This is a genomic window from Mycolicibacterium fallax (genome assembly GCF_010726955.1).
Classification (GTDB): domain Bacteria; phylum Actinomycetota; class Actinomycetes; order Mycobacteriales; family Mycobacteriaceae; genus Mycobacterium; species Mycobacterium fallax.
Window position 1 is genome coordinate 1 of sequence record NZ_AP022603.1, and the last position, 114,112, is coordinate 114,112.

Below are 114,112 nucleotides of genomic sequence, written 5' to 3' on the forward strand. Positions count from 1 at the left end.
TCCGAGCCGAACGTGCCGATGTAGAGCAGTGAGACGATCCAGGTGTGCCGGTGCCGCAGCGCGGCCCGCATCGCGGTCATGTCGACGGTCGGGACCCGCAGGTTGTCCATGAACAGCGCCGCGCCGATCCCGGCCACGGCCAGCAGCACCAGATAGACCGCGCAGACCCAGTGAGGCTGCCGGTTACCCGCGGTGGCGATAACCAGCAGCCCCACCAGCTGAACGACGGGAACGCCGATGTTCCCGCCGCCGGCATTGAGGCCCAGCGCCCAGCCCTTGAGCCGCTGGGGGAAAAACGCATTGATGTTGGTCATCGACGACGCGAAGTTCCCGCCGCCGAAGCCGGTCAGTGCCGCGCAGGCCAGGTACACCCAGAGCGGCTGGCCCGGGTTGGCCAGGATCACGATGGTCGCCAGCACCGGCACCGCCAGCACGAAGCCGAGAAGATCGTTCATTCCGGCCACCGAACCGGGCGGTGGCCAGGGTGTAGGGCAGCCGCAGGCAGGCACCGACCAGCGTGGCGGTCGCCGCGATGAGGAACTTGTCGGCGGCGGAGATGCCGTAGACCGACTCGGGCATGAACAGCACCATCACCGACCACAGTGACCACACCGAAAACCCGACGTGTTCGGCGACGACGGACCACAGCAGGTTTCGTTTGGCGATCCGTTCGCCGCCGCCGGCCCACTGCACCCGGTCTTCCGGATCCCAGTCGGTGATCGTGTGCGATCGCGTCATCGCGGTGTGCCCGTCCCGACGGGTGTCCGTCGCTGCGGCCAAGTTAGGAAGGCCGTGTTGCGGTGCCGGGCGCCGCGCGTATCGCCGCGGTGAACTCGGGCTCACCGGGTGTGGCCGCCGGGGTGAGGCCGGGCTTCGAGGGATACTCACCCGGTGGGAAGTGACGGCGTCACCGGGCCCTCGGCCGACGAGTTGCGGGCGTTCGAGGCCGCTACCCGCGATCTGGTCGGCCTGGCGCTGCGCAGCGTCGAGCGCTCGGAGCTGTCGCTGCCCCAGTTCCGGCTGCTGCTGGTGCTGTACGAGTTGGGCACCGTGAGCTCGACGCAATGCGCCCGGGCGCTTGGCCGGCTCCTCGGTCACCCGGCTGGCCGACCGGTTGCACAAGTCGGGTCTGCTGCAGCGCGGTGCCGATCCGCACAATCGCAGCGTGGTGACCTTGCGCTGACGCCCGCCGGGCGACGGGCGGTGCGGCAGGTGACCGATCGGCGCCGGCGTGAGCTGACCAAGGCGCTGGGACAACTGGACCCGCAGCGGCGCCGGGAGTGCGCGGCCACCCTGGACCGGTTGCACGAATTGCTCGATCCGGGCGCCCGGCCGACGGCGCGCATCGCCTGCTGCTCTGAACGTGGTGCCCCGCGCGCTGCGGACCTGGGCAAACCGCTTACCAAATGTCTTGCTCTATGCAACACTTGAGGTGCCGAACCAGCCTTGGGGGCCGGGTCTGGTCATCGGGTTCGGCCCGACGAGTGGAGCAGTCAATGAGCACATCGATCAGTGAGCCGACCATCGACATCGCCGATATCCGGGGACCGCAGAAGCTCGGTCCGTTGACCCCGCTGGTCGGCGACTGGGAGGGCGACGTCGGAATCGACCTGTCCTACCACAACGACGACGACGTCACCGGCCCCACGTCCTACTTCGAAAAGGCCACCTTCACGCCGATTCCGGTGCAGGAGAACGCCAGCAGGTGCTGTGGGGCCTGAACTACAAGATGACCGCCTGGCGCCACGGCGAGGAGGCGATGGACCCGTTCCACGACGAGATCGGATTCCTGTTGTGGGACAAGGCCAACGGCCAGATCATCCGGAACGTGGTCTCGGCCGCGGCATCGCGATCCTGGCGGGCAGCAGCGCCCAGCCCCGGAGACCGGGTGCTGCATTTCGACGCCACCCCGGCGACCCGTCGTACGGCGTCCTGCAGAACCGCTACCTGATGCAGCGCGCCGAGATCCGGGCGTTCACCAGCACCTTCACCATCATCGACGACGAAACCTTCAGCTACACCTCGGATCTGCTGTTGCGGCTGGCCGCCATCGGGCAGGACATGCACACCGACCAGAACACGCTGCGCCGAGTGCGGCGGTTCCACCCGGGCCTGGGGAACTGACCGGGCGCTGGTCACGCCGCGGCGCACACCCAGCCGTCGGGCATGGCGGCCTCGGTCAGCAGCTCGGTGAGATCGGCGGCGCAGTCGAGTCTGGTGGCCTGCGGATAGACGATCGGCTCTTCCTTGTCGTTGTGCACGGCGAGCATCCGAGCAGTTCGCGGCAGGCCGGGTCGGGATCGCCGGCCTCGATGGCGTCCATCGCGCGCCACAGTTCGCCGTGTTCGCGGATCATCACCATGATCGGCATCATCAGCCCGCGATGCGCGGCGGGAACATGAACTTCTCCTCCAGGTAGATGTGCCTGCGCAGGGTGTCCAGGGCGGTCCGCAGCGCGGCCCCGTCGTCGGGGGCGTCCAGGAAGCGTTCGATCTCGGCGTCGATGGCGCGGTGCTCGGCGGTGTAGGCGACGGCGGGATCGGTGGCGTCGGGCGCGGACATGGCGGGCTCCGTTCATCGGCAGCTGCGGGCCCGGCGAGGTGCCGGGCACGCCGTCCACGCTAATTTCGGCGGCCGCACCGGGTAGGGGCCGAACGTCCCCGTTCCGCAGGCGCGGGGGCGCGCCGGTGTTGCCGGCATCACAGCCCAGATCGGGTCAGCGGATGTTTGGCTTCCCCGGGAATTGGCCATCCTGGCTGGCATGAGTGCAACAGACAAGATCAAGAACGCCATTGACGATGCCGCCGGCAAGGCCAAGGAGGCCGCGGGCAACCTGACCGACGACGACCAAAAGAAGAACGAGGGCAAGGCCGATCAGGCCAAGGCGGACCTCAAGGACGCCGGCGAGAAGGTGAAGGACGCCTTCAAGCACTGAGCCCGGCTGCGGCCCGCCCAGCCCAGCGCGGACTCGAAGGCCCGGTGGCGGCGTCGTCGAACAACACGAAGCGCACCTCGGCGACCGGGGTTGGCTGAGCGCACCGTCGCCACGGCGATCCAAGAAAGAAACAACCTCCACGCTGGTCGAGGGTGTTTCTGGTGGTGCCCCGGCAGGATTCGAACCTGCGGCCTTCTGCTCCGGAGGCAGACGCTCTATCCCCTGAGCTACGGGGCGCGGTCGATGCCCGCGCCAGTTGGGCCGGGATAGCGTAACCCATCGGCGCCGGTGATGGTGGCGGGGGCTGCCGGCACCCCCGCGGCGGGAGCGGATTCCGGGGGTGCGCACCCCAGACCATAGGATGAACCCTCGTGACCCCCGCCGATCTCGCCGAGTTGTTGAAGTCCACCGCCGCGGCGGTGCTCGCCGAGCATGATCTCGACGTCAGCGCGCTGCCCGAGACGGTGACCGTGGAGCGTCCGCGCAACCCCGAGCACGGCGATTACGCCACCAACCTCGCCCTTCAGCTGGGCAAGAAGGTCGGCGTCAACCCGCGCGAGCTGGCCGGCTGGCTGGTCGAGGCGCTGCGCGCCGCCCCGGGCATCGCCGACGCGGAGCTGGCCGGCCCGGGCTTTGTGAACCTGCGCATCGACGCCGCCGCCCAGGGCGTCATCGTCACCGACATCCCTGCCGCGGGCGCGGCTATGGCGTCGGCGACGAACTGGCCGGGCAGGCCATCAACCTGGAGTTCGTCTCGGCCAACCCCACCGGACCGATCCATCGGCGGCACCCGCTGGGCGGCCGTCGGGGATGCGCTGGGCCGGCTGCTGACCGCCCAGGGCGCCCAGGTGTGCCGGGAGTACTACTTCAACGACCACGGCGCCCAGATCGACCGGTTCGCCCGCTCGCTGGTGGCCGCCGCCAAGGGCGAACCCGCCCCGGAGGACGGCTACGCCGGCGCCTACATCTCCGACATCGCCGCGAAGGTGATCGAGCTGGCCCCCGACGTGCTGAGCCAGCCCGCGGCCGAGCAGCAGGAGACGTTCCGCTCCATCGGCGTGGACCTGATGTTCACCCACATCAAGGACTCGCTGCACGAGTTCGGCACCGACTTCGACGTCTTCACCCACGAGGACTCGATGCACACCTCCGGCATGGTCGATCAGGCCATCGCCCGGCTGCGCGCAAACGGAGCCATCTACGAGAAGGACGGCGCCACCTGGCTGCGCACCACCGACTACGGCGACGACAAGGACCGCGTCGTCATCAAGAGCGACGGTGAACCCGCCTACATCGCTGGCGACCTGGCCTACTACCTGGACAAGCGCGAACGCGGCTTCGGGCTGTGCATCTACATGCTCGGCGCCGACCACCACGGCTACATCGCCCGGCCTGGCCGCCGCCCAGGCCTTCGGCTACAGCCCGGACACCGTCGAGGTGATGATCGGGCAGCTGGTGAACCTGGTGCGCGACGGGCGCCGGTCCGGATGAGCAAACGCGCCGGCACCGTCATCACCCTCGACGACCTGGTCGACGCGCTTGGCGTGGACGCCGCCCGCTACGCCCTGCTGCGGTCCTCGGTGGACACCCCGATCGACATCGACCTGCAGCTGTGGTCCTCGGCGTCCAGTGAGAACCCGGTGTACTACGTGCAATATGCGCACGCCCGGCTCAGCGCGCTGGCCCGCAACGCCGCCGAGCTGGGGCTGAGCCCGGACACCGCGCAACTGGGCCTGCTCACCCACGAGAAGGAGGGTGCGCTGATCCGCAACCTCGGTGAGTTCCCCCGGGTGGTCAAGACCGCCGCGCTGCTGCGCGAGCCGCACCGGGTGTGCCGCTACCTGAGGACCTGGCCGGTGACTACCACCGGTTCTACGACTCGTGCCGGGTGCTGCCGCAGGGTGACGAGCCGGCCGGCGACCTCAACAACGCCCGGCTGGCGCTGTGCGCGGCCACCCGCCGGGTGATCGCCAACGGACTGGAAATGCTCGGCGTCGGCGCCCCGGAGCGGATGTGAACGCACACCCCGCCGGCCCCCGGCACGCCGAGGAGATCCACCAGCCCGGCGCGCCGGCGCGCCCGGCCGGCGCCGACGAGGCCCGGCTGGCCCCGAACGTGTGGCCGCTGAACGCGGTTCGCGGCGACGACGGCGAGGTGACGCTGGCCGGGTGCCCTGCTCGGCGCTGGCCGCCGAGTACGGCACCCCACTGTTCGTCATCGACGAAAGCGACTTCCGCACCCGGTGCCGGCGGATCGCCGCGGCCTTCGGCGGCGGTGAGCGGGTGCATTACGCGGCCAAGGCGTTCCTGTGCACGGAGATCGCCCGCTGGGTCGAGCAGGAGGGCCTGTCGCTGGACGTCGCGACCGGCGGCGAACTCGCCGTCGCGCTGGCGGCCGGCTTCCCGCCGGAGCGGATCACCCTGCACGGCAACAACAAATCGGTCGACGAGCTGGCGGCTGCGGTGCGCGCCGGGGTCGGGCACGTGGTGATCGACTCGATGATCGAGATCGACCGGCTGGAGCGGATCGCCGCGGAGGCCGGTGCGGTCGTCGACGTGCTGATCCGGGTCACCGTCGGGGTCGAGGCGCACACCCACGAATTCATCTCCACCGCGCACGAGGACCAGAAGTTCGGGCTGTCGCTGGCCACCGGCGCGGCGATGGCCGCGGTGCGCCGGGTCTTCGAAACCCAGCACCTGCGGCTGGTCGGCCTGCACAGCCACATCGGCTCGCAGATCTTCGAGGTCGACGGCTTTGAGGTGGCCGCCCATCGGGTGATCGGGCTGCTGCGTGAGGTGGTCTCGGAGTTCGGTGTGGACAAGACCGCCCAGATGAACATCGTCGATCTCGGTGGCGGACTGGGCATCTCCTACCTGGCCGGCGACGACCCGCCGCCGATCGAGGACCTCGCCGCCAAGCTGGCCGCGATCGTGCGCAGCGAATCGGCGGCCGTCGGACTGCCCGAGCCGACCCTGGTGGTCGAGCCCGGCCGCGCCATCGCCGGGCCCGGCACCGTCACGCTGTACCGGGTCGGCACCGTCAAGGACGTCGCCGTCAGCGCCACCGCTGCGCGCCGCTATGTCAGCGTCGACGGCGGGATGAGCGACAACATCCGGCCCTCGCTCTACGGCGCCGAGTATGACGTCCGGTTGGTCTCGCGCAGCAGTACCGCCGACCCGGTGCTCTGCCGGATCGTCGGAAAGCACTGCGAAAGCGGCGATATCGTCGTTCGAGACGCCTGGCTGCCCGGCGACGTCGAACCCGATGACCTGATCGCGGTGGCCGCCACCGGCGCCTACTGCTATTCGATGTCGAGCCGGTACAACCTGCTCGGGCGGCCCGCCGTGGTGGCGGTGCAAGACGGCAAGTCCCGGCTGGTGCTGCGCCGGGAGACGTTGGACGACCTGTTGAGTCTGGAGGTGAGGTGACCGTGGCTGAGACGGAAAAGCCGGTGGGTGTGGCGGTGCTGGGATTGGGCAACGTCGGCACCGAGGTGGTGCGCATCATGGAGGACAGTGCCGAGGACCTCGCCGCGCGCATCGGTGCGCCGCTGCAGCTGCGCGGCATCGGTGGTGGCGGGTCGCGGCCGACCGCGGCGTGCCCGTCGAGTTGCTCACCGAGGACGTCGAGGCGCTGGTCGCCCGCGACGACGTCGACATCGTCGTCGAGCTGATGGGGCCGGTGGAACCGGCCCGCCGGGCAATTCTCGCCGCGCTCGAACACGGCAAGTCCGTGGTCACCGCGAACAAGGCGCTGCTGGCCCAATCCACCGGCAAGCTCGCCACCGCCGCGGAAAAGGCCCGGGTGGACCTGTATTTCGAGGCCGCGGTGGCCGGCGCGATCCCGGTGATCCGGCCGCTGACCCAGTCGCTGGCCGGTGACCGGGTGCTGCGGGTGGCCGGCATCGTCAACGGCACCACCAACTACATCCTGTCGGCGATGTCGGAGACCGGCGCCTCCTACGACGACGCGCTGGCCGAGGCCGGTGCGCTGGCTACGCCGAGGCCGACCCGACCGCCGACGTCGAGGGCTATGACGCCGCGGCCAAGGCCGCGATCCTGGCGTCCATCGCGTTTCACACCGGTGCAGGCCGACGACGTCTACCGCGAGGGTATCACCGCCGTCAGCGCCGAGGACTTCGCCTCCGCCAAGGCCCTCGGCTGCACCATCAAGCTGCTGTCGATCTGTGAGCGGATCACCAATGCCGATGGCAGCGAACAGGTTTCGGCGCGGGTGTACCCGGCGCTGGTGCCGCTGACGCACCCGCTGGCGTCGGTCAACGGGGCCTTCAACGCGGTGTTCGTCGAGGCCGCCGCGGCCGGTCAGCTGATGTTCTACGGGCAGGGCGCCGGCGGCGCGCCGACCGCCTCGGCGGTGCTGGGCGACGTGGTGATGGCCGCCCGCAACCGGGTGCAGGGCGGCCGGGGGCCGCGCGAATCCAAGTACGCCCGACTGCCGATCGCGCCGATCGGCGTGGTCCCGACCCGGTACTACCTGAGTCTGTACGTGCACGACAAGCCCGGCGTGCTGTCCAAGGTGGCCTCCGAATTCGCCAACCGCGGGGTCAGCATCGCCGAGGTCCGCCAGGAGGGTCTGGTCGACGAGGACGGTCAGCCGATCGGCGCCCGGATCGTGGTGCTCACCCACCGCGCGACCGATGCCGCGCTGTCGGAAACGGTGACGGCGCTGAAGGAACTTGATGTGGTGTCGAGCGTGGCCAGCGTGCTGCATGGAAGGAACCGAGTGATGAACGCACCCGTGCACCGGCCGTGGCCGGGCCTGATCGAGGCATACCGGCACCGGTTGCCCGACGCCGCCAACTGGACCGCGGTCACCCTGTTGGAGGGTGGCACGCCGCTGATCCACGCCAAGCGGATCAGTGAGATGACCGGTTGTACCGTGCATTTGAAGGTCGAGGGGCTCAACCCGACCGGCTCCTTCAAGGACCGCGGCATGACGATGGCGGTGACCGACGCCGTCGAGCGGGGCCAGCAGGCCGTGCTGTGCGCGTCCACCGGCAACACCTCGGCGTCGGCGGCCGCCTACGCCGCCCGGGCCGGCATCACCTGCGCGGTGCTGATCCCGCAGGGCAAGATCGCGATGGGCAAGCTGGCCCAGGCCGTCATGCACGGCGCCAAGATCATCCAGATCGACGGCAACTTCGACGACTGCCTGGAACTGGCCCGGAAGCTGACCGCCGACTATCCGACCATCTCGCTGGTCAACAGCGTGAACCCGGTCCGTATCGAGGGGCAGAAGACCGCCGCCTTCGAGATCGTCGACGCCCTCGGCCGCGCGCCGGATGTGCATTCGCTGCCGGTCGGCAACGCCGGCAACATCACCGCCTACTGGAAGGGCTACAACGAGTACCACCGCGACGGGCTGGCCGAGACGCTGCCGCGGATGCTCGGCACCCAGGCCGCCGGCGCGGCGCCGCTGGTGCTCGGCCACCCGGTGAGTGACCGGAGACCATCGCCACCGCGATCCGGATCGGCTCGCCGGCCTCGTGGAACTCCGCGGTCGCCGCGCGCGAGGAGTCCGACGGCCGGTTCCTGGCCGCCACCGACGAGGAGATCCTGGAGGCCTACCGCCTGGTCGCCCGCACCGAGGGAGTGTTCGTCGAGCCGGCGTCGGCGGCCAGCATTGCCGGGCTGCTCAAGTCCGTTGCCGACGGCTGGGTGCCGCGGCTCGTCGGTGGTCTGCACCGTCACCGGCAACGGGCTCAAGGATCCCGACACCGCGCTGCGGGACATCCCCGAGGTCAAGGCCGTTCCGGTCGACCCGTCGGCCGTCGTCGCCGAGCTGGGCTGGGCTAGCGCCCATCGTGATGGCCGATCAGACTCTTCCCGCCGGGCTCAGCGGTCACGCCGTCGTCTCCGGTTCCAGTGCCAACCTCGGCCCCGGCTTCGACAGCATGGGCCTGGCGCTGGGGATCTCTGACGAAATCTCGGTCCAGACAACCGAATCCGGACCGAGCATCGACGTGGGGAGGGTGCCGGGAGGTTCCGGCAACCTGGGATCATCTGGTCGTCCGCGCCATCAAACGCGGCCTGGCCGCCCACGGGCTGCGGGTCGACGGCCTTAATGTGAACTGTCGCAATACCATTCCGCACTCGCGTGGGCTGGGTTCCTCGGCCGCCGCGGTGGTCGGTGGTCTCGGCATCGCCAATGCGCTTGCCGAGCAGGTCGATTGTGCGCCGCTGGGCATTGCGGAATTGGTGCAATTGTCCGCCGAATTCGAGGGGCATCCCGACAATGCCGCCGCGGCGGTCATGGGCGGGGCGGTGGTGTCCTGGACCGAGACGTCCGAGCCGGGCGCAGCGGCCCAGTATCGGGCCGCCGGTTTGCGGTTGCACCCCGACATCCGACTGTTCGTCGCCATCCCGCAGTTCCGGTCCTCGACCGCGGAGACCCGGGGTCTGCTGCCCGAGCAGGTCAGCCACCTGGACGCTCGGTTCAACATCGCCCGGGCATCGTTGCTGGTGCTGGCGCTGACCGAGCGCCCGGACCTGCTGATGGTGGCCACCGAGGACCTGCTGCATCAGGGCCAACGCGCCCCGGCCATGCCGGCGTCGGCGGAATACCTGCGGCTGCTGCGGCGTTGTGGCATTGCGGCGGTGATCTCCGGAGCCGGGCCCACCGTTTTGGGTTTCGGCCAGGATGCGTCGCTGCCCGAGGAGGCCATCGGGTTTGCCGCCGAGCACGGCTTCACCGTCGGCGAAATCAACGTCGGCCGGGGATTGGTGTGGCGCGGGCGCAATGGCCGCGGATTGATCCGTCATCCGACCCGCCGGGGGTGTTTGTTGCTTCCGATTACATTGCGGGTTATTCTCGTGCCGTCCCCGGTTTTACGCGGTGCTTCCAGCGCCGACACCAGGACGTCCACCAATTCTTCTGTGATTCACCCGTGAGTTGACGATTCACACGTGAGTGGACCGTACGCCTTACGCCGCGAATCCGGCTGTCGCCGTCGCAGAGCCGACGGTGGCACTTCGCGCGCAGCGTCTTCGCTGAGCGCACCGAACCCCCCGACTGAGAAAGCTTCCGGCGGGGGAAAGAAAGGAAATCCGTGACCGATACGGACCTCATCCCGGCCAATGACGCCCCGGCCCCGGCCTCGTCGGGCAAGCTGAGCAGTGCGCTGTCCTCGATGCTGCTGCCCGAGTTGCGCACGCTGGCCGGCCAGGTCGGCGTCAAGGGCGCCTCGGGGATGCGCAAGGGCGATCTGATCGCCGCGATCCGGGAGCACCAGGCCGGTGGTTCCGGCAATGGCGGCGGGGCGGCCAAGGCGGGTTCGGTCAAGTCCGAGGCGCCGGCCCCAAGCGCCGCGCCCAAGGAGGAGGGCCCGAAGGTGGAACCGGCTCAGGCTGAAGCGCCCAAGAGCGAGGCGCCCAAGAGTGAGGCGCCCAGGCAGGACGCCAAGTCCGGTGACCAGGGCGACGGCGGCGGCCAGTCCGGCGAGCCGCGCCGGCGCGAGCGCCGCGGGGCGTCCCGCGATGCCGGCTCGCCGACCGGCCAGGGCGGTGGTCAGGAATCCCGCGGTGACCAGGACCAGAAGTCCGACCGCGGTGACGGTGGCCAGCAGCGCGCCAACCCGGCGGCGGCAACACCGGCGGCGGCAATTCCGGCGGCGGCAACGCCGACGACGACGACGCCCGCGGCGGCCGGCGCGGCCGTCGCTTCCGGGACCGTCGGCGTCGCGAGCGCGGCGGCGGCGAGGGCGGCGACACCGAACTGCGCGAGGACGACGTCGTGCAGCCGGTTGCCGGCATCCTCGACGTGCTGGACAACTACGCGTTCGTCCGCACCTCGGGCTACCTGGCCGGGCCCAACGACGTCTACGTCTCGATGAACATGGTCCGCAAGAACGGCCTGCGCCGCGGTGATGCCGTCACCGGCGCGGTCCGGGTGCCCCGCGAGGGCGAGGGCGGCGGAGGCGACAAGAATCAGCGGCAGAAGTTCAACCCGCTGGTCCGGCTCGACTCGGTCAACGGCGGTCCGGTCGAGGCGGCCCGCAATCGTCCGGAGTTCGGCAAGCTGACGCCGCTGTATCCGAACCAGCGGCTGCGCCTGGAGACCACCCCGGACAAGATCAGCACCCGGGTCATCGACCTGATCATGCCGATCGGCAAGGGCCAGCGCGCCCTGATCGTGTCGCCGCCCAAGGCCGGTAAGACCACGATCATCCAGGACATCGCCAACGCGATCACCCGCAACAACCCCGAGTGCCACCTGATGGTCGTGCTGGTCGACGAGCGACCCGAAGAGGTCACCGACATGCAGCGTTCGGTCAAGGGTGAGGTCATCGCCTCGACCTTCGACCGGCCGCCGTCAGACCACACCCAGGCCGCCGAGCTGGCCATCGAGCGGGCCAAGCGCCTGGTCGAGCAGGGCAAGGACGTGGTGGTGCTGCTGGACTCCATCACCCGGCTGGGCCGCGCCTACAACAACGCCTCCCCGGCGTCGGGCCGCATCCTGTCCGGTGGTGTGGATTCCACCGCGCTGTACCCGCCCAAGCGGTTCCTCGGCGCGGCCCGCAACATCGAGGACGGCGGCTCGCTGACCATCATCGCCACCGCGATGGTCGAGACCGGCTCCACCGGTGACACCGTGATCTTCGAGGAGTTCAAGGGCACCGGCAACGCCGAGCTCAAGCTGGACCGCAAGATCGCCGAGCGTCGGGTGTTCCCGGCCGTGGACGTCAACCCGTCGGGCACCCGCAAGGACGAGCTGCTGCTCGGCCCCGACGAGTTCGCCATTGTGCACAAGCTGCGCCGGGTGCTGTCCGGGCTGGATTCGCATCAGGCCATCGACCTGCTGATGAGCCAGCTGCGCAAGACCAAGACCAACTACGAGTTCCTGGTCCAGGTGTCCAAGACCGCCCCCGGCGGCGCCGACGCCGACTGACCCCGGTCAGGGCACCAGGACCACCCGGGAACCGGCCGGCTCACCGCGGTCCCAGGCGTCGGCGACCTCGCTCAGCGGGCGGGCCCGGGCGCTGCCCTCCGGTGGCACGCTGCCCAGCCCGGTGCCGATGAGCTCGATGCCCGCGCCCGCAGGATCTCCGCGGGCAGGGTGATGTTCGGCCCGGCCATCGAACCGATCTGTACGAAACGCGTGCGGTGATAGCTGGCGGTCAGACCGCTGTTGCCCAGCACGCCCAGGACCTGCTCGGCCGGCGGGCCCACAGGTAGTCCAGGACGGCGTCGATGCGGCGTTCGGCATGCAGCGCGGCGAGTCGGTCGGCGGCCTGCCCGTCCAGGACGATCGTCTCGTCGGCGCCCGCGGTGCGCAGCCAGTCCGGCCGCTCCGCGTTGCGTCCAAGCGCCACCACGTGCCCCGCACCGAACTGCGACTTGGCCAGTTGCACCGCCGTCGCTCCCGTGACGCCGGTCGCGCCGAGGATCACCACGGTCTGACCGGGCTGGATCGCCGCGGCGTACCCAGCGCGAACCAGGACGACAGACCGGCGTTCGGGATGGCTGCCGCCAGCACCGGATCCAGACCCGCGGGCAGCACGGTTGCGGCCGCCGGGTCGACGAGCGTGCGTTCGGCCATCAGCCCGTAGGGCTGCGTGGCGGTGGTGTAGGCCAGCCGCCCGTCGGCGAGCTGGACGACGCCGTCGATGCCGGCGGTGTCAGCGCGGCGCTGCCGTAGTGCGAGCCCGACACCAGCAGCCGGTCGAGGTTCTTGCCGCCGCGGCCAGCACGGTCGCGACCTCGGTGTGCTCGGTGGGTGCCGGCTCGGCGACGTCGCCGTAGCGCGGCGAGGTGCCGAAGGTGTCGACGACGGCGGCCCTCATGATCACTCCTTCGTTGATGCCGTGGTCCCGGAGCGCAGGGCCGGGACGAGATAGCGCTGCAACTGGCTCACCAGCGCGGGCCGGTCGTCGGGGTCGAGCCGCTCCGAGGCGACCGTCGTCACGCTCAGCACCACCCGGGCCACCCACTCGCTGGCCTCATCGAGGTCGTCCACCTCGACCTCGCCGCGCTCGGCCGCCGCGGCCAGGTAGGGCCGCCAGAACGCGGCCAAGTCGGGCACCAGGCCCGCGACCCCGGCTCCGGCGCACGCGGCGAACTCCTCGGGTTCCTCCTGACGCAGCCGCATCAACAGCGAGCCGGGGGAGCCGTAGGCCGAGCGACCCAGCTGGATGCCCGAGGCGATCTGCTCGACGATCCCGTCGACGGCCCCCAGCATGGAGTGCGACTCGCCCCAGTAGACGTCGTTGAGCCGGACCAGCGCGGCGCCCAGCAGTGCGACCTTGTCCGGGTAGTGCCGATAGAGCCAACCGCGCGAGACACCGGCCAGCTCGGCCACCTCGGACACCGTGGTGGCCCGAATGCCCTTGTCCCGCAGGCAGGCCTCGGCGGCATCCATCAGCCGCTCACGCACGGTCTTGGTCGGTGTGGCGGTTTCCACCGGACGCCTCCTTGCAGCCGGGCAGGCAGATGATCGACGATTCTGTCAGGGACCCGAGGCTACCCGGTGGCCCGACACATGGTAGACACTTTTGCAAATCTGTTCACGATCTGGGGAGTTCCGATGGCCGAAACGCTGCAGCAGCTGCTTCGCGAACGTGCCGGACAGGACTCCGTCGCCATCAAACACGGTGATCGCAGTCAAACCTGGGCCGAGCACGTCGCCGAGGCGTCCGCGCAGGCCGCGGCGCTGATCGAGCTCGCCGAACCGGGCCGGTCGCTGCACGTCGGCACCCTGCTGGGCAACACCCCCCGAGATGCTGACCGCGATGGCCGCCGCCGCCCTCGGCGGCTACGTGCTGTGCGGCATCAATGACACCCGACGCGGTGCGGCGCTGGCCAGCGACATCGCCAAGGTGGAATGCCAGATCCTGCTGGTCGACGACGCGCACCGGGACCTGCTCGCCGATTTGGAGCTGCCCGGCGTCACCGTCATCGACGTCGGGGACGCCTCCTGGCCGCACCGCGAGCTGACGCCGCAGCGTGAGGTCGGGCCCGACGACACCTTCATGATGATCTTCACCTCGGGCACCAGCGGCGCCCCCAAGGCCGTCCGGGTTCCGCACGCCATCGTGCTGTTCTCCGCCGGCGCGCTGGTCACTCGCTACGACCTCACCGCCGAGGACACCTGCTACCTGGCGATGCCGCTGTTTCACTCCAACGCCGTCTACGCCGGGTGGGGAGTGGCGCTGGCCGCCGGCGCCGCCATGGCACCGGCGGCCTTCTCGGCGTCGGGATTCCTGCCCGACATCCGCCGCTACGGCGCCACCTACATGAACTACGTCGGCAAACCGCTGGCCTACATCCTGGCCACCCCCGAATCGACCGACGACCGCGACAACCCGCTGCGGGTGGCGTTCGGCAACGAGGCCGCCGACCGCGACATCGAGGAGTTCAGCCGCCGCTTCGACTGCCGCGTCTGGGACGGCTTCGGCTCCACCGAGCTGGCGATCATCATCACCCGCTCCGAGGACACCCCACCGGGCAGCGTCGGACGCGGGTTCCCCGGCGTCGCGATCTACGACCCGGTCACCCGCACCGAATGCGAGGTTGCCCGGTTCGACGCCGACGGCGCGCTGCTCAACGCCGAGGCCGCCACCGGCGAACTGGTCAACACCGGCGGCAGCGGGATGTTCCGCGGCTACCACAACGACCCCGACGCCACCGACGAGCGGCTGCGCGACGGCATTTACTGGTCCGGGGACTTGGCCTACCGCGACGCCGACGGCTGGATCTACCTGGCCGGACGCACCGCGGACTGGATGCGGGTCGACGGCGAGAACATCACCGCGGCGCCCATCGAACGGATCCTGCTGCGGCTGCCGGCGATCAGCCGGGTCGCGGTCTACCCGGTGCCCGACGAGTTCGTCGGCGACGCGGTGATGGCCGCGATCGTGCTGCGTGACGGCACCGAACTGACCCCGGAGGACTTCGCCGCCTTCCTGGCCGCCCAGCCCGACCTGTCCCCGAAGGCCTGGCCGCGGCACGTCTGGCTGGCCGCGGACCTGCCCAGCACCGCCACCAACAAGATCCTCAAACGGGAGCTGGTCGCCCGCGGCACCGACGTCGACGAGGGCGTGCTGTGGCGCCGCGACGGCAAGGCGTACCGGCGCGCCGAACAGGGCCGGAATAGCGGCGAGCCGGCCGGCGTTTTGGGTGCATGACGGATGGCCTGGCATAATCGACCGTCGACCATCTCCGGTTCCGGTTCACGCCCATAAACCCAGGTCTGTTCGGGCGACCCGGCGGCCAACGATTGCAGAGGACACCATGAAAAGCGGTATTCACCCCGAGTACAAAGAGACCACCGTGGTCTGTGGTTGCGGGAACAGCTTCACCACCCGCAGCACCAAGGACAGCGGTCACATCGTGGTGGAGGTCTGCTCGCAGTGCCACCCGTTCTACACCGGCAAGCAGAAGATCCTGGACAGCGGCGGCCGCGTCGCCCGCTTCGAGAAGCGCTACGGAAGGCGCAACGTCGGCAAGGCGAACGCCGAAGCCGACAGCTAGCCGTGTCCCCGGCGCCCGTTGCCGTCGCCTCGCGCGACCGGCCGGGCGCCGGTGTCATTTCCGGCAGCCCCACCGCATCACATCCCCCAGGAGGCGGCGATGACCCAGAGCGCACCGGCGATCGACGCGCTGCTGGCCGAGCACGCCGAACTGGAGAGCCGGTTGGCCGACCCCGCGCTGCACGCCGACCCGGCCGCGGCCCGCAAGGCCGGCCGCCGATTCGCGCAGTTGGCGCCCATCGCGGCCACCCACCGCAAGCTGGTGGCCGCCCGCGGCGACCTGGAGGCCGCCCGCGAGCTGGCCGACGAGGATGAGTCCTTCGCCGACGAGATTCCCGCGCTGGAGCAGACCGTCGCGGAGCTGGACACCGCGCTGACCGACATGCTGGCCCCGCGTGACCCGCACGACGCCGACGACATCGTGCTGGAGGTCAAGTCCGGTGAGGGCGGCGAGGAGTCCGCGCTGTTCGCCGCCGACCTGGCCCGGATGTACATCCGATTCGCCGAGCGGCAGGGCTGGACTGTCACCATTCTCGACGAGACCACCTCCGACCTCGGCGGCTACAAGGACGCGACGCTGGCGATCGCCAGCAAGGGCGACTCCGCCGACGGCGTCTGGTCGCGGCTGAAGTTCGAGGGCGGCGTGCACCGGGTGCAGCGGGTGCCGGTCACCGAATCCCAGGGCCGGGTGCACACCTCGGCCGCCGGGGTGCTGGTCTACCCGGAGCCCGAGGAGGTCGAGGCGGTCCAGATCGACGAGTCCGATCTGCGCATCGACGTCTACCGGTCCTCCGGCAAGGGCGGCCAGGGCGTGAACACCACCGACTCCGCCGTGCGGATCACCCACCTGCCCACCGGCATCGTCGTGACCTGCCAGAATGAACGCTCGCAGCTGCAGAACAAGGCCCGCGCGCTGCAGGTGCTGGCGGCCCGGCTGCAGGCGGTGGCCGAGGAACAGGCCTCCGCCGATGCCTCCGCCGACCGGGCCAGCCAGATCCGCACGGTGGATCGCAGCGAGCGCATCCGGACCTACAACTTCCCGGAGAACCGGATCGCCGACCACCGGATCAACTTCAAGGCGCACAACCTCGATCAGGTCCTCGACGGCGAGCTCGGCGCCCTGCTGGAGGCGCTGGCCGCGGCCGACAAGCAGGCCCGGCTGCAGCAGGCCTGATGCCGTCCGGACAGGCCGGCACGCTGCGGGAAGTGATCCGGGCGGCCACCGCGACGCTGACGCAGGCCGGCGTCGCCTCCCCGCGCGCCGACGCCGAACTGCTGGCCGCGCACGCCGCCGGCGTCGACCGCAGCCGGCTGGCGGTGCTGGAACTGTCCGGTCATCGACTGCCCGACGCCGACGCCGCCCGCTACCACGAGCTGATCGCCGCCCGGGCCCGCCGCGTCCCGCTGCAGCACCTGACCGGGACCGCGGCGTTCGGGCCGGTCACGCTGCAGGTCGGCCCCGGGGTGTTCGTGCCGCGGCCGGAGACCGAGGCGCTGCTGGAGTGGGCCTACGGCGTGCTCGAGCACGCCGGCCCCAGCCCGGTCGTCGTCGACCTGTGCACCGGCAGCGGAGCGCTGGCGCTGGCGCTGGCGGAGCGGCACCCGGGGGCGGCCGTCGTCGCCGTGGACGACTCGGCCGAGGCCCTGGAGTACACCCGGTGCAATGCCGCCGGCACCGGAATCCGGATCCACCGGGCGGACGTCACCGCGGCGGGCCTGTTGCCCGAGCTTGACGGCCGGGTGGATCTGCTGGTGTGCAACCCGCCGTACATCCCGGAGGGCGCCTGCCTGGAGCCCGAGGTGGCCGACCACGACCCGCACCACGCGCTGTTCGGCGGTCCCGACGGGATGTCGGTGATCCCCGCGGTGGCGGCGCTGGCCGGGCGCTGGCTGGTCCCCGGCGGGGCCGTCGGCATCGAGCACGACGACACCACCGCCGACGCGACGGTGGCGGTGTTGCGCCGCGCCGGGGTTTTCGGTGACATCGTGGCAAGAACCGACCTGACCGGTCGGCCGCGGTTCGTGACGGCGGTGCGGTCAGGTCCGGACAATTCCCGACGGGAGGACGACGCGTGACGCAGATGTTCGACTGCGGTGATCCCGAGCAGCGCCGCCAGGGCATCGCCGCGGCGGTCAGCGCCGCCAAGGGCGGTGGACTGGTCGTGCTGCCCACCGACACCGTGTACGGAATCGGGGCCGACGCCTTCGACGCCGAGGCGGTGGCCGCGCTGCTGGCCGCCAAGGGTCGCGGCCGGGACATGCCGGTGCCGGTGCTGGTGGGGTCCTGGCAGACCATCGACGGCCTGGTGTTCCCGGTGCCCTCGGCCGCCCGCGACCTGATCGAGGCGTTCTGGCCGGGCGCGCTGAGCCTGGTGGTGCGCCAGGTGCCCTCGCTGCAGTGGGACCTCGGTGACTCCGACGGCACCGTCATGCTGCGGATGCCGCTGCACCCGGTGGCCATCGAGCTGCTGCGTGAGGTCGGCCCGATGGCGGTCTCGAGCGCCAACATCTCCGGGCAACCGCCCGCGGTGGAGGTCGCCGAGGCGCAGCGCCAGCTCGGCGAGCAGGTCGCGGTCTACCTCGACGGCGGCCCGGCCGCCCGCCGGGCGGCCTCGACCATCGTCGACCTCAGCGGCCCGGCGCCGCGGATCCTGCGGGTCGGTCCGATCAGCGCCGCCGCGATCGCCGCCGTGCTCGGCACCGACCCCGAGGCGCTGCTGGGCTGAGTCCGCTCCGGACCGAAACCCGGTGCGGTGCAGTACGGTGCAATCGATGTTCAGCGGAGGCGGTGCGGACGGCACGACGGCGATGCAGCTGTTGGCGCTGGCCGACCGCGGCGCCGGTGTGCCGCTGCGCGAGCTCGCCCTGGTCGGCCTGGCCGCCGCCGTGATCACCTACTTCGCCACCGGTCCGGTGCGGGTGCTGGCGATCCGGATCGGTGCGGTCGCGATCCCGCGGGACCGCGACGTGCACGTCACCCCGGTGCCCCGGATGGGCGGCCTGGCGATGTACCTGGGGGTGGTCGCCGGGGTGTTCCTGGCCTCCGAGCTGCCGGCGCTGACCCGCGGCTTCGTCTACTCGACCGGGATGCCCGCGGTGCTGGTGGCCGGCGGGGTGATCATGCTGATCGGCCTGATCGACGACCGCTGGGGCCTGGACGCGCTGACCAAGTTCGCCGGCCAGATCACCGCCGCCAGCGTGCTGGTCACCATGGGGGTGGCCTGGAGCGTGCTCTACATCCCGATCGGCGGGGTCGGCACCCTGGTGCTGGATCAGACCGCATCGATTCTGCTGACCCTGGCGCTGACCGTGTCGATCGTCAACGCGATGAACTTCGTCGACGGCCTGGACGGGTTGGCCGCCGGATTGGGCCTGATCACCGCGTTGGCGATCTGCGCGTTCTCCGTCGGCCTGCTGCGCGATCACGGGGGAGACGTGCTGTTCTACCCGCCGGCGGTGATCTCGGTGGTGCTGGCCGGAGCCTGCCTGGGCTTCCTGCCGCACAACTTCCACCGCGCCAAGATCTTCATGGGCGACTCCGGGTCGATGCTGATCGGGCTGATGCTGGCCGCGGCCTCGACGACGGCGGCCGGCCCGATCTCGCAGAACGCCTACGGCGCCCGCGACGTGTTCGCGTTGCTGTCGCCGTTCCTGCTGGTGGTCGCGGTGATGGCGGTCCCGGCGCTGGACATGCTGCTGGCGATCGTGCGGCGTACCCGGGCCGGCCGCAGCCCGTTCAGTCCGGACAAGATGCACCTGCACCACCGACTGCTGCAGATCGGCCATTCGCACCGCAAGGTGGTGCTGCTGATCTACCTGTGGGTCGGCATCATCGCGTTCGGCGCCGCGAGCACCATCTTCGTGCCGCCGCGCTACACCGGCGCGGTGATGCTGGCGGCGATCGTGGTGGCCGTGGTGGTCACCCTGGTGCCGTTGCTGCGCCGTGGCGGGGACGACGACGAGCAGCCGTACGACTGGCGCACCCAGGGGTTGTGAAACCGGGGGCGGCGGACCCCGCCCCGTCGCTCTACGACGTTCGGTAGTACCAAGATTTTGGGCCTCCTACCATGTGGTACCGTTTTCGCCGGAACCCGAGCGAGACCCACGGGTTGCCGGCCCCCGGGCCGGGCGGCCAGCTGCCGCCCAGGCCGGAATGCGACCGACAAGGGCTCTACCCGCTGGGTGACCCCGACACGGTCGTTGCGCTCCGATACGCTCATCGGGCAGGGCCGCAGTTCGGTGGGTCCCGATGATCTCGACGATGAGGTGAAGCAGTGACGACGCCAGCGCAAGATGCGCCCTTCGTGCTGCCGGCCGTTGCGTTCCGCCCCGCCCGCCTCGGGGTGATCTGCCTGGTCATCGCCGGTGTGGTCACCGCCGTCGCCACCTGGATGGGCACCCCGCTGTTCGGCGCGTTCTTCGCCCTCGGCCTGGCCCTCGGTCTGATCAACGCGCTGCTGGTGCGCCGGGCGGTCACCGCGATCACCAACGAGGCGCATCCGCTCAAGGCCAAGATGGCCGCGAACTCCGCGGGCCGACTGCTGGTGTTCGGCGCGATCGCGCTGCTCATCGCATGGAAATTCCAGCCGGCGGGGCTCGGCACCCCGTTCGGGCTGGCGCTGTTCGAGGCCCTGCTGGTGATCAGCACCTCCCTGCCGGTTCTCAAGAAGCTGCGCGCCCAGGCCAACGCCGACGCCGTATCCAACGACGGATGAAGACAGGATTGATCCGCTGATGACTGAGAGTCTCCTCGCCGAGGCCGCGATCCACGTCGGGCACCACGCCCCGATCTGGCACTGGTTCGGCATGACCATCAACGGTGACACCGTGATCGCCTCGGCGGTCGCCGGCGTCATCGTCATCGCGCTGGCCTTCGTGCTGAAGTCGCAAGTGACCTCCACCGCGGTGCCCGGCAAGCTGCAGCTGTTCTGGGAGGCCATCACCATCCAGGCCCGCGACCAGGTCGAGGGCGCCATCGGCATGAAGATCGCCCCGTTCGTGCTGCCGCTGGCCATCGCGCTGTTCACCTACATCCTGACCGCCAACTGGTTGGGCGTGCTGCCGGTGCAGTACACCGACTCCAGCGGCGCCACCAGCGAGCTGCTCAAGCCGCCGGCCGCCGACATCAACTTCGTGCTGGCCCTCGCGCTGTTCGTGTTCCTCTGCTACCACCTGGCCGGGTTCTGGCGGCGCGGCCTGATCGGCCACCCGATCAAGGTGCTCAAGGGCCACGTCGCGGTCCTGGCGCCGATCAACCTCGTGGAGGAGATCGCCAAGCCGATCTCGCTGTCCCTGCGTCTGTTCGGCAACCTGTTCGCCGGCGGCATCATGCTGAGCCTGATCGCACTGTTCCCGCCGTGGATCATGTGGGCGCCCAACGCCATCTGGAAGACCTTCGACCTGTTCGTCGGGCTGATCCAGGCGTTCATCTTCGCCCTGCTGACCATCCTGTACTTCGGACAGGCAATGGAACTCGACCACGACCACGAAGAGTCCGAGGCACACGCCTACTAGGGCTCCCCAAAACCAACCGCATCACAACAGACCTGGCAGTACCTGTCAGCTATCAAGGAGGAAATAGGAATGGCCGACGCAGCAACGAATGCCACCATCATCCAGGGCGCCCTCATCGGCGGTGGCCTGATCATGGCCGGCGGCGCCATCGGTGCCGGTATCGGTGACGGTATCGCCGGTAACGCGCTGATCTCCGGCATTGCCCGCCAGCCCGAGGCGCAGGGTCGCCTGTTCACCCCGTTCTTCATCACCGTTGGTCTGGTGGAGGCCGCGTACTTCATCAACCTGGCATTCATGGCGCTGTTCGTGTTCGCCACCCCGGGCCTTTCGTAAACCAGCGACATGGGTGAATTGAGCGCAACCATCCTCGCGGCGGAAGAGGGCGGGGGACAGTCGAACTTTCTGATCCCCAACGGCACCTTTTTCGTCGTGCTGCTGATCTTCCTGATCGTGCTCGGCGTGATCGCGAAGTGGGTTGTGCCACCGGTCAGTGAGGCTCTCGCCGCGCGCGAGGCCATGCTGGCCAAGACCGCCGCCGACACCAAGCTGGCGGTCGAACAGGTGGCCGCCGCTGAGGCCGATTACGAAGACGCGTTGGGCGAGGCCCGCACCGAGGCGTCGGCCATTCGTGACGAGGCCCGGACCGCCGGCCGCAAGGCCGTCGACGAGTCGCGTGCGGCTGCCGGCGCCGAAGTGAGCAACACGGTGGCCGCGGCCGGGGCGGAATTGTCGAAGAACGCGGAGGCCGCCTCCACCGAGCTCGATGCTTCGGTGGACGGCCTGTCGCGCACATTGGCCGACCGCATCCTCGGGCTCGATGGTGCGGCCAAAGGCGGGAGTCGCTAGATGTCCACATTCATTGGTCAGCTGATCGGCTTCAGCATCTTGGCCTGGCTGGCGGTCAAGTATGTATTCCCGCTGGTCGGCGGCTTGATGACCAAGCAGCAGGACGCCATCCGGGAAGCGTTGGCCGAAAGCGCGGCCGCATCGGAGAAGCTCGCCAACTCCGACGAGACGCTGGCCAAGATGCTGGTGGACGCCAAGGCCGAGGGCGCGCGGATCACCTCCGACGCCCAGGCCGATTCGGTTCGGATCGCCGAGCAGTTGGGCGAGCAGGCCGCCACCGATGCCGACCGGATCAAGGCCCAGGGCATGGCCCAGGTCGACGCGCTGCGTCAGCAGCAGATCCGGACTCTGCGGTCGGGTCTCGGTGCCGAATCGGTGCGCCGCGCCGAGGAGATCGTCCGGGCCCACGTGGCCGATCCGGCGGCCCAGGCGGCCACGGTGGACCGCTTCCTCGACGAGCTGGACTCGATGGCCCCGGCCGATGCGGCGCTGCCCGGTGCGGTGTCGCTGAAGCTGCGGGCGGCCAGCCGGCGCGCGGTGGCCGATCTGGTCACCAAGTTCGAGGCGGTCAGCAACACCGTCGGCACCGACGAGCTGGTCGGCCTGGCCGACGAATTGGCGGCGGTCAGCAAGGTGCTGCGCGAGCAGACCGAGCTGAGCCGGGTGCTGGTCACCCCGGCCGACAAGCCGGAGGCCAAGCGCGTCCTGGTCGACCGGGTGTTCGCCGGCCAGATCGGGGCCAAGACCCTGGAGCTGGTGCAGCTGGCCGCGGCGTCGCCGTGGTCCAGCGAGCACGATGTGGCTCCGGCGTTCGGCTACCTGGCGCAGTTGGCCCTACTGGTGCGCGCCGAGCGTCTCGACGCCGGCGAGCAGGTGGAGGACCAGCTGTTCCAGTTCGGTCGGGTGCTCGACGGTTCCCCCGAGCTCACCACGCTGCTCAGCGACTACCCCCGCCCGCTCGACGGTCGGCTGTCGCTGCTCAATGATCTGCTGGATCGCGGTGGTTCGGTGCACCCGGTTACCCGGGAACTGCTCGCGCAGGCGCTGGATCTGCTGCACGGTGGTCGCATCGACCTCGTCGTCAACGACCTCGCCGAGGTCGCGGTGACGCGGCGCGGCGAGCTGGTGGCCCAGGTGGCCGCCGCTGCTTCGCTGTCGGAGACCCAGCGCACCCGCCTCACCACGATTCTGGCCCGCATCTACGGGCATCCGATCGCGCTGAAGCTGGATGTCGACCCCGAGTTGCTCGGCGGTCTGCACATCACGATCGCCGACGAGGTCATCGACGGCGCGATCGCGTCCCGGTTGACGGCGGCCCGCGTCGGGCTGCCGGACTGACCGGCATCAACCAGGCACCCATCTCAAAATACAAAGGCAGGAAGACGAAAAGCCATGGCAGAGTTGACTATCTCGGCTGCTGACATCGAAGGCGCGATCGGGGACTACGTAGCCTCGTTCACCCCCGCCTCCGGTCGTGAGGAGGTCGGCACCGTGGTGGATGCCGGCGACGGCATCGCCCACGTCGAGGGTCTGCCCTCGGCGATGACCCAGGAGCTGCTGGAGTTCCCCGGCGGCGTCCTCGGCGTGGCACTGAACCTCGACGAGCACGTCGTCGGCGCGGTCATCCTCGGCGACTTCGACAAGCTCGAGGAGGGCCAGGAGGTCAAGCGGACCGGAGAGGTGCTCTCGGTTCCGGTCGGCGACGCCTTCCTGGGCCGCGTGGTCAACCCCCTCGGCGAGCCGATCGACGGCAAGGGCGAGATCGTGGCGGAGACCCGTCGCGCCCTGGAGCTGCAGGCCCCCTCGGTGGTGGAGCGCCAGTCGGTGTCCGAGCCGCTGCAGACCGGCATCAAGGCCATCGACTCGCAGACCCCGATCGGCCGTGGCCAGCGTCAGCTGATCATCGGCGACCGCAAGACCGGCAAGACCGCGGTCTGCGTGGACACCATCCTCAACCAGCGTGAGGCCTGGGAGACCGGCGACCCGAAGCAGCAGGTCCGCTGCGTCTACGTCGCGATCGGCCAGAAGGGCACCACCATCGCCAGCGTGAAGCGATCGCTGGAAGAGGGCGGCGCGATGGATTACACCACCATCGTCGCGGCACCCGCCTCGGACTCCGCCGGCTTCAAGTGGCTCGCCCCCTACACGGGTTCGACCATCGGCCAGCACTGGATGTACAACGGCAAGCACGTCCTGATCATCTTTGACGATCTGACCAAGCAGGCCGAGGCCTACCGCGCGATCTCGCTGCTGCTGCGTCGCCCGCCGGGCCGCGAGGCCTACCCGGGTGACGTCTTCTACCTGCACTCGCGGCTGCTGGAGCGTTGCGCCAAGCTGTCCGACGAGCTCGGTGGCGGTTCGATGACCGGCTTGCCGCTGATCGAGACCAAGGCCAACGACATCTCGGCCTACATCCCGACCAACGTCATCTCGATCACCGACGGCCAGTGCTTCCTGGAGACCGACCTGTTCAACCAGGGTGTGCGCCCGGCCATCAACGTCGGCGTCTCGGTGTCCCGCGTCGGTGGCGCCGCCCAGATCAAGGCGATGAAGGAGGTGGCCGGCTCGCTGCGTCTGGATCTGTCGCAGTACCGCGAGCTGGAGGCCTTCGCCGCGTTCGCCTCGGACCTGGATGCCGCCTCGAAGGCTCAGCTGGAGCGTGGTGCTCGGCTGGTGGAGCTGCTCAAGCAGCCGCAGCATTCGCCGATGCCGGTGCAGGACCAGGTTGTCTCGATCTTCCTCGGCACCCAGGGCCACCTGGATTCCGTGCCGGTGGAGGATGTGGCCCGCTTCGAGGCCGAGATCCTGGAGCACATCAAGACCTCGCACAGCGAGATCCTGACCGAGATCCGCGACACCAAGAAGCTCTCCGAGGAGCTGGAGGCGAAGCTGGTGTCGGTGATCAACGACTTCAAGAAGGGCTTCCGGGCGACCGACGGTACCTCCGTGGTGCCGGTCGACCCCGAGGTCGACGCCCTCGACGAGGCGGAGGTCTCCACCGAAAAGGTGCAGGTTCGCAAGTCCGCCGCGAAGAAGTAGACCGGAAGGTCTGGTAACCACATGGCAGCCACACTGCGCGAATTGCGTGGACGTATCCGCTCGGCCGGGGCGATCAAGAAGATCACCAAGGCTCAGGAGCTGATCGCCACCTCGCGAATCGTCAAGGCGCAGGCCCGGGTCGAGCAGGCCCGGCCGTACTCGTCCGAGATCACGCACATGCTGACCCTGCTGGCCGGCCACAGTGCGCTCGATCATCCGCTGCTGGTCGAGCGGCCCGAGGCAACCCGGGCCGCCGTCCTGGTGGTGTCCTCCGACCGCGGCCTGTGCGGTGGCTACAACGCCAACGTGCTGCGCCACGCCGAGGAACTGCTGACGCTGCTGCGCGAGCAGGGCAAGGAAGCGGATCTGTATGTCGTCGGGCGCAAGGCGCTGGGCTTCTACAGCTTCCGCAACCGGGCGGTGATCCAGTCCTGGATCGGGTTCTCCGAACGGCCGACGTTCGCGCACGCCCAGGAGATCGCCGAGACCCTGGTCGGCGCGTTCCTGGCCGGCGAAGAGGGCGAACACAGCGTCGACGAACTGCACATCGTCTTCACCGAGTTCAAGACGATGCTGACCCAGTCGGCCGAGGCCCGCCGGATTGCTCCGCTGGTCGTCGAGTACGTCGAGGATCAGACGCCGGTGGCCGAGGGGCCGACGACGCTGTTCACCTTCGAGCCCGACGCCACCACGCTGTTCGAGGAACTGCTGCCGCGTTACGTCGCCACCCGGGTGTACGCCGCGCTGCTGGAGGCGGCGGCATCGGAGTCGGCTTCACGCCGGCGGGCGATGAAGTCGGCCACCGACAACGCCGACGATCTGATCAAGCTGTTGACGCTGGAAGCCAACCGCGAGCGTCAGGCACAGATCACCCAGGAAATCAGCGAGATCGTCGGCGGCGCGAACGCCCTGGCCGACGCAAAAGATTAGTCCCCCGAGAAGCGACCACTTAAGAAGTCAGAGAGCGAAGAAGAATGACTGCTACCGCTGAAACTAAGAGCGACGTCACCGGCCGGGTCGTCCGCGTGACCGGCCCCGTGGTCGACGTCGAGTTCCCGCGTGGATCGGTGCCCAACCTGTTCAACGCGCTGCACGCCGAGATCACCTACGGTGCGCTGGCCAAGACCCTGACCCTGGAGGTCGCCCAGCACCTGGGTGACAACCTGGTGCGCTGCATCTCGATGCAGCCCACCGACGGCCTGGTCCGCGGCGTCGACGTCACCGACACCGGTTCCTCGATCACCGTGCCGGTCGGGCACGAGGTCAAGGGCCACGTGTTCAACGCGCTGGGCCACTGCCTGGACAAGCCCGGCTACGGCGAGGACTTCGAGCACTGGTCCATCCACCGCAAGCCGCCGCCGTTCGACCAGCTCGAGCCGCGCACCGAGATGCTGGAGACCGGCCTGAAGGTCGTCGACCTGCTGACCCCGTACGTGCGTGGCGGCAAGATCGCCCTGTTCGGCGGCGCCGGCGTGGGCAAGACCGTGCTGATCCAGGAGATGATCAACCGCATCGCCCGCAACTTCGGTGGCACCTCGGTGTTCGCTGGCGTGGGGGAGCGCACCCGTGAGGGCAACGACCTGTGGGTCGAGCTCGCCGACGCGAACGTGCTCAAGGACACCGCGTTGGTGTTCGGTCAGATGGACGAGCCGCCGGGCACCCGTATGCGCGTCGCCCTGTCGGCCCTGACCATGGCCGAGTGGTTCCGCGACGAGGCCGGCCAGGACGTGCTGCTGTTCATCGACAACATCTTCCGGTTCACCCAGGCCGGTTCCGAGGTCTCCACCCTGCTGGGCCGGATGCCGTCGGCGGTGGGCTACCAGCCGACCCTGGCCGACGAGATGGGTGAGCTGCAGGAGCGGATCACCTCGACCCGTGGCCGGTCCATCACCTCGATGCAGGCCGTGTACGTGCCCGCCGACGACTACACCGACCCGGCCCCGGCGACGACGTTCGCGCACCTGGATGCCACCACCGAGCTTTCTCGTGCGGTGTTCTCCAAGGGCATCTTCCCGGCGGTGGACCCGCTGGCGTCCAGCTCGACCATCCTCGACCCGTCGGTCGTGGGCGACGAGCACTACCGGGTCGCCCAGGAGGTCATCCGGATCCTGCAGCGCTACAAGGACCTGCAGGACATCATCGCCATCCTCGGTATCGACGAGCTGTCCGAAGAGGACAAGCAGCTGGTCAACCGGGCGCGCCGGATCGAGCGCTTCCTGAGCCAGAACATGATGGCCGCCGAGCAGTTCACCGGCCAGCCGGGCTCGACGGTGCCGCTGAAAGAGACCATCGAGGCCTTCGACAAGCTGGCCAAGGGTGAGTTCGACCACCTGCCCGAGCAGGCGTTCTTCCTGATCGGTGGTCTCGAAGATCTCGCCAAGAAGGCCGAGAGCCTCGGCGCCAAGCTGTGATCGTGGCCGACCGGACTGAGGGAGGTGGTGGCTGATGGCGGCTGAAATGAACGTCGACATCGTCGCCGTGGAGCGCAAACTGTGGTCGGGTAAGGCGACGTTCGTCTTCACCCGGACCACCGCCGGTGACATCGGCATCATGCCCAGGCACATTCCGCTGGTGGGCCAGCTGGTCGAGGACGCCGTGGTGCGGGTCGAGCGTGAGGGCGAGGCCGACCTGCGGATCGCCGTCGACGGCGGCTTCCTGTCCGTCACCGAGGAGGGTGTCATCATCCTGGTGGAGTGGGCGGCGTTCGAGTCCGAGGTTGACGTGGACGTCGCCAAGGTCGACGCTGAGTCCGAAGATCCACGGGTGGCCGCCCGCGGGCGGGCGCAACTGCGTGCCGTGGGGCAACTCGGCTGATTGTTTGCCCCGACCGGGGCGAAGGGGGTTCGCGATGAGCACGACCATGATCGTCATGGTCGTGCTCATCTGCGTCTTGGCACTGACCGCACTGGCGCAGAGCTACAAACTGTGGAGTCTGCGCCAGGGCGGCACCGCCGCCATCCTGCGCGACGTGCCCGCGGCCGGCGGGGCCGGCTGGCGGCACGGGGTGATTCGCTACCGCGGCGGGGAGGCGGTGTTCTACCGGCTGTCCAGCATTCGCTGGTGGCCCGACCGCCGGCTGAGCCGGCGCGGTCTGGACCTGCTCGATCGGCGTGGACCCCGCGGTGACGAGTACGACATCATGACCGACGAGATCGTCATCCTGGAGCTGCGCGACAACGGCGACGACCGGGGTCGCGGCTATGAGCTGGCCCTGGACCGCGGTGCACTGACCGCGTTTTTGTCCTGGCTGGAGTCTCGGCCGTCGCCGCGGGCCCGCCGGCGCAGCGCCTGAGCGCTAGGCCTGCGCTACTCCTTCGTCGCAGCTTGGCCTTCTCCTCGGTGTTGATGGTCGGATTCGGCCTGCGCTACTCCTTCGTCGCAGCTTGGCCTTCTCCTCGGTGTTGATGGTCGGATTCGGCCTGCGCTACTCCTTCGTCGCAGCTTGGCCTTCTCCTCCGCCGGGCCGCCAGAGGACGTCGCCGTCCGGGTTGGCGACCCGCGACAGGATGAACAGCAGATCCGAGAGTCGGTTGAGGTACTTCGCCGGCAGCACACTGACCGATTCGCCGTGCGCGGCGATGGCCGCCCAGGCGGCGCGCTCGGCGCGGCGGGCCACCGTCCGCGCGGTGTGCAGCAGCGCCGAGAGTGCGGTGCCGCCGGGCAGGATGAACGAATCCAGCGTGGGCAGCGATTCGTTGAACTCGTCGCACCAGCCCTCCAGCCGGTCGATGTAGTCCTGAGTGATCCGCAGCGGTGGGTACTTCGGGTCGGCGACCACCGGAGTCGACAGATCCGCGCCCGCATCGAACAGGTCGTTCTGCAGCCAGCGGAGCACCTCGCTCATCGGCGGCGGGGGATTCCCGAGCGCGATCGCCGTCCCGATCGCCGCGTTCGTCTCGTCGCAGTCGGCGTAGGCGACCAGTCGCGGGTCGTTCTTGGCGACCCGGGAGAAATCGCTGAGTCCGGTGTTGCCGTCGTCGCCGGTCCGGGTGTAGATGCGGGTCAGGTGCACAGCCATGGTCCAACCGTACCGGCGGCAACGGTGCGATTTCGCCCCCTCACTACACTTACCGGGGTGAGCGAGGTGTTCGTGGTGACGGGCGGCAGCAGGCTGTCGGGTGAGGTCGCCGTCGGGGGAGCCAAGAACAGCGTGTTGAAGCTGATGGCCGCGAGTCTGCTGGCCGAGGGCACCACGACGATCTCCAACTGCCCCGACATCCTCGACGTGCCGCTGATGGCCGAGGTGCTGCGCGGACTCGGCGCAACCGTCGAGCTCGACGGCGACGTGGCGCGGATCACCTCCCCGGATGAGCCCAAGTACGAGGCCGACTTCGCCGCGGTGCGACAGTTCCGGGCGTCGGTCTGTGTGCTCGGGCCGCTGGTCGGCCGATGCAAGCGGGCCCGGGTGGCGTTGCCCGGCGGCGACGCCATCGGTTCCCGGCCGCTGGACATGCACCAGTCGGGGCTGCGGCAGCTCGGCGCCCGCTGCTGGATCGAACATGGCTGCGTGGTCGCCGAGGCCGACGCGCTGCACGGCGCCGAGATCCAACTGGAGTTCCCGTCGGTGGGAGCGACGGAGAACATCCTGATGGCCGCGGTGCTGGCCGAGGGGATCACCGTCATCCACAACGTGGCGCGCGAACCGGACGTCGTCGACCTGTGCGACATGTTGATCTCGATGGGCGCGCACATCGAGGGTGCCGGCACCTCGACGTTGACGATCGAGGGCGTGCCGAAACTGCACCCGACCACGCACCGCTGTATCGGCGACCGGATCGTCGCGGCCACCTGGGGGATCGCCGCGGCGATGACCCTCGGCGATGTCACGATCACCGGAGTCGACCCATCGCACCTGCAACTGGTCCTGCACAAGCTGCACGACGCCGGCGCCACCGTCACCCAGACCGAGGACTCCTTCCGGGTGGTGCAGTACGACCGGCCCAAAGCGGTCAACGTCGCGACCCTGCCGTTCCCGGGTTTCCCGACCGATCTGCAACCGATGGCCATCGCACTCGCGTCCATCGCCGACGGGACCTCGATGATCACCGAGAACGTCTTCGAGGCTCGGTTCCGCTTCGTCGAGGAGATGATCCGGCTGGGCGCCGACGCCCGCACCGATGGGCACCACGCGGTGGTGCGGGGTATCCGGCAACTGTCCAGCGCGCCGGTGTGGAGCTCGGACATCCGGGCCGGTGCCGGCCTGGTGCTGGCCGGCCTGGTGGCCGACGGTCAGACCGAGGTGCACGACGTCTACCACATCGATCGGGGCTACCCGTTGTTCGTGGAGAACCTGCGGAGTTTGGGTGCGGACATCGAGCGGGTAGTATAGAACGAGTCATCGATCGGTGTGGGCGCGATCACAAAAGATCCCCCAAATCCGAGCTTGACTTCCCGGACCGGATCGGCTTAAGCTAGTCGGGTTGCCCCGGAGAGGGGGAACAAGACAAGAAAGTCTAGGTCCCGCAGAGTCGCAAGACTTTGAAACGGATCGACAGCCTGTTGTTTGAGAACTCAATAGTGTGTTTGGTGGTTTTTGTTTGTTGTTTTTTGCCACGTTTTGATACCCCCGTGTTGGGGCGTGGCTTTTTTTGATGCCAGTTTTTGGTGTCTTGCTTTGGTCAAATGTTTTTCTGATTGAAGATTGCCGGCTGTTTTGTCGGGGTTTTTGTTTGGAGAGTTTGATCCTGGCTCAGGACGAACGCTGGCGGCGTGCTTAACACATGCAAGTCGAACGGAAAGGCCCTTCGGGGTACTCGAGTGGCGAACGGGTGAGTAACACGTGGGTGATCTGCCCTGCACTCTGGGATAAGCCTGGGAAACTGGGTCTAATACCGGATATGATCATGCGCCTCATGGTGTGTGGTGGAAAGCTTTTGCGGTGTGGGATGGGCCCGCGGCCTATCAGCTTGTTGGTGGGGTAATGGCCTACCAAGGCGACGACGGGTAGCCGGCCTGAGAGGGTGACCGGCCACACTGGGACTGAGATACGGCCCAGACTCCTACGGGAGGCAGCAGTGGGGAATATTGCACAATGGGCGCAAGCCTGATGCAGCGACGCCGCGTGGGGGATGACGGCCTTCGGGTTGTAAACCTCTTTCAGTACCGACGAAGCGTAAGTGACGGTAGGTACAGAAGAAGCACCGGCCAACTACGTGCCAGCAGCCGCGGTAATACGTAGGGTGCGAGCGTTGTCCGGAATTACTGGGCGTAAAGAGCTCGTAGGTGGTTTGTCGCGTTGTCCGTGAAAACTCACAGCTTAACTGTGGGCGTGCGGGCGATACGGGCAGACTAGAGTACTGCAGGGGAGACTGGAATTCCTGGTGTAGCGGTGGAATGCGCAGATATCAGGAGGAACACCGGTGGCGAAGGCGGGTCTCTGGGCAGTAACTGACGCTGAGGAGCGAAAGCGTGGGGAGCGAACAGGATTAGATACCCTGGTAGTCCACGCCGTAAACGGTGGGTACTAGGTGTGGGTTCCTTCCTTGGGATCCGTGCCGTAGCTAACGCATTAAGTACCCGCCTGGGGAGTACGGCCGCAAGGCTAAAACTCAAAGGAATTGACGGGGGCCCGCACAAGCGGCGGAGCATGTGGATTAATTCGATGCAACGCGAAGAACCTTACCTGGGTTTGACATGCACAGGACGCCGGCAGAGATGTCGGTTCCCTTGTGGCCTGTGTGCAGGTGGTGCATGGCTGTCGTCAGCTCGTGTCGTGAGATGTTGGGTTAAGTCCCGCAACGAGCGCAACCCTTGTCTCATGTTGCCAGCACGTAATGGTGGGGACTCGTGAGAGACTGCCGGGGTCAACTCGGAGGAAGGTGGGGATGACGTCAAGTCATCATGCCCCTATGTCCAGGGCTTCACACATGCTACAATGGCCGGTACAAAGGGCTGCGATGCCGTGAGGTGGAGCGAATCCTTTAAAGCCGGTCTCAGTTCGGATCGGGGTCTGCAACTCGACCCCGTGAAGTCGGAGTCGCTAGTAATCGCAGATCAGCAACGCTGCGGTGAATACGTTCCCGGCCTTGTACACACCGCCCGTCACGTCATGAAAGTCGGTAACACCCGAAGCCGGTGGCCTAACCCCTTGTGGGAGGGAGCTGTCGAAGGTGGGATCGGCGATTGGGACGAAGTCGTAACAAGGTAGCCGTACCGGAAGGTGCGGCTGGATCACCTCCTTTCTAAGGAGCACCATTTGTTGCCCCGATAATTTTGGGGTTCCCCCATCCCCGTCACAGTGACGGAATCGTGTGGTGGTTGGGATATGTGCCCGGCGCCTGTAGTGGGTGTTCGGGTGGGTGCGCAACAAACATTTCAAGATTTTTTCTTGGCCGGAGTTCGGGGTTTTATCGCTTCGGTGTCACCAGACACACTGTTGGGTCCTGAGGCAACAGGCTCGCAGGCCGGCCCCGTTGGGGTTGGTGCTGGCTTCTGATGTTCTCGCCTGGCCGGGTTTGTCTCCGGTGTTGTGGGTGAGGATTGTTGGGGGTTTTTGTTGTCGCCCTGCTTGGTGGTGGGGTGTGGTGTTTGATTTGTGGATAGTGGTTGCGAGCATCAAGCCGCACGCGTTTGGTTTCTGGCCTGTTGTGGTCGGGGGCCGGCTGATTCGTCCTCTGTTGTGGGGTCGGGTTGGTGGTGTGTGGTTTGTTGTAGTGTGATTTTTTCTCATTTTTTGGTTTTTTGTGTTGTAAGTGTTTAAGGGCGCATGGTGGATGCCTTGGCACTGGGAGCCGATGAAGGACGTGGGAGGCTGCGATATGCCTCGGGGAGCTGTCAACCGAGCTGTGATCCGAGGATTTCCGAATGGGGAAACCCGGCACGAGTTATGTCGTGTCACCCAACGCTGAATGTATAGGCGTTGGGGGGGAACGCGGGGAAGTGAAACATCTCAGTACCCGTAGGAAGAGAAAACAAAAGTGATTCCGTTAGTAGTGGCGAGCGAACGCGGAGGATGGCTAAACCGTGTGCATGTGATACCCGGCGGGGGTTGTGTGCGCGGTGTTGTGGGGCGTTTCTTCTTCAGTCCGCCGACTGGAGCGGGAGTGAGAAATCATTGTGTTAGTCGAAGTGGCCTGGGATGGTCTGCCGTAGACGGTGAGAGCCCGGTAGGCGAAAACATGATGACTCCCGTGGAATGTTCCCCGAGTAGCAGCGGGCCCGTGGAATCTGCTGTGAATCTGCCGGGACCACCCGGTAAGCCTGAATACTTCTCAGTGACCGATAGCGGATTAGTACCGTGAGGGAATGGTGAAAAGTACCCCGGAGGGGTGAAATAGTACCTGAAACCGTGCGCTTACAATCCGTCAGAGCCTTCCACTTTGTGGTGGGGTGATGGCGTGCCTTTTGAAGAATGAGCCTGCGAGTCAGGGGCATGTCGCGAGGTTAACCCGGGTGGGGTAGCCGTAGCGAAAGCGAGTCTGAATAGGGCGTATCCCCGTGAGGGGTGTAGTGGCATGTTCTGGACCCGAAGCGGAGTGATCTACCCATGGCCAGGGTGAAGCGCGGGTAAGACCGCGTGGAGGCCCGAACCCACTTAGGTTGAAGACTGAGGGGATGAGTTGTGGGTAGGGGTGAAAGGCCAATCAAACTCCGTGATAGCTGGTTCTCCCCGAAATGCATTTAGGTGCAGCGTCACATGTTGCGTGCTGGAGGTAGAGCTACTGGATGGCCGATGGGCCCTACTAGGTTACTGACGTCAGCCAAACTCCGAATGCCGGTACGTGTAAGTGTGGCAGTGAGACGGCGGGGGATAAGCTCCGTGCGTCGAGAGGGAAACAGCCCAGATCGCCGGCTAAGGCCCCTAAGAGTGTGCTAAGTGGAAAAGGATGTGCAGTCGCTTAGACAACCAGGAGGTTGGCTTAGAAGCAGCCACCCTTGAAAGAGTGCGTAATAGCTCACTGGTCAAGTGATTGTGCGCCGATAATGTAGCGGGGCTCAAGCACACCGCCGAAGCCGCGGCAATACCTGTATGGGTATTGGGTAGGGGAGCGTCCTGCATCCGGTGAAGCAGCCGTGTGAACGAGCTGTGGAGGGTGTGGGAGTGAGAATGCAGGCATGAGTAGCGATAAGGCAAGTGAGAACCTTGCCCGCCGAAAGACCAAGGGTTCCTGGGCCAGGCCAGTCCTCCCAGGGTGAGTCGGGACCTAAGGCGAGGCCGACAGGCGTAGTCGATGGACAACGGGTTGATATTCCCGTACCCGTGTGTGAGCGTCCCTGATGAATCATCGGTACTAACCATCCAAAGGTGGCTGACTTCTCTTTCGGGAGTTGCGGTCGCCGGCTGCGTGGGACCTTCGGTGGTAGTAGTCAAGCGATGGGGTGACGCAGGAAGGTAGCCGTACCAGTCAGTGGTTGTACTGGGGTAAGCCTGTAGGACGACATCTAGGCAAATCCGGATGTCATATGTCTGAGAGGTGACGCATAGCCGATTGAGGCGAATTCGGTGATCCTATGCTGCCAAGAAAAGCCTCTAGCGAGTGCACACACGGCCCGTACCCCAAACCAACACAGGTGGTCAGGTAGAGAATACTAAGGCGTACGAGTGAACTATGGTTAAGGAACTCGGCAAAATACCCCCGTAACTTCGGGAGAAGGGGGACCCACACACCGTCAACACCCTTGCGGTGGGCAGCGGTAGTGGGTGGCACAAACCAGTGAGAAGCGACTGTTTACTAAAAACACAGGTCCGTGCGAAGTCGCAAGACGATGTATACGGACTGACGCCTGCCCGGTGCTGGAAGGTTAAGAGGACCGGTTAGCAGAACTTGTTCTGCGAAGCTGAGAATTTAAGCCCCAGTAAACGGCGGTGGTAACTATAACCATCCTAAGGTAGCGAAATTCCTTGTCGGGTAAGTTCCGACCTGCACGAATGGCGTAACGACTTCTCAACTGTCTCAACCATAGACTCGGCGAAATTGCACTACGAGTAAAGATGCTCGTTACGCGCGGCAGGACGAAAAGACCCCGGGACCTTCACTACAACTTGGTATTGATGTTCGGTACGGTTTGTGTAGGATAGGTGGGAGACTGTGAAACTCGCACGCCAGTGTGGGTGGAGTCATTGTTGAAATACCACTCTGATCGTATTGGACCTCTAACCTCGGACCGTATATCCGGTCCAGGAACAGTGCCTGGTGGGTAGTTTAACTGGGGCGGTTGCCTCCTAAAAAGTAACGGAGGCGCCCAAAGGTTCCCTCAACCTGGATGGCAATCAGGTGTTGAGTGTAAGTGCACAAGGGAGCTTGACTGCGAGACGTACATGTCAAGCAGGGACGAAAGTCGGGACTAGTGATCCGGCACCTCTGAGTGGAAGGGTGTCGCTCAACGGATAAAAGGTACCCCGGGATAACAGGCTGATCTTCCCCAAGAGTCCATATCGACGGGATGGTTTGGCACCTCGATGTCGGCTCGTCGCATCCTGGGGCTGGAGCAGGTCCCAAGGGTTGGGCTGTTCGCCCATTAAAGCGGCACGCGAGCTGGGTTTAGAACGTCGTGAGACAGTTCGGTCTCTATCCGCCGCGCGCGTCAGAAGCTTGAGGAAAGCTGTCCCTAGTACGAGAGGACCGGGACGGACGAACCTCTGGTATACCAGTTGTCCCACCAGGGGCATCGCTGGATGGCTACGTTCGGACAGGATAACCGCTGAAAGCATCTAAGCGGGAAACCTTCTCCAAGACCAGGCTTCTCACCCTCTAGGAGGGATAAGGCCCCCCGCAGACCACGGGATTGATAGGCCAGACCTATACGCACCGCAAGGTGTTCAGGGAACTGGTACTAACCGGCCGAAAACTTACAACACCCCCACCCCAAAAAAGGGTGGCGGGAACAAAATGTAAGAGACCAAAAATTGCAAGACACACTCTTGCCTCGCAACCACACCACAAACCACAACACCACACCCCCCACCAAAAACACCCCACACCCGGGACACCTAGGGGGCCGGCAGCAACCCACCAGGGTTCGCGCCACCCCCACCACGCGGGGTCACCGGAAAAGTGAATAGAGTTACGGCGGCCACAGCGGCAGGGAAACGCCCGGTCCCATCCCGAACCCGGAAGCTAAGCCTGCCAGCGCCGATGATACTGCCCAACAGGGTGGAAAAGTAGGACACCGCCGAACACACAAAACCCCCCGAGCAATCGGGGGGTTTTGTAATTCCCGGCCTGTTTCGCAATTGCCGACGCCGGGCGGGTCTGTCGGTAATTCAGTCGAACAGCGCCGGCTCGCGGGTTTCGCGTTCTAGGGCCAGCAGCGTCTTCTTGCGGTCCAGCCCGCCGCCGTAGCCGGTGAGGCTGCCGTTGGCCCCGATCACCCGATGGCAGGGCACGATGATGGAGATCGGATTGTGGCCATTGGCCAGCCCGACGGCCCGGGAGGCCTGCGGCGAGCCGATCTGCTCGGCGATCTGGCCGTAGGACCGGGTCTGGCCGTACGGGATCGTCGTCAGCGCGGCCCACACCCGGCGTTGGAAGTCGGTGCCGGCCAATTCCATCGGCAGGTCGAACTCCTGCAGCTCGCCGGCGAAATACGCCGCCAGCTGGGCGACGGCATCGGGGAAGGCGTCGTCGGCACGCACCCACCCGGCCCGGTCGGGCTCGTAGGTCTGATCGTCCATCCGCAGATGGGTCAGGACCCCGTCGTCACCGGCCAGGGTGAGCGGCCCGATGGGGCTGTCGATGATGCGGTAGACGGTCATGGTGCCTCCTTTGGTGGCGGCCAGGTGTTCATCGGATGGTCCGCCCCGAGGGCGGCCCACAGGTATTGGGTGGCATAGGAGCGCCAGGGCCGCCAACGCTCGGCCCGCGCGGTGAGCCCAGCGGAGTCGTCGGGCAGACCGAGGCGGCCGGCGCCCCGGCGAACTCCGAGGTCCCCGCCGGGAAACGCGTCCGGGTCCCCGAGTCCACGCATGGCGATCAGCTCGGTACTCCACGGCCCGATTCCCGGCAGTCGGCTCAGCTGCGCGCGGGCGGCGGCGCGATCGCAGCCCGGATCGAGCACGACGCTGCCGTCGACCAGCGCCCCGATCAGTCCGATCAGGTAACTGCGCCGGGCCGTGGGGAGTGCCAGTCGCTGCGGGTCCAGGCCGAGGAGATCACCGGCGGACGGAAACGTGTGCGTCAGCCCGCCGTCGGGATCGATGATCGGGCGGCCGTGGTCGCGGACCAGCCGGGCGGCGTGCGTGCCGGCTGCCCGGGTGGAGACCTGCTGGGCCAGCACCACGCGAATGGCCAGCTCGTGCTCGTCGACGGTGCGGGGGATCCGTCGTCCCGGCACCGCGCGCACCAGCGCATCGAGCGCGGGGTCGGCGGCCAGCGCGTCGTGCACGGGCAGTGGGTCGGCGTCGAGGTCCAGCAGCCGGCGGCACCGTGCGGTCGCGACGGTCACGTCGCGGAAGTCGTCCAGCCGCAGGGTGCAGCGCACCTGGTCGGGGAACGGGGTCAGGGTGACCACGCCGTTGCCGTGCGGCAGCCGCAGGGTGCGGCGGAACGAGCCGTCGCGGACCTCCTCGCAGCCCGGCGCCGATGTGGCGGCCAGGTGCGCGAACAGGCTGTGGTGGTCGAAGGGTTGCCGGACCGGCAGTCGCAGCGTCAGCGCACCGGGGACCGCGGCCGGGGTGCGGGTCAGCCGGCGCAGCCCGGAGGGCGGGCAGCCGAACACCGAGCGCACCGTGTCGTTGAACTGGCGGACGCTGGAAAACCCGGCCGCAAAGGCGATGTCGCCGAGCGGCAGCGCACTGCTCTCGATCAACAGCCGGGCGGTCTGGGCGCGTTGGGCCCGGGCCAGCGCCAGCGGGCCGGCGCCGAGTTCGCTCTGCAGCACCCGCTCGATCTGGCGGGTGGTGTACCCGAGCCGGGCGGCCAGTCCGGGCACCCCGTCGCGGTCGACGGTGCCGTCGTCGATCAGCCGCATCGCCCGGGCGACGAGGTCGCCGCGGACGTTCCACTCCGGCGATCCCGGGGAGGCGTCGGGTCGGCAGCGTTTGCAGGCCCGGAAGCCGGCGCGCTGCGCGGCGGCCGCGCTCGGGTGGAACGCCACGTTGCCGGGCAGCGGGGTGCGGGCCGGGCAGCTCGGTCGGCAGTAGATTCCGGTGGTGTGCACGGCGACGACGAACCAGCCGTCGAACCGCGAATCCCGGGCGCCGATGGCCCGGTAGCAGCGGTCGAAGTCCTGGTACACACCTCCACACTGGCACGCCGACGGGGCGATGACTAGCGGAAAACCGACATTGCGGCGGGGGATTCAGCGCGGCGGGGATCAGCGGGGCATGGCCAGCACGGTCGCGTTCCCGCGGCCGCGCAGCACCACGCTGTCGCCGAACGTCCAGTGCTGTTGCTCGGCTGCGGTGGCGCCGCGCACCGTCTCGGCCGAGGCCAGCACCCGGCCGGGCACCGTCTTGGACAACTCGCACAGCCGCGCGGCGGTGTTCACCGGGTCTCCGATGACGGTGTACTCGAACCGGTGGTGCGCGCCGACGTTTCCGGCGACCACGGTGCCCGCGGTCACCCCGATGCCGGCCTCGATGTGGGTGAGCTCCGCGCGCAGCCGCGCCGACAGGCTGCGGGCGGCCGCCAGCGCGGCGTCCTGCGGGTGCTCGAGCCGGTTCGGTGCCCCGAACACGGCCAGGCAGCCGTCACCCTCGAACTTGTTGATCAGGCCGCCGTACTGATCGATTTCGTCGACGACGATGCCGAAGAACTGGTTGAGCAGCTCGAGCACCTCGGTGGCGGGGCGGCTGGTGGCCAGCGCGGTGGACCCGATGATGTCGATGAACATCGCGGCGGCGAAACGCTCCTCGCCGCCGAGCTCGATGCTCTGCGACTCCGCGGCCGCGGCGACCTCGCGGCCGACATGCCGGCCGAACAGATCGCGGATCCGCTCGCGCTCACGCAGCCCGCCCACCATCGCGTTGAACCCGCGCTGCAGCTCGCCGAGTTCGGTGCCGTCGAAGACCTGGACGGTGGGGGTCAGGTCGCCGGCCTCCACCCGGGCCAGCGCCTGCCGGACCACCCGGACCGGAGTGGAGGTCAGCCAGGCCGCGATCCACATCAGCAGGAACCCGAAACCCAGGGTGAACGTGCCGATGAACAGCACGGTGATCGCGAGCTGGGTGGTGGTGAGATGGCGCAGCAGGATCGCGAACATCGCGACGAACATGATCCCGGCCACCGGGATGCCGGTGGTGAACAGCCAGGTGCTCATGATCCGGCCGGTCACCCCGGAGGGCAACCGGCCGTCCGGACGTCCGGCGTCCAGCGCCAGCGCGGCGACCGGGCGCAGCGCAAACTCGGTGAACAGATAGCACGCCGCGCTGACCACGATGCCGCAGAACGCCAGCACGAAACTGATCTTCGGAATGAACTGCGGGTCCTGCAGGCCGTAGAGCAGGGTCAGCAGTGCGGTGCCGACCAGCCACAGCATCAGGTTCATCAGGGCCAGTCGCCATGGGGTGGCCAGCGCGCGCCGCTGGTCATCGCGGGTCGGCTCCCGGCCCTCGGTCGCCCACCGCAACGCCTTGACCGTGCGCATCGTCAGCCACGCCGTGCCGAACGCCAGGGCCGCGACGATGTATGCCGGCGTGACGATCACCGAGATCCACCAGACGTCCGGGCCGAACACCGAGGGGTCCGGCAGCGCGACGGTGACCAGCACGATGGCCACCGTGATGCCGACCAGATTCGAGACGAGCAGGGCCGCGGTCAGCAGCAGCTGGATCCGGATGCGCCGGTGCCGGACGCGCTCGGTGGACCGGCCCAGCAGCCAGGAGCCGTACTCCGGGGTATCGGCGAGGCGGCCGCTCTGTCGGGTGGCGCGCTCCAACAGCCGGTCGACCCGTTGGGTGAGGCTCGCCTTCTCGTCCATCGCTGCGCAGCCTATCCCGGCGCCGGTCCTCGACCACCAGGTCTCGGCACGCTGGGCGCTGCCCTAAGCTCGTTCGGGTGCGTCTCGTGATCGCCCAGTGCACCGTTGACTACGTCGGACGGCTCACCGCCCATCTGCCCTCGGCACGGCGGCTGCTGCTGCTGAAGGCGGACGGGTCGGTCAGCGTGCATGCTGACGACCGGGCCTACAAGCCGTTGAACTGGATGACCCCGCCGTGCTGGCTGACCGAGGAGTCCGGCGCGGATGCCACGGTGTGGGTGGTGGAGAACAAGGTCGGTGAGCAACTGCGGATCACCGTGGAGGCCATCGAGCACGACTCCAGCCATGAATTGGGCGTCGACCCGGGCCTGGTGAAGGACGGCGTGGAGGCACACCTGCAGGAGCTGCTGGCCGAACACGTCGAACTGCTCGGAGCCGGGTTCACCCTGGTCCGGCGCGAATACATGACCGCGATCGGGCCGGTGGATCTGCTGTGTCGTGACGAGCAGGGCCGCTCGGTGGCCGTCGAGATCAAACGGCGCGGTGAGATCGACGGCGTCGAGCAGCTGACCCGCTACCTGGAGCTGCTGAACCGGGATTCGTTGCTGGCGCCGGTCAGTGGCATCTTCGCGGCCCAGCAGATCAAACCGCAGGCCCGCACGCTGGCCGCCGACCGCGGGATTCGTTGCGTGACGTTGGACTACGACCAGATGCGCGGCATGGACAACGATGAGTTCCGGCTGTTCTGACCCGGTCGGGGGCGGCTAGATGGCCCGGCGCAACCGTCGTCGCGACACCCCGGCGCCGCCGCCGCTGCCCGGCGGGTCGGAGCGGGTGGAGACCGGGCCCGACGGCCGGGACTTCCGAATCCGGCACATTCCGGCGGCGCGGGCGGTCAAGACCTACCGGTGTCCGGGCTGCGATCACGAGATCCGTTCGGGCACCGCGCATCTGGTGGCCTGGCCGGCCGACGGGGGAGAGACCGCCGCCGAGGACCGGCGGCACTGGCACAGCGCGTGCTGGGCGAACCGGGCCACCCGCGGGCCGACCCGGCGGTGGTCCTGAATCAGTGCGCGGGCTGCGCCGGCGGCTCGGTCAGCTCCATCAGCACCCCACCGGCGTCCTTGGGATGGATGAAGTTGATCCGGGCGCCCGCGGTGCCGCGCCGGGAGGTTTCGTAGAGCAGCCGGATTCCGGCCGCGCGCAACCGGTCCGACAGCGCGTCGACGTCGCTGGTGCGCACGCACAGCTGCTGCAGGCCCGGACCGCTGCGGCCGATGAACTTGGCGATGGTGGACGCCTCGTTGAGCGGGGCCAGCAACTGGATCTGAGTGCTGCCCGCCGGGGTGCCGCGCACGCCGAGCATCGCCTCGATGACGCCCTGCTCCTCGTTGACCTCCTGGTGCAGCACCTCCATGCCGAGGTGGTCGCAGTAGAAGGTTTTGGCCGCTTCCAGGTCCGGCACGGCGATGCCGGCGTGATCGATGGCCGTCACCAGGTCGGGGGTCAGGGCCGAACGTGCATCAACCTGATCGGTGCTCATGGCCTAACGGTAACCTGGGAGTCGATATTGCGACGCGGGCCGGGTCGGATTCGGAGCGGCCCCGCACCCCTGGCTGTGGAGGAAAAGTCGATGACGACGTCGGTGATCGTTGCTGGTGCCCGTACCCCGATCGGGAAGCTGTCCGGCTCGCTGAAGGATTTCTCGGGTTCGGACCTCGGCGCGATCGCGATCAAGGCCGCCCTGGAGAAGGCCGGGGTGTCCCCGTCGCTGGTGGACTACGTGATCATGGGCCAGGTGCTCGGCGCCGGCGCCGGGCAGATGCCGGCGCGGCAGGCCGCCGTCGCCGGCGGCGTCCCGTGGGACGTTCCCGCGCTGAGCATCAACAAGATGTGCTTGTCCGGCATCGACGCGATCGCGCTGGCCGACCAGCTGATCCGGGCCGGTGAGTTCGACGTCGTCGTCGCCGGCGGGCAGGAGTCCATGACCAAGGCGCCGCACCTGCTGCTGGACTCCCGTTCCGGCTACAAGTACGGCGACGTCGTGGTCAAGGACCACCTGGCCTTCGACGGTCTGCACGACGTGTTCACCGACCAGCCGATGGGCGCGCTGACCGAGCAGCGCAACGATCAGGACAAGTTCACCCGCGCCGAGCAGGACGAGTTCGCCGCCGAATCGCACCGCAGGGCCGCGGCGGCCTGGAAGAACGGCGTCTTCGACGACGAGGTGGTGGCGGTCGAGGTCCCGCAGCGCAAGGGCGACCCGATCGTGTTCGCCCAGGACGAGGGCGTCCGGGCCGACACCACCGCCGAGTCGCTGGGCCGGCTGCGCCCGGCGTTCCGCCCCAACGGCACCATCACCGCCGGGTCCTCCTCGCAGATCTCCGACGGCGCGTGCGCGGTCGTGGTGATGAGCAAGGCCAAGGCCGAGGAGCTCGGGCTGGACTGGCTCTGCGAGATCGGTGCGCACGGCGTGGTCGCCGGACCGGACTCGACCCTGCAGTCCCAGCCGGCCAACGCGATCCGGCGGGCCGTGCAGCGTGAGGGCATCAGCCTCGATGAGCTCGACGTGCTGGAGATCAACGAGGCGTTCGCCGCGGTGTCGCTGGCCTCCACCAAGGAGCTCGGCGTGGACCCGGCCAAGGTCAACGTCAACGGCGGCGCGATCGCGATGGGGCACCCGATCGGGGTGTCCGGCGCCCGCATCGTGCTGCACGCCGCGCTGGAGCTCAAGCGCCAGGGCGGCAAGTACGCGGTGGCCGCGCTGTGCGGCGCCGGCGGCCAGGGCGATGCCCTGATCGTGCGTCGCTGAGGTGGGCGGCACGCTGAGGGTGCGGTTGCACGGCGTGACAGACTGGGACGCGTGACTCGACCGCGACCCTCCCGTCCCGCGATGGCCGCCTCGATGGCCGGCGCCGTCGACCTGTCGGCCCTCAAGCAGCGTGCCGTCGCACCGGCCGCCCCGCCCCCGGGTGGGGCGCCGCCGGCTGCCGTGCAGGTCACCGAGGCCAACTTCGAGACCGAGGTGCTGGCGCGGTCCAATCAGGTGCCGGTGGTGGTGCTGCTGTGGTCCCCGCGCAGCGATGCCTGCGTGGAGCTGGCCGACGCGCTGGCCCAACTGGCCGCCGCCGACGCGGGCAGCTGGTCGTTGGCGCTGGTCAATGTCGATGCCAGCCCGCAGCTGGGGCAGATGTTCGGCATCGAGGGCGTGCCGACCGTCGTCGCGCTGGCCGGCGGTCGCCCGCTGGGCAGCTTCCAGGGCCGCCAGCCCGCCGATCAGCTGCGCGCCTGGGTGGACTCGTTGCTGGAGGCCACCGCGGGCAAGCTGTCCGGCGGTGCGCAGGGCGACGCGCCCGAGCAGGTGGATCCCGCGCTGGCGTCCGCGCGTGAGCTGCTGGACGCCGGTGATTTCGTCGCCGCCCGCACGGCGTACCGAGCCATCCTGGACGCCGACCCGGCGCACGTCGAGGCCAAGGGTGCGGTCCGCCAGATCGACTGGCTGGCCCGCGCCTCGGCCGCCGACCAGGACGCCGTCGCCAAGGCCGACGCCGCCCCCGACGACATCGACGCCGCGCTGGTGGCCGCCGACGTGGCGCTGCTCGGCCAGGACGCCGGCGACGCGTTCACCCGGCTGATCGGGCTGATCAAGCGCACCGCCGGTGACGATCGGGCGCGGGTGCGGACCCGGCTGCTGGAGCTCTTCGAGCTGTTCGACCCGGCCGACCCCGACCTGATCAAGGCCCGCCGGGACCTGGCCAGCGCGCTGTACTGAGACCCGGCCTACCGCTCGGGAACCAACCAGAGCGCCGACAGCGGCGGCAGCACCAGCACCGCGGAGGCGGGGCGGCCGTGCCACGGCTCGTCGACGGCCTGCACGCCGCCCAGATTGCCCGCCCCGGCGCCGTGGTAGCCGGTGGCATCGGAGTTGAGCACCTCGCGCCAGCGACCGGTGGCCGGCAGGCCCACCCGGTAGCGGGCGTGCTCGGAGCCGGAGAAGTTGAAGATGCAGGCCAGCGTCGATCCGTCGGACCCGAACCTCAGGAAGCTCAGCACGTTGTTGCCCGAATCGTTGGCGTCGATCCAGGAATAGCCCTCGGGCCGGGTGTCCTGGGTCCACAGCGCCGGGTGCTCGCGGTAGAGCGCGTTGAGGTCGCGCACGAAGCGCTGGATGCCGCCGGAGAACCCGTTCTCCTCGAGCTGGAACCAGTCCAGGCCACGCTCCTCGGACCACTCGGCCCGCTGACCGAACTCCTGCCCCATGAACAGCAACTGCTTGCCGGGGTGCGCCCACTGATAGGCCAGCAGGCTGCGCAGGCCAGCGGCCTTTTCGTGGTCACCGCCGGGCATCCGGCCCCACAGCGTGCCCTTGCCGTGCACCACCTCGTCGTGGCTGATCGGCAACACGTAGTTCTCGCTGAACGCGTAGAGCATCGAGAAGGTCATCTCGTGGTGATGGAAGTTGCGGTGCACCGGATCCCGGCCGATGTAGCCGAGGGTGTCGTTCATCCACCCCATGTTCCACTTCATCGAGAACCCCAGGCCGCCAAGGCTGGTCGGCCGCGTCACGCCCGGCCAGGAGGTCGACTCCTCGGCCACCGTGACGATCCCCGGCGCGGTCTTGTGCACGGTGGCGTTCAGCTCCTGCAGGAACTGCACCGCCTCCAGGTTCTCCCGGCCGCCCTGAATGTTCGGCGTCCAGCCGCCGGCGGGCCGCGAATAGTCCAGGTACAGCATCGAAGCCACCGCGTCGACGCGCAGCCCGTCGATGTGGTACTCCTGCAGCCAGTACAGCGCGTTGGCCACCAGGAAGTTGCGCACCTCGGGCCGGCCGAAGTCGAAAACGTAGGTGCCCCAGTCGAGTTGCTCACCGCGACGCGGGTCGGCGTGCTCGTAGAGCGCGGTGCCGTCGAAGCGCCCGAGCGCCCAGGCGTCCTTGGGGAAATGCGCGGGCACCCAGTCCACGATGACGCCGATGCCGGCCTGGTGCAGGGCATCGACGAGGAACCGGAAATCGTCGGGCGTGCCGAACCGGGAGGTCGGCGCGTAGTAGGAGGTGACCTGATAGCCCCACGATCCGCCGAACGGATGCTCGGCCACCGGCAGCAGCTCCACGTGGGTGAAGCCCTGCGCGACAACGTATTCGGTCAGTTCGACGGCGAGCTGCCGATAGCTGCGCCCGGGGCGCCACGACCCCAGGTGCACCTCGTAGGTGCTCATCGGTTCGAACACCGGGTTGGTCTCGGCGCGCTTGGCCATCCACTGCCCGTCGCCCCAGCGGTAGTCGCTGGCGGTGACCCGGGAGGCCGTCTTCGGCGGCACCTCGGTGGCGAACGCCATCGGGTCGGCCCGCTCGGACACCGCACCGTCGGCGCCGTGGATCCGGTACTTGTACAGCCCGTCGGGCGGGAACCCGGGCCAGAACAGCTCCCACACCCCGGTGCTGCCGAGCACCCGCATCGGTGCCTCGTTGCCGGTCCAGCCGTTGAACTCACCGATCAGGTTGACGCCCTTGGCGTTGGGCGCCCACACCGCGAACGACACGCCGTCGACCACCCCGTCGGCGGTCTCGAAGCTGCGCCGGTGCGCGCCGAGCACCTCCCACAGTCGCTCGTGCCGCCCCTCGGCGAACAGGTGCAGATCCATCTCGCCGAGGGTGGGCAGGAACCGGTAACCGTCGGCGACGGTGTAGACGTCCTGGCCGCCGTCGGCGGCCGGATAGCCGATCTCCAGGCGGTAGTCGATCAGATCGGTGAACGGCAGCGCGACCGCGAACACCCCGGCATCGATGTGCGACATGGGATATCGCTGGCCACCGACCAGCGCGACGACCGCGCCGGCGTGCGGGCGCAGCGTCCGGATCACGGTGTGGTCGTCGTACTCGTGGGCGCCCAGCACCGAATGCGGATCGTGGTGGGTGCCCGAGACCAGGCGGTCGATCTCGCCCGGGCCGGGGGCCAGGTGGGCGGACGGGCTGCGGGTCATCGGATACTCCTGTCAGTCTCGGCGCAGCAGCAGCGCCCGGGTGGCGGCCGGGATCTGCGGCATGTTCACGATGTGGGCCACCGCCCGGTCCGGGTCCAGGCGCACGAAGTTCGTTCGGCCCCAATGGTATTCCTCGCCGGTGATCTCGTCGCGGACCCAGAACCGGTCGTAGTCGTGCATCCCGAGGGCCGCCAGATCCAGCGTCAGGGTGCCCTGCTCGGGGCCGAACGAGTTGAGCGTCACCACCACCAGCACCGAGTCGCCGCTGACCGGATCGAACTTGCTGTAGGCCAGCAGCGCGTCGTTGTCCACGTCGTGGAAATGGATGTTGCGCATCTGGGCCAACGCCGGATGCAGCCGGCGGATCTCGTTGAGCCGGCCGAGGAACACCTCCAGTGACTGCCCGCGCGCCGCGGCGGCGGCGAAGTCCCTGGGCCGCAACTCGTACTTCTCGGAGTCCAGATACTCCTCGCTGCCCTCGCGGACCGGCTGCGATTCGTACAGCTCGAAACCCGAATACACGCCCCACAGCGGGCTCAGCGTCGCGGCCAGCGCGGCGCGGATCGCGAACATCGCCTGGCCGCCGTGCTGCAGGCTGGCGTGCAGGATGTCGGGGGTGTTGACGAACAGGTTGGGCCGGGCCTCGTGCGCGTGCGCGGCGATCTCCCGGCCGAACTCGATGATCTCCCACTTGTCCACCCGCCAGGTGAAATAGCTGTAGGACTGGGTGAAGCCGAGCCGGGCCAGGCCGTAGAGCCGGGGCGGCCGGGTGAACGCTTCGGCCAGGAACAGCACGTCGGGGTCGACGTTCTTGATCTCGGCGATCAGCCAGGCCCAGAAGTTCGGCGGCTTGGTGTGCGGGTTGTCGACCCGAAAGATCTTGACGCCGTGGGAAACCCAGTGCAGCGCGACGCGAAGCACCTCGCCGTACAAGCCGGCCGGGTCATTGTCGAAGTTCAGCGGGTAGATGTCCTGGTACTTCTTCGGCGGGTTCTCCGCGTAGGCGATGGTGCCGTCGGGCAACTCGGTGAACCACTGCCGATGCGCGGCGGCCCAGGGGTGATCCGGCGCGCACTGCAGGGCCAGGTCCAGGGCGACCTCCAGGCCCAGCCCGCGCGCGGTGGCCACGAAGTCGTCGAAGTCCTCGATGGTGCCGAGGTCGGGGTGCACGGCGTCGTGGCCGCCCTCGTCGCTGCCGATCGCCCACGGCGAGCCGACGTCACCGGGGGCGCAGGTCACCGCGTTGTTGCGGCCCTTGCGGTGCACCTTCCCGATCGGGTGGATCGGCGGCAGATACACGACGTCAAAACCCATTTCGGCGACCCGGGGCAGTGCCGCCGCGGCGGTGAGGAAGGTGCCGTGCACCGGATCGCCGGATTCGTCGCGCCCGCCGGTGGACCGCGGAAAGAACTCATACCAGGAGGCGAACTCGGCCAGCGGCCGATCCACCCAGAGCCCGTACTGCCTGCCCCGGCTGACCAGCTCGCGCAGCGGATGCCGGCCCAGCAGCGCGCTCACCTCGTCCGACAGCGCCAGCCCGGCGCGGACCGTCGGGTCCCCGGGGGTGCGCAGTGCGGTGGCGGCGGCCAGCAGCGGATTGCGCTGCCCGCGCGGTACGCCGGTCGCGGCCCGCTCCAGCAGGGCCGCACCGACCAGCAGGTCGTTGTCGAGTTCACTCTCGCTCTGGCCGACCTCGAGCTTGGCCAGCACCGCCTTGCGCCAGCCGGCGACCGGGTCGCCCCAGCCGTCGACCCGGAAGGTCCACATGCCGACCGCATCGGGGCTGAACTGGCCGTGGAAGATGTCCGGATTGTCGGCCTCGTTGGCCATCGGCAGCGCCCACGGCTTGGTCCGGGAGCGTTCTGCCGGTTGGGCTTTCGCCGCCGGCATGACGGTGCCGGGCGGGGTGGCCACCAGCCGTGGATAGCCGGTGCCGTGATAGCGCAGCACCAGGGTCGCCGCCACCGCCTCGTGGCCCTCGCGCCACACCGCGGCCCGAATCGGGATGACCTCGCCGACCACCGCCTTGGCTGGATACTCCCCGCCGGACACCACCGGCGAAACGTCATCGATCTCGATGCGACCGGGCAACCCCTGGGCTCCGTTCTGATCTGAGCGTGCGCGGCGGGCTCGAATCAACCCCTGGACTCCCACCGTAGTCCGACCGCCCGGACCGCGCGGCGTTCCTCGCTGCGCTCGTCGAGTCAGCCGGTGCTGGTACGGCTGACCTCTTCCTCGCTGCGCTCGTCGAGTCAGCCGGCGTAGCGGCTGACGCAGCGGTCCCAGTCACCCAGCACCCCGGCCTGGAACGCGGCGATCCGGGAAAACCCGGCCGGCACGGTGTCGCCGTTGACATCGCTGGCCGCCAGCCCGTTGGTCAGCAGCCCGCTGACCGCCTCGTCGATGTCGCCGGCGGCCAGCTTGACCGAGTGCCCGCCCGGGGTTGCCACCCCCGGGGCGAGCTTGGTGGTCGCGACGCCGGTCAGGCACGCGGTGCGCAGCGCCGCCTCGGCGGTGTCCATCGGCAGCCCCTTGGCGTGCTGCAGGCTCAGCATGTACCGGGAGATCAGCACCGAGTAGGCGGTGTTGTCGCCGACCAGGGAGGTCGGGTCCAGCTCGATGTCGGGGGTGCCCATCGCGGTCAGCGCGGGCATGTCGAGGTAGATGGTGTTGGTCGCCGGACAGTACGACGCCGGCGGGCTCGGCCGGGCGTCCGCGCAACCGGCCGCGGCGTTGGCGTCCAGGCTCAGGGCCGGCGGCGGCGCCGGGGCGAACAGGATCTTCAGTGCCTCGTACACCGCGTGCACCGACTCGTCGGAGACCGGCCAGTCCCCGGTCTGATCGCGCTGCAGTTCCGTGGGCAGCGCGCCGCGACGGGCCTCGATCTCGGCGGCGTCGATGGCCAGGCAGGCCGACGGCCCGTCGGTGAAGCCGGCCTGGAACGCCGAGATCCGCTCGAAGGCCGTGCCGTGCTCGTCGCCGACGCCGTTGATCTCCACGTCGAGCTCGGTCAGCACCGGGTCGCGGATCGACAGCAGCGTGACCAGCAGATCGTTGAGTCCGTCGCCGGTGGACAGGGTGAACCGGGGTGAGCGGTCCTCGGCGACCCAGCGGGTGTAGGCGCCGGCCATGCAGTCGGACTGTTGCTCGCCGACCAGTACCGGGGTGGTGGAGCGCACCAACCGGGCCTGCTGCTGGATCGAATGCCCGTACTCGTGGGCGAGCACCATGGTGATCGCCATGTCCCCGTTGACCCGGCGCAGCGCCGGAAGCAGCACGCCGCGGTCCCAGCCGATGGTGTTGTTGACCCGGCAGAATCCCGCGTTGACCAGCCCGTGGGTCGGGCCGCCGCAGAAGCCGCCGGCGTAGTCGCGGGCGTCCCAGGAACTCAGCGCCTCGACCGGGCGGAACTCGCCGGGCAGGTTGTCCGGATAGGCGTAGGCCCAGTACTGCTCGATGTCGCTGATCGACTGGGCGCCGAGGTGGTCGATCTCGCCGCCGTCGGTGTCCTCGACGGTGCGGGTCGGGGCGATGGCGTCATCGCGCAGCCCGGTCGGCCCGTCGACCGCGGTCATCCCGCCGACCTTGAACGGGTCGGCGAACACCGAGACCGCACTGCCCTCGATGCGGTGGCTGCACCCGACCAGCACCAGCGCGGCGGCGCCGACGGCGAGGGCGGCGCGCATCCTCGGTGACCGCATGGGGAAGACGCCTCTCTGCCGACCGCGCGCTGCCGCGGGTGCCCGCCAGGATAGTGGGCGCCGCCGCTCCGGGCGGCTCACTCGGGGCTCGGCGCCGATTCGGTGTCGGCGCCCCGCAACCGGCGAAGCGCGGCCCGCACCCGCGCACCGTCGGTGGTGGTCCAAAACGGTGGCAGCGACGAGCGCAGGTACCCGCCGTACCGGGCGGTCGCCATCCGGGAATCGAGCACCGCGACCACGCCGCGGTCATCGGCCCGGCGCAGCAGCCGGCCGGCGCCCTGGGCGAGCAGCAGCGCGGCATGGTTGGCGGCCACCGCCATGAACCCGTTACCGCCGCGGGCGGCGACGGCCCGCTGCCGGGCGGTCAGCAGCGGATCGTCGGGCCGCGGGAACGGGATCCGGTCGATCAGCACCAGCGACAGCGACGGGCCCGGCACGTCGACGCCCTGCCACAGCGACAGCGTCCCGAACAGCGAGGTCTGCGGGTCGGCGGCGAACTTCTCCACCAGCAGGGCGGTGGCGTCCTCGCCCTGGCACAGCACCGGGGTGTCCAGCCGCTGGCGCATCTCGTCGGCCGCCGCCCGGGCCGCGCGCATCGACGAGAACAACCCCAGGGTGCGGCCGCCGGCGGCCTCGATCAGCTCGGCGATCTCGCGGTGCTGGGCCTCCGAGGCGCTGCCGTCGCGCCCCGGCGGCGGCAGGTGCTTGGCGATGTAGAGGATGCCGGAGCGGGCGTGGTCGAACGGCGAGCCGACGTCCAGGCCGCGCCAGCGCACCGACTTCTCCGGATCGGGGCTGGTCAGGCCCCAGGCGCCGGCCATCCCGTCGAACGAGCCGCCGAGCGTGAGCGTCGCCGAGGTCAGCACCGTGGTGGTCTCGGCGAACAGGCGGTGCCGCAGCAGCCCGGCCACGCTCAGCGGCGCCACCCGCAGCACGACCCGGGTGTTGCCGCGGATCTCCTCGCGGTCCAGCCACACCACGTCGAGCCGGTCGGGGATCGCCGGGCCGAACGAATCCAGCATCCGGGCGGCGGTGTCGGCGACCTCGTCGAGGGCGGCCACCGCCTCCGAACGCGCGGCCGCGGCCTTCGGATCCGTCGGCGCGGTGTCGATGGCGCTGCGGGCGGCGCCCGCGGCGTCGCGCAGCAGGGTCAGCGCGCGGCCGAGATCCTCGTCGAGGATGTCGATCCGGCCGGCGTCGCGTTCATGCAGGTCCGCCGAGAGCGTCGCGGCCGCGGCGTCCAGGCGCTCGGTCAGTTCGGCGTCGATCAGCCGCCCGCTGCGCCGCGACGCGGTGCCCATCGACGTCGCGGTCAGCTCCCCGGTCGCCACCCCGGTCACCCGGTCGACCAGGTCGTGGGCCTCGTCGACGACCAGCAGCGCGTGCTCGGGCAGCACCGCCGCGTCGGCGATCGCGTCGATGGCCAACAGCGCGTGGTTGGTGACGACGACGTCGGCCCGGCCGGCCTCGGCGCGCGCCCGCTCCGAGAAACACTCGGTGGCGTACGGGCAGCGCGAGGGCCCCAGGCATTCCCGGGCCGACACGCTGACCTGCCCCCAGGCCCGGTCGGTGACGCCGGGCCGCAGCTCGTCGCGGTCGCCGGTCTCGGTGTCCTGCGCCCATTCGTTGAGCCGCACCACCTCCCGGCCCAGGGCGCTGGCGGTGGCCGGGTTGAACAGCTGCTCCTGGGGCAGCTCGGCCTCCTCGGCGCCGGTGCCGCCGGTGTGCAGCTTGTTCAGGCACAGGTAGTTCCCGCGGCCCTTGAGCAGCGCGAAGCTCGGGGTGCGCGGCAGCGTGCCGGTCAGCGCGGCGGTCAGCCGGGGCAGGTCGCGGTCGACGAGTTGGCGCTGCAGCGCGATGGTGGCGGTCGACACCACCACCGGGCCGTTGCCGTCGGCGGCATGTTTGATCGCCGGCACCAGGTACGCCAGCGACTTGCCGGTGCCGGTGCCGGCCTGCACCGCCAGGTGCTCACCGGTGTGAAACGCCCGGTCCACGGCCTCGGCCATCGCCACCTGCCCGTCGCGGCGGGTGCCGCCGAGCGCGGTGACCGCGGCGGCCAGCAGTTCGGTTACCGATGTGTCGGCCATGACTCCTCGTTGTGGCCCGGCGCAATGATCCGGGTCGCGATGGCGGGCTCCCCGTGCGACAGCTTGAGACCTTCCCACGGCAGGGTCAGCAGAGCGTCGGCGACCCGCCGCCGGGCCGCCGCCAGATCCGGGTCGGCCACCACGACGCCGTCGCGCACCAGCGGGGTCATCAGCTCGCGGGCCGGCCCGTCGACCCGCGGCGGCGCGCCGGCCGGGTAGAGGAGTTCCTCGGTGACGGTCCCGGACTCCCGCGCCAGCCGCACCGCCCGCTTGGCGCCGCCGTGGGACACCTTGTTGCTGCTGCGCTTGGTGACCGGCAGGCCGTCGACCTCGACAAGCTTGTAGACCATGCCCGCGGCAGGCGACCCGGACCCGGTCACCACCGAGGTCCCGACCCCGTAGCCGTCGACCGGTTCGGCGCGCAGCGCGGCGATCGAGTATTCGTCGAGATCCCCGGACAGCACGATCCGGGTGCCGGTGGCGCCCAGCGCGTCGAGCTGCTCGCGGGCCTGCCGGGCCAGCACGCCCAGGTCACCGGAGTCGATCCGGATGGCACCCAGCCGCGGGCCGCCGGCGGCGACGGCGTTGGCGATGCCGGTGCTGACGTCGTAGGTGTCGACCAGCAGGGTGGTGTCGGTGCCCAGCGCGGCGACCTGCGCGGCGAACGCGGCCGGCTCGTTCGGGCCGTCCGGGCCGGCGTAGAGCATGGTGAACGCGTGCGCGCTGGTGCCGGTGGTCGGGACACCGAAACTCCGGCCGGCCTCCAGGTTGGAGGTGGCGGCAAACCCCGCCAGGTAGGCGGCCCGGGCGGCGGCGACGGCGGAACGCTCGTGGGTGCGCCGCGAACCCATCTCGATCAGCGTCCGGCCCCCGGCGGCGCTGACCATCCGGGCCGCGGCCGAGGCGATCGCGGAGTCGTGGTTGTAGATCGACAGCGCCAGGGTCTCCAGCAGCACGCATTCGGCGAAGCTGCCGCGCACCGCCAGCACCGGCGAGTCCGGGAAATACAGTTCGCCCTCGGGGTAGCCGTCGATGTCGCCGGTGAACCGGAAATCGCGCAGGAAATCGATCGTCGCCGGGTCGATGTCACCGCGCAGGGCCCGCAGATCGTCGTCGTCGAACCGGAACCGGGCCAGCGCGTCGAGCAGCCGGCCGGTGCCGGCGACCACGCCGTAGCGCCGACCCGCGGGCAGCCTGCGGGCGAACAGTTCGAACACGCAGCGCCGCGCCGCGGTGCCGTCGCGCAGCGCCGCCGAGAGCATGGTCAGCTCGTACTTGTCGGTCAGCAGGGACACCGTCACGGACTCACGCTAATGCCTGGCGGCGTTATCCTGTCGATATGGCCGCCTCCGCACCGACCAAGCCGGCCGATCAGCGGCTGACCGATCCCGTCGACGCCGTCGACGCACCCTGGGTGACGATCGTCTGGGACGACCCGGTCAACCTGATGAACTACGTGACCTACGTGTTCCAGACGCTGTTCGGCTACTCCGAGCCGCACGCCACCAAGCTGATGCTGCAGGTGCACAACGAGGGCAAGGCGGTGGTGACCGCGGGCAGCCGGGAATCGATGGAGATCGACGTCGCCAAGCTGCACGCGGCCGGGCTCTGGGCGAGCATGCAGCAGGACTCCTAGACCGGTGCGCAAATGGAAGCGGGTCGACACCGCTGAGGGACCCCGGTTCCGCTCCGAGCTGGAATCGCACGAGGCCGCCCTGCTGCACAACATGATCGACTCGGTGCTGGAGATGCTCGACGGCCGCCAGGCGCAATCCCCGGCCGACGAACTGGAGGCCATCACCGGGATCCGCACCGGCCCGTCGGCCCCGCCGGCCGACGACACCCTGGCCCGGCTGCTGCCGGACTTCTATCGCGCCGACGCGACCGGGGCCACCGAGATGCCCGACGGGATCGGCCCCGCCGACTTCAACGGCGCGCTGCGCAGCGTGCACGAGCCCGCCATCATCGACGCCAAGCGCGAGGCGGCCACCCGGATGCGCGACACCTGCCCGCGCGACGGCGGACGCCTGGAGCTGACCGAGGCCGACGCGCAGGCCTGGATCGCCGCCGTCAACGACATCCGGTTGGCGCTGGGCACCATCCTGGGCGTCGGCGCGGGCGGCCCGGACCTGCTGCCGGTGGACCATCCGCTGGCCGGGCACCTCGACGTCTACCACTGGCTGACCGCGCTGCAGGAGTACCTGGTGCTGGGACTGATGGGCAAGCGGGCATGAACCGGCACGGCTCGATCACCGACGTCGCCGGCATCCTGGTCGGCCAGCACCACTGGCTGGACGACGACGCCACCCTCGGCACCGGCTGGGCGTCGGGCACGACGGTGCTGCTCACCCCGCCGAACACCGTCGGCGGCGTGGACTGCCGCGGTGGCGCGCCGGGCACCCGCGAGACCGAACTGCTGGACCCCGCCAACAGCGTGCAGTACGTCGACGCGATCGCGCTGTGCGGCGGCAGCGCCTACGGGCTGGCCGCCGCCGACGGGATCATGAACTGGCTGGAGAGTCAGGGCCGCGGCGTCGCGATGTCCGGCGGGCTGGTGCCGATCGTGCCGGCCGCGGTGATCTTCGACCTGCCGGTCGGTGCCTGGTCGTCCCGGCCGACCGCCGACTTCGGCTACGCCGCGGCCCGCTCGGCCGGCACCGAGGTCGCGGTGGGCACCGCCGGTGCGGGCACCGGCGCCCGCTCCGGGGTGCTCAAGGGCGGTGTCGGCACCGCGTCGGTGCGGCTGGGCGGCCGCTACGACGGGGTCACCGTCGGCGCCCTGGCGATCGTCAACAGCGCGGGCAGCGTCATCGACCCGGACACCGGGCTGCCCTGGATGGCCGACGCGGTGCGCAGATTCGGGTTGCGGACCCCGCCGCCGGACCAGGTCGCGGCGTTTGCCGCCCGGGACGCCGAACACAACCCGCTGAACACCACCATCGCCGTCGTCGCGACCGACGCCGCACTGTCCCCGGCCGGCTGCCGGCGGATGGCGATCGCCGCGCACGACGGCCTGGCGCACGCCATCCGCCCGGCGCACACCCCGGTCGACGGCGACACCGTCTTCGCGCTGTCCACCGGCGCGGTGCGGGTGCCGCCGGACCCGCAGACCCCGCCGCAGATGTCTGCGGAGACCCCGCTGCTGGCCGCCGTCGGCGCGGCCGCCGCCGAGGCGCTGGCCACCGCCGTGCTCGTCGGGGTGTTCGCCGCAAGCACCGTCGCCGACATCCCGACCTACCGCGATCTGTTGCCGGGGGCGTTCGCATGACCATCCCGACCGGCCACCTGGGCACCGAACCGGCCAAACCGCGCCCGGCCTGGCAGGTCGGCGCCGCCACCATCGCCGGTTTCGTCGCGGTGCTCTACCTGATCGAACTCATCGACACCGTCGCCGGGCACCGGCTGGACTACCACGGCATCGCGCCGATGAGCGCCGACGGACTCTGGGGCATCGCCTTCGCCCCGCTGCTGCACGCCAACTGGGCGCACCTGATCGCCAACACGATCCCGCTGCTGGTGCTCGGCTTCCTGATGACGCTGTCGGGGATGGCCAGATTCGTCTCGGCCACCGCCGTCATCTGGGTGCTCGGCGGATTCGGCACCTGGCTGATCGGTGACGTCGGCCCCTGCCCGGGCTCCTCCATCCACATCGGCGCCTCCGGCCTGATCTTCGGCTGGCTGACCTTCCTGCTGGTGTTCGGCTGGTTCAGCCGGCGGCCCTGGGAGATCATCGTCAGCGTCATCGTGCTGGTCGGCTACGGCAGCGTGCTGTGGGGCGCGGTCCCGGTGCTCAACCGCTGCGGCGGCGTGTCGTGGCAGGCCCACCTGTGCGGCGCGATCGCCGGTGTGGTCGCCGCCTATCTGCTGTCCGGCCCGGAACGCAAGGCGCGGGCCGAGCGGCGGGCGGTGCGCGGATGACCTCGGGGAAAGAACGCCCCTCGTCGAGTCGCCCGGTGCTGTCGCGGGCGACCTCTTCCTCGGGGAAAGAACGCCCCTCGTCGAGTCGCCCGGTGGGGTCGCGGGCGACCTCTTCCTCGGGGAAAGAACGCCCCTCGTCGAGTCGCCCGGTGGGCGTGTTCGATTCCGGGGTCGGCGGGCTCACCGTCGCCCGCGCGATCATCGACATGCTGCCCGACGAGGAGATGATTTACGTCGGCGACACCGGCAACGGGCCGTACGGTCCACTGCCCATCGCCGATATCCGCGCGCATGCCCTGGCGATCATGGACGACCTGGTCGAACGCGGGGTCAAGGCGCTGGTCATCGCCTGCAACTCGGCGTCCTCGGCGTGCCTGCGCGACGCCAGGGAACGCTACGACGTGCCGGTGGTCGAGGTGATCCTGCCCGCGGTGCGACGGGCGGTCGCGACCACCCGCAGCGGCCGGATCGGGGTGATCGGGACCGAGGCGACCGTCGCCTCCGGGGCCTACCAGGACGCGTTCGGCGCCGCGGTGGGCACCGAGATCACCGCGGTGGCCTGCCCCCGGTTCGTCGACTTCGTCGAGCGCGGCATCACCAGCGGTCGGCAGGTGCTGAACCTGGCGGAGGGCTACCTGGAGCCGCTGCAGCGCGCCGACGTCGACACTCTGGTGCTGGGCTGCACGCACTATCCGCTGCTGTCCGGGCTGATCCAGCTGGTCGTCGGCGACGGGGTGACCCTGGTGTCCAGCGCCGAGGAGACCGCCAAGGATTTGCTGCGGGTCCTCACCGAGCAAGATCTGCTGCGCCCGCACGACCTGCCACCGCCCGGTCGCCGGTTCGAGGCGACCGGCGACCCCGAGGCGTTCCTGGCGCTGGCCTCCCGATTCCTAGGGCCCGCCATCACCGGCGTGGAACCCGCCGCCGGGCACACCCGGCACGCCGACCGGTAGGCCCGGCGGCTGTGATTGCCGCCACGCCGACGGGATGTGCCGATGTTCGGGTCGCGGCCACCGGCGGCATGGCAAGCTGGTGAGGTGCGCGTCACTGTGCTTGGTTGCTCCGGCAGCGTGGTCGGACCGGATTCTCCGGCGTCGGGCTACCTGTTGACCGCGCCGGGCACCGAGCCGCTGGCAATCGACTTCGGCGGGGGCGTGCTGGGCACGCTGCAACGGTTCGCCGACCCGGGCGAGGTCAACGTCTTCCTGTCCCATCTGCACGCCGATCACTGCCTGGACCTGCCGGGACTGTTCGTCTGGCGGCGCTACCACCCGAATGCGCCGACCGGCAAGGCGCTGATGTACGGGCCGGCGGACACCTGGTCGCGGATGGCGGCGGCCTCCTCGCCGCACGGCGCCGAACTCGACGACTTCACCGACATCTTCGACGTGCACTCCTGGTCGGACGGCCAGACCATCAGCTACGGCGCGCTCAACGTGCACGTGCGCGAGATGAAGCACCCCACCGCTTCGTTCGGGATGCGGTTCACCGACCCGAGCGGAGCGGTGCTGGTCTACAGCGCCGACACCGGCATCTGCGACGCCATCGTCGAGCTCGCCCAGGGCGCCGACGTGTTCCTGTGCGAGGCGTCCTGGACGCACAGCCCGAAAAATCCCGCCGACCTGCACCTGTCCGGGACCGAGGCCGGTCAGATCGCCACCGCGGCCGGGGTCGGGGAGTTGCTGCTGACCCACATTCCGCCGTGGACCTCCCGCGAGGACGTGATCGCCGAGGCCAAGGCCGCCTTCGACGGTCCGGTGCACGCCGTGGTTGCCGGCGAGGGTTTCGACGTCCGCTGCACCCGCTCGCGGTAGCAGCGGGCTAGGGTTGCCGGGTGACCAGTCGCGAAGACGGCCGCTCCGATGACGAGCTCCGGCCGGTAAAGATCACCCGCGGGTTCACCTCGCATCCGGCCGGATCGGTCCTGGTGGAGTTCGGCGATACCCGGGTGCTGTGCACGGCCAGCGTCGTCGAGGGCGTGCCGCGCTGGCGTAAGGGCTCCGGCCTGGGCTGGCTGACCGCCGAGTACGCCATGCTCCCGGCCGCCACCCACACCCGCTCGGACCGCGAATCGGTCAAGGGCCGGGTCGGTGGTCGCACCCAGGAGATCAGCCGGCTGGTCGGTCGCTCGCTGCGCGCCTGCATCGACCTGCGTGCGCTGGGGGAGAACACCATCTCCATCGACTGTGACGTGCTGCAGGCCGACGGCGGCACCCGCACCGCGGCGATCACCGGCGCCTACGTGGCGCTGGCCGACGCCGTCACCTACCTGGGCGCGGCGGGCCGGCTCTCTGACCCCCGGCCGCTGTCCTGCGCGATCGCCGCGGTCAGCGTCGGGGTGGTCGACGGCCGAGTGCGCGTCGACCTGCCGTACGAGGAGGATTCCCGCGCCGAGGTCGACATGAACATCGTCGCCACCGACACCGGCACCTTCGTCGAGGTGCAGGGCACCGGCGAGGGCGCGACGTTCCCGCGCTCGACGCTGGACAAGATGCTGGACGCGGCGCTGGTCGGCTGCGAGCAGCTGTTCGAAATCCAGCGCGCCGCATTGGAACTGCCGTACCCCGGGGTGCTTCCGGAGGGCCCGGCACCGAAGAAGGCTTTCGGGAGCTGATGCCTCGGCTGTTGATGGCCACCCGCAACCGCAAGAAGCTGGCCGAGCTGCGCCGGGTTCTCGACTCCAGCGGGGTGGACCTGGTGCTGCTGTCGCTCGATGACGTTCCGGAATACCCGGAGGCGCCCGAAACCGGCGCCGGCTTCGAGGACAACGCGCTGGCCAAGGCCCGTGACGGGTTCGCGGCCACCGGAATCCCGTGCCTGGCCGATGATTCCGGCCTGGCCGTCGACGCCCTCAACGGGATGCCCGGGGTGCTCTCGGCGCGCTGGTCCGGCACTCACGGCGACGACGTCGGCAACTACCGGTTGCTGCTCGCGCAGCTCTGCGATGTGCCCGAGCAGCGTCGCGGCGCCGGATTCGTTTCGGTGTGCGCGCTGGTCTGGGGACCGGGCCCCGACGATCAGCGCACCGTCCGCGGCCAGTGGCGCGGGTCGATCGCCCGCGAGCCCCGCGGTCAGGGCGGTTTCGGCTACGACCCGGTGTTCCTGCCCGAGGGCGACGACCGTTCGGCGGCCGAGCTGAGCCCGGCGGAAAAGGACGCGGTCTCGCACCGCAGCCGGGCGCTGGAGTTGCTGGTGCCCGCGCTGCGCACACTGGCCTGATCGGCCGCCCGGGTCGAGCGCGGCGCGGTCACCCGGTGCAGCAGCCAGCCGAACGGGACGGTGATCGCCAGCGTCGCGGGCCACAGGATCGCCGGTGACCCGGTGAAGATCGGCCAGCCCAGCAGCAGGTCCATGGTCAACGCCATCACCGCGACGTGCAGCAGGAAGATCTCGTAGGAGATTTCGCCGAGGAACACCACCGGCCGCAGGCTCAGCAACCGGTGCCACCAGCCGTGGTCGCCGAGCGCCAGCGGGGCCAGCGCGCAGGTCGCGGCCAGCCCGTAGAGCGCCGCGATGACGACCGGCTGCCACCACCGCACCGGGCCGAGAAACTCGGCGGTGCCCAGCGGGCTGGCCGCCACCAGGTAGCCGGCCACCGCGATCGGCAGCAGCACCCGGGCCCGCGCCCGCACGCCCATCGCCGCCAGCACGGCCAGGGCCATGCCGCCGAGAAACGGCGTCAGATGCGCGGGCAGCCACATCCCGGCCGCGCGGGGCAGCCAGTGGGTGCTGCCCAACACCACCAGCCACACCGGCTCGATCAGCGCCGCGGCGGCCAGCGCGGCCAGTACCGCCCGCGGCCGCCAGCGCGGGCCCCGGCGATGGCGCAGCAGCAGCCACGCCGCGACGGGCAGCAGCGCGTAGAACGACACCTCGACGGCCAGGCTCCACATCTGCGGGAGTCCGACGTGCAGGTAGGTCGCCAGGAAGTCGTCGGTGTAGATGTGCGTGAGGGTGAGGTAGCGCAGCAGCCCCAGCCAGCTCTGACCCGGATTGGGGCCGACGTCGAACACCGTGTAGATGGCGAACGTCACCAGCACGGCCACCAGGTAGGCCGGCACGATGCGGCGGATCCGCCGGCGCGCGTAGCGCGGCGTCGACGGCGCGTCGGCGCCGGATTTCGCGGCGCGGACCCACGGCCGGAACAGCAGGAACCCCGACAGCGCAAAGAAGATCGGCACGCCGATCTCCAGTCGCGCGAAGAGGTTGCCGACGTAACCGTGGCTGAGCATGCCGGTGGCGAATCCGGTGTGGGTGCCGATCACCAGCACCGCCGCCACCGCCCGCAATCCGGTCAGCGCACCGTCGCGGCCGGCCTGGCCGACGGTCATGGTCACCAGTCTAGTGGCCGGACCCCCGGCGATTTAGTAAGCATGGCTAAACACGGGTACGCTGCCCCCTCGTGGATCCTGCCCGCTTCAGCGTGCGCTCCCGGCATCCCTCGGTGCTGGTCGTGGTGCTCTCGGCCGCGGGCATCGCGGTGTCGCTGATGCAGACGCTGATCGTGCCGGTGATCCCGGAGCTGCCGCGGATGCTCAGCGTCGGCGCCGCCGACGCCTCCTGGGCGATCACCGCCACCCTGCTGACCGCAGCGGTCGCCACCCCGGTGTTCGGCCGGTTCGGCGACATGTACGGACCGCGGCGGATGCTGATCGTCAGCGCGCTGGGATTGACGGCCGGGTCACTGGTCTGCGCGCTGAGCAGCACGCTGGTGCCGTTCGTCCTCGGGCGCGGCCTGCAGGGCCTGGGCATGGCCATCATCCCGCTGGGCATCGCGGTGCTGCGGGCCGCGATGCCGCCCGAACGGGTCGGATCGGCGACCGGGACGATGAGTTCCTCGCTCGGCGTCGGTGGAGCGCTCGGGCTGCCGCTGTCGGCGATCATCGCCCAGCACTACCACTGGCACGCGCTGTTCTGGCTGGCCACCGGGCTCGGCGTGACGGCATTGGTGCTGTTTGTGACCCTGGTGCCCGCGGTGCCCCCGGTGTCGACGGGGCGTTTCGACCCGCTGGGCACGGTGCTGCTGGCGGCCGGGCTGGTGCTGCTGCTGCTGCCGATCTCCAAGGGCGCGGTCTGGGGCTGGACCGACCGGCTGACGCTGTCGCTGCTGGCCGCCTCGCTGGTCACCTTCGGGTTGTTCGCGGCGTGGCAGCTGGCGATCCCGTCGCCGATCGTGGATCTGCGCACCACGCTGCGTGCGCCGGTGCTGCTGACCAACCTGTCCTCAATCTGCATGGGCTTCTCGCTGTTCGCGCTGAGCCTGATCGCCCCGCAGATCCTGGAGTTGCCCGCGGCGACCGGTTACGGGCTGGGGCAGTCGCTGACCAGCACCGGACTGTGGTTGGCGCCCGGCGGCCTGGCGATGATGATGTGCGCGTCGGCCTCGGCGGTGCTGGCGGCGCGGCGCGGACCCAAGTTCACCCTGGTGCTCGGCAGCGCGATCATCGCGCTGGGCTATCTGGTCGGGCCGTGGCTGATCGGTTCGGCGGCGCTGATCGGGCTGCTCAACGTGATCCTCAGCATCGGGGTCGGCTTCGGCTTCGCGGCGCTGCCGACCCTGATCAACGCGGCGGTCCCGATCACCGAGACGGCCGCCGCCAACGGCATCAATGCGCTGGCCCGGTCGCTGGGGACCTCGCTGTCCAGCGCGGTGATGGGCGCGATCATGGCCGCCATGGTGGTCGTCGTCCCCGGAATCGACGGCGCGGTGCCGAGTCAGGCGGCCTTCCAGGTCGCCATGTACGTCGCCGGGACGGTGGCCCTGCTGGGCGCGCTGCTGGCGGCGCTGATGCCCGACCCGGTCGCCGCGCTCAGGGCCTGAGCCGGCTCAGACCGCGAAGCGTTCCTTGATTTCCTGGGTCTGGAAATGCTCGACGACGATGCCGACCAGCGGGATGGTGCCGGCCAGCAGCACGCCGATGGTCTTGCCGATGGGCCAGCGGACCTTGACCGCCAGGCTGGCGGTGGCCAGCAGGTAGGCGAAGTACACCCAACCGTGCACGACGCCGATCCAGTTCGGCGGGTTGTCCACGTGCATGATGTATTTGACGTACATCTCGTAGCAGAGCGCGATCAGCCAAACACCCGTCGTCCAGGCCAGCACCCGATACAGGTTCAGCGCCTGGCGGATCTTTTCGACGGGCGCGGCGCCGGTGGGTTCGGTTTTCGGGGCACTCATGCGGTGGTCCTGTCCTGCGGGGTGTCGGTGCCGGCATCGCCGGCGGCGGGGGCGTCGCCGTCTGCGGCGGCCAGGTCGGCAAGATAGCGGTTGTACTCGGCCAGCACCGGGTCGTCGTCCTCGGTGAGCGTCGCGAACCCCGGGCGCGGCGGCAGCAGTTCCTCGGGAATCTCGGTCGGGCGATCCGGGGCCGGCGGCGTCTCGGGGTTGGCCTCCAGGATGACGAACTTGCGGTAGGCGTAGATGCAGAACACCGCGAACATCGGCCATTGCAGCGCGTAGCCGAGATTCTGGAAGGTGCCCGCGTTCGACTCGAAGCGCGTCCACTGCCACCAGCCCAGGGCCAGGCAGCCGGTCGCGGCCAGCAGCGCCAGCGCGATCAGCGCGGGCCGGCGGCGAGGGGGTGCGGACACCCTTCGACCGTACCGTCTGGGCCCCGCCGGGCAGGAATCACCGCTCCCGCGCGGGCCTACCCGACGTCGCGGATGGCCTGTGCCAGCTGCTCCACCACCGCCGGGTTGTGCGGTGTCGGCAGGTAGACGATCGCCAGGTCCAGGCCCTCGGCGCCGAGCGCCAACGCGTCCTCGACGGCCTTCGCGCAGTCCAGATCCGCCTCCATGCGCACGTGCGCGCTGAGGGTGATCTCGGCGGGGTCCCGGCCGATGTCGGCGCAGCGGGCCGCCAGCACGTCGCGCTTGTGCGCGAACTCCGCCGGGGTGCCGCCGACGAAGTTCCAGTGGTCGGCGTAGCGCGCGGTCAGCGGCAGGGTGCGCTTCTCGCCGCTGCCGCCGATACAGATCGGGGGGTGCGGCTGCTGCGGGCCCTTCGGCTCATTGCGGGCGTCGGTGAGTTGGTAGTACCGGCCGTGGAAGGTAGTGGACTCCTGGCTGAGCAGCCCGGTGAGCACCTGGCAGGCCTCCTCGAAGCGGTCGAATCGCTCCCGGATGCTGCCGAGCTCGATGCCGTAGGCGCCGGACTCCTCCTCGTTCCAGCCCGCGCCGATGCCCAGCTCCAGTCGACCGCCGGAGATGATGTCCAGCGCCGAGGCCATGTTCGCCAGCACCGCGGGATGGCGGTAGTGGACGCCGGTGACCATCACCCCGACGCGCAGCCGCCGGGTGGCCTGGGCGAGCGCGGTCAGCGTCACCCAGCCCTCCAGACACGGACCGGTCGGATCGGAGAAGATCGGATAGAAGTGGTCGAAGGTCCAGCCGGATTCGAAGACGTCGATCTCGTCGGCGGCCTGCCAGACCGCCAGCATGTCGGCCCAGGTGGTGTTCTGCGGGGAGGTTTTGAAGGCGAATCGCACGTTCGCCGAGGGTAGTCCGCGCGGCCGTGGCGATGTGCGCCCTTCGCCGCATGCCGGGGCATGATCGAGGGGAGGCGTCGGCGAGGGCGGGAGGTTGCGCAATGGTGCAGGCGATCGTGGTGGGCGCGGGGATGGTCGGGTTGGCCACCGCCTGGCATCTGCAGGAATACGGGGTGGATGTCACGGTCATCGACCGCGGCGGGGTTGCCGCCGGATCGTCGTGGGGCAATGCCGGTTGGCTGACCCCCGGCAAGGCGATCCCGCTGGCCGATCCGAGCCTGTGGGCCTACGGACCTCGGGCGCTGCTGGATCCCGACGCCGCGTTGCACGTGCCGGTGCGGGTGGATTTCGGCTTGTGGGCATTTTTGGCCCGGTTCGCCGCGCACGGCACCCGTCGTTCCTGGGACACCGCGATGGCCGCGCTGACCCCGATCGACCGGATCGCCCTGGCCTGTTTTGACGAGTTCGATGCCGGCGGTGTCCAATCCTGGACGCAACCGGGCCCATTCATCATCGCCTTCGAAAAACCCTCGGAGGCAACCGGTTTCTTGCGCGAGATCGACGGCGCCAATCGGCACGGCCAACAGGTGCCGCTGTCCCGACTGGCCGATCCCCAGGCGCACTGCCCGGTGCTGTCGAACCGGGTCGGTGCGGCCTATCGGCTGGACGGGCAACGGTTTCTGGAGCCCGGGCCGTACCTGGCGGCCCTCGGTGAGGCCGTGCTGGCCCGCGGCGCGCGACTGCTGACCGGCGGTGCCGTCGTCGCGGTGGACGCGGCCGCGCGCCCGGGCGTGCGGCTGGCCGACGGGCAGCAGTTGGCCGCCGACGCGGTGGTGATCGCCACCGGTGCGTGGCTGCCGGAGCTGGCCCGCGGACTTGGGGTGCGCACCCGGGTGCAGGCCGGGCGCGGCTATTCCTTCACCGTCAAGACCGACCGGCCGGTCGAGCATCCGCTGTACCTGCCCAGGCAGCGCATCGCCTGCACGCCCTACCAGGGCCGCTTCCGGATCGCCGGCACGATGGAGTTTCGCCGGCCCGAGGAGCCGCTGCAGCCGCGGCGCATCCAGGCCATCGTCAATCAGGTCCGCCCGCTGCTGACGGGGGTGGACCTCGATGACCGGCACGACGAGTGGGTGGGTTCGCGCCCGGTCACTCCCGACGGCTTGCCGCTGGTCGGTGCGACCCGCGCTCCCGGGGTGTACGTCGGTGGCGGCCACGGCATGTGGGGCATGGTGCTGGGCCCGGCCACCGGCAAGATGCTGGCCAAACGGATCGTCACCGGGCAGACCGATCCGACGATCGCGCCGTTTGACCCGCTGCGCTGAGCTCCGGGCGGCGCGCCCCGTAAAATCTGCCGCACGCGGGCGTGATGGAACGGCAGACATGATGGCTTTAGGTGCCATTGCTCGAAAGAGCGTGTGGGTTCGAATCCCACCGCCCGCACTCAGCTGAGTCGTCAGAACGGTGGCGGGTCGAAGCGGCCGGGGTCCTCGGCGAGGATGGCGGCGTGGTTGCGGGCCCGCTCGGCGGCGATGCGTCGGGCGCGGCTGTTGGCCCGGGGTTGTTTTCGGGCGGGCATCATCAGGGTGCGTCCGGATCGGCGCTTGCGTCGGGGTTTGCCCGGTGGTGGGGCCGGGCCGGTGTTGGTGTCCCAGCCGGGAAACAGGACTCGGCTGAACGGGGCGCTGGTGTAGCTGTGCCCGGTGGGGCTGGTGATGGTGATGCGGCCGTCGGGGTGCTGGACTTCGGTCCAGTCATCCCAGAAGGTCCGCAGCAGGTGATGGAGCCGGCACTTGTCGTTCAGGGCCGAGGGGTGGGTGTGGCCCCCGTCGTCCCAGGGGTTGGAGTGGTCGATGTCGGATTTGGTCGCGGGCCGCTCACAGCCGGGCCAGCGACAGGTCAGGTCGCGGGTGCGGACGAATTCGTCGAGTCGGGCCGACGGCCGGTAGCGGCGTTCGGGATCGGCTGCTGTCGGTGTCGCTACGCGGCGGATGGTCGCGCCGTGGGTGATCAGGTCGGCCACGGTTTCGGCGGAGACGAACCCGCGGCCGGGAATCACCGCGGTGGGCCGGGCCCCGGGTGCGGCCGGGGCGGGGCCGGGCACGGTGTTGACGGGGGCGTTGGTGACGATGTGGTTGGTGACGATGTGGATGGTGACGTGCGCGGCGGGGTGGGTGCCGGTCTTGGCCGGGCAGGTCGGGTTGTCGCAGGCGCAGACCAGCCGATCGGCGTGGGCGGCCAGCGCGCCGAGGGCGTCGGCGCGGCGTTGGGCCAGGGTGCGGGGGTCGTCGTCGCAGACGTTCTTGGCCATCGCGGTCAGCGTTTCGTCCAGCAGTGCGGCATCGACGGCGCTGATCCGGCCCCAGATGGTGCTCAGGTCGTTGTCGTCGTTGCGGGGGTCGCCGATGGTGATCTGTCGGTCGATGCGGGTTCGTTGGGTCCGGCGCACCGCGTCGGGATCCACCGTGTCGATGATCGCGTCGATGGTGGTCTCCAGTTTCAGCTGGGACAGCGGTCCCCAGCGGGTCACCTTCGCGGCGATCTCGGCGTCCACCTCGGCTCGGGCGTCCGGGTCGGTGATCAGGGTGGTGCGCGCGACGATGGTCATCGCCGTCGGCGCGCTGATCCGCCCGGCCAGAAACAGTGCGCCGACCTTGGGCAGCTCGTCGGCCAGGGTGCGGGCGCGTTCCATCAGGCTCAGCGCGCGGCCGTGCTTGATGGTCAGGGCGCAGCCGATTTCGGCGGCGGCGCTGTCCCAGTCGTCGCAGGCCCAGCGCGGGTGTTGTGCGCCGGCGAGTCGGCGGCGGGCCAGCTCGGCGATCGCGGCCAGGTGGTGGGCCTGCACCGCGGCCGCGGTGCGCGCCGAGGCGGTGATGGCGTCGACCAGGGCGGCATCGCCGAGGGTGCGCAGTTCCTCGGGCGCATGCACCGTCGATTCGAACATACCTTCGAATGTACGCCGATGCTGTGACAAGTGCCACGTTCGGCGGGACGGGCGTCAGATCATGTCGTTGCGGGTCAGCCAGCGCATCACCGGCCAGCCGATGAAGACCGGCAGCCAGCAGGTCAGGATCCGGTAGAGCAGCACGGCCGGCACGGCGATTCCCATCGCAACCCCGAAGGCGGCCAGACCACCGATGAGGGCGGCCTCCACCGCGCCGACGCCGCCGGGGGTCGGCGCCGCCGAGGCGAGCGTGCCGCCGACCATTGTCACCACCGTGACCGTCACGAACGAGGTGTCGCCACCGAAGGCCTCCACGCTGGCCCACAGCGCCAGCGCGGCCCCCAACGTCGTTGCCGCACAACCCAGCACGATCAGGCCGAGACGTTTCGGCTCGCGGGCCAGCTCGCCGAGGTCGACCAGCACTTCCTTGAGCTTGGGCCGCAGCTCGGTGCCCAGCCAGCGGCGCAGCTTGGGCACAAACATGAAGGTGCCGACCGCGCCGAGCGCGGCGCCGCCGATCAGGTACAGCACGGTGGCCGACGGGACGAAGTGCGACAGGTCGGCTCGGGTGCCGGCCGCCACGCTGAACACCAGCAGCAGGCTCAGGTGGGTGATGATCTGGACGCTCTGCTGCAGTGCGACGGTGGTGGTCGCCCGCACCGCACCCAGGCCGCCCTTCTGCAGGAACCGGGTGCTCAGGGCCAGGCCGCCGACGCCGGCCGGGGTGGTGGTCGCGGCGAAGGTGTTGGCGACCTGCATGATCGTCAGGTTGCGGAAGCTGACCAGCCGGTCGGCGCAGGCCCACAGTGACAGCGCCGCGCCGACATAGGTCAGCGCCGAGACGCCCAGGCCCAGCAGCGCCCACCACCAGTTGGCGGTGCGCAACTCGGAGAAGAACGTCGGCATGGTGCTGATGAACGGGTACGCCACGTAAACCAGCGCCACCAGCAGCACCAGTTGAATGACCTGGGAGCGGGTGAACCGGGTGATGGTCTCGGTCTGGATCTGGACGGCGCCGGTCTGCTTTTTGACCTCATCGCGCGCCGCGCTGAGCAGGGCGCCCGCGTCGGGCACCGAGGCCCGGATCCGGGTCGGCATGGCGGCCTTGGTCAGCCTCCGGGAGGCCTGCAGAACCTTATCGCGGCCGAAGACCTCGATCGCGGCGGCGACCGTCGGTTCCGCGCCGTAGACGGCGGTCGTGGTGACCAGCAGCTGCGCGATGTCGGCCTGCAGGCCGACATCGGTGGCCCCGAACTCGGCCTTGCCGAAACCGCCGAACAGCACGGTGCTGGCCTCGTCGGTGCTGGCGCCGAACTCGACGGTGAGTTCGCCGATCCGCAGGTCGCCGTGCGAGATCTGGCCGTCGTGCAGTTCGGCCAGGGCCCGCCAGATCCGCTCCACCGGAAGGTCCGCGGTGACCGGTCGGCCCCGGGCGGCGGTGCGGGCGTGCAGCATCCAGCCGCGGTCCAGGACCGCCAGCGCCACGGTCGAGGTGTTGGCCAGGCCGAGGTCCCCGATCGCCACCGACATCAGCGCGCGGTGCTCGACGGCGCGCTGCATGGACGCGTGCAGCGGCGCGGTCTCGGCGCTGCGCAGCCGGACCTTGCGCCAGAACTGGCGGATCAGGCCGCCGGCGCGCTGATTGGGTCCGTAGAGCTCCAGCAGGGCGGCGCCGGGCGTCGGGCAGCAGGGCCGCCAGGTCGGGCCGGGGGTGCGCGGGGCCTGTTCGGTGGCCGGTGCCTGCTGACAGGTGGCCTGCAGGATCAGCGCTCCGGGCCCGGCCGGGCGCACCACCGACAGCGCGGTGACGACGTGTCCGCGGCGGTGCAGCGCACGGATCGCGGCTTCCAGCGGCACCTCGAGCGCCGGGGTGCCGACGACCAGGACGACCAGTGCGCCGATGAACCAGCCGACCGACAGGCCGAGCAGGGAGCGGGCCGGCACGATCGCCGAGACGACCAGGTGGATCGGGACGAATGCCAGCAGCAGGGTCCACCACCAGCGCCGCCAGCGGGCCGGCAGCCAGGGGCCGGACACCGTCAGCATCGCCGCCAGCATGGCGATCCAGCGTGGATCGTCGAGGAACTGGGCGAGCACGGTGTGCAGCCGGTCGGACATGTCGAAGTGCCACTGCGGCGCGGCGAAGCCGTTGCCGCTGACCGACAGTGACAGCACCGCGATGGCGCCGGCCGCCGCGTACGCGCCGAGCAGCTTCCACTGCCGGCCGGCGATCAGCCCGATCAGGATGCCGAACGGCAACACCAGGATCGCGATGCCGTAGGCCAGGTACACCAGGTTGGACTGGGTGGGGGTGAGCACCCCGACGATGTCGGAGATGGAGCGCTCCAGCGCTTCCCAGTCATTGCGGGTGATCATCGAACTGGTGATGATGGTGGCCAGGAAGATGGTCGACAGCGCCAGCCGGATCAGATCGTTGGTTCGGCGGTTCCACGGCAGCAGGAGCTTCCCGGAAACGGCGATCTCGCGCCCGTCCACTCGCATGCCCACGGAACTCCCGGTTGGTCAACAGCCGGTCGACGGCCTGCGGACAATCTACTGGGCGGTGACGCCGATCCCGCCGAGGCAGAACCGCACCAGATGCTCGACGTCGGCGGCCGGCGGTCGTCGGCGTGATCCGATGTACCGGCGCAGGGTGCCCATGGTGGCGTCGTAGACGGTGTCGGCGTCGCGGATCGGGTCCGGCCGGCCCATCCGGTTCAGCGGCTCGGTGAGCAGGTCGCGCAGTGGGGCCATGGTGTCTTCGTCATTGACCCGGTCGTGCGCGGTCGCCGACATCTGGGCCAGCGTGGCATTGCACAGGGTGAACAGCCGGGGGTCGGCGACCTGGGCCAACAGGCCGCGCACCCAGTGGGCGACCTGGACCTCGGGGGCGGGGTCGCCGGCCATCTCGGCGGCCAGCTGCGCGGCCACCACCGCGGTGCCACGGCGCAGCACCGCCAGCAGCAGGTCGTCCTTGCCACTGAAATGCCGATAGAACGTCTTGTTGCAGGTGCCGGCCTCCAGCACGATGTCGGTGACCTTGGGCGGGCCGGGGGAGCAGCGTTCCATCACCCGCACCGCGGCGGTCAGGATCCGTTCGATCTCCGCGTCACGGTCGGTGCCCGGCGCCACCTCGGTGCCCGACGGGCGGGCGTCTACCGTCATCGCGCCCTCCGCCCGCTGGTTGACCGTCGTTGAGAATAGTCCGCCCCGCGGTGCTGCCGGCGGATTTCCCGCTCAGTACTGCCCGGCGTCGAGGAACAGGTCCAGGATCGGGTCGTCGCCGCCGCCGTAGGGCGACAGGTCGGTGCGGCCGGCCTGGGCCAGCACCGCCGAGTCGATGTAGCAGTTGCCGCTGGCCTGTGCCGCCGGCCGGGACAGGATCTCCGCGGCGGCCTCACCCATGATCTGCGGGCTGCGCGACCGGGCGACCATGTCGTCGTCGCCGGAGGCCAGGTTCGTCACCGCGGCCGTGGCGATGTAGGTCTCCGGCCACAGGCAGTTCGACGCGATCGGCACGTCGGCGTACTCGCTGGCCCAGCCCAGCGCCAGCAGCGTCATGCCGTACTTGCTCAGCGTGTAGCTCGGGTGCAGTCCCAGCCAGTACGGGTTCATGTTCAGCGGCGGGGCCAGCGTCAGCACGTGCGCGTTCTGGGACTTGCGCAGGTGCGGGATCGCGGCCCGGGTCAGCAGGAAGGTGCCGCGGACGTTGATGTCCATCATCAGGTCGAACTGCTTGGCCGAGAGCTGGTCGGTGGGCGCGGTGAAGATCGCGCTGGCGTTGTTGATGCAGGCATCGACCCCGCCGAAGGTGTCGACGGCGACCGCGACGGCACGCTCGACGTCCGCCTCGTTGCGGACGTCGCCGACGACGGCGGCCGCGCGGCCGCCGGCCGCCTCGATCTCGGCGGCCGCGGTGTAGACGGTGCCGGGCAGCTTCGGGTGCGGTTCGGCGGTCTTGGCCAGCAGCACCACGTTGGCGCCCTGGCGGGCGGCGGACAGGCCGATCGCCAGGCCGATGCCGCGGCTGGCGCCGGAGATGATCAGGGTGCGGTCCTGCAGTGCCGTCATGGGAGCTCCCGGGAGTCGAAACGCGGCTGCGGAAGGCGACTCCCGCTAGGCGATATTGGCATTCTCTTTTTCTGCAAGTACGTTATCACCGAGGGTTGTCCGGATCGTCGGGATGAAGGAGTGGGCCGCCAATGCGCTTGGGTGTGATGATCGGTGCCGAACGCGGGGACATGAACCGCAAGGTCACCAAGTTGCTCGCCGACATCGAGTGGGCCGAGTCCGCGGGGCTGGACACCGCCTGGATGCCGCAGGTGCCCGACGACTTCGACTGCCTGACCATGGTGTCGCTGATGGGCGGCCGGACCAGCCGCATCGAGCTCGGCACCGCCGTGGTGCCGCTGCAGGCCCAGCACCCGATCGCCCTTGCCCGGCAAGCACTTTCGGTTCATGCCGGGTCCGGCGGTCGGCTCGCGCTTGGGGTCGGGCCGTCGCACCACTGGATCATCGAGGACATGCTCGGGCTGCCGTATAAGCGGCCGGCCGGCTACACCCGCGACTACCTGGAGGTGCTCAACGCGGCCATCGCCGGGCCCGGGCCGGTCGACGTGGAGAACGACACCTTCACCGTGCACAACCCGACCGCGCTGGGCGCCGAGACCAAAATGCCGGTGCTGGTGGCCGCGCTGGGCCCGGTGATGCTGCAGTTGGCCGGCGAGTTCGCCGACGGCACCGTGCTGTGGATGGCCGACGAGCGCGCGATCGGCGACCACATCGCCCCGAAGATCAACAAGGCCGCCGCCGACGCCGGCCGGCCGGCGCCGCGCATCGTGGCCGGCATCCCGGTGTGCCTGTGTGCCAACTCCGAGATCGACGCCGCCAAGCAGCGCGCCAACCGGATCCTGGCCGAGGCCGAGACCTCGCCGAACTACCAGCGGCTGCTCGACCGCGGCGACGCCCGCGACGTCGGGGACCTGTGCGCGGCCGGCGACGAGGAGGCGATCCTGCGCCGGTTCCGGCAGTTCGCCGACGCCGGGGTGACCGACCTGTCGGTGCGGCTGCTGCCGATCGGCGACAACCGCGATGAGCTGATCGCGTCCAAGTACCGCACCCGCGAGGTGATTGGGGCGCTGGCCGCCGAACTACGCTAGGTGGCCGTGACGAACGGTTCCCCGCAGGCCGGTCCGCTGGCCGGCATCAAGGTGATCGAGGTCGGCTCGGTGCTGGCCGGGCCGTACGCCACGCTCATGCTGGCCGATCTGGGCGCCGAGGTCACCAAGATCGAGCCGCCGGCCGGCGACATCTCCCGTCAGGTCTCCGACAGCTACTTCGCCAGCATCAACCGCGGCAAACGATCGGTGGTGTTGGAGCTCGACACCGCGGCGGGGCAGCGCCGGCTCGGCGAGCTGGTCGCCGAATCGGATGCCCTGCTGGTCAATATGAAGCCCTCGGCGATCCACCGGTTCGGGTTGACCTACCAGGCGCTGCGGCGGCACAACGAGAAGATCGTCTGCGTGGCGCTGACCGGTTTCGGGTTGCACGGCGGTGACCATCCGGCGTTCGACCACATCGTGCAGGCCGCCACCGGGGTCGCCGCGATGACCGGCGATCCCGGCGGCCCGCCGACGCTGCCCGGCTACACCTCGGTCGACAACTCCACCGGGCTCACCGCCGCGCTGGGCCTGCTGGCGCAGATCATCGCCGGGCGCGGCGGGCAGCTCGACGTCAGCATGCGCGACGTGATGCTCTCCCAGCTCAACTACCACGCCGCGGCCTACCTCAACGACGGCGTGCACCCGCAGCGGCTGCCCAACGGGGCGCACAAGTTCTACGTGCCGGCCCAGCTCTTCGACACCGCGGCGGGGTACCTCGCGCTGTTCATCACCTACGACGGGTTCTGGCGGGCGTTTGCCGCGGAGGCCGGGCTGTCGGGTTTTGCCACCATGGCCGAACGGGTCGCCAACCGGGAGGCGGTGCTGGCGGCGGTGTCCGCGGCGCTGGCGACCGACACCGCGAGCAATTGGGAGACTCGGCTCACCGCGCGCGGGATTCCGGCGGCCGCGGTGCGCACGCTGCCCGAGGCCCTGGACCGCAACCCGGACAGCGTGATCACCGCCGGGCCGTACCGGCTGGTCGGTTGCCCGATCCGGATCGACGGTCACACCCCGGATTACCGGCCCGCGCCGGCGCTGGGCGCCAATCAGCAGTCGTAGTCGACCTCGACCGAGCAGTCCGGAACGCCCTGGCAGGTCAGCACGTAGCCCTCCTCGACCTCGTCGTCATCGAGGGCGTCGTTCACCCGCATGGTCGCCGTCCCGCTGGACAGCTTGGCCATGCAGGTGCCGCAGTTGCCTGCCTCGCAGGAGAACGGCGGGGTCAGCCCGGCGCGGCGGGCCGACTCCAGGATGGTCTCGCCCGGTTGCGCGGTGATGGTGGCGTGCCGACCATCGAGGTGGACGGTCACCTCCGGCCGCTCCGCGGTGCTGCCGGCCGTTGCGGTGTCGGCGGACGCCGGTGAAGTCATGGGACTCTTACCTCTCCAAACGGTGTCGGCAATGGCCACCTCACGCAGCGTGGCAATCACTATGGTAGGTGTATTCTACCGCAACGAGAATAGTATTCTCATCCGGGATTTGCCCGCCGCACCCTCGAGGAGGACCGATGCCCGATCCGGTCGTGCTCGTCGGCCCGCAGCGGTCCTACCGGCGCACCGAACTCGACGCCGACATCGCCGGACTGGCCGCTGAATTGGCCGAACGCGGCGCCGGACCCGGTCGGCGGGTTGCCCTGATGTCGTCGAACCGGCCCGAGTTCGTCGTCGCGCTCTACGCGGTGTGGCGCCTCGGCGCGGCCGTCGTGCTGCTCAGCCCGGCGTGGAAGTCCGGCGAGGTGCGGCACGCACTCGACCTGACCGGCGCCGACATCGCCGTCGGCGATCATCCGGTGCTGGCCGAGCAGCTGCCGATGCGTCACCTCGACGAACCGATCGCGGCCGCTCCGCACGCGCCGCCGCCGCCCGCGCCGGACCCCGGCGACGAGGCGGTGCTGGTGTTCAGCTCGGGCACCACCGGCCTGCCCAAGGCGGTCCGGCACACTCACGGATCGTTCGCCGCCGCGGTCGCGCACTGGCGCACGGTGCTGGCGCTGACCGACCGCGACCGGATGCAGATCGCCACCCCGCCGTCGCACATCCTCGGCCTGCTCAACATCGCCACCATGCTCGACGTTGGGGGTTGGCTGCGACTGCACCGCCGCTTCGACATCGACGCGCTGCTGGCCGGTATTGAGACCGACCGGATCACCGTCGAGATGGCCGTCGCGCCGATCGCGCTGGCGATCGCCGCGCACCCCGAGCTGGAGCGCTTCGACCTGTCCTCGCTGCGCTACCTGATGTGGTGCGCCACCCCGGTCACCGCCGCCGTCGCCGAGACGGTCACCCGCCGCACCGGGGTGTGCTGGCTGACCGCGTACGGCAGCACCGAGCTTCCGGTGTTGGCCTGCAACGAGATCGGATCGGGCCGGCTGGACACCGTCGGGCGGGCGGCTCCCGGGGTGCGGCTGCGGGCGGTCCGTCCCGACGGGACCGCCGCCCCGGTCGGCGAGCCGGGCGAGATCTGGGCGGCCGCGGACTCGCTGATGGCCGGCTATCTGCCCGACTCGGCGACCGCCGAGGCGGTCACCGACGGCTGGTACCACACCGGTGACATCGGTGTGTTCGACGACGGCGGCTGGTTGCAGATCACCGACCGCAGTAAGGAGATGATCAAGGTCCGGGGCTTCCAGGTCGCCCCGGCCGAGGTGGAGGCCGTGCTGCACGGTCACCCGGCGGTCGCCGACTGCGCGGTCTTCGGAGTGCCCGCGGGTGCCGACGGCGAGCGGGTCATCGCCGCGGTGTCCCGCGGCGCCGAGGTGTCGGCCGCCGAACTGATCGACCTGGTGGATTCCCGACTGGCCGGCTACAAACGGCCCGCCGAGATCGTGTTCGTCCCCGAAATACCGCGCCTGCCTTCGGGCAAGGTGCTGCGCCGTGTGCTGAAGGAGCGCCATGGATGTCCGATTGACAAGTGAACAACAGCAGTTGCGTGACGCGGCCGCCAAGCTGGCCGACGATCTGGGCCCCGGCTCGGTCGCCGAGCTTGACGACGCCGCCCGGATCGACCGGCTGGAGCGTGCGCTGGCCGGTACCGGCTGGCGATCGCTGCGCTCGGACGGGGCCTCCGGGGTGGAGGTCGCGATCGTCGCCGAGGAGTTCGGCCGCGCACTGGTCGACGCCGCCTTCCTGGGCCCGGTGCTCGCCGATGAGGCGCTGCGCTGCTCCGGTGGGCAGCCCGCCGACGGGCTGACCGTCGCGGTGGCCGGCGCGGCCTTCGACGCCCGCGGCGCGCGCACCGCGGTCCGGGTGGACGGGCCGGCCGTTGCCACCGCGCCGGTGGGCGAGCCGAACGGCGGCGCCGATCTGACCCGAACCCGCGCCGCGGTAGGCGAATTCGACGCCGTGGGCACTCTTGACGACGACGCCGCGGTGCGCTGGCAGGCGCTGGCGCTGGTGATCACCGCCGCCGATCTGGTCGGGGTGTCCCGGGGCGCCCTGGATCTCGGGGTCGAGTACGCGAAGATCCGCGAGCAGTACGGCAAGTCGATCGGCTCGTATCAGGCCGTGGCGCACCTGCTCGCCGAGAGCCTGACCCTGGTCGAGGGTTCGATCAGCATCCTGCGGCACGCCGCCTGGGCGGTTGACGAACTGGATCCGGCCGAGGCGCTGCGCGCGGCCCGGGTCGCCAAGCTGTACTGCGCGCGCGCCGCCCGCACGGTGTGCGAGACGTCCATCCAGGTGCACGGCGGCATTGGCAACACCTGGGAGTGCCTGGCGCACGTCTACCTGCGCCGTGCGCTCACCTCGACCGAACTGTGGCCCGTCAAGTTGGAGGAGATCGATCTTGGACTTTCGTGATTCGGCCGACGAGGCCGCCTTCCGTGCCCGGCTGCGTGACTGGCTTTCGGTGCACGCCAAGGAGTTTCCCACCTCCGGCGACGAGTACTGGGCAAAACAGGGGGAGTGGCACCGCGCGCTGTATGCCGGCGGCTTCTTCGGGGTGACCTGGCCCAAGGAATACGGCGGCCAGGAACTGCCGCCGGTCTACGACGTCATCCTCGATGAGGAACTGGCCCGCTACGGCGCCCCGCCGCGGCCCAGCCTGGGCTACCTGGTGGTCGGCCTCGGTCACCACGGCAGCGCGGAGATCCAGTCCCGATTCCTGCCGGGCATGATCGACGGCACCCAGCGCTGGTGCCAGGGCTTCTCCGAGCCCGGCGCGGGCTCGGACCTGGCGTCGCTGACCACCACCGCCACCCGGGACGGTGACAACTGGGTGATCAACGGGCACAAGATCTGGACCAGCTACTCCGATGTCGCCGACTGGTGTCTGGTGTTGGCCCGCACCGATCCGGAGGCCAAGCGGCACAAGGGAATCTCGGCGTTCATCGTCGCGATGGACCAGCCCGGTGTGCAGCAGCGGCCGCTGGAGATGATCAATGGCACCACCACCGAGTTCGGCCAGGTCAGCTTCGACGACGCGGTGGTGCCGGCGGAGAACATGGTCGGCGAACCCGGCGCGGGCTGGGCGCTGGCGATGACCGTCGTCGGCCACGAGCGCGAGCCCTCGACGCTGGGGTATGCCGCCCGGTACGGAAAGCTGGTGCGCCAGATGGCCGCTCGCTGTCCGGGGGCGGTGCCCGAGGACCTGGCCTGGGCGGCCGTGCAGACCGAGATGCTCACCCACCACGTGCGGCGGCGGCTGTCCGAGCAGCTCGACGGCATCTCGCACGGCTCGGACGGCTCGATCGACAAGCTGCTGATGACCTGGGTGGACCAGTCCGTTGGGCACGCCGGCCTGGCGGTCGGCGGCACCGCCGACCCGGACCTGTTCAGCGCCTACCTGTACAGCCGCGCGCAGAGTGTGATGGGCGGCACCTCGCAGATTCAGAAGAACATCATCGCCTCACGAATCCTGGGATTAGGAGTCTGACATGTACGGCATGCCAACCGAAATCGACGTCACCGCCGACGGACCGCTGCGGATCATCACGCTGAACCGGCCGGACGCGCTCAACGCCGTCAACGACAACCTGCACGTCGGGCTGGCCAACCTGTGGAACGAGCTCAACGAGGACGCCGGGGCCCGCGCCGCGGTGCTCACCGGCGCCGGCCGGGCGTTCTCGGCCGGCGGCGACTTCAACTACCTCGACGAGTTGCGCCGCGATGAGGCCCTGCGCACCAAGACCATCAAGCACGGCCGCGACATCGTGCTGGGCATGATCAAGTGCCGGATCCCGGTGATCGCGGCCGTCAACGGCCCGGCGGTGGGGCTGGGCTGCAGCCTGGCGGCGCTGTCGGACATCGTCTACATGGCCGAGACCGCGCATTTCGCCGACCCGCACGTGTCGATCGGCCTGGTCGCCGCCGACGGCGGTCCGCTGGTGTGGCCGATGCAGATCAGCTTCCTGCAGGCCAAGGAGTACGCGCTGACCGGCGCCCGGATCAGCGCGGCCAAGGCACTCGAGCTGGGGCTGGCCAACCACGTGGTGCCGGATCCGCTGGCCGCGGCGATGGAATGTGCGCAGGGCATCCTGAAGCTGCCGCAGCAGGCCGTCGAGGCCACCAAGCGGCTGATGAACATGCAGCTGGAGCGCTCGGTGACCACCTCGCTGGACTACGCGAACCTCTCGGAATACGTGTCCTTCGGGACCGCGGACTTCAACCGGATCGTGGACCGGCTGACGGCCAAGAACAAGTAGCCGGACAAACAAAATCGGGAGCCCCGCGGGGCTCCCGATTTTGTTTGTCCGGTCACAGCGCGATGTAGACCGACTTGGTGTTGAAGTAGGCCTCCAGCCCCTTGCGGCCGCGCTCGCCGCCCCAGCCGGACTGCTTCTGGCCGCAGATCGGCATCGCCGGATCGGCGGCCAGCGCGGAGTTGACCCAGATCTGGCCACCGCGCAGCTCATTGGCCACCCGGTGGGCGCGGCCGAGGTTCTCCGTCCAGATCGCACCGGCCAGGCCGTACTCGGTGTCGTTGGCGGCCGCGATGGCCTCTTCCTCGGTGTCGAACGGGATGACCGAGCCGACCGGGCCGAAGATCTCCTCGCGGATCAGCCGCATATCCGGGGTGGTGTTGGTGATGATGGTCGCCTCGTAGAAGTACCCGTTGCGATCCATCCGCTTGCCGCCGGTGATCACCTCGGCGCCGGCGGCCACGCCGTCGGAGACGATGCCCTCGACCCGGCGGCGCTGCTTCTCGCTGATCAGCGGTCCGAGCACGGAATTGGGATCCTCGTTGCCGCCCATCGGCAGCATCTTGGCGAAGTTCGCCAGGCCCTCGACCACCTGGTCGTAGATGCCGCGCTGGACGTAGATGCGCGAGGTGCACGAACAGTTCTGCCCGGAGCCGGCCAGCAGGCCCATGCCCGCCATCATGATCGCCTTGTCCAAGTTGGCGTCGTCGAACATGATCAGCGGGGACTTGCCGCCGAGTTCCAGGGTCAGCCGCTTGAGGTTGCCCGCCGCCGCCTTGACGATCAGCCGGCCGACCTCGGTGGAGCCGGTGAAGGAAATCTTGTCGACGTCGGGGTGCGCGGTCAGGGCCGCGCCGGTGGTCTCGCCGTACCCGGTGACCACGTTGAGCACGCCGTCGGGCAGGCCGGCCTCGCGGAAGATCTCCTCCAGCTTGAGCGCGGTCAGCGGGGTCTCCTCGGCGGGCTTGAGCACCGCGCTGCAGCCGGCGGCCAGCGCCGGGGCGACCTTGAGCATCGCCACGAAGAACGGTCCGTTCCACGGGATGATCAGGCCGACCACGCCGACCGGCTCCAGCTGGGTGAAGGCGTGATAGGTCTCGAAGTTGCCCAGCAGACCGTCGGAGACCATGTTGTAGGAGTCGCCGTGGGTCTTGCCGACCCAGCCGGCGTAGTAGGTCAGCATTTCCTGGGAGACCTTGATGATCTGGCTGGCGCCCATGGCGGTCATGCCGTTGTCCCGGGACTCCAGCTCGGCAAGTTCCTCGGTGCGCTGCTTGATGATCTCGGCGGCCCGGAACAGCACCTCGGCGCGGCGGGCGGCGGGCAGCCTGCGCCAGACGCCCGACTCGAAGGTCTCCCGGGCGCGCGCGACGGCCGCGTCGACGGCGGCCCGGTCGGAGTCGGGTACCTCGGCGATCTGTTCCTCGGTCGAGGGGTTGAACACCGGGATGATGCCCCCGGCCTCAATCACGGGTTCGGTATCGATGGCGTTGCTCAATCTTCTGTTCCTTTCGGCTGGCCGCTCCGGAGGTTACGCGCATAACCAAGTGGAGTCCAGGGCCGGCCGGGAACCGGATGAGATCGGTGGGCGCCGACGGCGTCAGTTCAATTCTCGGACTGGTAGAACTACGTTCTCCAGCTAGCTGGCGGCGGCGAATCCCCGGGCGCAGAAGTTCCAGACCTCCTCGGAGGTGATGGGCTTGATGCCCTCTTCCTCCTCGGTCGGGGCGCTGGACTGGGCGGTGAACATGACGGTCTGCATGGTCATCGCCGCCATCCGGCGGGGATTGACCCCGCCGCGCAGCCGGCCGGCCGCCTCGGCTTCCTCCATCAGCTCGGTGAACAGCATCAACAGCGGGGCGTGCGCCACCCGGACCTCGGTCGGATGCGAGATCAGCAGCTGCGGCGCGAAGTCGGTGAACAGTGGCCGCTTGGCGGACGGATCCGGCCGGGACAGCTCGAAAAGCAGCTCGATGGCGACCTTGAGGCGGTCCAGCGGATCCTCCTGGCCGCCGGTGGCCGCGCGAATCTGGTTGGCCGCCCGACTCAGGGCGTCCTCGAACAGCGCGAGCAGCAGCTCGTGCTTACCGTCGAACTGCAGGTAGAAGCTGCGCAGCGACTGCCGGGACCGGTCCACGACCTCCTGCACGGTGAAGTCGGTGCTGCCCTTTTCGGTGATGATCGCCTGGGCCGCGTCGAGGAAACGCTGCACCCGCTGGGCGGCGCGCAGCTTGGCCGTCTTGATCGACCGTTCGACGGCGCGCTGCTTCCAGGCGGGTTCTTCGCTGGGGCTGCTCACCGGAGGGCCCGATCGCCGCGAACTGAGTGGGACATAGCAGAACTGTAACGGACAATATGTCGAGTTCGGGCACGCTACGGCGGTTTGTGACGCAGATTTCGAGATTATTCCTACCGCATTGTGAGAATGCTATTCTCCCGGGGTAAATCTGCAGGCGATTCGATGAGGTGACCGGATGCTCTTGGAGCTCGATTCCGACCAGCGGTTCTGGCGCGACACACTGCGCGACGCGTTGGCCAAGGAATGCCCAGCGACGCTGGTGCGTTCGGTGGCCGAGGACGGCGCCGACACCGGTGCGCTGTGGCAGACCTACCTGGATATGGGCTGGACCGAACTGACCGACCCGGCCGAGGCCGTCGAGCTGGGTCTGCTGGTCGAGGGACTGGGCGCGGCCACCGACCCCACCCCGTTCCTGGCGACGATGACCCAGTTCAACCCGCTGGTCGGCGCGCTGGCCGACCCGAAGCGCAGCGGCGCCGCCGTTTACGACGGGGTGACCGCCGCCCGCACCGCCACCGGCTGGGTGCTCGACGGCACCTGCCGGCACGTCCTGGACGGTGACCGGGCCGACCGGCTGGCCGTGGTGACCCCCGCCGGGGTGTTCGTGGTGACCCCCGAGCAGGTGCGCGCCCGCCGGGTGCAGGTCTTCGATCCGGTGCTGCACGTCGCCGAGGTGACGTTGCCCGGCGTCGAGGTGGACGACGCCGCGCGGGTGTCCGGCGCCGACGTCGAGCGGGCCCGGCAGGTCGCCCAGACCGGGATGGCGCTGACCATGGTCGGGGCCTGCCAGCGGGTGCTGGACCTGGTGCTCGAGCACGTCGGCAGCCGTAAGCAGTTCGACGTGTTGATCGGCTCCTTCCAGGCCGTGCAGCACAAGGCCGCCGACATGCACGTGGCGATCGAACGGGCCCGCGCGCTGGCCTATTTCGCCGCGCTGACCCTGGCCGAGGGGGACCCGCGCAGCCGGATGGCGGCGATGATGGCCAAGGCCGGCGCCGGCGAATGCCAGTCGCTGGTCTTCAAGCACGGCGTGCAGCTGTTCGGCGCGATGGGCTTCACCTGGGAGAACGACGTGCAGTTCCCGCTCAAGCGGGCCAAGGCCGGCGAGTTGATGCTGGGCGGTGCGGCCGAGCACCGGGCCCGCATCACCGAGGAGTCCCTGGCCGCCGCCCGGCTGGGGGTCTGATCCGTGCAACTGACATTTGACGCCGAGGTTGAGGCGTTCCGCGACGAGTTCGTCGCCTTCCTCGACGAGCACCTGCCCGACGCGGCGGTGGCCGTGCAGCGGTCCGGGTCGACCGCCGACGTGCCGCCGTGGGCCCGGGACTGGCAGCGGGTGATGTTCGATGCCGGCTGGCTGGTGCCCGGGTACCCACCGGAGTTCGGCGGCCGCAACGCCACCATCTTGCAGCAGTACGTCTGGAATCAGGAGCTGTGCAAGCGGCGGATCTACCAGAGCTACAACCCGCAGGGCGTCGGCATCATCGCCGCCTCGCTGCTGACCTTCGGCACCGACGAGCAGAAGCAGCGCTGGGCGGTGCCGATCCTGCGCGCGGAACTGACCGCGGCGCTGGGCATGAGTGAGCCCAACGCCGGATCGGACCTGGCCGGGCTGCGCACCTCGGCCACCCTGACCGCCGAGGGCGACGCGTTCATCGTCAACGGCCAGAAGGTGTGGACCTCCGGCGCGCACGACGCCGACGTCATCCTCACCTTCGTGCGGACCGACCCGGACGCCCCCAAGCACAAGGGCATCAGCGTGCTGGTGATTCCCACCGACACCGAGGGCGTGGTGCGCCGGCCGTTCCCGTCCTGGTGCGACCGCGACGACGTCGACTTCAACGAGGTGTTCTTCACCGACGTGCGAGTCCCGGCGGAGAACCTGGTCGGCCCGCTGGGCGGCGGCTGGGGGGTGGCCAACGGCTCACTGGGACACGAGCGCACCCTGCTGTGGATGCTGTTCGCCGACCGGCTCGATCAGCTGATCGCCGACTACCAGCCGGCCACCGCGCTGGAGCGCGACCAGTACGCCACCCTGCTGATGGATGCCGCCGCGCTGCGGCTGATGGGGTCGGCGGCGATCGCCCGGGAGGCCCGCGGTGAACAGGACACCCAGAGCCTGTCGGTGCTGAAACTGCTTGGCTCCGAGGCGGTTCAGGTCCACTCCGAGCACGCCCTGGACGCCGCGGGCATCGACGGCCTTCGGCATCCGAACGTCTCGGCGAGCTACGCGCCGTTCGGGGAGGACGACGCGTCGACGAGCCTGTTCGAACGGCTGCAGCGGACCTTCGGCGGCACCATCGCCGGGGGCACCTCGGAGATCCAGCGCACCATCATCGCACAGCGGATTCTCGGCCTGCCGCGCTGATCGGGTTCGCCGCGGGCGGGTCAAAGCCGCACCGCCCGCGGCGAACACCGGGTCTTTTCAGGCGCGCCTAGAGTTCGACGAGCCGCGGCGCCGAACCGCGGGCGCGCAGTCCGCCGCCGGCCCGCCGGGTCAGCTCGCGGGAGCTGCCCAGCAGCCCGTCGAGCACCAGCGCCCGCTTGACGTGCACGTGCAGATCGTGCTCGTCGGTGAAGCCGATCCCGCCGAGCACCTGCTGGCAGTGCCGGGCCGCCGTCAGCGCCGCCTTGCCCGCGGCCGCCTTGGCCAGCAGCGCGGTCAGGTCGGGACTTTCGACGGCCGGTACACCGAGGGTGGCCTCGGCGCCCTCGATGGCCACCAGGGCCTCGGCGAGCTTGTGCCGCACCGCCTGAAACGATGCGATCGGCTTGCCGAACTGCACCCGGTCCAGCGCGTGCCGCTGCGCCAACTCGAGCATGGCGCGCGCCGTGCCGACCAGCCACCAGCCCACCGCGCGGCGCGCCTCGCCCAGGCGCATCGTCTCGCCGTCGGGCACCTCGCGCAGCGGCAGCCCGCCGAGCGTCGGATTGTCATCGCGCGCGGTGCGGGTCCAGATCACCCAGCGGCCGCCGGCGTAGGGCAGCGGGGGAGTGCCGCCGGGCAGCCCACCGATGGTCTCCAGCACCACGTCGTTGAGGATCGAGGCGTGCGCGCCGGTCTCCCCGAGCAGCCGGAAGACCAGCGGTATCGCCATATCCGGTGCGTCGGAGAGCATTTCGGCCCAGCCCAGCTCGGCCAGTGCCTCATCGAGTTCGGCCCCCGACGTCGTAGACATGGTCTTGCGCAGGGTGTCTTCCAGCATTGCCAGCGATGCGGCGTCCAGTTCGGCGGACATGGTCATTCCTTCCCGAGGTCGAGCAGCCGACGGGCGATGATGTTGCGCTGCACCTCGGCGGTGCCGCCGTAGATGGTCGCCGCGCGGGAGTACAGGTACTCGGTCCGCCAGGGGTCGTCCTCGAGTTCGACGACACCGGGCAGCAGATCGCGCGCGGTGTCGTAGAGCAGTTGTTCGGCGCCGGCCAGCAGCACCTTGTCGATCGAGGTGTCCGGGCCGAGCCGATGGCCCGCGGCCAGCCGGTGCTGGGTGGCCCGGGACCGGCAGCGCAGCGTGTGCAGCGCCAGATACACCGCGCCCAGGTCCTGATCGACGGCCGCACCCTGGCGCTTGGCGGCGGCGACCAGCGCGTCGAACCGGGCATACAGGTAGGCGATGCGCTGCCAGAAGCAGGTGGAGCGCTCATAGGGCAGCAGGTCCATCGCCAACTGCCAGCCGTCGCCGGGCTTGCCGAGCATCCGGGAGCCGTCGACGACGACGTCGTCGAAGTACACCTCGCAGAACTCGTCGACGCCGTGCATGGTGTGCAGCGGCCGGACCGAGATCCCGGGGGTGTCCACATCGACGAAGAACGCCGTGATGGCCTGGTGGTTCGGGGTGCCGGGATCCCCGGTGCGGGTCAGCAGGATGGCGCGATGCGAGTACTGCGCGAAGCTGGTCCACACCTTCTGCCCGTTGATCACCCACTGGTCACCGCGCGGGGTGGCCCGGGTGCTCAGCGACGCCAGGTCGCTGCCGGAGCCGGGCTCGGAAAAGCCCTGGCACCACTGCTCTTCGCCGCTGAGCAGCTTGGGCACCATCTCGGCGGCCAATTCGGGGCTGGCGTAGTCGATCATCGTCGGTGCCAGCACCTCGAGCATCGAATACGGCCCGGGCTCGGCCAGCCGCCGGCCGACCACCTCCTCCCCGACGATGGCGCGCAGCATGTCCGGACCGCCGAGCCCGCCGGCGTGCTCGGGCCAGCCGTAGCGGCTCCAGTCGGCGTCGTAGAGGGCGCGCTGCACTCGGGCGAACTGCCGCATCTGCGCCGCCAGGCTGTGATCGTCGGGCGGGGTCAGATCGTTGGCGTCGAGCCAGCCGCGCAGCCGGGTGCGAAACTCGGCGGGGTCGTGCAGTTCGTTCATCCGGCTTCGGGCCTGCCGATCGCGTGCGGCCGGCCGTGGTCATGATCGCCGCTGCGCCGAATGAACGTCATGGCACGGGTTTTCAGCCGCCAGCCGTCCGCGGTGCGCAGGTAGGTGTCGCGGTAGTAACCGATCCGCATGTCGTGCTTGGAGTGCTCGATGAAGCACAGCGGCTGGGTGCCCGAGGCGCTGTCGGCGCCCTCGTCGAGGTCGACCAGCGCGGTGCCGGTCATGAACAGCCCCTTGGGAGCGGCGTCGACGAGCACCGGGAACCGGTTGAGCGTGTAGGTCTCGCCGAACGCGCTGTATGTGCCGTCCGGGGTGAACACGCTGATCAGGCCGTCGGTGTCGCCCTGGGTGATGGTGACCGCGTACTTGGCCAGCAGTTGCTGGATCTCGACCAGGTCTTCGATGCGGGTGGGTTTGTCAGTCGGCGTTGTCATTGCGGAAAACCTTACCGCCTTTCATTACAAAATTAACATTGCGTGTAATGCTGATATCTTCCAGCGGATTGCCCGGCACGGCAATGATGTCGGCCAGCTGACCCGGCGCCAGGCGGCCCAGATCCGGGGCGTTGATCAGGTCGGCAGCGACCACGGTGGCCGCCCGCAGCACCGCCTCGGCCGGCATGCCCCACTCGACCAGGGTGACCAGTTCGTCGGCGTTGCGGCCGTGCGGGATGGCCGGCGCGTCGGTGCCGACGGCGATCTTGACGCCGGCCTCATAGGCCGCCTTGATCGAGGTGCGGGCCATCGGGAACATCCGGGCGGCCTTGTCCTGCAGCACCTTCGGTGCTTTGGAGACATCCATCGCCTCGGCCAGCCGGCGGGTGGAGACCAGGAACCGGTCGTGCTCGACCATCATCGCGATGGCCTCGTCGTCCATCAGGAAGCCGTGCTCGATGCAGTCGATGCCGCACTCGATGGCGTGCTTGACCGCCTCAGCGCCGTGGGTGTGCGCCGCCACCCGCAGCCCGCGCCGGTGCGCCTCGTCGACGATGACGCGCAGTTCCTCGTCCGAATAGTGTTGGGCGCCGGGCTCACCGGTCAGTGACATCACCCCGCCCGAGCAGCACACCTTGATCAGCTGGGCGCCGTGCTTGATCTGGTAGCGGACCGCCTTGCGGATCTCGTCGACCCCGTTGGCGATGCCCTCCTCGATGGTCAGCTCCAGCACGCCGGGCATGAACGCGGCGAACATGGTGGGGTCCAGGTGACCGCCGGTGGGGGTGATGGCGTGACCGGCCGGGATGATCCGCGGGCCCTCGATCCAGCCGGCGTCGATGGCCTTGGCCAGCGCCACGTCGAGCAGGTAGCCGCCGGTCTTGACGAACAACCCCAGGTTGCGCACGGTGGTGAAGCCGGCCCGCAGGGTGCGCCGGGCGTTGCCGACCGCGCGCAGCATCCGGGTCGGCGGATCGTCCTGCACCTGGGACAGCCCGGGGTTCTCCCCGCGGCCGCCCATCAGCAGGTTGACCTCCATGTCCATCAGGCCGGGCAGCAGGATCGCCTCGCCGAGGTCGATGACCGGGGCGTCCGGATCCACCTCGGCGACGATCCGGTCGTCCTCGACGGCGACGATGCCGGGGCGAATGATCGCCCCGGCATCGACGTCGAGCAGTCCGGCCGCCTTGAGGGTCAGTCGGGTTGGGCCGCTGGCTCGCTTGGCGTCGGACACCGTTAAACCACCGGCTCCCGGGTGATCTCAACCCAGGCCGCGCCGCTGTCGAGCACGCGCGGCTGCTTCCACACCTCTACCGGGAAACTGACCATCACCACAGACTGCATCAGGTGCATCAGATTCTTGGCGTCTTCGGGCATGTCGTGCAGCGGGAACCGGGCGTCCAGGTAGACCATGACGTCCTCGAGGCGGGCGGTGCCCGCGTCGTAGAGCTCCTGCATCTGCGCCATGGTGGAGTCCAGCCGCTTGGCGTAGCGCTCCGGCTCGGTGGCCAGGCACCAGTCGGTGAACCGCTCCAGGTCGGCGAACTCGGTGGGCAGCATCGTGGTCTCAGACATGAGTGGTGTCCTTTTCACACTGGGTGGGCGCGGCGACGCCATTTTCGGCCAGCTCCGCCTTGTAGTTGTCGACGTACTTGTGCGCGGTGTGGTGCAGGTGGCGCAGCAGCACCTCCTGATCGCAGAGCAGGAAGTCGGTGACCGCCCGGGTGCCGATCTGGGTCTGGGTGGCCTCCAGGGTGTTGGCGTCCTGCAGGGCGTACTCCTTGAACGTCACCGCGGCCAGTTCCTGGGACAGTCGCTGCCGGGTGTTCTTCGGCGGCACGAAGTACAGGTTGGCCTCGAAGATGTGGCTGTCCACCCCGGTCGGCCAGTAGTTGTAGGTCAGGTACCAGCCCGGAACCCACAGCAGCAGGGTGAAGTTCGGGAAGAACTCGAAGCTGTCCTGGCCCCAGGTGGGCTGGCGAGCCGGGTTGACCGCCGGCGGCAGCTCGTCGGGCAGGATGCCCTCGATGTCGGGTCGGTCCCACGGACCGAACAGGCCGCTGTGCAGGATCCGCTCGATCGGCTTGACCATGCTCAGGTCCTTGGGCGGGGACATCCCGCCCCAAGACGAGATCATCGAGTGATCGCCCTTGATGTCGTAGTGCAGCGCCTCGAAGCCGACCTTGGCCAGCTTGGCGGCCTCCTCCGGGGTCGCCTGCTTCATGTGCAGGATCGGTGCGTGGTAGAACTCGACGAACGCGTCGATGAACAGCTTCCAGTTCGCCTTGATCTCGGCCTTGTAGCTGTAGACCTCGGTCATCTCGTGGAACGGGTAGCCTTCCAGGCCCTTGCCGAACTCGCCCATGGACTCGATCAGCGGCTTGGCGTCGTCGTCGAAGTTGACGAAGATGAAGCCCTCCCAGACCTCGCAGCGGACCGACACCAGCGGGTATTCGGTCTTGTCGACGTCGAAGAACTCGTCCTCCTGCTGGATGAAGGTCAGGTCACCGTTGAGCGCGTAGCGCCAGGCGTGGTACTTGCAGGTGAACTGGCGGCAGCTGCCCGAGACCTCCTCGCCGGGGTAGTCGTTCCAGACCAGCTTGTTGCCGCGGTGCCGGCACAGGTTGTAGAACGCCCGGATGACACCGTCCTTGTCCTTGTTGACGATGATCGAGGTGCCCTTGCCGACCGACGGCATCTCGCGGGTGAAGTAGCTGCCGGCCTTGGGCAGCCGCTCCACCCGGCCGACGTGCAGCCAGGTGCGACGGAAGATGGCCTGCTGCTCCAGTTTCCAGTGCTCCGGGTCAATGGAGTCGGTGTAGTCGACCGGTCCTGTGCCCAGCTCGGGCCAGTTCTCGGTCCAGCTACCCGCGGCCGGTTTCGGGAAATGCGCCATGGGGTTACCTGTCCTCTCGGTGTTCGGGTGTTGGCTGTTGGGGTGTTGACTGTTGGGGATCTGCGGGGGAGTCGAGTTGCACGCCAAAGGTGTTGAAGGCCGTCGCCAGGGTGCGGTAGGTGCCCGTGGTGAAGATCAGGTCCATCCGCTGCCGGTCGTCGAGGTGCTCACCCAGGGCGGTCCAGGTGCTCTCGGACAGCCGGGCGGTGTCCTCCAGCTCGTCGACCGCGTCGACGATGAGCTGGTCGACCGGATCGGGGGCCGAGCCGGCTTGGATGCCGGCGATGTCGGCATCGGTGAGGCCGACCATCTTGCCCATGGTGACGTGGTGGTGCCATTCGTAGGGCGCCCGGCAGTGCTGGGCGACGCGCAGGATGGCCACCTCGCGCAGCCGCGCGGGCAGCGGGGAGTTGAACAGCAGGTGCACGTTGAGCGCCAGGAAGGCCTTGGTCAGATCCGGGTGGTGGACCATGGTCGCCAGGCCGTTGCCGGCGGCCTCGGGGTTGCGGCGGGCCCGCGGCAGCATTCCGCGCAGGGCGCTGTCCACCTCCTCGCCCCACTGCGCGGCGGGCAGCGGGGGCAGCAGGATCGCCGGGGCCGGCGACGACGTCGTTTCCACGACTTCTCCTCTCAACTATGAGAATCATATTCTCATAGACGGATAACAGATTTTCATGAATGCGCCGTTTGGTCAACGCGCGGCGGGTTTCCGGCGGTGTCGGGTGTCGTCCGGGCGCGCCGGCGCCGGGCCGCCGAACCCGGGCTGACGTGCATGATCACGCCTGGCTGGGGTTTGATTCTCGCTGTATGAGAAGCTAGTTTCCTACTTCAGAGAACCGAAGGCGTAGCCGCCGCGGTCCCGACAGCAGGGAGAAACATTCAGTGTCCGGTGGAATGAACTTCGAGCTCACCGAGGATCAGCAGCTCATCCGCACGTCGGTGGCCGAACTGTGCACCCGCTTCGACGACCACTACTGGATGGAGCGCGACCTCAACCACGAGTTCCCGCGGGAGTTCTACGACGCCATCTCCAGCGGTGGCTGGCTGGGCATGACCATCCCGGAGGAGTACGGCGGTCACGGCCTGGGCATCACCGAGGCCACCCTGCTGCTGGAGGAGGTGGCCCGCTCCGGCGCGGCGATGAACGGCGCCAGCGCGATCCACCTCAACATCTTCGGCATGCAGCCGGTGGTCAAACACGGCTCCGAGGCGCTCAAGGCCGACACCCTGCCGCGGATCGTCAACGGCGACCTGCACGTCTGCTTCGGCGTCACCGAACCCGGTGCGGGGCTGGACACCTCGCGGATCACCACCTTCGCCAAGCGCGAGGGCGACCACTACCGGGTCAACGGCCGAAAGGTGTGGATCAGCAAGGCCGGGGAGAGCGAGAAGATCCTGCTGCTGACCCGCACCACACCGCGCGAGGACTGCGCCAAGAAGACCGACGGCATGACGCTGTTCCTCACCGATCTGGACCCCGAGCACGTCGACATCCGGCCGATCAAGAAGATGGGCCGAAATGCGGTGGCCTCCAACGAGGTCTTCATCGACGACCTGATGGTGCCCGTCGAGCACCGGGTCGGCGAGGAGGGCCAGGGCTTCCGCTACATCCTCGACGGGCTGAACCCCGAGCGGATGCTGATCGCCGCCGAGGCGCTCGGCATCGGCCGGGTCGCGCTGGAAAAGGCCGTCAAATACGGCAACGAACGGCACGTCTTCAACCGGCCGATCGGGATGAACCAGGGGCTGCAGTTCCCGCTGGCCGACTCGCTGGCCCGGCTGGACGCCGCGGAACTCGTGCTGCGCAAGGCGACCTGGCTCTACGACAACGGCAAACCCTGTGGGCGGGAAGCCAATACCGCCAAGTACCTGTGCGCCGACGCCGGCTTCGGCGCCGCCGACCGGGCCCTGCAGCTGCACGGCGGGATGGGTTACTCCGAGGAGTACCACGTGTCCCGGTACTTCCGGGAATCCCGGCTGATGAAGATCGCCCCGGTCAGCCAGGAGATGATCCTGAACTTCCTCGGCGAGCACGTGCTCGGCATGCCGCGCAGCTACTGACGGCCGGCACCGGGAGAATGTGAGCGTGACCAAACCGCACGGGCCGCTGGCCGGCATCACCGTGATCGCCCTGGAACAGGCCGTGTCGGCACCGATGTGCAGCCGGGTGCTGGCCGACTTCGGCGCCCGGGTGATCAAGGTGGAGAACCCCAACGGCGGCGACTTCGCCCGCGACTACGACACCGTCGTCAACGGGCTGGCCGCGCACTTCGTCTGGGCCAACCGCGGCAAGGAGTCCATCACCCTTGACCTGAAATCTGCTGCCGGACTGGACATCCTGCACCGGCTGCTGGAACGCGCCGACGCGCTGGTGTCCAACCTGGCCCCCGGGGCCACCGCCCGGATGGGGCTGGCGCCGGAGGCCCTGCGGGCCCGGTACCCGGAGCTGATCGCCGTCGAGATCGACGGCTACGGGCCCGGCGGCCCGATCTCGCACAAGCGCGCCTACGACCTGCTGGTGCAGGCCGAATCCGGGGCGTGCGCGGTCACCGGCGGCCCCGGCGCACCGGCCAAACCCGGCCCGCCGGTCGCCGACATCTCCACCGGCCTGTACTCGGCACTGTCCATCATGGCGCTGCTGCTGGGCCGCGCCCGCGGCGCGCTGCCGGCCGGCGAGCCGATGCCCTCGGTCGCGGTCAGCCTGTTCGACACCATGACCGACATCATGGGCTACCCGCTGACCTACACCCAGCACAGCGGCATCGACCAGGTGCCGCTCGGAATGAGTTCCCCGGCGGTGTCGCCCTACGGTGCGTTCGCCACCCGGGACGGGCAGACCGTCGTGCTCGGCACCACCAACGACCGGGAATGGCAGCGGCTGGCCCGCGACATCATCGAGCGCCCCGACCTGGCCGATGACCCCCGGTTCGCCACCAACTCCGACCGCTGCGCGGCCCGCGCCGAACTCGACGCGGCGATCGGAAGCTGGTGCGCCGGGCGCGATCTGGCCGAGATTCAGGCGATCGCCGATGCCGCCGGGATCGGCAACTCCCGCTACAACCTGCCCAGCGAGGTCGTTGAGCACCCGCAGCTGCGTGCCCGGGACCGCTGGCGCAGCGTCGAGACCCCCAACGGGCCGATCCCGGCGCTGCTGCCGCCGCCGGTGATCGCCGGGCACACCGCGGCGATGGGGCCGGTGCCGGCGCTGGGCGAACACACCGATGCCATCCTGGCCGACCTGGGCCTGGACGCCGCCGCCATTGCCGAGCTGCGCGCCGCCGGCGCCATCGGCCCGAACCCCAAGGACGTGACCCCGTGACCGAAGCCGTGATTGCCGCCGCGGTGCGGACCCCGATCGGCAAGCGCAACGGATCGCTGGCGACGGCGCACGCCGCCGACCTGTCGGCGCTGGTGCTCAACGAGCTGATGGCCCGCACCGGACTGGACCCGGCCGTCGTCGACGATGTGGTGTGGGGCTGCGTCGGCCAGGTCGGCGACCAGTCCAGCAACATCGCCCGGTATTCGGTGCTGGCGGCCGGCTGGCCCGAGTCCATTCCCGGCGTGACGGTCAACCGGGCCTGTGGATCGAGCCAGCAGGCGCTGGACTTCGCCGCCGCGGCGGTGCTGTCCGGGCTGCAGGACGTGGTGGTGGCCGGCGGTGTCGAGGTGATGAGCCGGGTACCGCTGGGCGCCACCCGCTCCACCGGCATGCCGTTCGGCCCCAAGGCGCTGGCCCGTTACGACGGCTTCCAGTTCAACCAGGGCCTCGGCGCGGAATTGATCTGCCGGCGCTGGGGATTCGACCGCAGGGCCGTCGACGAGTACGCCGTGCGCTCCCATGAGCTGGCCGCCGCCGCAGCGGACCGCGGCGCCTTCACCGAGCAGATCGTCGCGGTCGACGGATTGGCCGCCGACGAGGGCATCCGCCGCGGCAGCACCGTCGAGAAGCTGTCCGGGCTCAAACCGGCGTTCTCCGACGACGGCGTCATCCATGCCGGCAACTCCTCGCAGATCTCCGACGGGGCGGCCGCGCTGCTGGTGACCACCGCGGCAAAGGCCGCCGAACTCGGGCTGACCCCGCTGGCCCGCTACGTCGCGGGCGCGGTCACCGGCGATGACCCGGTGCTGATGCTGACCGGACCCATCCCGGCCACCGAGAAGGTGCTGGCGCGGGCCGGACTCGGCGTCGGCGACATCGGCGTCTTCGAGGTGAACGAGGCGTTCGCCCCGGTGCCGATGGCCTGGCTGGCCGAGACCGGCGCCGACCCGGACCGGCTCAACCCGCTCGGCGGCGCGATCGCGCTGGGGCACCCGCTCGGGGCCTCCGGCGCGGTGCTGATGACCCGGATGCTGCACCACATGCGCGACAACGGCATCCGTTACGGGCTGCAGACCATGTGCGAGGGTGGCGGCACCGCCAACGCCACCGTCGTCGAACTCATCTGAACCAGCGTCCGAGGAGACCCCATGCGCCGCACCCTGTTCACCGAGGACCACGAGGCCTTCCGCGGGCTGGCCCGCGACTTCATCGAGAAGGAGGTCGTGCCGGCCTACCCGCAGTGGGAGAAGGCCGGCCGGATGCCCCGCGCGGCGTTCGGCAAGCTCGGCGAGACCGGAATCCTGGGGATGGCCATCCCGGAGGCGTACGGCGGCGGCGGGCAGGACGACTACCGCTACAACGTGGTGCTGCAGGAGGAGGCGGCGCGTGCCCTGGTCACGCTGTCGACGGTGCGCACCCAGCTGGAGGTGATCCTGCCGTACTTCCTGCACTACGCGAACGAAGAGCAGCGCGGGCGCTGGTTCCCCGGCCTGGCCGACGGCAGCCTGCTGACCGCCATTGCGATGACCGAACCGGGCACCGGCTCGGATCTGGCCGGCATGCGCACCACCGCGGTCCGCGACGGCGAGGACTTCATCCTCAACGGTGCCAAGACCTTCATCACCGGCGGCATGCAGGCCGACCTGGTGATCGTGGTGGCCCGCACCGCCACCGATCCGGACAACCGCCGCCGCGGGCTGACCCTGCTGGTCGTCGAGGACGGGATGGCCGGGTTCGAGCGCGGCCGCGAGCTCGACAAGATGGGCTGCAAGGTCCAGGACACCGCCGAGCTGTCCTTCACCGACGTGCGGGTGCCGGCGGCCAACGTGCTCGGTGAGGTCGACGAGGCGTTCGGCTACCTGGGCCACAACCTGGCGCAGGAGCGGCTGACCGTCGCGGTCGGGTCGGTGGCGCAGGCCCGCTCGGCGATCGCCGCGGCCATCGAATACACCAAGAGCCGCACCGCGTTCGGCACCCCGGTGGCCTCGTTCCAGAACACCAAGTTCGAGCTGGCCGCGTGCTCGACCGAGGTCGAGGCCGGCCAGGCGATGCTGGACGCGGCGGTCGCCGAACACGTCGAGGGCCGGCTGTCGGGCGCCGACGCCGCGCGGACCAAGCTGTTCTGCACCGAGATGCAGGCCCGGGTGGTCGATCGTTGCCTGCAGCTGTTCGGCGGCTACGGCTACATGATGGAGTACCCGATCGCCCGGCTCTACACCGATGCCCGGGTGACCCGGATCTACGCCGGCACCAGCGAGGTGATGAAGGTGATGATCGCCAAGGACCTGGGCCTGTAGCGGTTCTGCGCGCCGGCGAAAGTGACGCTTGCCACAACGCGCCGAGTAACCTACTGTACGTTCATTAAGTAGGTTTCCGCCGGACCGAAGGACGCCCAACCCCGTGTCATCTGCCAGGCCCTATGCCACCCTGCTCGCCAAGGGTGAGGACCGCAAACAGCGGATCTTGGCGGTCGCGCAGCGGCTGGTGACCCGCAACGGCTGGCGCAACACCACGCTGGCGCAGATCGCCCGGGAGGCCGGGGTGAGCGCGGCCGGGCTGCTGCACCACTTCGAGTCCAAGGAACAGCTGCTGCACGCCGTCGTCGATGCCCGCGACGCCGATGACGACGCGCACTCCGACCGCGCCGGGGATCTGCTCGAGCAGATCGCCCGGGTCGGCGAGCGGGTGGACCGGGCCCCCGAGCTGGTCGGCACCTACTCGGTGCTGCTGGTGGAGAACCTGATGCCGGAGGCCCCGCTGCACGATCGGTTGCTGATCCGTCAGCGCGCGGCCGTCCAGATCGTCACCGACCTGATCGCCCGCGGCCAGGCCGACGGGCGGTACCGCACCGACTTCGATCCGGCCCTGAAGGCCGTGCAAATTGTGTCCCTCGTCAACGGAATGGAAATTTCATGGCTGCTCGATCCTTCAATCCCGCTGCAGGAAGCGCTGCGGGAGTACGCGAGAACGCTGGCGAGGGAGTTCGCACCGGACGCATCGTGAGGTACCGCCTCGACGTGGTGGCGCCCAACGTGGACGACGCGGTGCGCGCGGCCGGCGGCTGGATGTTCGATCGGGTGATGGCCGGCTGGGACGTCCGGGTGATGGTGGCCGAGGGCGGCGACTTCCGTCCGCTGCGGATCATCGGCGCCGAAATCGCCGACCTGGAAACCGAACTCGTGCGGGGCCCGGCCGGCACCCACCCCAACGCGCTGGCGGTGGCCGCCGAACTGTACGGCCGGGACGGGCGCATTCGCGAGGGTGTGCGCCAGGCCCTGGAACACGGCGGCACCGAGGTCACGCTGTGGGGCGACTTCTGGCCCAGCGAGCTCGATCGCAGCGTCGGGTCGGTGCAGCACCGGCTGACCGTCGCCGCCCGGGCGTTCAAGGCCCAGGCGCTGACCGCCGCGGGAATCGCCGACGAGCCGGGCTGGGCGGAAACCTTCCGCAGTGCGGCGCTGTGCTGCCCGATCGTCGCCGACCTGGTGCCCGCCTAGGGCGCCGGCGGGGCTACTCCTCGACGATGGAGATGGCCTGGCGCGGGCACTGCCGCACGGCCTCGCGGATCAGCTGCTCGCGCTCCGGGGTCACCTCGTCGTCGAGCACGTTCAGATTGTCCTGGTCATCGAGGTCGAACACCTCGGGAATGATGCCCATGCAGACCGCGTTGGCCTCGCACAGGTCGTAGTCGACGACCACCTTCTTCGTCATCACAGCACCTTCACCGGGACGTGGTGGTAGCCGGCCACATTCTGCATGTGCACCCGCTGGAGGCCGTCCCACTGGACCTCGTAGCGCGGCATGAAGTCGAGCAGCCGGTCCATCGCGATGATGGTCTCCAGCCGGGCCAGCGCGGCGCCCAGGCAGCTGTGGATGCCGTAGCCAAAGCCCATGTTCTGTGCCTCGGTGCGGTCGCGCTCGATGTCGAACACCCCGGCGTCGCTGAACGCGCGGGGATCGCGGTTGGCGGCGGCCTTCATCAGGAACACCGGCTTGCCGGCCGGGATGGTGACGCCGTGCAGCGTCGCCTCGCGCAGGGTGAACCGCACGTTGTAATGCACCGGGCCGTCGAAGCGCAGCATTTCTTCGACCGCGCCGGGCAGCAGGCTGCGGTCGTTGCGCAGCTTCTCCCACTGCTCGGGGTGGCGGGCGAAGGTCACCACCGCCGAACCCACCAGCTTGGTGACGGTCTCGGCGCCCGCGCCGCCGAGCAGCGAGGTGAAGCCGGCGATCTCGATGTCGTCGAGGGTGCGGGTGCCGCCGGCGTCGTCGGGCACCTCCGCGGCGATCAGCCGGCTGATCATGTCGTCCTGCGGGTTGGCCCGGCGATCCTGGGCCAGCTTGTAGTAGTACATGCCGGATTCGATGGAGGCGGCCATGCCCGCCTCGGTCAGCCCCATCTGGCCCGGCTCCCGCGACAGCGAGGTGTCGATCCACTCCCGCACCTTCTGCCGGTACTCCTCGGGTACCCCGGCCATCCGGGTGATGACCTCGACCGGGAAGGGGCCGGAGAAGTCGGCGACCACGTCGAAGTGCTCCGGGTCGACCTTCGACAGGTACTGGTCGACGAGGTGCTCGATGGTCTCGCGCTGGGACTGCACGGCCCGCGGGGTGAAGGCCTTGTTGACCAGGCTGCGCAGGTAGCGATGATCCGGCGGGTCCATGAAGATGATGGACTTCTGCACGCCCTCCTCGGACCGGATCATCGACAGGTCGCAGCCGCGGGAGGAGGAGTACGTCTCGTGGTCCTTGAGGGCGGCGGCGACGTCGGCGTGCCGGGTCAGCGCGTAGAAGTCGTGTTCGGCGCTGTAGTAGACCGGCGCCTCGTCCTGCATCCGCAGGTAGATGTCGTACGGATCGTTGTAGTACTCATCGGAGAAGGGGTCGAAAACCACCGACGGCTTGGTCATGAGGGCTCCTCCGCAGTTGGCTGACGGGCGGGAAGTTACGGAACAAGGCTGATGTGTAACGCTAGCAGCTTTGTGGTGCGCAGGGCAGGGGTTTGGCCGGAATTTTGACGCGCGTCAGCGGCCCAGGCCCGCGTCGACCAGCGGGTCGAGCCGGCCGAGATCGGTGCCCAATTCCGCGGCGGTGGCGCGCACCACGGCGACGTCCTTGCCGATGAACTCGGCGACGGCGGCGATGAAGGTTGCCGCCGACCCGGCCCGGGCGATATTGCCCATCGCCGCGCTGGCCCCGCTGCCGTGCGGCAGCGCGGCCAGCAGCGCCGGCTCGGTCAGCCCGAGCCGCGCGCCGAGCGTCACGGCCTCGGCCACCAGGCCGACCTGCGCGGCGAACAGCGCATTGTTGACCAGCTTGGTCTTCTGCCCGGCGCCGGTCGGGCCGGCGTGCACGATCGGATCGGCGTAGCACGCCAGCGCCGGGCGGGCCCGGTCCAGCGCGTCCCGGTCGCCGCCGACGAACACCGTCACGCTGCCCGCGGCGATGTCGTGCGGGCCGCCGCTGACCGGCGCGTCGAGCACCGCCACCGCGTTGCCGGCCGCCCGTTCGGCGACCGCCGCGGCCGTTGCCGGGCTGCCGGTGGTGTGCAGCACCAGCACCGAGCCCGCCGGCATCAGCGCCGGCAGCTCCCGCCCCGGTCCGGGCTCCAGGCACAGCGCCCCGACCTGCTCGTCGGTGAAGACGCAGACCACCACGACCTCGGCGCCGGCCGCCGCATCGGCGACCTCGGCGACCGGGGTGGCGCCGAGCTCGGCCAGGGCGGCCCGGTTTTCCTCGGTGCGGCCCAGCGCGCGGACCTGATGGCCGGCCGCGGCCAGCCGCGCCACCATTGGGGCGCCCATCCGGCCCGCGCCGATGAAACCGATCCTCAACGCGGATGCCCCATCGCCGCCAGCGCCGCGTCGGCGGCGTCGAACACCTTGCCCTGGACGGCGCCCGCGGTGTCGGCCAGGCTGGCCGCCAGCCGGACGTCCTTCTGCAGCAGTCCGCCGGCGATCGGCGCGAGGTTGTCCAGGGTGCCGCCGAACATCGCGATGCTGCCCAGCGCCTTGCTGTTTGCCGAGCCGCGGGTGACCACCTCGCACATCTTGTCCCGCGGCACCCCCAGGGTTTCGCCGAGTTCCAGCAGGCTGATCGCGCTGCCGAGGTTCGCGCTGAACAGCAGGTTGTTCAGGATCTTGGTGACCTGGCCGGCGCCGAGCGGGCCCAGGTGCACGATCGGGTTGGCGTAGCTCTCGAAGATCGGCCGCACCCGCGCCACGTCGGCGTCCTCGCCGCCGACCATCACCAGCAGGGATTTGGCCTCCACCGCCGGAGCCCCGCCGGAGACCGGCGCGTCGACGATCGAAATACCCTGCGGGGCGGCCTTTTCGGCAAGTTCCCGGCAGGTGTCGGGGTGGATGGTGCTGTGCACCACGATGGTGCCGCCGGGCGCCATCCCGGCCAGCAGGCCGGTCTCGCCGTAGACCAGTTCGCGCACGTCGTCGTCGCCGACCACGCACAGGCACACCACGTCGCTGGCCGCCGCCAGCGCGGCGGGCGTCTCGGCGTAGCGGGCGGGGGTGTCGGCGTAGGGCTCCAGCGAGGAGGCTCGGCGGGCCCACAGCGTGGTCGGGATGCCCGCCTCGGCGATGGCGCGGGCCATCGGGCCGCCCTGGCTGCCCAGTCCGATGAATCCGACTCGTGTCACGTGGCCTCCCTAGCCGATGGCATTACTGAATGCATTTCTGTAGATACGACAGTACGCTGCGGTGATAGTCCTCGGCCCGGTGTCCCAGGCTCAGGTTGTGCCCGGCGCCGACCTGGCGGGACAGCTCGACGCTCGGCGCCGCGGTGAACAGCGCACCGACCTGCGCCATCGCGGAATCATCGTTGCGCCAGACCCGTTCGTGCTCGCCGAGGGTGAAGCGCACCGGCACCCGCACCCGGGCGGCCAACTCGGGGAAGGTCTGGGTCCAGGTGGACACCAGGTCCGCCTCATACCCGGGGGAGATCGGCCCACCGGGGATGCGCACCGCGCCGGCCACCCCGCTCGGGTAGAGCTGAGCGGGCTCCCACAGCAGCTCGCGCAGCCCGGTCGGGATCCGCTCGGCCGAGGCGCCGGCCAGGATCCGCCGGGCCTCGGGCTGCTGCTCGATGCCGGTGCCGGAGATCTCGATCCCGAGCAGGTCGGCGCCGGTGGGCGCGGTGGCCATCCGCAGCACCAACTCGCTGCCGTTGGAGTGCGCCAGCAGGAAGATCCCGGCGCCGCGGTCCCGGTCGCCGAGAATGGCCTCGACGGCCCGGTGTGCCATCTCGACGCGCCGCGCCGGATCGGCGAACTCCTCGGGATACAGCGCCGAGGCGCCGAAGCCCGGCCGGTCCAGGCTCAGCACGGTGAACCCGGCCTCGGCCGCCAACCGCGGCAGCGACTGCTCGGGATGCCCGGGCGGATCGAAGTAGGCGGCGTGGGTGGCGCCGCCGTGCACCGCGACGATGGTGGCGCGCGGTGACCCGACGGCCGACAGGATGCCCGACATCGGGACCCCGTCGACGAGCACGACGCGCGGGGTGCTCATTCGGTGCGCAGCAGCAGCACGCCGCTGGGGGTGAGACCGCCCGAACTGGCCACCGCCACCTTGGCGTTGGCGACCTGTCGGTCGCCGGCCTCGCCGCGCAGCTGGCTGACCGCCTCGTGGATCAGCCCCATGCCGTGGGTGCGCCCGTGCGAGAGCTGGCCGCCGTGGGTGTTGAGCGGGAGCACCCCGTCGCGGGCAATATTGGTACCGCCGTCCAGGAAGTCTTTCGACTCGCCGATGCCGCAGAACCCCAGCGCCTCGATCCAGGACAGGCAGTTGAAGGTGAACCCGTCGTAGAGCTCGGCCACATCGACATCGGCCGGCCGCAGATCGGTGCGGGTCCACAGGTGCGCGGCCTGGCCGAGCACCTGCGGCTCGTGGGTCAAGGTGGTCTGGTCCCAGTCGGTGCGCTCGATGATCTGGGTGCCGACCGCCTCGATCCGCACCGGCGGCTTGGCCAGGTCGGCGGCGGCGTCGACGGCCGAGACCACCACCGCCACCGCACCGTCGCACGGCACGTCGCAGTCGTACAGCCCGAACGGCGTGGTGATCGGCCGCGCCGACAGGTAGTCCGCCATGGTCATCGGATCTCGGTAGATCGCCGTCGGATTCAGCGCGGCGTTGGCGCGCTGGTTCAGCGCGATCCAGCCCAGGGTCTCCCGGGTGGTGCCGTAGCGGTGAAAGTGCCGCTGCGCGTTGAGCGCCAGGGTGTGCGCGGCCGACATCGCCCCGAACGGCATCTGCCAGCTGTTGGTGCGGGTGCCGCCCGGCGGGGAGATCCGGCCCTCCTTCATCAGCGCCTGGAAGGTCGCCTCCCACAGGGTGCGGAAACACAGCACGTGCCGGGCCATCCCGGTGGCGACGGCCATCACCGCGGCGATCACCGAACCGCCGGGGCCGAAGGTGTCCATGCCGCCGTTGATCCAGGTCGGTTTGATGCCGAGGGCTCCCTCCAGCACCGACACCCCGCCCTCGCCCATGCCGACGGCGTCCATCGACGGGTAGGTCGACAGGCCGTCGATGTCATCGAGGGTCAAACCGGCGTCGGCGACGGCGGCCTCACACGCCTCGATGGTCAGCGACAGCGGCGGCACCATCAGCCGCCGGCCCATCCGGGACGCACCGATCCCGGTGATCGCCGCGCGGTCCTCGAACTTCTCCCGGGTCAGCATCGGGCGCACGTGCCGGGCGAAGTCGGTCGGCGCGATCTCGTCGGCCGGCAGCGCGCCGTGCTCGACGGGCTGCACCGGCGCGAACAGCGGCAGCCACACGTCGTCGTGCTGCTCGAAGTACACCTCGACGATCTGGCCGATCTCCAGATCGGTGCCGTCGCCGGTGATGTTGGTGGTCAGCCGAACCCGCGGATCCTCCTCGATGGCCACCTGCGCCACCACGTAGGGCGGCTTGAGGCCGGGCATGGCGAAGCGATGGTTGACGGTGAACGCCGAGAGCACCGCCCGGCCGGACACCGCACGCACCCCGAGGTCGTGGCTGCGGCAGTACCGGCAGATCGGCTGCGGCGGATGGATCAGCGCCGAGCAGGCCTGGCACTCCTGGATCCGCAGCGTCCCGTCGGCGCCGGAGTGCCAGAAGAACTCGTTGTCAAAGGTCAGCTGCGGCAACGGAAGTCGATGACTCACCGGGTGAACCCCCACTCTGCCTCGTTGGAATCAACCTTCAGATGCTCGGCCGGGTCCGGGTCGGCCAGATCGCCGCGCGGTGGCGGCGGATCGTCGGGGCGACGCTCGCTGTACTCCATGATGGCGTGCACCGGGCAGTCCATCAGCGCACGCAGCACCGCGTCGCGGTCGGCCTCCGGGATGTCGCCGTCGCCGACCAGCACGGCATACCCCCAGTCGTCCAGGGAGAAGTACCTCGGCGCGTGTTTGGCGCAGACGCCGAACCCGTCGCACAGCGTGCGGTCCAGCTTGATGCGCATCCGATCGCTCACTGTGCCTCCACCTCGAAGGGACGCTGGGGTGCGTACCCGCCCGGACGGCAGTCCGGGCAGGCGTGCTCGAGGTGCGCGGCGACCTCGGCGGGGAACTTCTCCAGCAGACTGGCGGCGATATTCGTCGCGGCGTCCAGGGTGCCGCAGGCGCCGCGCCCGGGCAGCACCTGCGACCAGCGGCGCAGCGCATCGACGTCCTCGGCGGCGGCGGTCTGCTCGCGCAGCGCCACCGCCACCGCGGCCATCGCGGCGGTGCCGTTGAAACAGGACCCGCACTGTCCGGCGTTCTCCCGGCCGAAGTACTCCAGCACCGCGGCGGCCACCGCGACCGGGCATTCGGCGGTGATCAGCGACACCGCACCGCAGCCCAGGCCGCTGCCGATCGCGGTGAACCCGGCGTGGTCGACGGTGGCCTCGAGCACCTCCCGGTTGACCAGCCCGGCGAAGTACCCGCCGAGCAGCGCGCCGCGCACCGATTCGGCCGGCACCCCGCGGTGGGCGAGCAAGTCCGCCACGCGCACCCCGTGCGGCAACTCGTAGAGCGCGGCGTCGCGGCCACCGCCGGTGACGGTGCACAGGAAGGTGCCCGGCGAGGCGTCGGTGCCGGACTCCCGGTACCGCGCCGCGCCGTGCTGCGCGACGTAGGGCAGGTTGGCCAGTGTCTCGACGTTGCTGACCAGGGTCGGCAGCCCGCCGATGCCGGCCAGGAACGGTCGCGGCGGCTTGTCGGTGGGTTTGGCCGGCCCGCCGTTGACCGCGCGCACCGCCGCGGTCTCCTCACCGGCCACGTACGCCGGGTCGACGACGCGCAGGCTGACCGTCAGCCCGGCCAGCCCGTCGGGGCCGAGTTCGGCCAGCGCGTCGGTGATCGTCGCCGCGGCGCCCGGATCGGACAGGTAGACGTGGGCGTTCCGGGCGCCGACGATGTGGGCGGCCAGCCGCAGCCCGTCGAGCACCAGGTGTGGGCGGTGCCGAAGCAGCCAGCGGTCCTTGATCGAGGCCGGTTCGCCCTCCTCGCCGTTGGCCAGCACCACGGTGTCCCAGCCGGCCAGCGCCGAGGTGCGCACCGTGCGCAGCTTCACCCCGAGCGGGAACGCCGCGCCGCCGCGGCCCAGAATCCCGGCGGCGTGCACCTCGGTCAGCAGTCCCTCGGGGTCGCCGAGTGACCGGTAGCCCCCGGCGGCGGTGTAGGCGGCCAGCGACTCGGTGCCGGGCTCGGTGCGCAGCAACCGCGGGGTCAGGCCGGGCCAGCCGGCCACGGTCAGCGAAGCGGTGGTGGCGTGCGCGGTCATGCGTACCTCCTGCGGACCGGTGCCCGGCCGTGGCTAGGCTCGAAAACGTGCGAACTGCGGTGGTGCGAGTGGGCGTCGACCTGGCCGGCGCGTTGACCCCCGACCAGCTGGCTGCCGGGGCGGCCGAGCTGGGCCGGGCGGCCGGCGCGGCGGGACTGGAACTTCTGGAGAACAACCTGGCGGCGATGCCGCCGAGCCGCCGGGAGATCGAGTTGCTGATGACCGGCGCCGACCCGGATCAGTTGCGCGACATAGCGATCGGCATGTGCGCCACGGCCTTTGGCACCGAGCCGGTGCCCGGCGTGGTGACCTTCGTCAGCCACGGCACCGACGAGGACGCCGCCGGGGTGCTGGCCGGCTTCGGGGTCACCGGCGACATCGACCGCAGGCCCGGCGATCAGGGCTGGGACATCATCACCGTCACCCTGCGGCGCGAGGATCTCACCCGCATCCCGGAGAGCCGGATCCACACCGCGTTGGAGTCGGCGACCAACGCCGAGATCCACATCCGCACCGTCTGACGGCGCCCGGCCGGGCATCAGCGTCCCAGGAATTCCAGGATCGCCGGTGCCGCCTGCACCCAGGTGTCGAACATGTTGAACCGCTTGACCTTTCCCGATGCCCGGTCCTCGGCCGCGCGTTCCCAGGCGTCCTCCGGCCAGGGCGGGTCGATCAGGGTGGAGCCCTTGATCAGGCAGCTGATCTCCAGCGAGGTGCGCTTGGGGTGGTCCATGTCGTTCTCGCCGCCGCGGATGATCAGCGTGGGCACGGTGATGTTGTCGAACAGCTCGTCCTCAACGCCGGGAATGGTCTGGCCCGGTTTCGGCACGAAGGCGTTGAGCCAGCGCAGCATCAGCTTGAGGAACGCATCGGGATCCTGGCCCAGGATGCGCGCCTGGTTGTCGGGGTTCTCGGCGATCCGCTCCTGCCACTCGTCGATCTTGGCGACCGCCTTCATGCCCGCCCCGCGCACCGCCAGGATGCTCGGCACGATGTAGTAGGAGCCCAGCACGAAGGATCCGTACACCCCGCCGACGATGTTCCACACCACCAGCTTGGTGGCGATCTCCGGGTAGAGCATGGTGGTCAGCATGGTGTCGCGTGCTCCGCCGGAGCCGCCGGCCAGGATGCACGGGCCGATCCCCAGGGCGCTGATCAGCGCGTGCAGCGTCTCGGCGCGCATGTGCGATTCGCTCTGGCCGTAGAACTGCACGTCGGAGCGGCCGCAGTTCGGCCGGTCCCACAGCAGCACCCGGTAGCCGCCCGCCACCAGTGCCTCGGCCAGCGGTCGCAGGCCCGGAATGTCCTTGCTGAACCGGCCGCCGGGCGTCAGGACGATGAATTCGCCCTGGTTGCCGAGGATTTCGTAGACGACATTGCCGCCGTTGATCTGCACAACGTGCTCACCCGGGGTGAGGTCGGTGGCCACCGGTGTCCCTTCTCTCAGGCCTGGACCAGGACGTCGTTGCCGACGACCCGGACCGGGTAGGTGCGGATGCTCCATTCGGGCTTGACCGCGGTGGTTCCGGTGGCCAGCTCGAATCCCCATTGATGCCAGGGGCAGTAGATGAATTCCATGTCCCGGACCATGACGGCATCGCCGGGCACGTTCTCGTCGACGATGTTGCGGCCGCGGGCCCGACCCGAGCACAGCGGTCCGCCCTCGTGCGGGCAGTAGTTCGCGATCGCGTAGAAGGTGCCGTTGACGTTGTACACGCCAACACCGTGTCGGCCGATCGGCACCAGTTTGTGTGTCCCCGGCGGGATTTCGTCGACGGTGGCCACCACGTGTTCGCGGCCCTGGGCCAGCCGGGGTTCTTGGGGATCGTTGCTCACGGTCAGAACACTCTCACTTGTCCCTCGAGGGCGGGCACGGTATCGGGCAGGTGGTAGGTCTGGATGCCGTTGCGGAACATCACCGCCTCGCGGGCGTGCTCGGGCAGGTGCTTGACCAGCCAGCGCGGGTCGTCGAACGTCCAGTGCGGGTAATCGCTGGAATAGAGCAGGATCTTCTCGCACTCCATCCACTCGAACGCCCGCATCAGCTCGGTCTTGTCCTCGGGATAGTCCAGCGGCTGGGTGGTGAACTTGATGTGCTCCTTGACGTACTCGCTGGGCTTGCGCTTGATGTCCAGCCAGGACTTGCGGGCCTCATACAGCGCGTCCATCCGCCACATCAGCGGCAGGATCCAGGTGAAGGCGTGCTCGATGAACACGATCCGCAGGGTCGGGAACCGGTCGAAGACGCCGTCGAAGATCAGTGACATCACCTGATTGGCGGCCAGCAGCGAGTAGCTGCACATGAAATCGTGGTTGTAGCTGGGGAACCCGACCGGCGGGATCGGCAGCGTCTCGAACTGGCCGCGGGCCAGATGGCAGCTGATCACCAGGTCGTGTTTGGTGGCGGCGGCCCAGACCGGGTCGTAGCACGGGTCGCCCCAGGACGGCCGGGGTTCGGCCTTGATCAGGATCTGGGCCATATACGGGTGGCCCGCCCAGGTTTCGATCTCGGCGACCGCCGAGGCCGGATCCTCGATGGCCACGCAGATCGACCCGCGCCAGCGCTCGTGCCAGTTGTTGTGCGCGTCGAGCCAGTGGTTGGCCAGCCACAGGTTGGTCGCCGTGCAGAACGCGGCGGTGGCTTCCGGGATGCGCATCTCGCCGTGGATGGGCTCCAGGATGGCGATGTCGGAGCCGGCCTCCATGATGAGCTGCTTGAGCGCGAGATCGGGGTCGCTGCAGGCGAATTCCCCGTCGGCGGGAAAGGAGTCCACCCGCATGGCGTAGGAGTGCGCGTAGTCGGGTGCATCGTAGAAGATCTGCTCGCCGACCCGGTGGGAGCGGAAGTACTTGCTGCGCCAGGGCTCGGGGATGTAGTCCACCAGCTCGCCGCGGCGAGGCACCGGATGCACATCGGAGTCCACGCAGCGCACCGCGATGCGTTCGGCCGGGGTGACCCGGTCGGTGGCGGTGGTGTCGGCGGTGACGGTCATGACGTGGCCAGCCCGGCGCCGATCTCGATGCCGTAGAGCTCGGCGGCGTTGCGCCAGCAGAACTTCTCCCGCTGCTCGGTGCTGTAGGCAGCGGGCACCTTCAGTTCGGCGAGGTGCCAGTGCGGGTAGCTGGAGCCGAACATGGTCATGTCGTCCTTGCCGGTGAATCCGGCCCATTCGCCGGCGAACTCGACGTCGCCGGGTCCGTCGAAGGCACCCTGGACGAAGAACACGTGGCCGGGCAGGTAGTCGCTGGGCATCTTCGGTGCCCACGGGGTCTGCTCCAGATGCGGCCGGCCGAAGCAGTCCATCCGCCAGATGAACGGGGTCAGCAGATCGCCGGCGCCGTCGGCCCAGACGAACTTCAGTGCGTCGTAGCGCTCGAAGACGCCCTCGGCGATCATGTTGAGCAGGTGATAGATGTAGTTCAGGCCCATGAAGCCGGCGTACTGCTCGTGGGTGCGGGTGCGTCCGGACGGGGTCGGTGGGAAGGCGATGCCGGCACCGACCTCGATGTGCGCGGCGATCGGCAGCCCGGCGTCGATGGCGGCCTCATACAGCGGCCAGAACTGCGGTTTGCCGTACAGCTCGCGGGACTGCAGCGGGATGCCGATCTGCACCACCTGAGGGTGGTCCTTGTACTTGTCGATCTCGCGCAGCGAGCCGGCCATGTCGTCGGGATCGACCCGGATGGTGCCGCGGAACCGCTGCCCGAATTCGGGGTGCTCCAGCCACCGGGTCACCATCATCTCGTTGTGCGCGGCCGCGATCGCGGTGCCCAGGTGGCGGTCCGGCATGATGCCGCGGGTCATCGGGTGCAGCACCGCGATGTCCACGCCGCGGTCGACGAACAACTGCTCGGCGACGACGTCGACATCGGAGCCGGGGTACTGGCCGTCGGGCCCCTTGGTGCCCCTGGCGTATTCGCCGCCCGGCGCGCCGTACCAGTCCATCTCATAGTCCGGGAAGCCGCGGCTGCGGAACGGCTCGCGCATGAAGTTCTGCCGCAGGTCCTTGTTGGACCCGAAGAAGATGTGAACGCTCGCGTCGATCACCGGGGTGCTGGTGCCGTCGGCATGCTCGAACATGGGGCGGCCTCCTTCCTTGGCTCATGGTACAACGAGGTTCTACCTCATGAAGAATCTTATTCTCGGAATGTCGACGCGGCGTCGCGCTGCCCGCCCGGGCCTCGGAGAAGACGTAGATTTCCGCAGAGCGAGAATGCTATTCTCCATGTTCGCGCGGGCCGCCGGAGGTGGTCGGCCACCGATTGTCTGCCGCCGGAAGGGACGCGAATGCAACTGAGTTTCGATGCCGACGTGGAGGCGTTCCGGGCCGAGTTTGTCGATTTTCTGGAGCGCAACCTGCCGCCGGAGGCCGAGACCGCCGAACGGTCCCGGACCTGCTCGCACATCCCGGAATGGGCCCGGCGTTGGCAGCGACTGCAGTTCGACGCCGGCTGGCTGCTGCCCGGCAACCCGCCGGAGTTCGGCGGTCGCAACGCCTCGGTGGTGCAGCAGTACGTGCACCGCGAGGAGCTGTCGCGGCGGCGGATTTACCACACCTACAACCCGCAGGGCGTGGGCATCGTGGCCGCCTCCATCCTGTCGTTCGGCACCGACGAGCAGAAGCAGCGCTGGGCGGTGCCCATCCTGCGCGCGGAGCTGACCGCCTCGGTCGGCATGAGCGAGCCCGGCGCGGGCTCGGATCTGGCCTCGCTGCGCACCCGCGCCGACGACGCCGGGGACCACTTCGTGGTCAACGGGCAGAAGGTGTGGACCTCCGGCGCCCACGACGCCGACGTGCTGCTGACCTTCGTGCGCACCGATCAGGACGCCCCCAAGCACAAGGGCATCAGCGTGCTGCTGATCCCGACCGAGTCCGAGGGTCTGATGCGCCGGCCGTTCCCGACGGTCTGCCACCAGGACGACGTCGACTTCAACGAGGTGTTCTTCACCGACGTGCGGGTGCCCAAGGAGAACCTGGTCGGCCCGCAGGGCGGCGGCTGGCGGGTGGCCAACGGTGCGCTGGGCCACGAGCGCACCATGATGTGGATGCAGTACGCCGACCGGCTGCACAACCTGATCACCGACTTCGATCCGCGCACCGAACTGGACCGCGACAAGTACGCCACGCTGCTGATGGACCACCAGGCGCTGCGGCTGATCGGCTCCGGCGCCATCGCCAAGGCCGACCGCGGCGAGGTGGACCTGCCGGCCATCTCGGTGCTCAAGGTGCTTGGCTCGGAGGCCGAGCGCGACGCCACCGAGGCCGCCCTGGAGGCCGCCGGCATCGACGGGCTGCGGCACCCCGCCTCGACGGCGCCGTACGCGCCCTATGACCTGGACTACCTGTCGGCCAGCTGGATGGAACGGTACTTCCGCAGCTTCGCCGGCACCATCGCCGGCGGTACCTCGGAGATTCAGCGCAACATCATCGCCCGCGGGCTCGGGCTGCCGCAGCGCTGATCCCGGCCGCTTCGTCGCACAGTTGCAGCGCGGCGCGCTCGACGGTGTCCTCATCGAGCAGCACCCGTAACGCGGCGTCGCCGAGCGGGATGAAGCTGTCGGCGCTGGCCACCCGGGCGATCCGGCCGCCGAAACCCCCCTCGACCAGGGCGCTGAGCACCTGCTGGCCCACCCCACCGGTGCGCCGGGTCTCGTCGACGATCAGTACCCGGCCGGTGGCGGCGGCCTCGCGCAGCAGATCGGCCACCGGCAGCGGCGCCAGCCAGCGCAGGTCGACAACGCGGCAGTCGATGCCCCGGGCCGCGCGCAGCCGGCGGGCCACCCGCAGGCTCATCGGGACGCCGTTGCCGAACGTCACCAGGGTCAGGTCGGTGCCGGCGCCGTGGATCCGGGCGGTGCCGACCCGGCCGCCGAGGGCGCCGACGGTGCCGCTGAGCCAGCCGCCGTCGCCGGGCTCGTGCAGATCGCGGGCGTGGTAGAGCGCAATGGGTTCCAGGAACACGCTGAAGGTTCCGGCGGCGGCCGCGGCCGCCGCGCAGCCGGCCAGCATGGCCGCGGCGTCGTCGGGATGGGCGGGGGAGGCCACCACGATGCCCGGGATGTCCAGCAGCGCGGCCACCGAGTTGTCGTTGTGGAAGTGGCCGCCGAAGCCCCGCTGATAGCCGTAGCCGGCCACCCGCAGCACCGCCGGATTGCGGTACTGGCCGGTGGAGAAGAACTCCAGGGTGGCGCCCTCGCCGCGGATCTGGTCGAGCGCGTTGTGCAGGTAGGCCAGGTACTGGATCTCCGGGATGGGCAGCAGACCGGCCAGTCCCGCGCCCAGTGCGATGCCCAAGATGGTCTGCTCATCGAGGATGGTGTCGAACACCCGGGCCGCCCCGAAGTCCCTCTGCAGCCCGCGGGTCACCCCGTACACCCCGCCCTTGCGGGCCACGTCCTCGCCGAAAACGATTGCACCGGTGCGGTTCCGGAGAACGTCGTGCAGGGTGGTGTTGATCGCCTGGGCCAGGGTCAGCCCGGCGGGAACCGGCGCGGCGGCCGGCGCGGAGGCCTCGCGGGCGCGCCGGGCGGCCTCGGTCAGCGGCGCGACGACGGCCGCCGCGGAGTCCAACTGGTCGGCGCCGGCAACCTCGGCGGCCAGCGCGGCCACCGTCGCGCGGGTGTCCTGATAGCGCGCCAGCAGGTCCGCGGCGCTGCGGTGGCCGCGCTCGATCAGCAGCGCGGCGGTGGTCAGCACCGGGTCGCGGGGGTAGTCCGCGGTGATTTCTTGGGTTGTGCGGTAGGCGGTTTCGACGTCGGAGCCGGCGTGTCCCAGCAGCCGAACGGTACGCAGGTGCAGGAATGCCGGGCGGCGGTGCCTGCGGACATGGTCGGCGGCCGCGGTGGCCGCGGCGTACACCGCGGGCAGGTCGGCGCCGTCGGCGTCGAAGTAGTCCAGCCCGGGCCCGGTGGCGTAATTCGCCGCGATCCAGCCGTCCGGGGTCGGGGTGGAGATGCCGATCCCGTTGTCCTCGCAGACCAGCAGCAGCGGCACCGGCAGCCCGCGGTAAGCGGCGTTGCGGGCGGCGTTGATCGCGCCGAGCGCGGTGCTGTGGTTGGCCGAGGCGTCCCCGAAACTGCACACCACCACCGCGTCCGACGGCCACGGACAGTCGGCGAACCGGTGCGCCCGGCTCAGCATCAGCGCCAGGCCGAACGCCCGCGGCAGGTGCGAGGCGATGGTGGAGGTCTGCGGAATGATCGCCAGATCGTGGCGGCCGAACACCTTGTGCCTGCCGCCGGCGATCGGCTCCGCGGTGGCCGCGACGATCCCGAGCAGCACGTCGCGCAGCGCGCCGCGGCCGTCGCCCAGCTGGGCGGCGCGGTGCAGGAAGAACGCGCCGGAACGGTAGTGCAGCAGGGCCGGGTCGGTCGGGCGCAGCGCGGCGGCCACCGCGGCATTGGACTCGTGGCCCGAGGACCCGATGGTGTAGTAGCCGCGGCCGGCGGCGCGCAGCCGGCGGGCGGCCAGGTCCAGGTGGCGGCTGCCGATCTGGGCCTGAAAGATTGCGCACGCCGCGCCGACGGTCAGCGCGGATCCGGGTGCGACCGGGTCGGCGTCGGAGCTGCCGCCGACGGTGTCGGGGTAGCCCCGCAGCGCGGCGAGCAGGCGGTCGTCGATGGGTTCGGTCATGGCGGCGGGTCAGCCGAAGTTGACGCCCTGGGCCAGCGGCAGCTCGGTGGAGTAGTTGACCGTGTTGGTGGCCCGGCGCATGTACCCGCGCCAGGCGTCGGACCCGGACTCGCGGCCGCCGCCGGTGGTCTTCTCGCCACCGAACGCGCCGCCGATCTCCGCACCCGAGGTGCCGATGTTGACGTTGACGATGCCGCAGTCGGAGCCGTCGGCGGCCATGAACCGCTCGGCCTCGCGCTGGTCGAGGGTGAAGATCGCCGACGACAGGCCTTGCGGCACGTCGTTGTGCAGGGCGATGGCCTCCGCCAGGGTGCGGTAGCGCAGCACGTACAGGATCGGCGCGAACGTCTCGGTGCGCACGATCTCGGTCTGGGCGGGCATCTCCACGATCGCCGGCTCGACGTAGTACGACCCGTCGGAGGAGTCCCGGCGGCCGCCGCCGACCCGCACCGTGCCGCCCTGAGCGACGGCGTCGTCGAGCGCGGCGGCCATGTTCCGGTACGCGCGGCCGTCGATCAGCGGCCCGACCAGGGTGTCCTCGGCGAACGGGTCGCCCACCGGCAGCCGGCGGTAGACCGCGCACAGCCGGTCCAGCAGGGTGTCGGCGACATCGTGGTGCACGATGACCCGCCGCATCGTCGTGCAGCGCTGGCCGGCGGTGCCGGCCGCGGCGAACACGATGCCGCGCACCGCCAGGTCCAGGTCGGCCGACGCGGTGACGATCGCGGCATTGTTGCCGCCGAGCTCCAAGATGGTGCGGCCGAACCGGGCGGCCACCCGCGGGGCGACCTGCGCGCCCATCCGCTCCGAACCGGTGGCGCTGACGACCGGCACCCGGGGGCTGTCCAGCAGCACCGCGGCGTCGTCCGCCGACGCGGCCACCAGCGTGTTCAGGTTCGCCGGGGCGCCGACCTCGGCGGCGGCCCGGTCGAACACCGCCGAGCAGCCGGCGGCGGTCAGCACCGCCAGCTCCGAGGGCTTCCACACCACCGCGTCGCCGCAGACCACCGCCAGCACGGCGTTCCACGCCCACACCGCGGCGGGGAAGTTGAACGCCGAGATCACCCCGACCACGCCGATCGGATGCCAGGTTTCCATCAGCCGGTGGCCGGGGCGCTCCGAGGGCATGGTGCGGCCGTCGAGCTGACGGGACAGCCCGAGGGCGAAGTCGCAGATGTCGATCATCTCCTGCACCTCGCCGAGGGCCTCGGAGGCGATCTTGCCGACCTCGACGCCGATCAGTTCGGCGATGTCGGCCTTGTGCTCGGTGAGCAGCTCGCCGAATCGTTTGATCAGCGCGCCGCGCACCGGCGCCGGGACGGTGCGCCAGGCCAGATAGGCCTGGTGCGCGGCGTCGATGGCGGCGGCCACGCCGGGCGCCCCCGCCCCCGGATAGTCGAACAGGTCCGCCCCGGTGACCGGGGTGCGCGCGGTGACCCGCGGGCCGTCGGCGCCCAGCGCGGCGCCGTCCAGGGCGGCCAGGTCGACGCCGCAGCGAGCCAGCGCGTCGCGGGCGCGGCTGCGCAGCTCGTCGGTGTCGGGCAGCGTGATGACCGGACTCAGACTGGTGCTCATGGGGTGATCCTTCTCCCGGTCAGCGGCCGGCGTGGGCGAATCGGCGGCCGGCCTTGGTGTCGCACAGCGCGGCGAAGCCGATGTCCTCCTGGCGGATGAATCCGGTCCGCGGCAGCCGGCCGGCGGCGACGAGTTCGACGACGGCGACCGCGGAGGCGGCGGTGGTCCAGGAGATCGCGCGCCACCGGTGCCCGCCGATGTCACAGGGCAGATAGCCGCGAACGTAGTTCTCCCGGAACGGCTTTGAGTGCTTAACGCCCTCGACGGCGGCGTGCAGGTAGACGATGTCGTCGTTGACCGGGGGCTTGGCGTCGACGATCAGCTCGCCGACCAGGTCCCGGCGATCGCGCAGCCGCAACTCGTCGAACAGAAAGCGCATCTGCTGGAAGTGCCCGGGGTAGCGCAGGGTCTTGTAGTCCAGCCGCGCCACCTGCCCGGCATAGGTCCGGCACATGGTGCCCAGCCCGCCGGAGGTCAACGCGGCCTCCAGCTCGACGCCGCCGATCAGCACCCGTTCGGTGTCGGTCATCGCCGGCACCAGTTGCGCGAGGCCGCCGCGCAGCACCTCGGCGTCATTGAGGTATTCGTTGACCACGCCCTCGGCCGACCAGTTGACCGCGTAGCCGAGCAGGCCGGTCGGGTTCTGCGGCAGCGCACCGACCTTGAGCTCGATGGAGCGCACGCTGTCGAACTCCTTGGCCATCGAGGCACCGATGATGCCGATCAGCCCGGGCGCCAGCCCGCACTGCGGCACGAATGCCGCGTCGCCGCCCTGGTCGGCGAGCTCGATCACCCGGTTGGTGGTGGGCACATCCTCGGTGAGGTCGAAGTAGTGCACGCCGAGTTCGCCCGCCGCCTCGGCGACGGCGATGTTGAGGTGAAACGGCAGGCAGGACACCACGGCGTCGACGTCGGCCAGCGCGGCGCGGGTGGCCGCGGGATCGGTGACGTCGGTGACGCGGGCGGTGAACCGGGCGTCCGGAGAGACGGTGGCGCGGGCGTCGTGGCCGACGACGGCGAAATCGGAGTCGGTCAGCATCTCGGCGACCAATTCGCCGACCTTGCCGAGGCCGAAGACCGCTACTCGCTCGATGCGCTGTGCCATGGCGGTGTCCTCCGGGGTGCGCGGGGGCGTCGCCGGTCGGCGGTGACCGAGGACGGGGGTACCTCCAGCCTGGCAGCCGTGCCCGCCCCGGGTCATTGTTGGGCGAGCTGCCGATGACGGGTTGATCTTGTTCACCGATCACAAACCGGCCTACGCTGAGTCATGGTGCTCGACGACGGCGCGGTGCGACTGGGCGGTCGGTGCCGGGTCCGCGACCTGGTGAATGTCTCCGAATCGGTGGGCCTGGAGCTGGCCGGCGACCCGGCCGGAGGCGACACACCGGTGACCCGCACGGTGCTGTTCGACCCGCTGGCCGCGCTGCGCCCGGTGCCCGGAGCGGTGCTGCTCGGCGTCGGGCTGGCCGCGCAGCTGGTCGACGTGTCCGCGGTGCTGGCCGAGGCGGCGACCGCGGGGTACGCCGCGCTGGTGGTGCGCCGGGGCACCCTGGCCGCCGGCCCGGGCCTGGCCGCCGAGGCCGACGGTCACCGGCTGGTGCTGCTGACCGTCGACGACGACGCGGACTGGCTGGGGGTGGAGGCGCGGCTGCGGGCGGCGATCCTGGCCGCCGCCCAGTTGGCCGGCGGGGTTCCGGCGATCGCCACCGGTGACCTGTTCGCGGTGGCCGAGGCGATCTCCGATTCGGTCGGCGGGGCCGTGGTGATCGAGGACGCCGACCTGCGGGTGCTGGCCTACTCGTCGGGGCAGTACCCGATCGACGAACCGCGCCGCAACGCCATCCTGGGCCGGCGGGTGCCGTTCGCGCCGGAGAACCCCGGCCAGTACCGGCAGGTCTACCAATCGGCGTCGGTCTGCCGGATCAAGGCGGTCGGCACCGACCTGGATCGGCTGGGGGTGGCGATCCGCTCCGGGGATGAGGTGATCGGCTCGCTGTGGGTGACGGTGCCCCCGGCCGGACTGCGCGCCGGCTCGGAGCGGCACCTGACCGACGTCGCGCCGGTGGTGGCCGTGCACCTGCTGCGGGCTCGGCAGTCCGAGGACCTGGCCCGCCGGCAGCGCAGCGAGGCGGCCGCCGAATTGATCTCCGGCGGTGGGGATCTGCGCGACGCCGCCACCGTGCTGGGCTTCGTGCCGGGGGCGCCGGTGGCCGCGATGACGATCGCCGCCGTCACCCCGGCGCAGCGGCTGATCGCCCGTCGGCAACGGTTCGCGGCGCTGGTCGAACTCACCTGCCAGTCCCGGAAGCTGGTGGTCGGGGTGGCCGGTGCCGGGGATCTGGTGCAGGTGCTGTGCTCGGCCCCGACGCTGTCGGCGCCCGACGATCTGATCGCGGCGGCCGAGGCGATCGTCGGGTCGGCGCGCAGCGCGCTGGAGCTGACCGCGGTGGTCGGCATCGGGCCGGTGGTCACCGCGGTCCCGCAGATCCGGGCCTCGGCGCAGCGCTCGGCCAAGGTGGCCACCCTGTTGCGCCGGGAGCCGGGGCTGCCCGCGGTGGCGACGCACCGGCAGATGGCGGACCGGACCAGCTTCGCCGACCTGGCGGCGGCCGCCGCCGACGATCCGCGACTGGTCTCCGAGCGGGTCGGCGAGATCCGGGCGCACGATCTGCAGTTCGGCACCGATTTCGCCGAGCTGCTGCGGGTGTATCTGCGCAACTGGCGCGACGCCACCCGCACGGCGGCGGCCCTCGGCGTGCACCCCAACACGGTGCGCTATCGGCTCGGCCGGATTGCGGCGATCTTCGGCGTCGACCTCGCCGATCCCGACCAGGTGCTGCCGATCTGGCTGGGGCTGGAGGTGCACAAGCGCTCCGGCGAACCGGCCCCTCCGCCTCGAGAGTGAAAATATTTTCACGCTCGCGCCCGAGAGTGAAAATATTTTCACACTCGAGGGGGCAGACGCGGGAACGGCTGGGCGGGGACGGCTGGGCGGGAACGGGCGCGGCTGCGGCTACAGGGCGAACGAGTACCCGCCGTTGACCGGGATGGTCTGACCGGTGATCCAGGAGCCCTGCTCGCCGGCCAGCACCACCGCCAGCGCGGCGAGGTCGTCGGCGACGCCGGGGCGCCGGATGGCGTAGCCGGACAGGATCGCCTTGGCCTGCGGTGCATCCGGCTCGGCCCACAGCGGCTCGGTCATCGGAGTGCGCATGGTGCCCAGCGCGATATTGTTGGCCGTCACGCCGTGGCGACCGGATTCCAGCGCCACCGATCGGGTGAGCGCGGCCGCGCCTGCCTTGGACGCCCCGTAGGCCGCACCGAAGGCATCGCCGGTGCGGGCCGCGTCGGAGACGATCGTGATGATCCGGCCCCAACCGCGCTGCTCCATCCCGGGCAGCGCGGCCCGGGTGCAGTGCAGCACGCCGTAGAGGTTCACCCGCAGGAACGGCTCCCACCCGGCGGGCTCGGAGTCCGCGAACCGGCCGCGCGTCCCAAACCCGTCCGGCCCGGCGTTGCCGGCGTTGTTGACCAGGATGTCCACCGGGCCGGCATCGGCCACCGCGGCGGACACCGCCGCGTAGTCGGTCACGTCGAACGGCACCGCGCGGGCGGCGCCGCCGGCGGCCCGGATCGCGGCGGCCACCTCCTCGGCGCGCTCCGCGCGCAGGTCGTTGACCAGGACCTCGGCGCCGGCCTCGGCGAAGGTGCGGGCCAGGCCGTGCCCGACGCCCTGGCCGGAGCCGGTGATCAGGGCGGTGCGGCCGGACAGGTCCAGATTCAGCGTCATCTCGCTCCTCTCGCGCGATATCCCCACCGCGCGCTCCCAATCTAGTTAGAGTGGCTTTCAACTGTACGGGTAATCGAAAACAATGGCGGCAGAAAGTATTTGACGTCGATGACAGTCAAGGGAGTGCTTGTGGCCAGTGAGGCGAACGAGACCGGCGTGTTGGCCGGCGACGACCGAATGCTGATCGACGGTGAGCTGCAGCATGCCGCCGGCGGCGCCGCCTTCGAGGTCATTCACCCGGCCAGCGAGCAGGTCGTCGGCCGGGCCGCCGACGGCACGGTCGAGGACATGGGCCGCGCGGTCGCCGCGGCGCGACGGGCCTTCGACGACGGCAGCTGGTCGGCCGACCTGGAGTTCCGCAAGCACTGCCTGATGCAACTGCATGACGCGATGGAGCGGAGCAAGGAACGGCTGCGCCGCATTCTGAT

General features: G+C 69.7%; 97 protein-coding genes, 2 tRNA genes, 3 rRNA genes and 12 pseudogenes (1 of these 114 cut by a window edge). 65 read left to right on the plus strand and 49 right to left on the minus strand.

The window, feature by feature from the left end; all coding sequences use genetic code 11:
* Positions 1-738, minus strand: a pseudogene (locus tag G6N10_RS00005) (MFS transporter); the annotation flags it as partial.
* A gap of 153 nt (positions 739-891) precedes the next feature.
* Here G6N10_RS00005 and G6N10_RS00010 point away from each other — a divergent pair.
* The 4 genes and pseudogenes from G6N10_RS00010 to G6N10_RS20200 form a co-directional block, all read left to right on the plus strand.
* Positions 892-1,317, plus strand: a pseudogene (locus G6N10_RS00010) (MarR family winged helix-turn-helix transcriptional regulator); the annotation flags it as partial.
* A 179-nt stretch (positions 1,318-1,496) separates the two neighbouring features.
* Positions 1,497-1,721: a hypothetical protein gene (locus G6N10_RS20190; RefSeq protein WP_244960438.1), complete on the plus strand. Its 225-nt coding sequence runs from the start codon at positions 1,497-1,499 to the stop codon at positions 1,719-1,721.
* Positions 1,706-1,951, plus strand: coding sequence for a heme-binding beta-barrel domain-containing protein (locus G6N10_RS20195; RefSeq protein WP_244960439.1), 246 nt, complete (start codon positions 1,706-1,708; stop codon positions 1,949-1,951). The genes G6N10_RS20190 and G6N10_RS20195 overlap by 16 nt, the downstream gene beginning before the upstream one ends.
* The gene (locus tag G6N10_RS20200) at positions 1,951-2,124 is read left to right on the plus strand and encodes a hypothetical protein (RefSeq protein ID WP_244960440.1); all 174 of its coding nucleotides are present in this window, start codon (positions 1,951-1,953) and stop codon (positions 2,122-2,124) included. Before G6N10_RS20195 ends, G6N10_RS20200 begins: the two co-directional genes overlap by 1 nt.
* An 11-nt stretch (positions 2,125-2,135) precedes the next feature.
* On the opposite strand, the pseudogene G6N10_RS20690 reads toward G6N10_RS20200, so the two are convergent.
* A pseudogene (locus G6N10_RS20690) lies at positions 2,136-2,562 on the minus strand (hemerythrin domain-containing protein).
* Between the two features lie 199 nt (positions 2,563-2,761).
* On the opposite strand from G6N10_RS20690, the gene G6N10_RS00025 reads away from it, so the two are divergent.
* The gene (locus G6N10_RS00025; protein ID WP_085098062.1) at positions 2,762-2,935 is read left to right on the plus strand and encodes a CsbD family protein; all 174 of its coding nucleotides are present in this window, start codon (positions 2,762-2,764) and stop codon (positions 2,933-2,935) included.
* A 159-nt stretch (positions 2,936-3,094) separates the two neighbouring features.
* On the opposite strand, the gene G6N10_RS00030 is transcribed toward G6N10_RS00025, so the two are convergent.
* Positions 3,095-3,172 (minus strand) — tRNA-Arg (locus G6N10_RS00030).
* A gap of 134 nt (positions 3,173-3,306) precedes the next feature.
* Between G6N10_RS00030 and argS the strand changes: the two are divergent.
* The 7 genes and pseudogenes from argS (at position 3,307) to rho (ending at position 11,842) form a co-directional block, all read left to right on the plus strand.
* Positions 3,307-4,952 (plus strand): annotated as a pseudogene (gene argS, locus G6N10_RS00035) (arginine--tRNA ligase).
* Positions 4,949-6,363: pseudogene (gene lysA, locus G6N10_RS00040) on the plus strand (diaminopimelate decarboxylase). The pseudogenes argS and lysA overlap by 4 nt, the downstream one beginning before the upstream one ends.
* Before the next feature lie 2 nt (positions 6,364-6,365).
* Positions 6,366-6,608: a hypothetical protein gene (locus tag G6N10_RS20785; RefSeq protein WP_456152503.1), complete on the plus strand. Its 243-nt coding sequence runs from the start codon at positions 6,366-6,368 to the stop codon at positions 6,606-6,608.
* Positions 6,533-7,606: pseudogene (locus G6N10_RS00045) on the plus strand (homoserine dehydrogenase); the annotation flags it as partial. The gene G6N10_RS20785 and the pseudogene G6N10_RS00045, both read left to right, overlap by 76 nt.
* Positions 7,607-7,681: 75 nt before the next feature.
* A pseudogene (thrC, locus tag G6N10_RS00050) lies at positions 7,682-8,743 on the plus strand (threonine synthase); the annotation flags it as partial.
* A gap of 19 nt (positions 8,744-8,762) precedes the next feature.
* Positions 8,763-9,684: pseudogene (thrB, locus tag G6N10_RS00055) on the plus strand (homoserine kinase); the annotation flags it as partial.
* A gap of 320 nt (positions 9,685-10,004) precedes the next feature.
* Positions 10,005-11,842 (plus strand): annotated as a pseudogene (gene rho, locus G6N10_RS00060) (transcription termination factor Rho).
* A gap of 6 nt (positions 11,843-11,848) precedes the next feature.
* Here the strand turns inward: rho and G6N10_RS20650 are convergent.
* Positions 11,849-12,737: pseudogene (locus tag G6N10_RS20650) on the minus strand (quinone oxidoreductase family protein).
* 2 nt (positions 12,738-12,739) lie between these two features.
* Positions 12,740-13,354 (minus strand): TetR/AcrR family transcriptional regulator, encoded by a 615-nt coding sequence (locus G6N10_RS00070; RefSeq protein WP_407663956.1) that lies wholly within the window; start codon positions 13,352-13,354, stop codon positions 12,740-12,742.
* A 123-nt stretch (positions 13,355-13,477) separates the two neighbouring features.
* Between G6N10_RS00070 and fadD1 the strand changes: the two are divergent.
* The 16 genes and pseudogenes from fadD1 to G6N10_RS00150 all read left to right on the plus strand — a co-directional run bounded on the left by fadD1 (position 13,478) and on the right by G6N10_RS00150 (position 28,113).
* Positions 13,478-15,077: pseudogene (fadD1, locus tag G6N10_RS00075) on the plus strand (fatty-acid--CoA ligase FadD1).
* 106 nt (positions 15,078-15,183) lie between these two features.
* On the plus strand, positions 15,184-15,423 hold the full coding sequence (gene rpmE, locus G6N10_RS00080) for a 50S ribosomal protein L31 (protein WP_085098181.1): 240 nt from the start codon (positions 15,184-15,186) through the stop codon (positions 15,421-15,423).
* Positions 15,424-15,522: 99 nt separating this feature from the next.
* Positions 15,523-16,596, plus strand: a complete 1,074-nt coding sequence (gene prfA, locus G6N10_RS00085) for a peptide chain release factor 1 (protein ID WP_085098183.1) — start codon at positions 15,523-15,525, stop codon at positions 16,594-16,596.
* Positions 16,596-17,498 (plus strand): peptide chain release factor N(5)-glutamine methyltransferase, encoded by a 903-nt coding sequence (prmC, locus tag G6N10_RS00090; RefSeq protein ID WP_085098186.1) that lies wholly within the window; start codon positions 16,596-16,598, stop codon positions 17,496-17,498. Before prfA ends, prmC begins: the two co-directional genes overlap by 1 nt.
* Entirely contained in the window at positions 17,495-18,148 is a 654-nt protein-coding gene (locus tag G6N10_RS00095) for an L-threonylcarbamoyladenylate synthase (protein WP_085098189.1), read from the plus strand. The genes prmC and G6N10_RS00095 overlap by 4 nt, the downstream gene beginning before the upstream one ends.
* 46 nt (positions 18,149-18,194) lie before the next feature.
* Positions 18,195-19,418, plus strand: coding sequence for a glycosyltransferase family 4 protein (locus G6N10_RS00100; protein WP_085098192.1), 1,224 nt, complete (start codon positions 18,195-18,197; stop codon positions 19,416-19,418).
* Positions 19,419-19,696: 278 nt separating this feature from the next.
* Positions 19,697-20,137, plus strand: coding sequence for a hypothetical protein (locus G6N10_RS00105; RefSeq protein WP_085098195.1), 441 nt, complete (start codon positions 19,697-19,699; stop codon positions 20,135-20,137).
* Positions 20,138-20,156: 19 nt separating this feature from the next.
* Positions 20,157-20,936 carry a F0F1 ATP synthase subunit A gene (gene atpB, locus G6N10_RS00110; protein WP_085098198.1) on the plus strand — a complete coding sequence of 260 codons (780 nt, stop codon included), beginning with the start codon at positions 20,157-20,159 and terminating at the stop codon, positions 20,934-20,936.
* Positions 20,937-21,005: 69 nt separating this feature from the next.
* The gene (locus tag G6N10_RS00115; RefSeq protein ID WP_020104130.1) at positions 21,006-21,269 is read left to right on the plus strand and encodes a F0F1 ATP synthase subunit C; all 264 of its coding nucleotides are present in this window, start codon (positions 21,006-21,008) and stop codon (positions 21,267-21,269) included.
* Positions 21,270-21,278: 9 nt separating this feature from the next.
* Complete coding sequence (locus tag G6N10_RS00120; protein ID WP_085098201.1) at positions 21,279-21,782, plus strand: F0F1 ATP synthase subunit B; 504 nt, start codon at positions 21,279-21,281, stop codon at positions 21,780-21,782.
* Entirely contained in the window at positions 21,783-23,120 is a 1,338-nt protein-coding gene (locus tag G6N10_RS00125; RefSeq protein WP_085098204.1) for a F0F1 ATP synthase subunit B/delta, read from the plus strand.
* A 54-nt stretch (positions 23,121-23,174) separates the two neighbouring features.
* Positions 23,175-24,821 carry a F0F1 ATP synthase subunit alpha gene (atpA, locus tag G6N10_RS00130; protein ID WP_085098207.1) on the plus strand — a complete coding sequence of 549 codons (1,647 nt, stop codon included), beginning with the start codon at positions 23,175-23,177 and terminating at the stop codon, positions 24,819-24,821.
* 21 nt (positions 24,822-24,842) lie between these two features.
* Positions 24,843-25,751 (plus strand): F0F1 ATP synthase subunit gamma, encoded by a 909-nt coding sequence (locus tag G6N10_RS00135; protein ID WP_085098211.1) that lies wholly within the window; start codon positions 24,843-24,845, stop codon positions 25,749-25,751.
* A 44-nt stretch (positions 25,752-25,795) separates the two neighbouring features.
* Complete coding sequence (gene atpD / locus G6N10_RS00140) at positions 25,796-27,232, plus strand: F0F1 ATP synthase subunit beta (protein WP_085098214.1); 1,437 nt, start codon at positions 25,796-25,798, stop codon at positions 27,230-27,232.
* Positions 27,233-27,266: 34 nt separating this feature from the next.
* Complete coding sequence (locus G6N10_RS00145) at positions 27,267-27,635, plus strand: F0F1 ATP synthase subunit epsilon (RefSeq protein WP_234810613.1); 369 nt, start codon at positions 27,267-27,269, stop codon at positions 27,633-27,635.
* Positions 27,636-27,669: 34 nt separating this feature from the next.
* The gene (locus tag G6N10_RS00150) at positions 27,670-28,113 is read left to right on the plus strand and encodes a DUF2550 domain-containing protein (RefSeq protein ID WP_085098221.1); all 444 of its coding nucleotides are present in this window, start codon (positions 27,670-27,672) and stop codon (positions 28,111-28,113) included.
* A gap of 132 nt (positions 28,114-28,245) precedes the next feature.
* Here the strand turns inward: G6N10_RS00150 and G6N10_RS00155 are convergent, their stop codons facing one another.
* The gene (locus tag G6N10_RS00155; RefSeq protein ID WP_085098224.1) at positions 28,246-28,839 is read right to left on the minus strand and encodes a cob(I)yrinic acid a,c-diamide adenosyltransferase; all 594 of its coding nucleotides are present in this window, start codon (positions 28,837-28,839) and stop codon (positions 28,246-28,248) included.
* 57 nt (positions 28,840-28,896) lie between these two features.
* Between G6N10_RS00155 and murA the strand changes: the two genes are divergently transcribed.
* The 4 genes from murA to rrf all read left to right on the plus strand — a co-directional run bounded on the left by murA (position 28,897) and on the right by rrf (position 35,939).
* Positions 28,897-30,150: a UDP-N-acetylglucosamine 1-carboxyvinyltransferase gene (gene murA, locus G6N10_RS00160; protein WP_085098227.1), complete on the plus strand. Its 1,254-nt coding sequence runs from the start codon at positions 28,897-28,899 to the stop codon at positions 30,148-30,150.
* A 337-nt stretch (positions 30,151-30,487) separates the two neighbouring features.
* Positions 30,488-32,002: ribosomal RNA gene (locus tag G6N10_RS00165) — 16S ribosomal RNA — on the plus strand.
* A gap of 504 nt (positions 32,003-32,506) precedes the next feature.
* A 23S ribosomal RNA gene (locus tag G6N10_RS00170) occupies positions 32,507-35,618 on the plus strand.
* Between the two features lie 208 nt (positions 35,619-35,826).
* Positions 35,827-35,939 (plus strand): 5S ribosomal RNA (gene rrf / locus G6N10_RS00175).
* The 16S, 23S and 5S rRNA genes sit together here, the layout of an rRNA operon.
* 85 nt (positions 35,940-36,024) lie before the next feature.
* Here the strand turns inward: rrf and G6N10_RS00180 are convergent.
* The 3 genes from G6N10_RS00180 to G6N10_RS00190 all read right to left on the minus strand — a co-directional run bounded on the left by G6N10_RS00180 (position 36,025) and on the right by G6N10_RS00190 (position 39,680).
* Entirely contained in the window at positions 36,025-36,516 is a 492-nt protein-coding gene (locus G6N10_RS00180) for a methylated-DNA--[protein]-cysteine S-methyltransferase (protein ID WP_085093332.1), read from the minus strand.
* A complete protein-coding gene (locus G6N10_RS00185) occupies positions 36,513-37,997 on the minus strand; it encodes a DNA-3-methyladenine glycosylase 2 family protein (protein ID WP_085093334.1) in 1,485 nt (494 codons plus the stop codon). Before G6N10_RS00185 ends, G6N10_RS00180 begins: the two co-directional genes overlap by 4 nt.
* Before the next feature lie 78 nt (positions 37,998-38,075).
* Entirely contained in the window at positions 38,076-39,680 is a 1,605-nt protein-coding gene (locus G6N10_RS00190; RefSeq protein ID WP_085093336.1) for an adenylate/guanylate cyclase domain-containing protein, read from the minus strand.
* 77 nt (positions 39,681-39,757) lie between these two features.
* Here G6N10_RS00190 and nucS point away from each other — a divergent pair, with 77 nt between their 5' ends.
* Both nucS and G6N10_RS00200 read left to right on the plus strand, forming a co-directional pair.
* Complete coding sequence (gene nucS / locus G6N10_RS00195) at positions 39,758-40,429, plus strand: endonuclease NucS (RefSeq protein ID WP_085093338.1); 672 nt, start codon at positions 39,758-39,760, stop codon at positions 40,427-40,429.
* Positions 40,430-40,448: 19 nt separating this feature from the next.
* Positions 40,449-40,745 carry an Rv1322 family protein gene (locus G6N10_RS00200; RefSeq protein ID WP_085093340.1) on the plus strand — a complete coding sequence of 99 codons (297 nt, stop codon included), beginning with the start codon at positions 40,449-40,451 and terminating at the stop codon, positions 40,743-40,745.
* A gap of 1 nt (position 40,746) precedes the next feature.
* Here G6N10_RS00200 and mce read toward each other — a convergent pair whose 3' ends face one another.
* Positions 40,747-41,223: a methylmalonyl-CoA epimerase gene (mce, locus tag G6N10_RS00205; RefSeq protein ID WP_085093342.1), complete on the minus strand. Its 477-nt coding sequence runs from the start codon at positions 41,221-41,223 to the stop codon at positions 40,747-40,749.
* Positions 41,224-41,313: 90 nt separating this feature from the next.
* Here mce and G6N10_RS00210 point away from each other — a divergent pair, with 90 nt between their 5' ends.
* Positions 41,314-42,492 (plus strand): acetyl-CoA C-acetyltransferase, encoded by a 1,179-nt coding sequence (locus tag G6N10_RS00210; RefSeq protein ID WP_085093845.1) that lies wholly within the window; start codon positions 41,314-41,316, stop codon positions 42,490-42,492.
* 51 nt (positions 42,493-42,543) lie between these two features.
* Positions 42,544-43,452, plus strand: coding sequence for a tetratricopeptide repeat protein (locus G6N10_RS00215; protein WP_085093344.1), 909 nt, complete (start codon positions 42,544-42,546; stop codon positions 43,450-43,452).
* 8 nt (positions 43,453-43,460) lie between these two features.
* Here the strand turns inward: G6N10_RS00215 and glgB are convergent, their stop codons facing one another.
* The 5 genes from glgB to G6N10_RS00240 all read right to left on the minus strand — a co-directional run bounded on the left by glgB (position 43,461) and on the right by G6N10_RS00240 (position 52,754).
* Positions 43,461-45,662 (minus strand): 1,4-alpha-glucan branching protein GlgB, encoded by a 2,202-nt coding sequence (glgB, locus tag G6N10_RS00220; RefSeq protein ID WP_085093346.1) that lies wholly within the window; start codon positions 45,660-45,662, stop codon positions 43,461-43,463.
* A 12-nt stretch (positions 45,663-45,674) separates the two neighbouring features.
* Positions 45,675-47,753, minus strand: coding sequence for an alpha-1,4-glucan--maltose-1-phosphate maltosyltransferase (locus G6N10_RS00225; RefSeq protein WP_085093348.1), 2,079 nt, complete (start codon positions 47,751-47,753; stop codon positions 45,675-45,677).
* Positions 47,754-47,914: 161 nt separating this feature from the next.
* Positions 47,915-49,363 carry a neutral zinc metallopeptidase gene (locus G6N10_RS00230; RefSeq protein WP_085093350.1) on the minus strand — a complete coding sequence of 483 codons (1,449 nt, stop codon included), beginning with the start codon at positions 49,361-49,363 and terminating at the stop codon, positions 47,915-47,917.
* Between the two features lie 77 nt (positions 49,364-49,440).
* Positions 49,441-51,453, minus strand: a complete 2,013-nt coding sequence (locus tag G6N10_RS00235) for an ATP-dependent DNA helicase (RefSeq protein ID WP_085093352.1) — start codon at positions 51,451-51,453, stop codon at positions 49,441-49,443.
* Positions 51,435-52,754: a nicotinate phosphoribosyltransferase gene (locus G6N10_RS00240; RefSeq protein ID WP_085093355.1), complete on the minus strand. Its 1,320-nt coding sequence runs from the start codon at positions 52,752-52,754 to the stop codon at positions 51,435-51,437. The genes G6N10_RS00235 and G6N10_RS00240 overlap by 19 nt, the downstream gene beginning before the upstream one ends.
* A gap of 38 nt (positions 52,755-52,792) precedes the next feature.
* Here G6N10_RS00240 and clpS point away from each other — a divergent pair, with 38 nt between their 5' ends.
* The 8 genes from clpS (at position 52,793) to rdgB (ending at position 58,590) form a co-directional block, all read left to right on the plus strand.
* Entirely contained in the window at positions 52,793-53,089 is a 297-nt protein-coding gene (clpS, locus tag G6N10_RS00245; protein WP_085093357.1) for an ATP-dependent Clp protease adapter ClpS, read from the plus strand.
* Between the two features lie 4 nt (positions 53,090-53,093).
* Positions 53,094-53,687: an oxidative stress transcriptional regulator AosR gene (gene aosR / locus G6N10_RS00250; protein WP_085093359.1), complete on the plus strand. Its 594-nt coding sequence runs from the start codon at positions 53,094-53,096 to the stop codon at positions 53,685-53,687.
* Positions 53,684-54,721 (plus strand): P1 family peptidase, encoded by a 1,038-nt coding sequence (locus tag G6N10_RS00255; RefSeq protein ID WP_085093361.1) that lies wholly within the window; start codon positions 53,684-53,686, stop codon positions 54,719-54,721. The genes aosR and G6N10_RS00255 overlap by 4 nt, the downstream gene beginning before the upstream one ends.
* On the plus strand, positions 54,718-55,371 hold the full coding sequence (locus G6N10_RS00260) for a rhomboid family intramembrane serine protease (RefSeq protein WP_085093363.1): 654 nt from the start codon (positions 54,718-54,720) through the stop codon (positions 55,369-55,371). Before G6N10_RS00255 ends, G6N10_RS00260 begins: the two co-directional genes overlap by 4 nt.
* A 92-nt stretch (positions 55,372-55,463) precedes the next feature.
* Positions 55,464-56,324 carry a glutamate racemase gene (murI, locus tag G6N10_RS00265; protein ID WP_234810440.1) on the plus strand — a complete coding sequence of 287 codons (861 nt, stop codon included), beginning with the start codon at positions 55,464-55,466 and terminating at the stop codon, positions 56,322-56,324.
* A gap of 84 nt (positions 56,325-56,408) precedes the next feature.
* Entirely contained in the window at positions 56,409-57,185 is a 777-nt protein-coding gene (locus G6N10_RS00270; protein WP_234810441.1) for a cyclic nucleotide-degrading phosphodiesterase, read from the plus strand.
* Between the two features lie 20 nt (positions 57,186-57,205).
* Positions 57,206-57,985: a ribonuclease PH gene (rph, locus tag G6N10_RS00275; RefSeq protein WP_085093369.1), complete on the plus strand. Its 780-nt coding sequence runs from the start codon at positions 57,206-57,208 to the stop codon at positions 57,983-57,985.
* The gene (gene rdgB, locus G6N10_RS00280; RefSeq protein ID WP_085093371.1) at positions 57,985-58,590 is read left to right on the plus strand and encodes an RdgB/HAM1 family non-canonical purine NTP pyrophosphatase; all 606 of its coding nucleotides are present in this window, start codon (positions 57,985-57,987) and stop codon (positions 58,588-58,590) included. The genes rph and rdgB overlap by 1 nt, the downstream gene beginning before the upstream one ends.
* Positions 58,591-58,637: 47 nt before the next feature.
* Here rdgB and G6N10_RS00285 read toward each other — a convergent pair.
* Positions 58,638-59,702: pseudogene (locus G6N10_RS00285) on the minus strand (acyltransferase family protein); the annotation flags it as partial.
* A gap of 71 nt (positions 59,703-59,773) precedes the next feature.
* On the opposite strand from G6N10_RS00285, the gene G6N10_RS00290 reads away from it, so the two are divergent.
* Positions 59,774-61,192, plus strand: coding sequence for an MFS transporter (locus G6N10_RS00290; protein WP_263993222.1), 1,419 nt, complete (start codon positions 59,774-59,776; stop codon positions 61,190-61,192).
* 6 nt (positions 61,193-61,198) lie between these two features.
* Here G6N10_RS00290 and G6N10_RS00295 read toward each other — a convergent pair whose 3' ends face one another.
* From G6N10_RS00295 to G6N10_RS00305, 3 genes are read right to left on the minus strand one after another with little or no spacing between them, the layout of a single operon-like run.
* Positions 61,199-61,549: a DUF3817 domain-containing protein gene (locus tag G6N10_RS00295; RefSeq protein WP_085093373.1), complete on the minus strand. Its 351-nt coding sequence runs from the start codon at positions 61,547-61,549 to the stop codon at positions 61,199-61,201.
* Positions 61,546-61,962, minus strand: coding sequence for a hypothetical protein (locus G6N10_RS00300; protein ID WP_085093375.1), 417 nt, complete (start codon positions 61,960-61,962; stop codon positions 61,546-61,548). The genes G6N10_RS00295 and G6N10_RS00300 overlap by 4 nt, the downstream gene beginning before the upstream one ends.
* Before the next feature lie 56 nt (positions 61,963-62,018).
* Positions 62,019-62,858, minus strand: coding sequence for an LLM class F420-dependent oxidoreductase (locus tag G6N10_RS00305; RefSeq protein WP_085093377.1), 840 nt, complete (start codon positions 62,856-62,858; stop codon positions 62,019-62,021).
* A 101-nt stretch (positions 62,859-62,959) separates the two neighbouring features.
* Between G6N10_RS00305 and G6N10_RS00310 the strand changes: the two genes are divergently transcribed.
* Positions 62,960-64,183, plus strand: coding sequence for an NAD(P)/FAD-dependent oxidoreductase (locus tag G6N10_RS00310; protein ID WP_085093379.1), 1,224 nt, complete (start codon positions 62,960-62,962; stop codon positions 64,181-64,183).
* A 35-nt stretch (positions 64,184-64,218) separates the two neighbouring features.
* Positions 64,219-64,301: transfer RNA gene (locus G6N10_RS00315), tRNA-Leu, on the plus strand.
* Positions 64,302-64,314: 13 nt separating this feature from the next.
* On the opposite strand, the gene G6N10_RS00320 is transcribed toward G6N10_RS00315, so the two are convergent.
* From G6N10_RS00320 to G6N10_RS00335, 4 genes are all read right to left on the minus strand, one after another.
* Positions 64,315-65,802 (minus strand): HNH endonuclease signature motif containing protein, encoded by a 1,488-nt coding sequence (locus G6N10_RS00320; protein ID WP_085093381.1) that lies wholly within the window; start codon positions 65,800-65,802, stop codon positions 64,315-64,317.
* A gap of 54 nt (positions 65,803-65,856) precedes the next feature.
* Positions 65,857-68,304, minus strand: a complete 2,448-nt coding sequence (locus G6N10_RS00325) for a lysylphosphatidylglycerol synthase transmembrane domain-containing protein (RefSeq protein ID WP_085093383.1) — start codon at positions 68,302-68,304, stop codon at positions 65,857-65,859.
* A 51-nt stretch (positions 68,305-68,355) separates the two neighbouring features.
* On the minus strand, positions 68,356-68,967 hold the full coding sequence (locus G6N10_RS00330) for a TetR/AcrR family transcriptional regulator (RefSeq protein WP_085093385.1): 612 nt from the start codon (positions 68,965-68,967) through the stop codon (positions 68,356-68,358).
* Positions 68,968-69,039: 72 nt separating this feature from the next.
* On the minus strand, positions 69,040-69,873 hold the full coding sequence (locus G6N10_RS00335) for an SDR family oxidoreductase (protein ID WP_085093387.1): 834 nt from the start codon (positions 69,871-69,873) through the stop codon (positions 69,040-69,042).
* Between the two features lie 131 nt (positions 69,874-70,004).
* Between G6N10_RS00335 and G6N10_RS00340 the strand changes: the two genes are divergently transcribed.
* Both G6N10_RS00340 and G6N10_RS00345 read left to right on the plus strand, forming a co-directional pair.
* Positions 70,005-70,961 (plus strand): LLM class F420-dependent oxidoreductase, encoded by a 957-nt coding sequence (locus G6N10_RS00340; protein WP_085093389.1) that lies wholly within the window; start codon positions 70,005-70,007, stop codon positions 70,959-70,961.
* A gap of 6 nt (positions 70,962-70,967) precedes the next feature.
* On the plus strand, positions 70,968-72,023 hold the full coding sequence (locus G6N10_RS00345; protein ID WP_179962801.1) for a CaiB/BaiF CoA transferase family protein: 1,056 nt from the start codon (positions 70,968-70,970) through the stop codon (positions 72,021-72,023).
* Here the strand turns inward: G6N10_RS00345 and G6N10_RS00350 are convergent.
* A complete protein-coding gene (locus tag G6N10_RS00350; RefSeq protein WP_085093393.1) occupies positions 72,011-72,334 on the minus strand; it encodes a 2Fe-2S iron-sulfur cluster-binding protein in 324 nt (107 codons plus the stop codon). The genes G6N10_RS00345 and G6N10_RS00350 overlap by 13 nt on opposite strands.
* Before the next feature lie 137 nt (positions 72,335-72,471).
* Between G6N10_RS00350 and G6N10_RS00355 the strand changes: the two genes are divergently transcribed.
* The 4 genes from G6N10_RS00355 to G6N10_RS00370 are packed head-to-tail and all read left to right on the plus strand — an operon-like array spanning position 72,472 to position 76,605.
* Positions 72,472-73,878: a class I adenylate-forming enzyme family protein gene (locus G6N10_RS00355; protein WP_085093395.1), complete on the plus strand. Its 1,407-nt coding sequence runs from the start codon at positions 72,472-72,474 to the stop codon at positions 73,876-73,878.
* The gene (locus G6N10_RS00360; RefSeq protein WP_085093397.1) at positions 73,856-74,761 is read left to right on the plus strand and encodes an acyl-CoA dehydrogenase family protein; all 906 of its coding nucleotides are present in this window, start codon (positions 73,856-73,858) and stop codon (positions 74,759-74,761) included. Before G6N10_RS00355 ends, G6N10_RS00360 begins: the two co-directional genes overlap by 23 nt.
* Positions 74,748-75,836, plus strand: a complete 1,089-nt coding sequence (locus tag G6N10_RS00365) for an acyl-CoA dehydrogenase family protein (RefSeq protein WP_085093399.1) — start codon at positions 74,748-74,750, stop codon at positions 75,834-75,836. The genes G6N10_RS00360 and G6N10_RS00365 overlap by 14 nt, the downstream gene beginning before the upstream one ends.
* A gap of 1 nt (position 75,837) precedes the next feature.
* Positions 75,838-76,605 carry an enoyl-CoA hydratase/isomerase family protein gene (locus tag G6N10_RS00370; RefSeq protein WP_085093401.1) on the plus strand — a complete coding sequence of 256 codons (768 nt, stop codon included), beginning with the start codon at positions 75,838-75,840 and terminating at the stop codon, positions 76,603-76,605.
* A 52-nt stretch (positions 76,606-76,657) separates the two neighbouring features.
* On the opposite strand, the gene G6N10_RS00375 is transcribed toward G6N10_RS00370, so the two are convergent.
* Together G6N10_RS00375 and G6N10_RS00380 are read right to left on the minus strand one after the other, a co-directional pair.
* On the minus strand, positions 76,658-78,100 hold the full coding sequence (locus G6N10_RS00375) for an aldehyde dehydrogenase family protein (protein ID WP_085093403.1): 1,443 nt from the start codon (positions 78,098-78,100) through the stop codon (positions 76,658-76,660).
* 141 nt (positions 78,101-78,241) lie between these two features.
* Entirely contained in the window at positions 78,242-78,901 is a 660-nt protein-coding gene (locus G6N10_RS00380; protein WP_085093405.1) for a TetR/AcrR family transcriptional regulator, read from the minus strand.
* 175 nt (positions 78,902-79,076) lie between these two features.
* Here G6N10_RS00380 and G6N10_RS00385 point away from each other — a divergent pair, with 175 nt between their 5' ends.
* On the plus strand, positions 79,077-80,087 hold the full coding sequence (locus G6N10_RS00385; protein WP_085093407.1) for an acyl-CoA dehydrogenase family protein: 1,011 nt from the start codon (positions 79,077-79,079) through the stop codon (positions 80,085-80,087).
* A 3-nt stretch (positions 80,088-80,090) separates the two neighbouring features.
* Positions 80,091-81,269 carry an acyl-CoA dehydrogenase family protein gene (locus G6N10_RS00390; protein ID WP_085093409.1) on the plus strand — a complete coding sequence of 393 codons (1,179 nt, stop codon included), beginning with the start codon at positions 80,091-80,093 and terminating at the stop codon, positions 81,267-81,269.
* A 67-nt stretch (positions 81,270-81,336) separates the two neighbouring features.
* On the opposite strand, the gene G6N10_RS00395 is transcribed toward G6N10_RS00390, so the two are convergent.
* The 7 genes from G6N10_RS00395 to G6N10_RS00425 are packed head-to-tail and all read right to left on the minus strand — an operon-like array spanning position 81,337 to position 87,192.
* Complete coding sequence (locus G6N10_RS00395) at positions 81,337-82,140, minus strand: acyl-CoA dehydrogenase family protein (protein ID WP_407663957.1); 804 nt, start codon at positions 82,138-82,140, stop codon at positions 81,337-81,339.
* A gap of 2 nt (positions 82,141-82,142) precedes the next feature.
* Positions 82,143-83,264, minus strand: coding sequence for an acyl-CoA dehydrogenase family protein (locus tag G6N10_RS00400; protein WP_085093413.1), 1,122 nt, complete (start codon positions 83,262-83,264; stop codon positions 82,143-82,145).
* A complete protein-coding gene (locus G6N10_RS00405) occupies positions 83,261-83,707 on the minus strand; it encodes a nuclear transport factor 2 family protein (RefSeq protein ID WP_085093415.1) in 447 nt (148 codons plus the stop codon). Before G6N10_RS00405 ends, G6N10_RS00400 begins: the two co-directional genes overlap by 4 nt.
* A complete protein-coding gene (locus G6N10_RS00410; RefSeq protein ID WP_085093417.1) occupies positions 83,691-84,941 on the minus strand; it encodes a metal-dependent hydrolase family protein in 1,251 nt (416 codons plus the stop codon). The genes G6N10_RS00405 and G6N10_RS00410 overlap by 17 nt, the downstream gene beginning before the upstream one ends.
* A gap of 2 nt (positions 84,942-84,943) precedes the next feature.
* Complete coding sequence (locus G6N10_RS00415) at positions 84,944-85,282, minus strand: hypothetical protein (RefSeq protein ID WP_085093419.1); 339 nt, start codon at positions 85,280-85,282, stop codon at positions 84,944-84,946.
* Entirely contained in the window at positions 85,275-86,603 is a 1,329-nt protein-coding gene (locus tag G6N10_RS00420) for an aromatic ring-hydroxylating oxygenase subunit alpha (protein WP_085093421.1), read from the minus strand. The genes G6N10_RS00415 and G6N10_RS00420 overlap by 8 nt, the downstream gene beginning before the upstream one ends.
* 4 nt (positions 86,604-86,607) lie before the next feature.
* Positions 86,608-87,192, minus strand: coding sequence for a carboxymuconolactone decarboxylase family protein (locus tag G6N10_RS00425; RefSeq protein ID WP_085093849.1), 585 nt, complete (start codon positions 87,190-87,192; stop codon positions 86,608-86,610).
* Positions 87,193-87,497: 305 nt separating this feature from the next.
* Between G6N10_RS00425 and G6N10_RS00430 the strand changes: the two genes are divergently transcribed.
* From G6N10_RS00430 to G6N10_RS00455, 6 genes are all read left to right on the plus strand, one after another.
* Complete coding sequence (locus tag G6N10_RS00430) at positions 87,498-88,664, plus strand: acyl-CoA dehydrogenase family protein (RefSeq protein WP_085093423.1); 1,167 nt, start codon at positions 87,498-87,500, stop codon at positions 88,662-88,664.
* A gap of 25 nt (positions 88,665-88,689) precedes the next feature.
* On the plus strand, positions 88,690-89,922 hold the full coding sequence (locus G6N10_RS00435) for a CaiB/BaiF CoA transferase family protein (RefSeq protein WP_085093425.1): 1,233 nt from the start codon (positions 88,690-88,692) through the stop codon (positions 89,920-89,922).
* Entirely contained in the window at positions 89,919-91,049 is a 1,131-nt protein-coding gene (locus tag G6N10_RS00440; RefSeq protein WP_085093427.1) for a thiolase family protein, read from the plus strand. Before G6N10_RS00435 ends, G6N10_RS00440 begins: the two co-directional genes overlap by 4 nt.
* A gap of 21 nt (positions 91,050-91,070) precedes the next feature.
* On the plus strand, positions 91,071-92,219 hold the full coding sequence (locus G6N10_RS00445; RefSeq protein WP_085093429.1) for an acyl-CoA dehydrogenase family protein: 1,149 nt from the start codon (positions 91,071-91,073) through the stop codon (positions 92,217-92,219).
* 103 nt (positions 92,220-92,322) lie between these two features.
* The gene (locus tag G6N10_RS00450) at positions 92,323-92,925 is read left to right on the plus strand and encodes a TetR/AcrR family transcriptional regulator (protein WP_085093431.1); all 603 of its coding nucleotides are present in this window, start codon (positions 92,323-92,325) and stop codon (positions 92,923-92,925) included.
* Positions 92,922-93,419 (plus strand): hypothetical protein, encoded by a 498-nt coding sequence (locus G6N10_RS00455; protein WP_085093433.1) that lies wholly within the window; start codon positions 92,922-92,924, stop codon positions 93,417-93,419. The genes G6N10_RS00450 and G6N10_RS00455 overlap by 4 nt, the downstream gene beginning before the upstream one ends.
* Positions 93,420-93,432: 13 nt before the next feature.
* Here G6N10_RS00455 and G6N10_RS00460 read toward each other — a convergent pair whose 3' ends face one another.
* The 8 genes from G6N10_RS00460 to G6N10_RS00495 all read right to left on the minus strand — a co-directional run bounded on the left by G6N10_RS00460 (position 93,433) and on the right by G6N10_RS00495 (position 100,685).
* Complete coding sequence (locus G6N10_RS00460; RefSeq protein ID WP_085093435.1) at positions 93,433-93,633, minus strand: ferredoxin; 201 nt, start codon at positions 93,631-93,633, stop codon at positions 93,433-93,435.
* Positions 93,633-94,832 carry a cytochrome P450 gene (locus tag G6N10_RS00465; RefSeq protein WP_085093437.1) on the minus strand — a complete coding sequence of 400 codons (1,200 nt, stop codon included), beginning with the start codon at positions 94,830-94,832 and terminating at the stop codon, positions 93,633-93,635. The genes G6N10_RS00460 and G6N10_RS00465 overlap by 1 nt, the downstream gene beginning before the upstream one ends.
* Before the next feature lie 114 nt (positions 94,833-94,946).
* Complete coding sequence (locus G6N10_RS00470; protein WP_085093439.1) at positions 94,947-95,756, minus strand: NAD(P)-dependent oxidoreductase; 810 nt, start codon at positions 95,754-95,756, stop codon at positions 94,947-94,949.
* A complete protein-coding gene (locus G6N10_RS00475) occupies positions 95,753-96,574 on the minus strand; it encodes an NAD(P)-dependent oxidoreductase (RefSeq protein ID WP_085093441.1) in 822 nt (273 codons plus the stop codon). The genes G6N10_RS00470 and G6N10_RS00475 overlap by 4 nt, the downstream gene beginning before the upstream one ends.
* 22 nt (positions 96,575-96,596) lie before the next feature.
* On the minus strand, positions 96,597-97,442 hold the full coding sequence (locus tag G6N10_RS00480; protein WP_085093443.1) for an alpha/beta hydrolase: 846 nt from the start codon (positions 97,440-97,442) through the stop codon (positions 96,597-96,599).
* Complete coding sequence (locus tag G6N10_RS00485) at positions 97,439-99,082, minus strand: thiolase C-terminal domain-containing protein (protein WP_085093445.1); 1,644 nt, start codon at positions 99,080-99,082, stop codon at positions 97,439-97,441. Before G6N10_RS00485 ends, G6N10_RS00480 begins: the two co-directional genes overlap by 4 nt.
* Complete coding sequence (locus G6N10_RS00490; protein ID WP_085093851.1) at positions 99,079-99,381, minus strand: ferredoxin; 303 nt, start codon at positions 99,379-99,381, stop codon at positions 99,079-99,081. Before G6N10_RS00490 ends, G6N10_RS00485 begins: the two co-directional genes overlap by 4 nt.
* Positions 99,382-99,389: 8 nt before the next feature.
* On the minus strand, positions 99,390-100,685 hold the full coding sequence (locus G6N10_RS00495; RefSeq protein WP_085093447.1) for an NADH-ubiquinone oxidoreductase-F iron-sulfur binding region domain-containing protein: 1,296 nt from the start codon (positions 100,683-100,685) through the stop codon (positions 99,390-99,392).
* A gap of 47 nt (positions 100,686-100,732) precedes the next feature.
* Here G6N10_RS00495 and G6N10_RS00500 point away from each other — a divergent pair, with 47 nt between their 5' ends.
* On the plus strand, positions 100,733-101,206 hold the full coding sequence (locus G6N10_RS00500) for a hypothetical protein (RefSeq protein ID WP_085093449.1): 474 nt from the start codon (positions 100,733-100,735) through the stop codon (positions 101,204-101,206).
* A gap of 17 nt (positions 101,207-101,223) precedes the next feature.
* On the opposite strand, the gene G6N10_RS00505 is transcribed toward G6N10_RS00500, so the two are convergent.
* From G6N10_RS00505 to G6N10_RS00520, 4 genes are read right to left on the minus strand one after another with little or no spacing between them, the layout of a single operon-like run.
* Positions 101,224-102,114, minus strand: coding sequence for an alpha/beta fold hydrolase (locus tag G6N10_RS00505; protein WP_179962802.1), 891 nt, complete (start codon positions 102,112-102,114; stop codon positions 101,224-101,226).
* Between the two features lie 14 nt (positions 102,115-102,128).
* On the minus strand, positions 102,129-102,521 hold the full coding sequence (locus G6N10_RS00510) for a Rieske (2Fe-2S) protein (RefSeq protein ID WP_085093452.1): 393 nt from the start codon (positions 102,519-102,521) through the stop codon (positions 102,129-102,131).
* A 2-nt stretch (positions 102,522-102,523) separates the two neighbouring features.
* Positions 102,524-103,678: an amidohydrolase family protein gene (locus G6N10_RS00515; RefSeq protein WP_085093454.1), complete on the minus strand. Its 1,155-nt coding sequence runs from the start codon at positions 103,676-103,678 to the stop codon at positions 102,524-102,526.
* Complete coding sequence (locus tag G6N10_RS00520; protein WP_085093456.1) at positions 103,675-104,766, minus strand: amidohydrolase family protein; 1,092 nt, start codon at positions 104,764-104,766, stop codon at positions 103,675-103,677. Before G6N10_RS00520 ends, G6N10_RS00515 begins: the two co-directional genes overlap by 4 nt.
* A 207-nt stretch (positions 104,767-104,973) precedes the next feature.
* On the opposite strand from G6N10_RS00520, the gene G6N10_RS00525 reads away from it, so the two are divergent.
* Positions 104,974-106,146, plus strand: coding sequence for an acyl-CoA dehydrogenase family protein (locus G6N10_RS00525; RefSeq protein ID WP_085093458.1), 1,173 nt, complete (start codon positions 104,974-104,976; stop codon positions 106,144-106,146).
* Here G6N10_RS00525 and G6N10_RS00530 read toward each other — a convergent pair.
* From G6N10_RS00530 to G6N10_RS00540, 3 genes are read right to left on the minus strand one after another with little or no spacing between them, the layout of a single operon-like run.
* Positions 106,112-108,319: a thiamine pyrophosphate-dependent enzyme gene (locus tag G6N10_RS00530; RefSeq protein ID WP_085093460.1), complete on the minus strand. Its 2,208-nt coding sequence runs from the start codon at positions 108,317-108,319 to the stop codon at positions 106,112-106,114. The genes G6N10_RS00525 and G6N10_RS00530 overlap by 35 nt on opposite strands.
* Positions 108,320-108,328: 9 nt before the next feature.
* Positions 108,329-109,894, minus strand: coding sequence for an L-piperidine-6-carboxylate dehydrogenase (amaB, locus tag G6N10_RS00535; RefSeq protein WP_085093462.1), 1,566 nt, complete (start codon positions 109,892-109,894; stop codon positions 108,329-108,331).
* A 19-nt stretch (positions 109,895-109,913) separates the two neighbouring features.
* Positions 109,914-110,999 (minus strand): saccharopine dehydrogenase family protein, encoded by a 1,086-nt coding sequence (locus G6N10_RS00540; RefSeq protein ID WP_085093463.1) that lies wholly within the window; start codon positions 110,997-110,999, stop codon positions 109,914-109,916.
* Positions 111,000-111,161: 162 nt separating this feature from the next.
* Between G6N10_RS00540 and G6N10_RS00545 the strand changes: the two genes are divergently transcribed.
* Positions 111,162-112,799 carry a PucR family transcriptional regulator gene (locus tag G6N10_RS00545; protein WP_085093465.1) on the plus strand — a complete coding sequence of 546 codons (1,638 nt, stop codon included), beginning with the start codon at positions 111,162-111,164 and terminating at the stop codon, positions 112,797-112,799.
* Positions 112,800-112,907: 108 nt separating this feature from the next.
* On the opposite strand, the gene G6N10_RS00550 is transcribed toward G6N10_RS00545, so the two are convergent.
* Positions 112,908-113,684 (minus strand): SDR family NAD(P)-dependent oxidoreductase, encoded by a 777-nt coding sequence (locus G6N10_RS00550; RefSeq protein ID WP_085093467.1) that lies wholly within the window; start codon positions 113,682-113,684, stop codon positions 112,908-112,910.
* Between the two features lie 177 nt (positions 113,685-113,861).
* Between G6N10_RS00550 and G6N10_RS00555 the strand changes: the two genes are divergently transcribed.
* Positions 113,862-114,112, plus strand: partial view of an aldehyde dehydrogenase family protein gene (locus G6N10_RS00555; RefSeq protein ID WP_234810457.1) — the start only. The gene runs 1,186 nt beyond the window's last position; 251 of the gene's 1,437 nt are visible here — the first part of the coding sequence; its start codon is at positions 113,862-113,864; its stop codon lies off the right edge, out of view.

Excerpts from the sequence above, each read along its gene's own strand:
- G6N10_RS00230 (WP_085093350.1), bottom strand. The coding sequence starts at position 49,363 with ATGCGGTCACCGAGGATGCGCGCCGCCCTCGCCGTCGGCGCCGCCGCG.
- G6N10_RS00260 (WP_085093363.1), top strand. The coding sequence starts at position 54,718 with ATGACCATCCCGACCGGCCACCTGGGCACCGAACCGGCCAAACCGCGC.
- G6N10_RS00420 (WP_085093421.1), bottom strand. The coding sequence starts at position 86,603 with ATGGCGCATTTCCCGAAACCGGCCGCGGGTAGCTGGACCGAGAACTGG.
- G6N10_RS00180 (WP_085093332.1), bottom strand. The coding sequence starts at position 36,516 with ATGACCGTCTACCGCATCATCGACAGCCCCATCGGGCCGCTCACCCTG.
- G6N10_RS00540 (WP_085093463.1), bottom strand. The coding sequence starts at position 110,999 with ATGGCACAGCGCATCGAGCGAGTAGCGGTCTTCGGCCTCGGCAAGGTC.
- prmC (WP_085098186.1), top strand. The coding sequence starts at position 16,596 with ATGCCGTCCGGACAGGCCGGCACGCTGCGGGAAGTGATCCGGGCGGCC.
- G6N10_RS00325 (WP_085093383.1), bottom strand. The coding sequence starts at position 68,304 with ATGCGAGTGGACGGGCGCGAGATCGCCGTTTCCGGGAAGCTCCTGCTG.
- G6N10_RS00320 (WP_085093381.1), bottom strand. The coding sequence starts at position 65,802 with ATGTTCGAATCGACGGTGCATGCGCCCGAGGAACTGCGCACCCTCGGC.
- G6N10_RS00495 (WP_085093447.1), bottom strand. The coding sequence starts at position 100,685 with ATGACCGCGCACGCCACCACCGCTTCGCTGACCGTGGCCGGCTGGCCC.
- atpB (WP_085098198.1), top strand. The coding sequence starts at position 20,157 with ATGACTGAGAGTCTCCTCGCCGAGGCCGCGATCCACGTCGGGCACCAC.
- atpA (WP_085098207.1), top strand. The coding sequence starts at position 23,175 with ATGGCAGAGTTGACTATCTCGGCTGCTGACATCGAAGGCGCGATCGGG.
- prfA (WP_085098183.1), top strand. The coding sequence starts at position 15,523 with ATGACCCAGAGCGCACCGGCGATCGACGCGCTGCTGGCCGAGCACGCC.
- G6N10_RS00480 (WP_085093443.1), bottom strand. The coding sequence starts at position 97,442 with ATGAGCACCCCGCGCGTCGTGCTCGTCGACGGGGTCCCGATGTCGGGC.
- G6N10_RS00335 (WP_085093387.1), bottom strand. The coding sequence starts at position 69,873 with ATGACGGCACTGCAGGACCGCACCCTGATCATCTCCGGCGCCAGCCGC.
- G6N10_RS00295 (WP_085093373.1), bottom strand. The coding sequence starts at position 61,549 with ATGAGTGCCCCGAAAACCGAACCCACCGGCGCCGCGCCCGTCGAAAAG.
- G6N10_RS00405 (WP_085093415.1), bottom strand. The coding sequence starts at position 83,707 with ATGACAACGCCGACTGACAAACCCACCCGCATCGAAGACCTGGTCGAG.
- G6N10_RS00190 (WP_085093336.1), bottom strand. The coding sequence starts at position 39,680 with ATGGACGAGAAGGCGAGCCTCACCCAACGGGTCGACCGGCTGTTGGAG.
- mce (WP_085093342.1), bottom strand. The coding sequence starts at position 41,223 with ATGAGCACCGATCAGGTTGATGCACGTTCGGCCCTGACCCCCGACCTG.
- G6N10_RS00395 (WP_407663957.1), bottom strand. The coding sequence starts at position 82,140 with ATGTCCGCCGAACTGGACGCCGCATCGCTGGCAATGCTGGAAGACACC.
- G6N10_RS00150 (WP_085098221.1), top strand. The coding sequence starts at position 27,670 with ATGAGCACGACCATGATCGTCATGGTCGTGCTCATCTGCGTCTTGGCA.
- amaB (WP_085093462.1), bottom strand. The coding sequence starts at position 109,894 with ATGAGCACCAGTCTGAGTCCGGTCATCACGCTGCCCGACACCGACGAG.
- G6N10_RS00330 (WP_085093385.1), bottom strand. The coding sequence starts at position 68,967 with ATGACGGTAGACGCCCGCCCGTCGGGCACCGAGGTGGCGCCGGGCACC.
- clpS (WP_085093357.1), top strand. The coding sequence starts at position 52,793 with ATGGCCGCCTCCGCACCGACCAAGCCGGCCGATCAGCGGCTGACCGAT.
- G6N10_RS00120 (WP_085098201.1), top strand. The coding sequence starts at position 21,279 with ATGGGTGAATTGAGCGCAACCATCCTCGCGGCGGAAGAGGGCGGGGGA.
- G6N10_RS00400 (WP_085093413.1), bottom strand. The coding sequence starts at position 83,264 with ATGAACGAACTGCACGACCCCGCCGAGTTTCGCACCCGGCTGCGCGGC.
- G6N10_RS00445 (WP_085093429.1), top strand. The coding sequence starts at position 91,071 with ATGCGCCGCACCCTGTTCACCGAGGACCACGAGGCCTTCCGCGGGCTG.
- G6N10_RS00200 (WP_085093340.1), top strand. The coding sequence starts at position 40,449 with ATGGCCCGGCGCAACCGTCGTCGCGACACCCCGGCGCCGCCGCCGCTG.
- G6N10_RS00350 (WP_085093393.1), bottom strand. The coding sequence starts at position 72,334 with ATGACTTCACCGGCGTCCGCCGACACCGCAACGGCCGGCAGCACCGCG.
- G6N10_RS00310 (WP_085093379.1), top strand. The coding sequence starts at position 62,960 with ATGGTGCAGGCGATCGTGGTGGGCGCGGGGATGGTCGGGTTGGCCACC.
- G6N10_RS00515 (WP_085093454.1), bottom strand. The coding sequence starts at position 103,678 with ATGACCGTCACCGCCGACACCACCGCCACCGACCGGGTCACCCCGGCC.
- G6N10_RS00340 (WP_085093389.1), top strand. The coding sequence starts at position 70,005 with ATGCGCTTGGGTGTGATGATCGGTGCCGAACGCGGGGACATGAACCGC.
- glgB (WP_085093346.1), bottom strand. The coding sequence starts at position 45,662 with ATGACCCGCAGCCCGTCCGCCCACCTGGCCCCCGGCCCGGGCGAGATC.
- G6N10_RS00355 (WP_085093395.1), top strand. The coding sequence starts at position 72,472 with ATGCCCGATCCGGTCGTGCTCGTCGGCCCGCAGCGGTCCTACCGGCGC.
- rdgB (WP_085093371.1), top strand. The coding sequence starts at position 57,985 with ATGCCTCGGCTGTTGATGGCCACCCGCAACCGCAAGAAGCTGGCCGAG.
- G6N10_RS20200 (WP_244960440.1), top strand. The coding sequence starts at position 1,951 with ATGCAGCGCGCCGAGATCCGGGCGTTCACCAGCACCTTCACCATCATC.
- G6N10_RS00360 (WP_085093397.1), top strand. The coding sequence starts at position 73,856 with ATGGATGTCCGATTGACAAGTGAACAACAGCAGTTGCGTGACGCGGCC.
- G6N10_RS00370 (WP_085093401.1), top strand. The coding sequence starts at position 75,838 with ATGTACGGCATGCCAACCGAAATCGACGTCACCGCCGACGGACCGCTG.
- G6N10_RS00520 (WP_085093456.1), bottom strand. The coding sequence starts at position 104,766 with ATGTTCGAGCATGCCGACGGCACCAGCACCCCGGTGATCGACGCGAGC.
- G6N10_RS00255 (WP_085093361.1), top strand. The coding sequence starts at position 53,684 with ATGAACCGGCACGGCTCGATCACCGACGTCGCCGGCATCCTGGTCGGC.
- G6N10_RS00550 (WP_085093467.1), bottom strand. The coding sequence starts at position 113,684 with ATGACGCTGAATCTGGACCTGTCCGGCCGCACCGCCCTGATCACCGGC.
- G6N10_RS00125 (WP_085098204.1), top strand. The coding sequence starts at position 21,783 with ATGTCCACATTCATTGGTCAGCTGATCGGCTTCAGCATCTTGGCCTGG.
- G6N10_RS00525 (WP_085093458.1), top strand. The coding sequence starts at position 104,974 with ATGCAACTGAGTTTCGATGCCGACGTGGAGGCGTTCCGGGCCGAGTTT.
- G6N10_RS00115 (WP_020104130.1), top strand. The coding sequence starts at position 21,006 with ATGGCCGACGCAGCAACGAATGCCACCATCATCCAGGGCGCCCTCATC.
- G6N10_RS20190 (WP_244960438.1), top strand. The coding sequence starts at position 1,497 with ATGAGCACATCGATCAGTGAGCCGACCATCGACATCGCCGATATCCGG.
- G6N10_RS00100 (WP_085098192.1), top strand. The coding sequence starts at position 18,195 with ATGTTCAGCGGAGGCGGTGCGGACGGCACGACGGCGATGCAGCTGTTG.
- G6N10_RS00545 (WP_085093465.1), top strand. The coding sequence starts at position 111,162 with ATGGTGCTCGACGACGGCGCGGTGCGACTGGGCGGTCGGTGCCGGGTC.
- G6N10_RS00490 (WP_085093851.1), bottom strand. The coding sequence starts at position 99,381 with ATGCGCATCAAGCTGGACCGCACGCTGTGCGACGGGTTCGGCGTCTGC.
- G6N10_RS00235 (WP_085093352.1), bottom strand. The coding sequence starts at position 51,453 with ATGGCCGACACATCGGTAACCGAACTGCTGGCCGCCGCGGTCACCGCG.
- G6N10_RS00155 (WP_085098224.1), bottom strand. The coding sequence starts at position 28,839 with ATGGCTGTGCACCTGACCCGCATCTACACCCGGACCGGCGACGACGGC.
- G6N10_RS00460 (WP_085093435.1), bottom strand. The coding sequence starts at position 93,633 with ATGACGAAGAAGGTGGTCGTCGACTACGACCTGTGCGAGGCCAACGCG.
- G6N10_RS00025 (WP_085098062.1), top strand. The coding sequence starts at position 2,762 with ATGAGTGCAACAGACAAGATCAAGAACGCCATTGACGATGCCGCCGGC.
- G6N10_RS00385 (WP_085093407.1), top strand. The coding sequence starts at position 79,077 with ATGCTCTTGGAGCTCGATTCCGACCAGCGGTTCTGGCGCGACACACTG.
- rpmE (WP_085098181.1), top strand. The coding sequence starts at position 15,184 with ATGAAAAGCGGTATTCACCCCGAGTACAAAGAGACCACCGTGGTCTGT.
- G6N10_RS00145 (WP_234810613.1), top strand. The coding sequence starts at position 27,267 with ATGGCGGCTGAAATGAACGTCGACATCGTCGCCGTGGAGCGCAAACTG.
- atpD (WP_085098214.1), top strand. The coding sequence starts at position 25,796 with ATGACTGCTACCGCTGAAACTAAGAGCGACGTCACCGGCCGGGTCGTC.
- G6N10_RS00135 (WP_085098211.1), top strand. The coding sequence starts at position 24,843 with ATGGCAGCCACACTGCGCGAATTGCGTGGACGTATCCGCTCGGCCGGG.
- G6N10_RS00415 (WP_085093419.1), bottom strand. The coding sequence starts at position 85,282 with ATGTCTGAGACCACGATGCTGCCCACCGAGTTCGCCGACCTGGAGCGG.
- G6N10_RS00430 (WP_085093423.1), top strand. The coding sequence starts at position 87,498 with ATGAACTTCGAGCTCACCGAGGATCAGCAGCTCATCCGCACGTCGGTG.
- G6N10_RS00465 (WP_085093437.1), bottom strand. The coding sequence starts at position 94,832 with ATGACCAAGCCGTCGGTGGTTTTCGACCCCTTCTCCGATGAGTACTAC.
- G6N10_RS00530 (WP_085093460.1), bottom strand. The coding sequence starts at position 108,319 with ATGACCGAACCCATCGACGACCGCCTGCTCGCCGCGCTGCGGGGCTAC.
- G6N10_RS00210 (WP_085093845.1), top strand. The coding sequence starts at position 41,314 with ATGACGACGTCGGTGATCGTTGCTGGTGCCCGTACCCCGATCGGGAAG.